This is a genomic window from Bacillus sp. UNC125MFCrub1.1, assembly GCF_000701305.1.
Classification (GTDB): Bacteria; Bacillota; Bacilli; order Bacillales; family Bacillaceae; genus Bacillus; species Bacillus altitudinis.
On record NZ_JNIG01000009.1, the window covers coordinates 401,382 to 516,724 of the forward strand.

112 protein-coding genes, 1 tRNA gene, 2 pseudogenes and 1 other annotated feature (2 of these 116 cut by a window edge) are annotated in these 115,343 nt (G+C 41.0%); of the genes and pseudogenes, 24 read left to right on the top strand and 91 right to left on the bottom strand.

Features of this window, described 5'->3' with window-relative positions; genetic code table 11:
• The 4 genes from N521_RS19860 to N521_RS02350 form a co-directional block, all read right to left on the bottom strand.
• Window positions 1-221, bottom strand: the 5' portion of a protein-coding gene (locus N521_RS19860; RefSeq protein ID WP_035389598.1) for a helix-turn-helix domain-containing protein. The gene continues 157 nt to the left of window position 1, outside the view; only the first 221 of its 378 coding nucleotides appear in the window; its start codon is at window positions 219-221; its stop codon lies beyond the left edge, outside the window.
• A complete protein-coding gene (locus tag N521_RS02340) occupies window positions 218-421 on the bottom strand; it encodes a hypothetical protein (RefSeq protein ID WP_035389600.1) in 204 nt (67 codons plus the stop codon). Before N521_RS02340 ends, N521_RS19860 begins: the two co-directional genes overlap by 4 nt.
• Before the next feature lie 166 nt (window positions 422-587).
• A complete protein-coding gene (locus N521_RS02345) occupies window positions 588-1,574 on the bottom strand; it encodes a tyrosine-type recombinase/integrase (RefSeq protein ID WP_035389602.1) in 987 nt (328 codons plus the stop codon).
• A gap of 183 nt (window positions 1,575-1,757) precedes the next feature.
• Window positions 1,758-1,833, bottom strand: a tRNA-Arg gene (locus tag N521_RS02350).
• 252 nt (window positions 1,834-2,085) lie between these two features.
• On the opposite strand from N521_RS02350, the gene clpP reads away from it, so the two are divergent.
• Window positions 2,086-2,682: an ATP-dependent Clp endopeptidase proteolytic subunit ClpP gene (clpP, locus tag N521_RS02355; protein WP_007500118.1), complete on the top strand. Its 597-nt coding sequence runs from the start codon at window positions 2,086-2,088 to the stop codon at window positions 2,680-2,682.
• A gap of 55 nt (window positions 2,683-2,737) precedes the next feature.
• On the opposite strand, the gene N521_RS02360 is transcribed toward clpP, so the two are convergent.
• A complete protein-coding gene (locus N521_RS02360) occupies window positions 2,738-3,316 on the bottom strand; it encodes an LOG family protein (RefSeq protein WP_035389604.1) in 579 nt (192 codons plus the stop codon).
• Window positions 3,317-3,452: 136 nt separating this feature from the next.
• On the opposite strand from N521_RS02360, the gene N521_RS02365 reads away from it, so the two are divergent.
• On the top strand, window positions 3,453-3,794 hold the full coding sequence (locus N521_RS02365; protein ID WP_008347798.1) for a MazG nucleotide pyrophosphohydrolase domain-containing protein: 342 nt from the start codon (window positions 3,453-3,455) through the stop codon (window positions 3,792-3,794).
• 224 nt (window positions 3,795-4,018) lie between these two features.
• Here N521_RS02365 and N521_RS02370 read toward each other — a convergent pair whose 3' ends face one another.
• Together N521_RS02370 and N521_RS02375 are read right to left on the bottom strand one after the other, a co-directional pair.
• A complete protein-coding gene (locus N521_RS02370) occupies window positions 4,019-5,641 on the bottom strand; it encodes a SulP family inorganic anion transporter (RefSeq protein WP_035389606.1) in 1,623 nt (540 codons plus the stop codon).
• A 37-nt stretch (window positions 5,642-5,678) separates the two neighbouring features.
• Window positions 5,679-6,260 carry a beta-class carbonic anhydrase gene (locus tag N521_RS02375; RefSeq protein ID WP_025208023.1) on the bottom strand — a complete coding sequence of 194 codons (582 nt, stop codon included), beginning with the start codon at window positions 6,258-6,260 and terminating at the stop codon, window positions 5,679-5,681.
• A 563-nt stretch (window positions 6,261-6,823) separates the two neighbouring features.
• Here N521_RS02375 and N521_RS02380 point away from each other — a divergent pair.
• Together N521_RS02380 and N521_RS02385 are read left to right on the top strand one after the other, a co-directional pair.
• Window positions 6,824-7,801, top strand: coding sequence for a 2-hydroxyacid dehydrogenase (locus tag N521_RS02380; protein WP_035390199.1), 978 nt, complete (start codon window positions 6,824-6,826; stop codon window positions 7,799-7,801).
• Between the two features lie 342 nt (window positions 7,802-8,143).
• Window positions 8,144-8,470: pseudogene (locus N521_RS02385) on the top strand (ribonuclease); the annotation flags it as partial.
• Between the two features lie 52 nt (window positions 8,471-8,522).
• Here the strand turns inward: N521_RS02385 and N521_RS02390 are convergent.
• The 17 genes from N521_RS02390 to N521_RS02470 form a co-directional block, all read right to left on the bottom strand.
• The gene (locus N521_RS02390) at window positions 8,523-9,266 is read right to left on the bottom strand and encodes an arylamine N-acetyltransferase family protein (RefSeq protein WP_035389610.1); all 744 of its coding nucleotides are present in this window, start codon (window positions 9,264-9,266) and stop codon (window positions 8,523-8,525) included.
• Window positions 9,267-9,304: 38 nt separating this feature from the next.
• Window positions 9,305-9,562, bottom strand: coding sequence for an HPr family phosphocarrier protein (locus N521_RS02395; protein ID WP_008348124.1), 258 nt, complete (start codon window positions 9,560-9,562; stop codon window positions 9,305-9,307).
• 26 nt (window positions 9,563-9,588) lie between these two features.
• Entirely contained in the window at window positions 9,589-10,539 is a 951-nt protein-coding gene (gene whiA / locus N521_RS02400) for a DNA-binding protein WhiA (protein ID WP_008348125.1), read from the bottom strand.
• Window positions 10,540-10,556: 17 nt separating this feature from the next.
• Window positions 10,557-11,516: a gluconeogenesis factor YvcK family protein gene (locus N521_RS02405; protein WP_035389612.1), complete on the bottom strand. Its 960-nt coding sequence runs from the start codon at window positions 11,514-11,516 to the stop codon at window positions 10,557-10,559.
• A complete protein-coding gene (gene rapZ, locus N521_RS02410; protein ID WP_025208027.1) occupies window positions 11,517-12,404 on the bottom strand; it encodes an RNase adapter RapZ in 888 nt (295 codons plus the stop codon). It lies immediately after the preceding gene.
• Window positions 12,405-12,443: 39 nt separating this feature from the next.
• Window positions 12,444-12,908, bottom strand: a complete 465-nt coding sequence (locus N521_RS02415; RefSeq protein WP_008348133.1) for an 8-oxo-dGTP diphosphatase — start codon at window positions 12,906-12,908, stop codon at window positions 12,444-12,446.
• Window positions 12,909-13,265: 357 nt separating this feature from the next.
• Window positions 13,266-14,216: a thioredoxin-disulfide reductase gene (gene trxB / locus N521_RS02420; protein ID WP_024719880.1), complete on the bottom strand. Its 951-nt coding sequence runs from the start codon at window positions 14,214-14,216 to the stop codon at window positions 13,266-13,268.
• Window positions 14,217-14,450: 234 nt separating this feature from the next.
• Window positions 14,451-15,827 carry a C40 family peptidase gene (locus N521_RS02425; protein WP_017357905.1) on the bottom strand — a complete coding sequence of 459 codons (1,377 nt, stop codon included), beginning with the start codon at window positions 15,825-15,827 and terminating at the stop codon, window positions 14,451-14,453.
• Between the two features lie 364 nt (window positions 15,828-16,191).
• Complete coding sequence (locus N521_RS02430; protein ID WP_017357904.1) at window positions 16,192-17,652, bottom strand: tetratricopeptide repeat protein; 1,461 nt, start codon at window positions 17,650-17,652, stop codon at window positions 16,192-16,194.
• Between the two features lie 130 nt (window positions 17,653-17,782).
• Window positions 17,783-18,412, bottom strand: coding sequence for a bifunctional phosphoribosyl-AMP cyclohydrolase/phosphoribosyl-ATP diphosphatase HisIE (gene hisIE / locus N521_RS02435; protein WP_025208029.1), 630 nt, complete (start codon window positions 18,410-18,412; stop codon window positions 17,783-17,785).
• Window positions 18,409-19,167 (bottom strand): imidazole glycerol phosphate synthase subunit HisF, encoded by a 759-nt coding sequence (gene hisF, locus N521_RS02440; protein ID WP_035389615.1) that lies wholly within the window; start codon window positions 19,165-19,167, stop codon window positions 18,409-18,411. The genes hisIE and hisF overlap by 4 nt, the downstream gene beginning before the upstream one ends.
• Complete coding sequence (gene hisA / locus N521_RS02445; protein WP_017357903.1) at window positions 19,164-19,901, bottom strand: 1-(5-phosphoribosyl)-5-[(5-phosphoribosylamino)methylideneamino]imidazole-4-carboxamide isomerase; 738 nt, start codon at window positions 19,899-19,901, stop codon at window positions 19,164-19,166. The genes hisF and hisA overlap by 4 nt, the downstream gene beginning before the upstream one ends.
• On the bottom strand, window positions 19,898-20,536 hold the full coding sequence (hisH, locus tag N521_RS02450; protein ID WP_035389617.1) for an imidazole glycerol phosphate synthase subunit HisH: 639 nt from the start codon (window positions 20,534-20,536) through the stop codon (window positions 19,898-19,900). Before hisH ends, hisA begins: the two co-directional genes overlap by 4 nt.
• A complete protein-coding gene (gene hisB / locus N521_RS02455) occupies window positions 20,536-21,120 on the bottom strand; it encodes an imidazoleglycerol-phosphate dehydratase HisB (protein WP_017357901.1) in 585 nt (194 codons plus the stop codon). The genes hisH and hisB overlap by 1 nt, the downstream gene beginning before the upstream one ends.
• Window positions 21,117-22,406 (bottom strand): histidinol dehydrogenase, encoded by a 1,290-nt coding sequence (hisD, locus tag N521_RS02460; RefSeq protein WP_035389619.1) that lies wholly within the window; start codon window positions 22,404-22,406, stop codon window positions 21,117-21,119. Before hisD ends, hisB begins: the two co-directional genes overlap by 4 nt.
• Window positions 22,403-23,050: an ATP phosphoribosyltransferase gene (hisG, locus tag N521_RS02465; protein WP_007500071.1), complete on the bottom strand. Its 648-nt coding sequence runs from the start codon at window positions 23,048-23,050 to the stop codon at window positions 22,403-22,405. Before hisG ends, hisD begins: the two co-directional genes overlap by 4 nt.
• Window positions 23,043-24,218, bottom strand: a complete 1,176-nt coding sequence (locus N521_RS02470) for an ATP phosphoribosyltransferase regulatory subunit (protein WP_035389621.1) — start codon at window positions 24,216-24,218, stop codon at window positions 23,043-23,045. The genes hisG and N521_RS02470 overlap by 8 nt, the downstream gene beginning before the upstream one ends.
• A gap of 229 nt (window positions 24,219-24,447) precedes the next feature.
• Between N521_RS02470 and N521_RS02475 the strand changes: the two genes are divergently transcribed.
• Window positions 24,448-25,239: a C39 family peptidase gene (locus N521_RS02475; protein WP_017368114.1), complete on the top strand. Its 792-nt coding sequence runs from the start codon at window positions 24,448-24,450 to the stop codon at window positions 25,237-25,239.
• 31 nt (window positions 25,240-25,270) lie between these two features.
• On the opposite strand, the gene N521_RS02480 is transcribed toward N521_RS02475, so the two are convergent.
• From N521_RS02480 to hprK, 7 genes are all read right to left on the bottom strand, one after another.
• Window positions 25,271-25,912: an NAD(P)-dependent oxidoreductase gene (locus N521_RS02480; protein ID WP_035389623.1), complete on the bottom strand. Its 642-nt coding sequence runs from the start codon at window positions 25,910-25,912 to the stop codon at window positions 25,271-25,273.
• Between the two features lie 87 nt (window positions 25,913-25,999).
• Window positions 26,000-26,428 (bottom strand): Rrf2 family transcriptional regulator, encoded by a 429-nt coding sequence (locus N521_RS02485; RefSeq protein ID WP_003213266.1) that lies wholly within the window; start codon window positions 26,426-26,428, stop codon window positions 26,000-26,002.
• A gap of 69 nt (window positions 26,429-26,497) precedes the next feature.
• Window positions 26,498-27,016 carry an acyltransferase gene (locus N521_RS02490; RefSeq protein WP_008348165.1) on the bottom strand — a complete coding sequence of 173 codons (519 nt, stop codon included), beginning with the start codon at window positions 27,014-27,016 and terminating at the stop codon, window positions 26,498-26,500.
• A 1-nt stretch (window position 27,017) separates the two neighbouring features.
• The gene (gene ppaX, locus N521_RS02495; protein ID WP_035389626.1) at window positions 27,018-27,668 is read right to left on the bottom strand and encodes a pyrophosphatase PpaX; all 651 of its coding nucleotides are present in this window, start codon (window positions 27,666-27,668) and stop codon (window positions 27,018-27,020) included.
• On the bottom strand, window positions 27,665-28,609 hold the full coding sequence (locus N521_RS02500) for a nucleoside recognition domain-containing protein (RefSeq protein WP_035389628.1): 945 nt from the start codon (window positions 28,607-28,609) through the stop codon (window positions 27,665-27,667). Before N521_RS02500 ends, ppaX begins: the two co-directional genes overlap by 4 nt.
• A gap of 18 nt (window positions 28,610-28,627) precedes the next feature.
• On the bottom strand, window positions 28,628-29,452 hold the full coding sequence (gene lgt / locus N521_RS02505) for a prolipoprotein diacylglyceryl transferase (RefSeq protein WP_008348168.1): 825 nt from the start codon (window positions 29,450-29,452) through the stop codon (window positions 28,628-28,630).
• An 11-nt stretch (window positions 29,453-29,463) separates the two neighbouring features.
• On the bottom strand, window positions 29,464-30,396 hold the full coding sequence (gene hprK / locus N521_RS02510) for an HPr(Ser) kinase/phosphatase (RefSeq protein ID WP_003212943.1): 933 nt from the start codon (window positions 30,394-30,396) through the stop codon (window positions 29,464-29,466).
• 176 nt (window positions 30,397-30,572) lie between these two features.
• Here hprK and nagA point away from each other — a divergent pair, with 176 nt between their 5' ends.
• From nagA to N521_RS02525, 3 genes are read left to right on the top strand one after another with little or no spacing between them, the layout of a single operon-like run.
• On the top strand, window positions 30,573-31,763 hold the full coding sequence (nagA, locus tag N521_RS02515) for an N-acetylglucosamine-6-phosphate deacetylase (protein ID WP_035389630.1): 1,191 nt from the start codon (window positions 30,573-30,575) through the stop codon (window positions 31,761-31,763).
• A complete protein-coding gene (nagB, locus tag N521_RS02520) occupies window positions 31,763-32,488 on the top strand; it encodes a glucosamine-6-phosphate deaminase (protein ID WP_035389633.1) in 726 nt (241 codons plus the stop codon). The genes nagA and nagB overlap by 1 nt, the downstream gene beginning before the upstream one ends.
• An 18-nt stretch (window positions 32,489-32,506) precedes the next feature.
• Complete coding sequence (locus N521_RS02525) at window positions 32,507-33,232, top strand: GntR family transcriptional regulator (protein WP_017357890.1); 726 nt, start codon at window positions 32,507-32,509, stop codon at window positions 33,230-33,232.
• A gap of 26 nt (window positions 33,233-33,258) precedes the next feature.
• Here N521_RS02525 and N521_RS02530 read toward each other — a convergent pair whose 3' ends face one another.
• From N521_RS02530 to N521_RS02550, 5 genes are all read right to left on the bottom strand, one after another.
• Window positions 33,259-37,113 (bottom strand): lamin tail domain-containing metallophosphoesterase family protein, encoded by a 3,855-nt coding sequence (locus N521_RS02530; protein WP_035389635.1) that lies wholly within the window; start codon window positions 37,111-37,113, stop codon window positions 33,259-33,261.
• 94 nt (window positions 37,114-37,207) lie between these two features.
• A complete protein-coding gene (locus tag N521_RS02535) occupies window positions 37,208-37,594 on the bottom strand; it encodes a phage holin family protein (protein ID WP_007500042.1) in 387 nt (128 codons plus the stop codon).
• Entirely contained in the window at window positions 37,595-37,789 is a 195-nt protein-coding gene (locus tag N521_RS02540) for a PspC domain-containing protein (protein ID WP_008348183.1), read from the bottom strand.
• A 6-nt stretch (window positions 37,790-37,795) separates the two neighbouring features.
• Window positions 37,796-38,887, bottom strand: a complete 1,092-nt coding sequence (locus tag N521_RS02545) for a DUF4097 family beta strand repeat-containing protein (RefSeq protein WP_007500040.1) — start codon at window positions 38,885-38,887, stop codon at window positions 37,796-37,798.
• 11 nt (window positions 38,888-38,898) lie between these two features.
• Window positions 38,899-39,234 carry a hypothetical protein gene (locus tag N521_RS02550; protein ID WP_008348186.1) on the bottom strand — a complete coding sequence of 112 codons (336 nt, stop codon included), beginning with the start codon at window positions 39,232-39,234 and terminating at the stop codon, window positions 38,899-38,901.
• Between the two features lie 197 nt (window positions 39,235-39,431).
• On the opposite strand from N521_RS02550, the gene N521_RS02555 reads away from it, so the two are divergent.
• Window positions 39,432-39,662 (top strand): hypothetical protein, encoded by a 231-nt coding sequence (locus N521_RS02555; RefSeq protein ID WP_008348188.1) that lies wholly within the window; start codon window positions 39,432-39,434, stop codon window positions 39,660-39,662.
• Between the two features lie 32 nt (window positions 39,663-39,694).
• On the opposite strand, the gene uvrA is transcribed toward N521_RS02555, so the two are convergent.
• The 3 genes from uvrA to N521_RS02570 form a co-directional block, all read right to left on the bottom strand.
• The gene (uvrA, locus tag N521_RS02560) at window positions 39,695-42,571 is read right to left on the bottom strand and encodes an excinuclease ABC subunit UvrA (RefSeq protein WP_035389637.1); all 2,877 of its coding nucleotides are present in this window, start codon (window positions 42,569-42,571) and stop codon (window positions 39,695-39,697) included.
• Between the two features lie 7 nt (window positions 42,572-42,578).
• Window positions 42,579-44,564, bottom strand: coding sequence for an excinuclease ABC subunit UvrB (gene uvrB, locus N521_RS02565; RefSeq protein ID WP_035389639.1), 1,986 nt, complete (start codon window positions 44,562-44,564; stop codon window positions 42,579-42,581).
• A 289-nt stretch (window positions 44,565-44,853) separates the two neighbouring features.
• Window positions 44,854-45,099 (bottom strand): CsbA family protein, encoded by a 246-nt coding sequence (locus N521_RS02570; protein WP_008348197.1) that lies wholly within the window; start codon window positions 45,097-45,099, stop codon window positions 44,854-44,856.
• Between the two features lie 285 nt (window positions 45,100-45,384).
• Here N521_RS02570 and N521_RS02575 point away from each other — a divergent pair, with 285 nt between their 5' ends.
• From N521_RS02575 to N521_RS02610, 8 genes are all read left to right on the top strand, one after another.
• Window positions 45,385-47,916, top strand: coding sequence for a PEP/pyruvate-binding domain-containing protein (locus N521_RS02575; protein WP_035389641.1), 2,532 nt, complete (start codon window positions 45,385-45,387; stop codon window positions 47,914-47,916).
• Between the two features lie 90 nt (window positions 47,917-48,006).
• Window positions 48,007-48,579 carry a TetR/AcrR family transcriptional regulator gene (locus N521_RS02580; RefSeq protein WP_025208046.1) on the top strand — a complete coding sequence of 191 codons (573 nt, stop codon included), beginning with the start codon at window positions 48,007-48,009 and terminating at the stop codon, window positions 48,577-48,579.
• Between the two features lie 40 nt (window positions 48,580-48,619).
• Entirely contained in the window at window positions 48,620-49,954 is a 1,335-nt protein-coding gene (locus N521_RS02585; RefSeq protein ID WP_035389643.1) for an MFS transporter, read from the top strand.
• 268 nt (window positions 49,955-50,222) lie between these two features.
• Window positions 50,223-51,206, top strand: coding sequence for a YncE family protein (locus N521_RS02590; RefSeq protein ID WP_035389645.1), 984 nt, complete (start codon window positions 50,223-50,225; stop codon window positions 51,204-51,206).
• Window positions 51,203-51,889, top strand: coding sequence for a response regulator transcription factor (locus N521_RS02595; protein ID WP_024719907.1), 687 nt, complete (start codon window positions 51,203-51,205; stop codon window positions 51,887-51,889). Before N521_RS02590 ends, N521_RS02595 begins: the two co-directional genes overlap by 4 nt.
• Window positions 51,886-53,304 (top strand): HAMP domain-containing sensor histidine kinase, encoded by a 1,419-nt coding sequence (locus N521_RS02600; RefSeq protein WP_035389647.1) that lies wholly within the window; start codon window positions 51,886-51,888, stop codon window positions 53,302-53,304. The genes N521_RS02595 and N521_RS02600 overlap by 4 nt, the downstream gene beginning before the upstream one ends.
• A 150-nt stretch (window positions 53,305-53,454) precedes the next feature.
• On the top strand, window positions 53,455-55,569 hold the full coding sequence (locus tag N521_RS02605; RefSeq protein ID WP_035389648.1) for an ArnT family glycosyltransferase: 2,115 nt from the start codon (window positions 53,455-53,457) through the stop codon (window positions 55,567-55,569).
• Window positions 55,570-55,600: 31 nt separating this feature from the next.
• Entirely contained in the window at window positions 55,601-56,593 is a 993-nt protein-coding gene (locus tag N521_RS02610) for a glycosyltransferase family 2 protein (RefSeq protein WP_035389650.1), read from the top strand.
• Between the two features lie 48 nt (window positions 56,594-56,641).
• Here N521_RS02610 and N521_RS02615 read toward each other — a convergent pair whose 3' ends face one another.
• Complete coding sequence (locus tag N521_RS02615) at window positions 56,642-57,991, bottom strand: amino acid permease (protein WP_007500022.1); 1,350 nt, start codon at window positions 57,989-57,991, stop codon at window positions 56,642-56,644.
• Between the two features lie 75 nt (window positions 57,992-58,066).
• Window positions 58,067-58,291, bottom strand: a binding site (T-box leader).
• 91 nt (window positions 58,292-58,382) lie between these two features.
• Window positions 58,383-59,057, bottom strand: coding sequence for an NAD(P)H-dependent oxidoreductase (locus N521_RS02620; RefSeq protein ID WP_008348217.1), 675 nt, complete (start codon window positions 59,055-59,057; stop codon window positions 58,383-58,385).
• A 221-nt stretch (window positions 59,058-59,278) separates the two neighbouring features.
• Here N521_RS02620 and N521_RS02625 point away from each other — a divergent pair, with 221 nt between their 5' ends.
• Window positions 59,279-59,644 carry a winged helix-turn-helix transcriptional regulator gene (locus tag N521_RS02625; protein WP_017357877.1) on the top strand — a complete coding sequence of 122 codons (366 nt, stop codon included), beginning with the start codon at window positions 59,279-59,281 and terminating at the stop codon, window positions 59,642-59,644.
• A gap of 9 nt (window positions 59,645-59,653) precedes the next feature.
• On the opposite strand, the gene N521_RS02630 is transcribed toward N521_RS02625, so the two are convergent.
• The 3 genes from N521_RS02630 to ctpB form a co-directional block, all read right to left on the bottom strand.
• Complete coding sequence (locus N521_RS02630; protein WP_026050152.1) at window positions 59,654-60,841, bottom strand: PDZ domain-containing protein; 1,188 nt, start codon at window positions 60,839-60,841, stop codon at window positions 59,654-59,656.
• Window positions 60,842-60,909: 68 nt separating this feature from the next.
• Window positions 60,910-61,263, bottom strand: a complete 354-nt coding sequence (locus N521_RS02635; protein ID WP_007500014.1) for a swarming motility protein SwrAA — start codon at window positions 61,261-61,263, stop codon at window positions 60,910-60,912.
• Between the two features lie 344 nt (window positions 61,264-61,607).
• Window positions 61,608-63,053, bottom strand: a complete 1,446-nt coding sequence (gene ctpB / locus N521_RS02640; RefSeq protein ID WP_035389655.1) for a carboxy-terminal processing protease CtpB — start codon at window positions 63,051-63,053, stop codon at window positions 61,608-61,610.
• 153 nt (window positions 63,054-63,206) lie between these two features.
• On the opposite strand from ctpB, the gene N521_RS02645 reads away from it, so the two are divergent.
• The gene (locus N521_RS02645) at window positions 63,207-63,947 is read left to right on the top strand and encodes a sulfite exporter TauE/SafE family protein (RefSeq protein ID WP_017368130.1); all 741 of its coding nucleotides are present in this window, start codon (window positions 63,207-63,209) and stop codon (window positions 63,945-63,947) included.
• A 48-nt stretch (window positions 63,948-63,995) separates the two neighbouring features.
• Here N521_RS02645 and N521_RS02650 read toward each other — a convergent pair whose 3' ends face one another.
• The 5 genes from N521_RS02650 to N521_RS02670 all read right to left on the bottom strand — a co-directional run bounded on the left by N521_RS02650 (window position 63,996) and on the right by N521_RS02670 (window position 68,551).
• Window positions 63,996-65,258, bottom strand: coding sequence for a murein hydrolase activator EnvC family protein (locus N521_RS02650; protein ID WP_008348225.1), 1,263 nt, complete (start codon window positions 65,256-65,258; stop codon window positions 63,996-63,998).
• Between the two features lie 114 nt (window positions 65,259-65,372).
• Window positions 65,373-66,263 (bottom strand): permease-like cell division protein FtsX, encoded by an 891-nt coding sequence (ftsX, locus tag N521_RS02655; RefSeq protein ID WP_017368131.1) that lies wholly within the window; start codon window positions 66,261-66,263, stop codon window positions 65,373-65,375.
• The gene (gene ftsE, locus N521_RS02660; RefSeq protein ID WP_008348229.1) at window positions 66,256-66,942 is read right to left on the bottom strand and encodes a cell division ATP-binding protein FtsE; all 687 of its coding nucleotides are present in this window, start codon (window positions 66,940-66,942) and stop codon (window positions 66,256-66,258) included. The genes ftsX and ftsE overlap by 8 nt, the downstream gene beginning before the upstream one ends.
• Before the next feature lie 382 nt (window positions 66,943-67,324).
• Window positions 67,325-67,654, bottom strand: coding sequence for a cytochrome c551 (gene cccB / locus N521_RS02665; RefSeq protein WP_008348231.1), 330 nt, complete (start codon window positions 67,652-67,654; stop codon window positions 67,325-67,327).
• 48 nt (window positions 67,655-67,702) lie between these two features.
• Complete coding sequence (locus tag N521_RS02670) at window positions 67,703-68,551, bottom strand: YitT family protein (RefSeq protein WP_035389657.1); 849 nt, start codon at window positions 68,549-68,551, stop codon at window positions 67,703-67,705.
• Window positions 68,552-68,740: 189 nt separating this feature from the next.
• Between N521_RS02670 and N521_RS02675 the strand changes: the two genes are divergently transcribed.
• Window positions 68,741-69,475: an alpha/beta family hydrolase gene (locus tag N521_RS02675; protein WP_035389659.1), complete on the top strand. Its 735-nt coding sequence runs from the start codon at window positions 68,741-68,743 to the stop codon at window positions 69,473-69,475.
• Between the two features lie 214 nt (window positions 69,476-69,689).
• Here the strand turns inward: N521_RS02675 and N521_RS02680 are convergent, their stop codons facing one another.
• The 25 genes and pseudogenes from N521_RS02680 to N521_RS02795 all read right to left on the bottom strand — a co-directional run bounded on the left by N521_RS02680 (window position 69,690) and on the right by N521_RS02795 (window position 91,774).
• The gene (locus N521_RS02680; protein WP_035389661.1) at window positions 69,690-71,483 is read right to left on the bottom strand and encodes a M3 family oligoendopeptidase; all 1,794 of its coding nucleotides are present in this window, start codon (window positions 71,481-71,483) and stop codon (window positions 69,690-69,692) included.
• Between the two features lie 124 nt (window positions 71,484-71,607).
• A protein-coding gene (prfB, locus tag N521_RS02685) for a peptide chain release factor 2 (protein ID WP_098680723.1) occupies window positions 71,608-72,709 on the bottom strand; the annotation gives its coding sequence in 2 pieces (ribosomal slippage) (window positions 71,608-72,636 and window positions 72,638-72,709; 1,101 coding nt in all).
• A 67-nt stretch (window positions 72,710-72,776) separates the two neighbouring features.
• A complete protein-coding gene (gene secA / locus N521_RS02690; RefSeq protein WP_008348240.1) occupies window positions 72,777-75,302 on the bottom strand; it encodes a preprotein translocase subunit SecA in 2,526 nt (841 codons plus the stop codon).
• Window positions 75,303-75,500: 198 nt separating this feature from the next.
• Window positions 75,501-76,064 (bottom strand): ribosome hibernation-promoting factor, HPF/YfiA family, encoded by a 564-nt coding sequence (gene hpf / locus N521_RS02695; protein WP_007499992.1) that lies wholly within the window; start codon window positions 76,062-76,064, stop codon window positions 75,501-75,503.
• A 189-nt stretch (window positions 76,065-76,253) separates the two neighbouring features.
• Window positions 76,254-77,939 carry a methyl-accepting chemotaxis protein gene (locus N521_RS02700; RefSeq protein WP_035389663.1) on the bottom strand — a complete coding sequence of 562 codons (1,686 nt, stop codon included), beginning with the start codon at window positions 77,937-77,939 and terminating at the stop codon, window positions 76,254-76,256.
• A gap of 33 nt (window positions 77,940-77,972) precedes the next feature.
• A complete protein-coding gene (locus N521_RS02705) occupies window positions 77,973-78,353 on the bottom strand; it encodes a DUF8042 domain-containing protein (protein ID WP_008348244.1) in 381 nt (126 codons plus the stop codon).
• Window positions 78,354-78,366: 13 nt separating this feature from the next.
• On the bottom strand, window positions 78,367-78,708 hold the full coding sequence (locus tag N521_RS02710; protein WP_008348246.1) for a flagellar protein FliT: 342 nt from the start codon (window positions 78,706-78,708) through the stop codon (window positions 78,367-78,369).
• The gene (fliS, locus tag N521_RS02715) at window positions 78,705-79,109 is read right to left on the bottom strand and encodes a flagellar export chaperone FliS (RefSeq protein WP_008348247.1); all 405 of its coding nucleotides are present in this window, start codon (window positions 79,107-79,109) and stop codon (window positions 78,705-78,707) included. The genes N521_RS02710 and fliS overlap by 4 nt, the downstream gene beginning before the upstream one ends.
• 17 nt (window positions 79,110-79,126) lie before the next feature.
• The gene (locus N521_RS02720; protein ID WP_017357869.1) at window positions 79,127-80,653 is read right to left on the bottom strand and encodes a flagellar hook-associated protein 2; all 1,527 of its coding nucleotides are present in this window, start codon (window positions 80,651-80,653) and stop codon (window positions 79,127-79,129) included.
• Between the two features lie 20 nt (window positions 80,654-80,673).
• Window positions 80,674-81,015, bottom strand: a complete 342-nt coding sequence (flaG, locus tag N521_RS02725) for a flagellar protein FlaG (protein ID WP_007499987.1) — start codon at window positions 81,013-81,015, stop codon at window positions 80,674-80,676.
• A 153-nt stretch (window positions 81,016-81,168) separates the two neighbouring features.
• The gene (gene csrA, locus N521_RS02730) at window positions 81,169-81,393 is read right to left on the bottom strand and encodes a carbon storage regulator CsrA (RefSeq protein WP_008348252.1); all 225 of its coding nucleotides are present in this window, start codon (window positions 81,391-81,393) and stop codon (window positions 81,169-81,171) included.
• Window positions 81,387-81,821: a flagellar assembly protein FliW gene (gene fliW, locus N521_RS02735; RefSeq protein WP_007499985.1), complete on the bottom strand. Its 435-nt coding sequence runs from the start codon at window positions 81,819-81,821 to the stop codon at window positions 81,387-81,389. The genes csrA and fliW overlap by 7 nt, the downstream gene beginning before the upstream one ends.
• Window positions 81,822-81,849: 28 nt before the next feature.
• The gene (locus tag N521_RS02740; protein ID WP_035389666.1) at window positions 81,850-82,428 is read right to left on the bottom strand and encodes a DUF6470 family protein; all 579 of its coding nucleotides are present in this window, start codon (window positions 82,426-82,428) and stop codon (window positions 81,850-81,852) included.
• 46 nt (window positions 82,429-82,474) lie between these two features.
• Window positions 82,475-83,386, bottom strand: a complete 912-nt coding sequence (gene flgL, locus N521_RS02745) for a flagellar hook-associated protein FlgL (RefSeq protein ID WP_017368141.1) — start codon at window positions 83,384-83,386, stop codon at window positions 82,475-82,477.
• Window positions 83,387-83,394: 8 nt separating this feature from the next.
• Complete coding sequence (gene flgK, locus N521_RS02750; RefSeq protein WP_017368142.1) at window positions 83,395-84,915, bottom strand: flagellar hook-associated protein FlgK; 1,521 nt, start codon at window positions 84,913-84,915, stop codon at window positions 83,395-83,397.
• A gap of 15 nt (window positions 84,916-84,930) precedes the next feature.
• The gene (locus tag N521_RS02755) at window positions 84,931-85,413 is read right to left on the bottom strand and encodes a flagellar protein FlgN (protein WP_007499977.1); all 483 of its coding nucleotides are present in this window, start codon (window positions 85,411-85,413) and stop codon (window positions 84,931-84,933) included.
• Window positions 85,414-85,431: 18 nt separating this feature from the next.
• On the bottom strand, window positions 85,432-85,695 hold the full coding sequence (flgM, locus tag N521_RS02760; RefSeq protein WP_003213252.1) for a flagellar biosynthesis anti-sigma factor FlgM: 264 nt from the start codon (window positions 85,693-85,695) through the stop codon (window positions 85,432-85,434).
• Window positions 85,696-85,774: 79 nt separating this feature from the next.
• The gene (locus N521_RS02765) at window positions 85,775-86,194 is read right to left on the bottom strand and encodes a TIGR03826 family flagellar region protein (protein ID WP_017357864.1); all 420 of its coding nucleotides are present in this window, start codon (window positions 86,192-86,194) and stop codon (window positions 85,775-85,777) included.
• A gap of 56 nt (window positions 86,195-86,250) precedes the next feature.
• Entirely contained in the window at window positions 86,251-86,718 is a 468-nt protein-coding gene (locus tag N521_RS02770; protein ID WP_035390201.1) for a ComF family protein, read from the bottom strand.
• A 51-nt stretch (window positions 86,719-86,769) separates the two neighbouring features.
• A pseudogene (locus N521_RS19865) lies at window positions 86,770-86,973 on the bottom strand (hypothetical protein); the annotation flags it as partial.
• Window positions 86,934-87,227, bottom strand: a complete 294-nt coding sequence (locus N521_RS02775; protein WP_017357862.1) for a late competence protein ComFB — start codon at window positions 87,225-87,227, stop codon at window positions 86,934-86,936. The pseudogene N521_RS19865 and the gene N521_RS02775, both read right to left, overlap by 40 nt.
• A 64-nt stretch (window positions 87,228-87,291) precedes the next feature.
• Window positions 87,292-88,671 (bottom strand): ATP-dependent helicase ComFA, encoded by a 1,380-nt coding sequence (locus N521_RS02780; RefSeq protein WP_155924089.1) that lies wholly within the window; start codon window positions 88,669-88,671, stop codon window positions 87,292-87,294.
• A 119-nt stretch (window positions 88,672-88,790) separates the two neighbouring features.
• Window positions 88,791-89,633: a DegV family protein gene (locus N521_RS02785; RefSeq protein WP_035389670.1), complete on the bottom strand. Its 843-nt coding sequence runs from the start codon at window positions 89,631-89,633 to the stop codon at window positions 88,791-88,793.
• Between the two features lie 211 nt (window positions 89,634-89,844).
• A complete protein-coding gene (degU, locus tag N521_RS02790; RefSeq protein WP_008348273.1) occupies window positions 89,845-90,534 on the bottom strand; it encodes a two-component system response regulator DegU in 690 nt (229 codons plus the stop codon).
• A gap of 64 nt (window positions 90,535-90,598) precedes the next feature.
• Complete coding sequence (locus N521_RS02795; RefSeq protein ID WP_035389673.1) at window positions 90,599-91,774, bottom strand: two-component sensor histidine kinase DegS; 1,176 nt, start codon at window positions 91,772-91,774, stop codon at window positions 90,599-90,601.
• Window positions 91,775-91,995: 221 nt separating this feature from the next.
• Between N521_RS02795 and N521_RS02800 the strand changes: the two genes are divergently transcribed.
• A complete protein-coding gene (locus tag N521_RS02800) occupies window positions 91,996-92,664 on the top strand; it encodes a YigZ family protein (protein WP_017357860.1) in 669 nt (222 codons plus the stop codon).
• Complete coding sequence (locus N521_RS02805; RefSeq protein WP_025208065.1) at window positions 92,649-93,740, top strand: LCP family protein; 1,092 nt, start codon at window positions 92,649-92,651, stop codon at window positions 93,738-93,740. The genes N521_RS02800 and N521_RS02805 overlap by 16 nt, the downstream gene beginning before the upstream one ends.
• A 38-nt stretch (window positions 93,741-93,778) precedes the next feature.
• On the opposite strand, the gene N521_RS02810 is transcribed toward N521_RS02805, so the two are convergent.
• The 15 genes from N521_RS02810 to N521_RS02880 form a co-directional block, all read right to left on the bottom strand.
• Complete coding sequence (locus N521_RS02810; protein WP_007499956.1) at window positions 93,779-94,846, bottom strand: glycosyltransferase family 4 protein; 1,068 nt, start codon at window positions 94,844-94,846, stop codon at window positions 93,779-93,781.
• Window positions 94,847-94,980: 134 nt separating this feature from the next.
• Window positions 94,981-96,228 carry a teichuronic acid biosynthesis protein TuaH gene (tuaH, locus tag N521_RS02815; RefSeq protein ID WP_051632364.1) on the bottom strand — a complete coding sequence of 416 codons (1,248 nt, stop codon included), beginning with the start codon at window positions 96,226-96,228 and terminating at the stop codon, window positions 94,981-94,983.
• The gene (tuaG, locus tag N521_RS02820; protein ID WP_008348281.1) at window positions 96,197-96,952 is read right to left on the bottom strand and encodes a teichuronic acid biosynthesis protein TuaG; all 756 of its coding nucleotides are present in this window, start codon (window positions 96,950-96,952) and stop codon (window positions 96,197-96,199) included. The genes tuaH and tuaG overlap by 32 nt, the downstream gene beginning before the upstream one ends.
• Window positions 96,953-96,976: 24 nt before the next feature.
• Window positions 96,977-97,654: a teichuronic acid biosynthesis protein TuaF gene (tuaF, locus tag N521_RS02825; protein WP_035389676.1), complete on the bottom strand. Its 678-nt coding sequence runs from the start codon at window positions 97,652-97,654 to the stop codon at window positions 96,977-96,979.
• Window positions 97,655-97,715: 61 nt separating this feature from the next.
• On the bottom strand, window positions 97,716-99,182 hold the full coding sequence (tuaE, locus tag N521_RS02830) for a teichuronic acid biosynthesis protein TuaE (protein ID WP_035389678.1): 1,467 nt from the start codon (window positions 99,180-99,182) through the stop codon (window positions 97,716-97,718).
• 39 nt (window positions 99,183-99,221) lie between these two features.
• A complete protein-coding gene (locus N521_RS02835; protein ID WP_035389680.1) occupies window positions 99,222-100,151 on the bottom strand; it encodes an NAD-dependent epimerase/dehydratase family protein in 930 nt (309 codons plus the stop codon).
• A gap of 14 nt (window positions 100,152-100,165) precedes the next feature.
• A complete protein-coding gene (gene tuaD, locus N521_RS02840; protein ID WP_035389682.1) occupies window positions 100,166-101,503 on the bottom strand; it encodes a UDP-glucose 6-dehydrogenase TuaD in 1,338 nt (445 codons plus the stop codon).
• A 75-nt stretch (window positions 101,504-101,578) separates the two neighbouring features.
• Entirely contained in the window at window positions 101,579-102,763 is a 1,185-nt protein-coding gene (gene tuaC / locus N521_RS02845) for a teichuronic acid biosynthesis protein TuaC (protein ID WP_035389684.1), read from the bottom strand.
• Window positions 102,760-104,211, bottom strand: a complete 1,452-nt coding sequence (gene tuaB, locus N521_RS02850) for a teichuronic acid biosynthesis protein TuaB (protein ID WP_035389686.1) — start codon at window positions 104,209-104,211, stop codon at window positions 102,760-102,762. Before tuaB ends, tuaC begins: the two co-directional genes overlap by 4 nt.
• An 18-nt stretch (window positions 104,212-104,229) precedes the next feature.
• The gene (locus N521_RS02855) at window positions 104,230-104,889 is read right to left on the bottom strand and encodes a sugar transferase (RefSeq protein ID WP_008348294.1); all 660 of its coding nucleotides are present in this window, start codon (window positions 104,887-104,889) and stop codon (window positions 104,230-104,232) included.
• A gap of 198 nt (window positions 104,890-105,087) precedes the next feature.
• Window positions 105,088-105,657, bottom strand: a complete 570-nt coding sequence (locus N521_RS02860; RefSeq protein WP_197025611.1) for a hypothetical protein — start codon at window positions 105,655-105,657, stop codon at window positions 105,088-105,090.
• Between the two features lie 144 nt (window positions 105,658-105,801).
• The gene (locus N521_RS02865) at window positions 105,802-107,292 is read right to left on the bottom strand and encodes an N-acetylmuramoyl-L-alanine amidase (RefSeq protein WP_035389689.1); all 1,491 of its coding nucleotides are present in this window, start codon (window positions 107,290-107,292) and stop codon (window positions 105,802-105,804) included.
• Window positions 107,293-107,431: 139 nt separating this feature from the next.
• Window positions 107,432-108,922, bottom strand: a complete 1,491-nt coding sequence (locus N521_RS02870) for an N-acetylmuramoyl-L-alanine amidase (protein WP_024719256.1) — start codon at window positions 108,920-108,922, stop codon at window positions 107,432-107,434.
• Window positions 108,923-108,944: 22 nt separating this feature from the next.
• Complete coding sequence (locus tag N521_RS02875) at window positions 108,945-111,053, bottom strand: SpoIID/LytB domain-containing protein (RefSeq protein WP_035389690.1); 2,109 nt, start codon at window positions 111,051-111,053, stop codon at window positions 108,945-108,947.
• A 25-nt stretch (window positions 111,054-111,078) separates the two neighbouring features.
• A complete protein-coding gene (locus tag N521_RS02880; protein ID WP_035389691.1) occupies window positions 111,079-111,402 on the bottom strand; it encodes a hypothetical protein in 324 nt (107 codons plus the stop codon).
• Window positions 111,403-111,584: 182 nt separating this feature from the next.
• Between N521_RS02880 and tagU the strand changes: the two genes are divergently transcribed.
• On the top strand, window positions 111,585-112,505 hold the full coding sequence (gene tagU / locus N521_RS02885) for a polyisoprenyl-teichoic acid--peptidoglycan teichoic acid transferase TagU (RefSeq protein WP_035389693.1): 921 nt from the start codon (window positions 111,585-111,587) through the stop codon (window positions 112,503-112,505).
• A gap of 33 nt (window positions 112,506-112,538) precedes the next feature.
• Here the strand turns inward: tagU and wecB are convergent, their stop codons facing one another.
• Complete coding sequence (wecB, locus tag N521_RS02890) at window positions 112,539-113,678, bottom strand: non-hydrolyzing UDP-N-acetylglucosamine 2-epimerase (RefSeq protein ID WP_035389695.1); 1,140 nt, start codon at window positions 113,676-113,678, stop codon at window positions 112,539-112,541.
• A gap of 268 nt (window positions 113,679-113,946) precedes the next feature.
• Between wecB and galU the strand changes: the two genes are divergently transcribed.
• A complete protein-coding gene (galU, locus tag N521_RS02895; RefSeq protein ID WP_008343198.1) occupies window positions 113,947-114,828 on the top strand; it encodes a UTP--glucose-1-phosphate uridylyltransferase GalU in 882 nt (293 codons plus the stop codon).
• 27 nt (window positions 114,829-114,855) lie between these two features.
• On the opposite strand, the gene tagH is transcribed toward galU, so the two are convergent.
• Window positions 114,856-115,343, bottom strand: the final stretch of a protein-coding gene (gene tagH, locus N521_RS02900) for a teichoic acids export ABC transporter ATP-binding subunit TagH (RefSeq protein WP_019743384.1). The gene runs 1,117 nt beyond the window's last position; only the last 488 of its 1,605 coding nucleotides appear in the window; its start codon lies off the right edge, out of view; it ends in the stop codon at window positions 114,856-114,858.

Sequence of the window (115,343 nt, forward strand, 5' to 3'; positions counted from 1 at the left end):
AATGCTGCCCGCACCGTATTCGTTGAGCAACGACATTTGTCTGCGATAGTTTGAACGCTTGGGTGCGACTTCTTACTCGTGTTGTCTGCGTAGAAACAAAGAACGGAGTATACGAGTTTCTGAATCGGCTTATCTAAATACGTTTCATCTGCGATAACCGACTTCGTTACTCGGACGAACCTGTGGTCGTGAAAGTCGATCGGACGCTTGGCGTTTGTCATGTTAAGATTTCTTCCGTTTCTTCTGGAATGTATTCGATCGTAATAATCTCAGCAGCGTTAATCCCGCCTTCAACAAACCACAGAACACCTGATTTGTTGCGAAGAACCCAGTTCCACAATCTCATGAGGTCGCCTGTATCTTCTTTAACTGTCCATTCATGAATGGTGCCGTTTTGTAATGTGATTTTTACTTTTTCCAAACTGCCCACCCTCTTCTTTTTAATTAATCTTTTCGGTTGATGGATGATATCTCGCAAAATTTCCGAATCATTTTCGCTTTCATAAGTACAGTCGCATATGACCGTTCGAAATCGGGACATTTAAAATAAAAAAAAATAACCCCGCCTATTTAGACGAGGTTTTCTTTTACACTTCGAGAGTGTCGTTTTTATTAGCTTTGTTAAATTGCTCTACGACAACATCGTCAACATAGTCGAGATATACTTGCGTAGATTCTAAGTCAGCGTGGCCAAGTATCTTTTGTAACGAACGGATATCCCCGCCATTACGTAGATAGTTGATCGCAAATGTATGACGCAGGCTATGAATACTCGCGCGGCATTCTCCTTTAAGGTTCGCCAATCCAGCGTACTTGGCCGCACGTTTACGTAAGTGCTCCTTCGCCATCTCGTCTCCGTACTGATTTACGAATACCTTTTTTGCCTCTCCAAAATAGTCTTCCGTTTCTAATAGAAGTTGATGGAGATTTTCGGCAACTTTTTCGGTCATCGGGACCATACGGTTTTTACGATTCTTGTTGATTGCGCCTGGTAACATAAGAACCTTATTATCGAAATCAACATCGGTCGGCTCGAGGCCTTCTAGTTCATTCGACCTTAATCCGCATTTTAATGAAAGATAAAACGCCACGTAGTCTCTGAATCCCGCAAAAGTATCCTTATCGATGACGCTGAAGAATCGCTTTACCTGCGAATCAGTAAGACTTTTAACGACGGTCTGATCGGTACGTAGCTTTGTCACACGACCGCAAGGACTCTCGTTAATAAGGCCGCGCTCTACCATCTTACTGAATAACGATTTAATACCGCCTAGCCGAATGTTAATCGTTACCGGCGATAGACCGCGCTTCTTTAACATTATCGTAATATAAGAATGGAAATGATCTTCGGTGACCGCCGTAATTGGCATCGCAGGATCTAACGCAGTCTCGTCTAAAAATTCGCCGAAATGGGCGCAGTAGTCACCGATGGTTCTTTCTCTAAAATTCTGCGCAGTCATAACGGTAACTACCGTATCTAATGCGTCTTTTATTGTCGTGAATGAGGATCGAATTCGATCGCTACTTACATCGCGCCTATTGCGCACGCCTTGCCGTCTTCTTATAATCGCCATAATAAAAAGCCTCCCGGAAATTATTCCGCAAGGCTTCGTAGAGAATCGGTCTAGTTTGTCCGCTAAGACACGAAATCGGGTAAAAACGAATGTCCGTTTCTTCCTAGATCGCGCCCTTCCGTACACTTATCGCATTAACGGACCGTTGGAAAACGTTGATATAACGGCGTTAAAACGTTGTTACGCGCTCGGAGGGATTCGAACCCCCGGCAGACGTGGTACCGGAAACCACCGCTCTATCCAACTGAGCTACGAGCGCACGATATGTTTTTAAACGTCAGCATATCAAATTATAAGGGAAATGCTGCAAGAAAGCAATGATTAATCGCTATCCCTGTCGATGCATTTTCTTCATTCCCATACATATACTCATATGATGGTTTGAAGTGGAAGAGTTTTGGGGAAAATGGATAGGGGTATTTGATTTTAGGTCAGCATTTTGTTTGACCTTTATTGACCAAAAATGTATCATTGAATTACATACTTACCTAAAAGGTGAAGGAGGAACATTATGAATTTAATACCTACAGTCATTGAGCAAACAAATCGTGGGGAAAGAGCTTACGACATTTATTCTCGTCTTTTAAAAGACCGTATTATCATGCTTGGTTCTGCGATCGATGACAATGTTGCCAACTCCATCGTATCACAGCTTCTCTTCTTAGAAGCCGAGGATCCAGAAAAAGATATCTCTATCTACATTAACAGCCCTGGCGGTTCGATCACAGCTGGTATGGCCATTTATGATACGATGCAATTTATTAAACCAAAGGTATCAACTATTTGTATTGGTATGGCTGCATCTATGGGTGCGTTCCTGCTTGCTGCTGGTGAAAAAGGTAAGCGTTATGCCCTTCCAAATAGTGAAGTGATGATTCACCAACCACTAGGTGGTGCGCAAGGTCAAGCAACAGAAATTGAAATTGCGGCAAAACGAATCCTTTCTTTACGCGATAAACTGAACCAAGTACTTGCTGAACGTACTGGTCAGCCAATTGAAGTCATTGAGCGTGATACAGATCGTGACAACTTCAAAACAGCGGAAGAAGCACTTCAATACGGACTCATTGACAAAGTCTTGACCCGTAATACAGAAGAACAAAAATAATCACAAAACAAACCGTCTGCTCTTTGAACAGACGGTTTTTTGTTATGCATCTATTTTAAGACAGCTCCGTCCATTTCTGTTGAAGAGTTGGTGTTTGATAGGAAGCCATCTGTGAAATCAATTCTTTCGGTTCTCCAGAGGCATGTAGTAATTGAAGGTGTGATTCATTCGAAAAACCTTCCTGTACACTAAACTTCACCATGTCTATGAGCGGATTGAAATAGTCATTCACTTGATACAATCCGATTGGCTTTTGATGGATGCCAATTTGCGACCAACATAGCACCTCAAATAATTCTTCATATGTACCAAAACCACCTGGCATGGCAATAAACCCATCGGCCAGCTCGCTCATTTTCGCTTTTCGTTCATGCATCCCTTTGACTTCAATCAATTCGGTTAGCTCTTGATGCACAACCTCTCCTCTAAAAAGCCCTTTTGGCATGACTCCGATCACTTGCCCGCCGTTTTTCAATACCTCATCCGCTATAGCTCCCATTAAGCCAATTCGTGAGCCACCGTATACAAGGCGGATTCCTTGCTCTGCCATATAAGCCCCTAGCTCGACAGCTTTTTGTTTGTAGATGTCATTCACACCTGGATTCGAACCAGCAAACACACAAATCGTTTTCATCAAAACAGCTCCATCTCTCTCTATGATTTCTTCACCCACTCATTCTACTATAATTCATTGTAAAGAAACAGCCGCTCTATCTATATATAGTGTAAAATCAGAAGGTGAACACCATATAAGGAGCTGTATAAAGAGAATGCAAACAACTGAAATGGAAAAATGGATCAAAGATTTCTACAAAATGAGAAATTGGACAGAATACGGGCCGTTTATCAGGTTAGGTTTCCTGATGGAAGAAACAGGTGAACTCGCTCGCGCAGTCAGGGCGGTCGAAATTGGACGCGATCGACCTGATGAGAAAACACAGGAGGACGCCGCGTTAAGAAAGGACCTTATTGAAGAAATGGGAGATGTCTTAGGAAATCTACTTGTTCTAGCTGATCTCTATGATGTAACAGTAGAAGAGGTCTTCTCTTCCCATCAACAGAAACTCACACAACGGTTTTCTAGTGAAAAAGAGCAGGTAAAAAGCCCGTGACCGACATGTCACGGGCTTTGACAAAGGGCTAAAATGAACTTGATTTTAGCCCTTTGTCTTCTTTTCAGCGTGATAGAAAACCTTTGCAGTCTAGGAAGGACGAGTACCGGCGCGGAGCGAATTTGACATTCGTGAGCACCGGCACGCAGAACTGACAAAGAATGCGAGGGTTTGTCTATACGCTGAAGCACGTGACCGACATGTCACGTGCTTTTTTTAGCCTTTTATAGCTGCTGTGGTGAAATATCATCCGTTCGTTCAAAGAAATGCTGCTTTCCAATGTGATGGAAAAGACCGGTACGATGTAAAAGCTCTTTTGGCTGTGATTGAAGCCCTACAATCATCAATTTTCCATTGTGATGCTTTAATCGATTGGAAATGTTCATCAGAACCGCTTCTGCTGAGGTGTCCATATAATTCACTTTGTTCATAAGCAAAATGAGTGTTTTCGGCTTTGTCTGAACATGATCCAAAATCGAATTTTCCAATGAATCGGTTGTACCGAAAAAGAGTGGCCCTTCAATCGAATACATACTAATCCCTTTCTGATCTGTCTCCCTTTCTAAGGCAGCTGCGGTTTCGATTTGAGGAACAGCGACATTTGTGTGGATATTCGTTGTCTGACTCATTTTCTTGATAAAGGCGATAAACGCTAAAATGAGACCTGCAGTCACGCCAATAATCAAATCACCGATGACCGTCAGCAGGAAGGTCACGACAAGCACAAGGGAATCCGCATTTTTGACTTTGACAATATTGATAAACTCTTTTTTCTCACTCATATTCCACGCCACAAACATCAAAATCGGTGCCATGGCAGCAAGTGGAATCATCGATGCATATGGTGCAAATAACATTAAGATGAGCAAAACAACGACACCATGCACGACTCCTGAAATGGGGCTTGCTCCACCATTTTTAATGTTTGTTGCCGTACGAGCAATCGCTCCAGTCGCTGGGATCCCTCCAAAAAGCGGTGCCGCCATATTGGCAATTCCTTGTCCGACGAGTTCTTTATTGCTGTCATGTTTAGAACCTTTCATATTATCAGCTACCATCGCGGACAAGATCGACTCCACGCCGCCCAAAAGCGCAATGACAATAGCCGGCGGCAGCAAATAAATCATTTTTTCAATCGTCAATTCAGGAAAAGCGAAAGTTGGTAGCTGACGAGGGATTTCGCCATATGCAGAGCCGATGGTTTCAACTTGTCCTTGAAAAAAGAGAACAGCTATAAATGTTGAAACGAGTAGACCTAATAGAGCACCAGGTATTTTGGGAATGTATTTTTGTGCCGCCAAAATCACGATGAGCCCAACAATCGCTGTGAGAATGGCGAAACTGTTTGCGGTACCGAGATGGACCACGATCTCTCTCATATTGAGGAAAAAGCTTTCATGCTTTTCAACACCCTTTAATCCGAGGAAGTTGGCAATCTGTCCTGAAAAAATAATGACAGCAATGCCAGCAGTAAAGCCGATGATAACCGGACGAGGAATAAATTTCATGAGCTTTCCTAGTTTGAATATTCCGAATAAGACAAGCATACAGCCTGCCATAAAACCAGCAATGAGTAAGTTTTCAATACCGTACTGGCTGACGATCCCGAATAAAATTGGAACAAATGCCCCGGTCGGTCCGCCAATCTGATACTTTGAACCACCAAACAATGAAATCAAAATGCCGGCAACGATGACTGTGTATAATCCGTATTCTGGTCCGACACCAGATGCAATGGCAAAAGCCATGCCTAAAGGAATTGCCACAACGCCCACGACAAGCCCAGCGATTAAATCGCGTCTAAACTTTGATGAATCATAACCTTCAAATCTTCCATAAAAACGCATGGTATGTGTTGGCCTCCTTCAAGTATGTGTAGATGATTTAGGTATATTGCGGGTCAATCTGTTTATCTTTTATAACGACATCCAGCTTTCCTGTTGCCGGATGAATCACTAGTCCATGAACAGCTACATCACTTGGCATGAGCGGGTGTTCTTTGACTAATTTCACACTTTGGGATACGCTCTCTTCCACTGAATCAAAGCCTGTCAGCCAGCCCTTTAAATCAACACCTGCGCTTTTCACAATGCTCAAACACTTTTCCTCAATTCCCCGTGCTTTTGCCTTTTCAAGTAAAGGGTCTGCCGCAAGGCCTGCCATTCCGCATTCATGATGGCCGACAATGCATACTTCCTCTGCTTTCAGCTCATAAATGGCTAGTAAAATACTCCGCATGACACTACCAAATGGATGTGTGACGATGGCTCCTGCATTTTTAATGATCTTCGCATCACCATTACGAAGCCCCATGGATTGCGGTAATAATTCCAACAGGCGTGTGTCCATACAAGTTAATATAACCAATTTCTTCTCAGGAAATTTCCCCGCCTTGAAAGGCTCATACTGTCTCTCTTTCACAAAATCTGCATTGTGCTGAAGAATCTGTTCTAATGTTGATCCCATCCTGTCATCTCCTATCTTTTTTAAGTGATTGTAACGCCTTACCTGGCCTCCTTTTCCCTTGTGTGTTCTCAAGCATAGAGAAGAAAAATGATAGAAAAAAAAGAAAAAAATGAGAAAACGATGAGAGAATATGTAAGCATTTTCTCTATTTTGCTCTTTGTTCCGCTTCAGCACAGGGGATATGCGGCTTTTGCTTACAAACGATAGCTCTCATTTCACCAAAAGACGATGAAAAGGTTTAGTAGAAAATGACCATCCCGTTTAATACACTGCAAATATAATAAATTTTCTATCAAAAAGTCTCGATCTATTTTCCAGTTTGTCAGATTATCTCTCGAAACATCTAGCATTTTTCTATGACTCATCTACTAATCACTCGTTTTTCTACATCATAAAAAGACATCAGATGGCCATGTCATTTACTCTTTCACTATAAAAATCTCTTCTTTTCCGTTATTTCAGTATATTAAATATTGAGCAGCTCATATTCAAACGTGTACTGCCAAAATGGTTGCTTTATAATAAAAAGAGAAAGATGACCATGTGAAAGGAGCGAGTTGATGATGAAACCACATATTTTTGTCGCCAAACCCTTACCTGCCTCTTTTGAAGACATGTTAAAAGAACATTGTACATATGAGGTATGGCAGTCAAAGGATCCGATCCCAAGAGATCTGTTATTTGAGAAGCTGCAGAAGGCTGATGGTCTTTTAACATCTGGTACAAAAATTGATCAAGATTTATTAGATCACGCACCCCAACTCAAGGTGGTGAGCAATAATTCAGTCGGCTATGACAATTTTGATCTAGAAGCCATGAGACAAAGAGGCGTGATTGGTACGCACACGCCTTATACACTCGATCATACCGTTGCTGATCTTGCCTTTTCGCTCATTCTCTCTTCTGCGAGGAGAATTGCCGAGCTTGATCGTTTTATCCGCAAGGGAAAATGGACAAAATTTGTTCAAGAGGAAGATATATTCGGCATTGATGTCCATCATCAAACGCTTGGGATCATTGGGATGGGACGAATCGGTGAGCAAGTAGCCAAACGAGCCGCTCATGGTTTTGATATGAACGTTCTCTATCACAACCGGAGCCGAAACGAGAAAGCCGAATCGGCATATGGCGCTGTATATTGTGCACTGGATGACTTGCTGAAGCAAGCTGATATCATTGTGTTAATCACACCGCTGACTGATGAGACGTACCATATGATAGGAGAGCGGGAATTGAAATTAATGAAGCCGACAGCTTTATTCGTGAACATCTCCCGCGGAAAAACCGTCGATGAGAAAAGCCTCATTCAAGCACTGCAGGAAGGGTGGATTAAAGGAGCTGGTCTGGATGTGTACGAGCAAGAACCGCTTCAGGAAGATCATCCTTTCAAAGAGATGGACAATGTCACACTTGCCCCGCATATCGGTTCCGCTACTGAAACGACAAGAGACCTTATGCTGAAACGAGCCATTCATAATGTGATTCATGGAATTGACGGCAAAGCCCCTGTTGATATTGTGAAGGAGCTTGCCTCATCTTAATTGAAAAAAGGCGCAGGGAACTGCGTCTTTTTGTTTACGTCATCTAGAGACAGTAGGTCAAAAAGCCTCATTTTCACCAATCTTCTGATTCTTTACATTCTCTTCATATGCCGATGCTATAATATGAGATAGACAAGCATCAAGAGGACGGCATCCCATTTCCTTTTGAGGAGGATCAAGATGAAAAAAATAAGTTCGATTTTTACTCTGTTCGCTCTGATTGCTGCCATTCTGTTTTCTGGATTTATCCCGCAGCAAGTCCATGCAGAAACACCACTTACACCAACAGCCACAAATGAGACTGCTTCCGTACAGCTTGCACCAGACCTTCGTACCCTTGCCGTCATTAATACCTTTGATGGTGTAGCAGATTACTTAATCCGCTATAAACGACTACCTGATAATTACATCACCAAATCACAAGCGAGCGCCCTCGGATGGGTGGCATCAAAAGGAAATTTAGCTGAAGTCGCGCCGGGCAAAAGCATCGGTGGAGACGTATTCTCTAATCGGGAGGGACGCCTTCCATCAGCTAGTGGCCGTACATGGCGTGAAGCTGACATCAACTACGTCTCCGGTTTCCGTAATGCTGACCGCCTAGTATACTCAAGTGACTGGCTCATTTATAAAACAACCGATCACTATGCGACATTTACGAGGATTCGTTAATCATTGTAAAAAGACAGCCCTAAGTCAAAAGGGCTGTCTTTTTTCATACTGTTTACGGAAGCAGTTTTTGTACGTACTCCTCAAACGGTTGTGAGAGTGGTTTCTTCGATACTTCGTCCTGTTCATGTATCGTGACATGATCCTCTGTCACGATCACACGACCTGTTGGTGTCAGTTTGGATGCAAGCGGTCTTTTGTTAAAAGGAGAGGCTTCATTTTCATAAATCTCATGCCTCAATTGCACAAGTGTATCTTCACCGACTTCTTTCAATGTGAAAGCATAACCTGTTTCAGCACCCGCTCCCCTATCCAATTGGAGTAGATGGGTTCCTTTTTCTGTTTCCTCTTCGTTCACTCGAAAACGAAGGGACGGTGCTTCCACCCATTCACCTGTAAAAGGGACGGGCTGAAGGGGTAAATTCACACCAAATCCTGCATCAATGAGGTAGCGCTCATGGTGATGTTGAAGGACGATGGCTACATGCGTCCCATCCAGTGCCCACTTCTCTGCTTCTTTGTTATATACGGTCCCTTGAACGAGCTTTACGGCGAGACCTGCCTCTTTTAAGACATAATATAAGAGCGGATTGAGATCATAGCAAAGCCCACCTCTGCTGCCTTCCAGAAGATGATGCTTCAAACCTTCTTGATCCAAAGCATAAGCGTGTTTACCCACCACAGATCTATTTTCAAAAGGAAAGGTATAAGCCATCTTCCTTAGTAAATCAGGCAATTGTTCAAAGGTAATGGACGAAGCTTCGTATCCAATTTTCTGTAAAAAGGCTGATTGAATCACAACTTTCCCTCCTAAAAAAACTGAGCCCTTGAAGAGACTCAGTTTTCTTGATTGATAAAATCCGTTAACGCATCGATGGCTTCTTGTTCATCTGCTCCATCAGCTATTAGTTTGACGGTGACCCCAGAGCTGATCGCAAGGCTCATCAGTCCCATAATACTCTTCGCATTGACTTTTTTCCCATCTTTCTCTAGAAAAATATCAGCACCAAAACGATTGGCTTCTTGAACGAACAAAGCAGCCGGACGTGCCTGCAAACCCGTTTTCAGCTGAATTGTGACCGTTTTTTCCACCATATGATCTGCCTCCCTTTTTTATTTCCCTATTTGAGTGTAACAGCTTGTCCGTTTCTTAATTGTTCTGCAATCTGATCTAGCTTTCTTAAACGGTGATTAATGCCTGATTTGCTGATCTTGCCGCTTTCCACCATTTCGCCAAGTTCCTTTAGTGTGACTTCTTGGTAGTCAATACGCAGTTGCGCAATTTCACGCAGCTTATCTGGCAGGGCGTCTAGTCCAATCTTTTCGTCAATGAATTGAATATTTTCAACTTGGCGCAGTGAGGCACCGATCGTTTTATTCAAGTTTGCTGTTTCACAATTGACGAGCCGGTTCACAGAATTCCTCATATCTCGGACGATGCGCACGTCTTCAAAACGAAGCAATGAGTTATGAGCACCCACAACACTTAAGAATTCCGTAATTTTCTCCGCTTCCTTCATGTATGTGATAAAGCCTTTTTTGCGTTCAAGTGTTTTACTATTAAGATGGAATTGATTCATGAGCTCACAAAGGGCATCATTGTGTTCTTTGTATAGTGAAAAAATCTCAAGGTGATACGAAGAGGTTTCTGGATTATTCACAGAACCTCCTGCTAAAAAAGCACCTCTCATATAGGAACGCTTGCAGCATCTTTTCTTCACAAGTTCTTCTGAAATGTTGCGTTCAAATACAAATTGTTCACCTAATATCTTTAGGTCCTCTAAAATGGTTTTCGCTCGTTCTACCAGTCTGACAATATACACATTATTCTTTTTTAATCTCATTTTTTTACGAACGAGCAGCTCGACAGTCACATCGTATTTCTTTTTCAAAAGGGTATAAATACGTCTTGCAATGGCTGCGTTCTCTGTCTGTATATCTAAAATCAATTTTCGATTAGAAAAAGATAATGAACCGTTCATACGGATGAGGGCAGAAAGCTCTGCTTTTGTGCAGCAGTCCTTCACTTCCAGATTAGTCAGCTCTTTTTTTGTTTCGGATGCAAATGACATCCTTGCCACCCCCATTCCTATTTTTTCTGATGCAGCAAATCGACGAGCAGCGAAGCTACTTTCAGCGTATCATGACGAATCACATGCTGGTCATATGTAATAATTTCCCCTGGGATGACTTCTAGTCCCATGGCTTTGAGTACATCTGTGTCGAATTGTACAGGCTGCGCCTGTTCTTCTGCATATTTTGCTTTGATTTCTTCTGGAATTTCTTTATTGTTCACAAATATCGTATCGATAAATGGTCGGTCCATATGATCGTTTAGTGCCTGCACATGATCAGCTGCACTGTAGGAAAGCGTTTCCCCCGGCTGTGTCATGACATTGCAAATATAGACTTTTTTTGCCTTAGATCGAATCACTTCTTCTCCAATATGCGGTACAAGCAGGTTGGGCAAAATACTGGTATACAAGCTGCCAGGTCCAATAACGATTAAATCAGCCTCTCGAATGACTTGAATGGATTCTGGGAGCGGCTCAATCGTATCGGGTGTAAGAAAGACTCGTTTAATTCTTTCACCGTAGGTCGGGATCTTTGATTCTCCTGTTACCACTTGCCCATTTTCTAATTCAGCATGAAGAACAACACTTGAATTCGCTGCTGGCAATACTTTTCCTCTCACATTTAAGACCTTGCTCATTTCTGTGACGGCATGAAAAAAATCACCGGTTATATTCGTCATAGCCGCAAGAATGAGATTGCCGAGAGAGTGGCCTGTTAAGTCATTTCCTTTATTAAAACGGTGCTGAAATAAATCTTCTACAAGCGGTTCGACATCAGAGAGTGCCGCAAGTACATTTCGAATATCGCCTGGAGGCGGAATATTCAAATCATGTCGCAGTCTGCCTGAGCTGCCTCCATCATCAGCTACCGTCACAATAGCGGTAATATCCACTGGCTTTGTTTTTAGCCCTCTGAGCAAAACAGATAAGCCAGTGCCCCCGCCAAGAATGACCACCTTTGGAAGTGTCGTCATCTATTTTCTGCTTCTCTTTTCAATGTCCCGGTGAGTGACATGAGTATAGTAGTCATTTTTAAAATACTCCGATAAGTAGTTCGCTAGCGTCACTGATCGGTGCTGTCCGCCCGTACAGCCAATAGCGATCACCAGCTGACTTTTCCCTTCTCGTTTATAGGACGGAAGCATAAAGCTGAGAAGGTCGATTAATTTCTCTGTGAACTTTTGCGTTTCACTCCACTTCATGACATAGGAGCGTACTTCTTCATCATTTCCAGTCTGTGGACGCATGCTCTCAATATAGTAAGGATTCGGCAGAAATCTCACATCAAATACAAGATCAGCATCAATTGGCAAGCCGTACTTAAAGCCAAATGACATCACATTCACTGTAAACACTTGCCCCTGATTCGTAGCAAAGTGTGTGACAATCTTTTCTCGAAGCTGTTTCGGTTTCAAATCCGATGTATCAAAAATCATTTGAGCTCGGCCTTTTAACTCTTCTAACAGATCGCGTTCCATCGCGATTCCTTCGAGCGGCAAACCTGTTGTCGCAAGAGGATGCGAACGTCTCGTTTCTTTGTATCTTGAGACAAGTACCTTATCGTTTGCATCTAAGAATAATATTCTTGGTGTGATCCAACCAAGATCACTCATTTCATCTAAGGCTGCAATTAAGCTATCAAAGAATTCGCGTCCGCGCAAATCCATCACAAGGGCCACCTTGCTCATCTTTGAATTGGATTCCTTCATGAGCTCTAGAAACTTCGGTAAAAGTGATGGCGGTAAGTTATCCACACAAAAGTAACCTAAGTCTTCAAAGCTTTGGATGGCAACGGTTTTCCCCGCACCTGACATCCCTGTAATAATCACAAGCTGAATATCATCTTGTTTGTGCGTATTCATGCCTGCTCCCTCTCCTTCTTTATGAAAACGGTTCATTTATTAGTCTCCTTGAGGATCTAATCGATAAGCAATCAGCTCAAAGTCTGGTGTATACGTAAAAGTGCCGTGGAGAAGTCCTTTCCCTTTCAACATGAAGTCAAGAATATGGGAATCTCCTGGAGCCATCGGCAAGCTGGGTACATCTTTTACATCATGCCATTTTAAAATGCCTTCCTCCGACTCTGATACGTTTTTTCCTGTAAAGGAATCTGCCATAAAGGTGAACATCATCCACTCTTGAACGATTTGATCGCCTTCTTTTATGATAAAGGTAAACACGCCTTTTAGCTGCGGATTTAAAATATAAATGCCTGTTTCTTCTCTAAATTCTCGAACGACTGAATCCTTGACCGATTCTCCGCTCTCCATTTTGCCGCCAGGTGCTACCCACCAGCCTCGTCTTGGCTTTTGCAGCAAGAGAACTTGATCTTCGTGATGCAGCACACAATTGGTTACTCGTTGCATCCGCTGTCACCTACTCTTTTATGTCTTTTTCTTATTATACAGGTTCATCATGACTCCCACAATGAACATGCCCGTTCTTCACTGAAAACAGACAGGTTTTCGTATGAATATGGTGACGGGCACTTTCTCTATTCTTTATTTTACAACATCTAACGGTTCTCCATGCGTCATTTGTGAACATCTCGTGAATTTCTGATTTTAAGCAAAAAAAAGGACACGGATTCACATCCGTGCCAAACATGTATTCCTTATAAAAGGGGGTCAATTACTAGTTTTATCATAACGGATAATTATTTCACCCGTGTTACATTCCAGTTAAAAGCCCGTGACGCAATATTAAGGATTTACGACATCTGTTTATTTCATTGCTTTTAGCTTTTCAGCAAGCTCTTCTACATAATGCTGTGCACTCTGTGCTGCAATACTTCCATCACCTGTTGCTGTGACGATTTGACGAAGTGTTTTCTCACGAATGTCTCCAGCTGCGAAGATTCCTTCAACTTTTGTTTCCATTCTTTCGTTCGTCTCAATGTAGCCCTCTGCATTTGTAATCCCTAGATTTTCAAATGGTTTAGACAGCGGCAGCATACCGATGTAGATAAAGACGCCATCTGTTTTGAAGTCTTCTTCCTCACCTGTCACGGTATCAATTAATGTCACACTGCCGACTTTCCCGTTCTCTTCATTGATTTCTTTAACGGTTTTGTTCCACATAAAGTCGATTTTTTCATTATCAAATGCACGTGCTTGTAAGATGCTTTGGGCACGAAGTTTGTCGCGTCTATGGACAATTGTGACTTTAGACGCAAAGCGAGTGAGGTAAACACCCTCTTCTACTGCTGAGTCTCCTCCGCCAATCACGACAAGCTCTTTGTTTTTAAAGAAGGCACCGTCACATACAGCGCAGTATGATACGCCGCGGCCGCCAAGTTCTTTTTCGCCTGGTGCACCGATTTTTTTGTATTCAGCACCTGCCGCAATAATGACAGAGCGTCCTTTGTATTCTTTGGAACCAGCTTTGACGATTTTGTACTCTTCTCCATCTACAATTTCTTTAATATCGCCATACGCATACTCGGCACCGAATTTCTTTGCATGCTCAAACATTTTATTTGAAAGTTCCGGCCCTAAGATGCTTTCAAAGCCCGGATAGTTCTCGACATCTTCCGTATTCGCCATTTGGCCGCCTGGAATTCCTCTTTCAATCATCAGTGTTGAAAGATTTCCCCTTGATGTATAAACAGCGGCTGTCATTCCGGCAGGACCCGCTCCAATGATGATCGTATCGTAGATTTTTTCTTCTGACACAACTGTCACTCCCTCTTCAATTGCTGCTAGCATTTCTTATTAGAATGCCCTTGGGTGATGCTTCCATTCATGACAGAGAGCATCAATTCCACTCTTAGCTTTTATGCCTTACCCATATCCTATTAAATCTGCGGATAATAAGCGAATCATTTGCTCATATCTTCAAAAAAAGAAAAAGCTTCCTTAAACTGCTGTTTAAGGAAGCCTGTTTACGGTTATATAGTAAGTAATGATTTATTCAACGACTCTTCTTACAACGCCTTTGAATGCTTTTTTCCAGTAAACGTTGCTCATTGAGTCAACTGAAACACCGCGAGAGCTGTTATCGTTCAAGAATGTACCGTTTCCTAAGTAAATACCAACGTGGCCATTTACTTTGTACGTATCAAAGAACACAAGGTCTCCGCGTTTCATGTCAGATGCACTTACAGCTCTTCCTTTACCTACAAGCGTATCTGTTGTTGTACCGCCAACTGGTCCAAGGTTGATGCCTGCTGATGCAAATGCCCAGCGAACGAATGAAGAACAGTCAAAACGACGTGCGTCAATATCGGCTTGTGATCTGCCGCCGCCCCATTTATATGGAGATTGTCCTACAATCGTAGAACCTGTGCTGATTGCACCTTCGATTCCGCCTACGTTATTGCTAACAGGTGATCCACCGCCAGAAGATGGCTTTTTGCTTGGTGAACTGCTGTTGTTGTTATTATTTGAAGATCCACTGTTATTTGAAGAAGAACCGCTGTCGTTATTAGAGCTGTTGTCTTCTGCTTGAACACTAGCTTGACGTTGCTGTTGTCTTTGTGCTTTTTCTTCTTTTGCTTGTTGAGCAGCTTCTCTTGCTTCTTTTTCAGCTTGTTTTTGAGCAGCGATTGTTGCGTCTTTTTCAGATGCAATGCTGTTTGCCTCAGTGTTTAACTCGCTGATTTGAGAAGAGGCACTTCCTTTTTGCTTTTTCACTTGCTTGAATAGCTTGTCTTTCTCATCAAGCTGTTTATTTAAGTCTGTTTGAAGTGTTTCAAGCTTTGCAAGCGTCTTTTGAACATCTTCAAGCTTTGTGTTTAATTCGTTTTCAGACTTTTGTAATTCCGCTTTGTCTCTTTCTTGTTCTTTAATGATTTCGCTGTCTGCGTTGATTAATGTAGATACAGCACCTGCACGGCTGATGAAATCGCTAAAGCTTTTTGCTCCTAGTAATACATCTATGTATTTCGTAGAACCACCGCTTTCTTGAAGCGCACGTACACGCTTTTTCAAGAATTCGTTTCTTTCTTCGATACGTTTTTCTGTATCAGCAATTTCTTTTTTCAGTGCTTTGATTTCTTTTTTTGTTTTTTCGTTTTCTTTTTGTTTTTCTTCGATTTGATCACTTGTTTTTAAAGCTTTTTCGTCAATTTCTTTTAGCTTTAGCGCAAGTGCCTCTTGTTTTGCCTCAAGCTTTGAAAGCTCTTCTTTTTTCTTTTGAAGATTCTTGTTTACCTCTGACTGCTTGCTGTCTAGTTCTTGTTTCTTTTGTTCAAAGTTCTGTGCATTTGCTTCATGAGTAAATGGAATAAATAAACCGCTCGCTCCAATCACCGAAGCTAAACCGAAAGTAATAAACTTTTTCACGTATAGTTCCTCCTTTGACAATTTCCCAAGCGACATGAGAAAGCAGCAAATTCTCTGCGACCAATCTGTGCTTCCTGTGTCTTTCTTCCTGATGATTCAGTCAGATGTTGACCAGATTGTTTCTATCACTAGGTGTTGCATTATGTATAGTAAAATATTTAAATATATATCTTTGTTTTAATCCACGAGTTTCATTATACATGACACATCGACAAAATGAGCTAATATTTTTATTACATTTATGTTTCAAATAGATGTCGAGATTGTCATACTTCGCCAAATCCTAGCAAATCCCACCTTTTTATCCAAGAAAAAAGCATGACCTTTTCGGCCATGCTGCTGTTATCTGATTCTATTTACCTATTCAAACCATGAACGCACAAATAACATTCTCATATTTTGACAGCGTTTGAACGCTGATCTGAAAAGAAGCTGCGATCTCTTTTTTGCTGACAGCTGATTCTTCTTGTTCATTCATCCATAGATAATAAGAAGCTGCTGCCCATGCAATGGCATTTTTCTTCTCTACGCCTGAAGCGCGTGCTTGCTGAATAATATGGAATAACCAAAAATATGGCATGTGGCTATCAGGCTGCACCGCTTCTTCCAAAGCAGATGCCGCCTGTTTTGCGAAGACCGCATCTTCTGAAAACGATCGTTCTTCCATTTGATCTTCATATAAAAGTAACTCAATAAACTGCTGTTCAAAGGCCGTTTTCGCAGCGCGGGAATCAAGAACAGATTGCAAGACGTCACGTTCACCTTTTTGTTTGCTGACATAGTAGGCAGTGAGTCGTTCCTCAATTGAAACCATTGGCTCAGACTCCTCTGGTTTGTCTTGCCACGGCTTGATTTCATCTGCATCAATATCTTCTTCCACCATCTTATCCCAGACGGTTTGCGCCAGCGTTTTGTGGCCCGTATAATAGGCTGCACTTGCCAGCCAGTATAAAAACGTACTATCACCTTGGAAACCTGTTTTATACAAAGAATAAAGCCATTTAAATGCCCATTCAAATTCTCCAACAAGGGCAAATGTTGCGCCAAGCTTATAACGCTGTTCACTTAATATTGGATACACGTGCGTTAATTGCTTCGCTAACAGATTGACCTTTTCTTCTTCTTTTTCATAATGATAGAAAACAAGCTGATTACAAAGGGCATGCAGATTACCGGGATTTTCATGAAGGACCCGGTTCAACATTTCTTTTGCCTGATCGATTTGGCCAGAATAAAAATAGGCCAAAGCGAGATTATTATACGCTGACCAAAACTCTGGATACTCAACAATCATCTGTTCCAGCATCTCGATTGCTTCATCCAGCCTGCCGCTTTCTAGCAAATGGTTGGCTTGATCCTGCTTTACAATCAGATCATCCTGATCATAAGGAAAATCTTCATCAACATCGTCACTCATATCAAGCAGATCGAGGAGATCGTCATTTTCATCTGCAAATTCCCCGTCTTCTTCCAGCGCAGCATAAGCAGTGGCGCATCTATATGCCTCTTGAAACAAACCGAGATTCGCATAATTATTGGCTTTAAAGTAGTGACACTCTGACATGTTCTCATCCAAGTGTTCAAGGATAAAATCAAGCAGTTCATTAGATTGTTGGTAATGACCCATTTCAGTATAAATAATGGCAAGCTGCGACAGCATTTCTACATTTTCAGGCTCAAGTACGATGGCCCGCTGTATCAACTTACTTGCCCTAGACAGATTTCTTTCTCTATATGCTTTTAGACCTTTATGAAAAAAGTAATGCCCATCTTGGAATAGCTGGACGACTTGTGTGTGATTATTTTGAGAAGTGTATTTACTCACCGATACCCTCCATTTCGAACAGTGTACCGTGTGTAGTATAACATACTTCATGAGTCGTCACATAGAACAAAAGGAAAGGAAGGATTTGTTTTTCATTTAAAAGCAAAAAGCTGGGGGTACCCCCAGCTTTTCATTCCCCTTGATGGCGCTTTTTCAATACCTTTAATACATCATCAAGAGGCAGCTGCTGTTCACGTAATAACACAAGAAGGTGATACAGGAGATCTGCTGTTTCCCATTTCAATTCTTCTTGATCTCGGTTCTTCGCTGCAATGATAACTTCAGAAGCTTCTTCCCCTACCTTTTTCAGGATTTTGTCGACTCCTTTTTCAAATAAATAGGTTGTATACGCTCCTTCTGGCATTTCCATCTGCCGTTTCGCAATGACCTGTTCCAGTTCATTTAAAATAGCAAAGCGGTCTTGTTCTCCCCTTTGCTGTTTCACGCCCTCTTCTGAAAAACAGCTATAGCTGCCTGTATGGCAGGCTGGGCCGCTTGGTGTCACTAGAACAAGCAGGGCATCTTGATCACAGTCATAGCGAATAGATGTAACACGCTGGGTATGTCCAGATGTGGCTCCTTTGTGCCAAAGCTCATTTCTCGACCGGCTAAAAAACCATGTTTCCCCTGTCTCTAATGTTTTTTCATAGGATTCTTGATTCATATACGCCAAAGTAAGAACTTCCTTGCTTTGAGCATCCTGTACAATGGCAGGAATGAGACCTGCATCATTAAAGGTTAATTCGTTTGCCTGTTTCATCTTACCTTCACCCCGTGTTCTCTCAAATATGTCTTCACCTCTTGAATTGAGGTTTCTTTATAATGGAAAATAGAGGCTGCGAGTGCGGCATCAGCTTCACCTTTCGTAAAAGCCTCCAGCATATGCTGCGCATTGCCAGCACCTCCTGAAGCAATAACTGGCACTGTGACTGCTTCTGATACAAGCCTCGTCAAACGATGCTCAAAGCCCGTTTTCTCACCATCGGCATCCATGCTAGTCAGCAAGATCTCGCCTGCTCCTCTTCGCACGGCTTCTTTCGCCCAGTCACTCACTTCTAAATCCGTTTGACGGCGTCCTCCGTGCGTATAGACCATGTATGCTTGTTTCTCTTCATCGTATTTCGCATCAATCGCAACAACGATGCACTGTGAACCAAAAAAGTCGGCTCCTTCTGTTATTAGCTCCGGTCTTAAAACAGCCGCTGTGTTCACAGACACCTTGTCTGCCCCCGCTCTTAATATACGCTTCATGTCATCAAGGTGGTTAATCCCGCCGCCCACCGTGAACGGGATAGCGAGAGTGGATGCCACTTGTTTGACCACATCCACCATCGTTTTTCGGCCTTCATGAGAGGCAGATATATCAAGAAAGACGAGTTCATCCGCACCTTCCTCGTCATAGATCTGCGCTAATTCGACCGGATCACCAGCATCCTTCAAACCTAGAAATTGGATCCCTTTGACAACACGCCCTTCCTTTACATCAAGACATGGAATGATTCGTTTTGTCATCATATGCTGTCAAGCCCTTCAAACGCTTCAGCTAAAGTAAATTGCTTTGTGTACAGCGCCTTGCCAATGATGGCACCAGACACACCTGTCTGCTTTTGGGCTGACAGCTTTTGCAGATCACTCACTGCACTGACACCACCTGAGGCAATGACTTGTTTGCCAGTTGCTTCTGCTAATCGAACCGTACTTTCCACATTTGGACCAGACAGCATGCCATCCATTTGAATATCCGTGAAAATGAAGACCTCTGCGCCTTCCTTTGCCAGTTCCTGACCAAGTTCCTCCGCCTTCACTTCCGACGTTTCAAGCCAGCCTTCAGTCGATACAAAACCGTTTCGTGCATCAATGCCAATGGCGATTTTCTCCCCATATTGCGCCAGCATTTTTTTCACAAAAACCGGGTTTGACACCGCTGAACTGCCAAGAATGACTCTTGATACGCCATTGTTTAAATAAAATGCAACATCTTCTTCTGTCCGAATGCCGCCGCCAATTTGGACATTCACATCTAATGAGGAAGCAATCGATAGCACATGCTCGTGATTCACGCGTTTTCCTGCTTTTGCGCCATCTAAATCAACGAGATGTATCCATTTCGCTCCTTCATTTGCAAACCGTCTCGCCATGTCTAACGGTGAATCTCCATAAATGGTTTCTTGGTCATAGTCTCCTTGCACAAGTCGTACACATTTGCCATTTCTCATATCAATTGCTGGATATAATGTAAAATCACTCATTTGCTCACCCTCTGTTCGTTTGCTAATTGAATAAACTGTTTCAACAGTGCCATTCCTGTTGTACTGCTTTTTTCAGGGTGAAACTGCGTTCCAAACACATTCCCCTTCCCAACAACGGCAGGTACTTGAACACCATAGGGCGCACTTGCCAATAGGTCTTCTGGATTCATGCCGTTCACATAATAAGAGTGAACAAAGTATGCAAATCCTTCCGGCACACCGTCAAATAATGGTGACGGCTGGTGAAATGCTAGCTCGTTCCAGCCCATATGAGGCACCTTCAGCCTTTGTCCATCCTGATCACGATCCTTCAAAAGAACGACACGTCCTTTTAAAAGGCCTAGCCCTTTTGTTTTTCCTGCTTCTTCACTTTCTTCAAACAACAACTGCATGCCAAGGCAAATGCCAAATAACAGCTTTCCTTCCTGCACGACTTGGTGGATAAACGCCTCAAGTCCTGTCTGTCTTAACAGCTGCATCGCATCACGAAATGAACCGACTCCTGGCAAAATGTACGCATCTGCCTTTTTCAGCTCCTCTGCTTCAGAAGACACGATATAAGACGCTCCTGCTCGTTCCAGTGCTTTTGATACGCTAAACAAATTTCCCATTCCATAGTCAATGACGCCAATCATTAGAGCATCCCCTTTGTCGACGGAATCCCTTTCACACGCGGATCAATGGTTGTTGCTTCATCTAAGGCGCGTGCCATCGCTTTAAAAATGGCTTCAATCATATGGTGGGTATTGGTTCCATAGTGAACGATCACATGCAGATTGATTCGTGCTTCAAGGGCAAATTTCCAAAGAAACTCATGAACCAGCTCCGTATCAAAGGTGCCGACCTTCTGACTCGGGAAATCCGCTCTCATTTCCAAATGAGGACGATTACTTAAATCCACGACGACTTGGGCGAGAGTTTCATCCATTGGAACAAAACTAGAGCCGTAGCGCTTAATTCCTTTCTTATCCCCGAGCGCTTCTTTCAACATCTGCCCAAGCACAATGCCAATATCTTCTGTTGTGTGGTGATCATCGACATCTGTGTCTCCTTTTGCATCTACAGTTAAGTTAAAGTGTCCGTGCTTCGTGAATAAGTCGAGCATGTGCGTCATAAAAGGGACATCGGTCTGAATATCCGCTTTTCCTTCACCATCAATCTCTAGCGCTAACGAAATGTTCGTTTCATTTGTCTGTCTCGCTGTTTCCGCCTGTCTCATTTTGATTCCTCCCGCTTTCTCGCTTCAATCGATCTTGCATGTGCTTCAAGCCCTTCTAATCTTGCAAAAGCCGCAATGCTTTCCTTATGTGTTTCGAAGGCTTCTTTGCTATATGAAATGATGCTCGTTTTCTTTTGGAAATCCGTGACACCAAGCGGACTGGAGAATCTTGCCGTCCCGTTTGTTGGTAGCACATGGTTCGGTCCTGCGAAGTAATCCCCTACCGGCTCTGGGCTGTAACGCCCTAAGAAAATTGCTCCAGCATGCTTGATTTGACCAAGTAGTGATTCTGGATACGCCGTCAGCACTTCTAAATGCTCTGGGGCTAACTGGTTCACGATATCAACTGCACGATCCAAAGATTCTGTCACGTAAATATAACCATGGTCTTGAATAGATTGTGCTGCGATTGATTTCCTTGGCAAATTATCAAGCTGCGCTTGCACCTCTGCTTGCACTGCTTCAGCCAATCCTTTAGATGGTGTCACCAAAATACTAGATGCCAATGCATCATGCTCTGCCTGTGAAAGCAAATCAGCTGCCACCTCATGTGCAGTTGCCGTTTCATCTGCTAAAACAGCAATTTCACTTGGGCCCGCAATCATATCAATGTCTACTTGACCAAATACTTCCCGTTTGGCAAGTGCTACATAAATGTTTCCTGGACCGGTGATTTTATCAACAGGCTGGATACTGTCCGTTCCATATGCAAGAGCGGCTATCGCCTGAGCACCACCCATTTTGTACATTTCTGAAATGCCCAGCTCCTTCGCTGCTACTAGTACAGCGTCAGATAGACGACCGTCTTTTCCTGGCGGTGTCACAAGGACAATTCGCTCAACGCCGGCAACAAGTGCCGGGATCACATTCATTAAAACAGATGATGGATAGGCGGCCGTTCCGCCTGGGACATATACACCGACCGCATCGAGCGGTGTTACTTTCTGACCTAGCATTGAGCCGTCCTTTTGGTGATAAAACCAAGAGGAGGTTAGCTGACGCTCGTGGTATGTTCGAATATTCCGGATCGCCGTTTTGATGATTTGGATCATCTCCGGGTCCAAACGTTCGTAGGCTTTTGTCTTTTCATCCTCCGTCACAAGTGGCTGTTCAATAGAGACACCGTCAAATTGCTTCGTGAAAGACCGTACGGCTTCGTCACCATTTTTTCTCACTTCTTCGATAATCCGCTGAACAGCCAGTCGCTGCTCTTCCGTTCCTGTATCTAGAGAACGCTTGAGTGAGAGAGTGTCTGTCTCACCTTCTTGTATGTAGGTGATGTTCATGATGTTTCCTCCCCTTCTCCTTCGATGATTCTTGCCAGACGCTGCGCCATTTCATCGATTACCGCATCCTTCATTCGATAGCTCACAGGATTGACAATAAAACGTGACGTAATGTCACAAATATGTTCCGTTTCGACAAGTCCATTTTCCTTAAGTGTTTGACCGGTGGAGACAATGTCAACAATTCGATCGGCAAGTCCGATGAGCGGTGCTAATTCAATGGAACCATTTAGCTTAATGATCTCCACCTGCTCACCTTGTTCTCTAAAATAAGAAGAAGCGACATTTGGGTACTTTGTGGCCACACGCGGTGCGACACCGCCCCAGCTGGCTCCCGGCAAGCCCGCTACAGCTAAATGACATTTGCTAATGTTTAAATCGAGCACTTCGTACACATCCCGTGCTTCTTCAAGCATGACGTCTTTGCCTGCAATGCCCACATCCGCTACACCGTGCTCTACATATGTCGTCACATCCATTGGCTTCGCTAAAATAAAGCGGAGATTTTCTTCCGGTACATCAATGATTAATTTTCTTGAATCTTCGAATTCCTCCGGCAGCTGATATCCAGCCTGTCTTAATAGCCCTGCTGCTTCTTCAAATATCCGTCCCTTTGGCATTGCCATTGTCAACACTTTACCCATTTTGCTCTTCCTTTCTAGCGCCGATAAAATAAGTCACTTGTTCAAATGCCTTGGTCATGGCATCGATATTTTCAATACCTGCTAAGTCTTGGAGAACAATCCTTTTGCCCTTTGTCCGCTCTTTTTCTGCAAAATCAAATGCTTCAAGCCGTTGTTCTTTACTAAAAATCACAGCCTCTTGGGGCTCATTTATTTCTTTTGCGTCGAGCGCCTCAAGAAGACGGTCTAATCGAAGTCCGAAGCCTGTAGCGGGTGCGGGTGCATCAAAGTGAGCAAGCAATTGATCATACCTTCCTCCACTTCCGATCACAGACCCAACATGATCTGCAAATACTTCAAACAAAATTCCCGTATAGTAGCTCATATGACTGACCATGCTTAAATCCAAACGGATATATTCTGTACAGCCGTAATCTTCAAGTGTCTCCCACAGCGCCTTTAACTCCGCCAGCACTTCTTTGCCCTCTTGTGAGACCACAATTTCTTCAGCCTGCTGGGTCACTTCTTGACCGCCGCGCAGCTCTAATAGCTGGAGCAGCCTTGTTTTATCGATGGATGAGAGAGGCAATTGTTTGACATGCTGCCTGTATCCCACATAATTCTTTTCATATAAAAATCGGCGCAATACGTTCGCCCGCTCTGTATTCCCTAGTACATCTAAAAACAAGGTCTCAGCCAAAGCCACATGCCCAATCGCAATTTTGAAGGATTGAAGTCCGGCATTTTTTAATGCAAACACGACAAGCGCTATGACTTCAGCATCTGCACTAATCGAACCATCACCGATCAATTCAATACCGACCTGCTCAAATTCAGAAGGTCTTCCGCCTTCTCTTTCCTGTGCCCGAAACACGTTGGTTGCATAACCGACTCGAAGCGGATATGCCTGTTCGTGAAGCTTTGAGGCCGCCACTCTCGCAATTGGTCCCGTCATATCAGGTCTAAGCACAAGGGTTTGACCATTTTGATCAAGAAGCTTAAACAACTGCGTATCTGTAATCGCTGATTGAACACCGACTGTATCGTAAAATTCAAGCGTTGGCGTTTCCATTAAACGATAACCCCAACCATTCATGACCTCTGTTAAAGAATGCCTAACCCTTTTCTTCGTCTCATACAATCCTGGTAATGAATCTCGCATACCATATGGTTTTTCAAACATGAACATGTTCCGCACCTCCAACACATTAAAACAAAAAATTCCGAATCCTTTAGTTCGCTAATATGATAATATGCTAACAAAATAAAGTGATTAAATCAATCATTTTTATTTTCCCCTTTTTTCCTTAATCATTTGTTCATATATTACATTAAAATGACACCTAATCCTTTTTGATCTCTTTGCTTTAGGAACATGCTATAATACTTAAAAATATTGAATAACACAGGAGATTACAGTGAAATTCATCCAGACATTAATCTTAACTTTGTTGTGCGCATGTCTTGTTTATTTCGGCTTTATTTTCATTTCACAATTCGACCAAGTCAAGAAAACAACGTCACCGCAAGAAGCCAAAGAAAAAGAAAATGATACCGCACTAGCAGCAGAAGAAACACGTTCTACGAAAAAAACAGAAACGACACATTCTAGTTTAAAAGGAAATAAAAAAGCCATGGACGTCATCCTCTTTAATCAAATGGATGCACCAAAGCTTTATAACGGATGCGAAGTCACGAGCTTAGCCATGCTTCTTCATTACAGCGGCTATGAGCATATAACGAAAAACGCATTGGCAAACGAGATTAAGCGTGTCCCGCTCAATTATGAGAATGGCTTAAAAGGAGACCCTCATGACGGGTTTGTAGGCGATATGGAGAATGGGCCAGGTCTTGGTGTGTATCATGAACCCATTTATCAGCTTGCGAAAAAATATGTAGGTAATCAAGCCGTTGACTTAACCGGCAAGCCAGTCAAAAAGGCCATCTATCAATCACTTGAAAAAGGTTATCCTGTCTGGGTCATTACCACTTCGACCTTTGCCAAAACAGATAATATTGAAACATGGAATACACCAAATGGGAAAATAGATATCAGCTTTAATATGCACAGCGTGGTCATCACTGGCTATGACAAAGATCACGTCTACTTAAATAACCCATACGGAGAGAAGAATCAAAAAGTCGATCGTGAACAGTTTGAGGATTCTTGGAAACAGATGGGCAGCCAGGCGATTATCATTAAAGCATAAAACCCCGCTAAATAGCGGGGTTTTTATATTCTTATTCTGCTTCAGAAACCACAGTAAAACGTTCTCCAACATGAGCAGCTTGTTCTATCTCATCGACAAGCGCAACGGCGTAGTCAGCATAACTCACATAGCTGTCACCCTTCGAATTAACGATAAGATGGTCTTTGCCTTTCACATAAGCACCTGTCCGTTTGCCTGCTGGATTAAAGAAGGCTGCTGGACTTAAAAATGTCCATTTTAATCCTTCGGTCTTTTGAAGATCTTTTAAGTTTTCTCCTTGGTGTGAAGCAGTAGCAAAGTATTCCTTTGGAAACTCCGGTGTGTCCATCAGTCTAGTTGTTTTGGCCTCATCTACAAATAAACTTCCAGCGCCTCCCACAACGATTAAACGCGTTTCTGGTGTCTCTTTTAAGAGATGAATGAGTTTTTTTCCTGCTTCTACATGAAGGTGCTCTTGTCCTGCTGGGGCACCAAATGCATTTACGATCACATCAAAACCTTTGACGTCTCCTGCCTCTAAGTGAAAAACATCCTTTTCTAAAACAGCTGCTGATGAATTGGTCACTTTTTGCGCATCTCGAACGATTGCCGTTACTTCGTGCCCTCTCGATTGAGCTTCTTTTAAAATGTGTTGTCCTGCTTTACCTGTTGCGCCAATGATTCCAATGTTCATGTAAATTCCTCCTACAATATATTGTTATTTTGATCACTTAAGATGTAACCGAAATAGTTACAACAGAGGTAAAAAAAATTGAATAGATCATCCAATTTTTTTGATTAAAACCTGCGTTAGTTCACTTAATTTAATCTCAGCAAGCACTTGCTCCATCGCACTTTGAGCACGGCACAAAATTAATTCTAGTACAGCTTGAATATTGGCACCGATCGGACAGTCAGGGTTTGGGCTTTCATGAATTTGAAACAACTCTCCCTCATCCACCACTTCAACCGCTTTATACACATCGAGCAGTGTGATGTCATCCTCACTTCGGTTCAATTGAGAACCGCCTTTGCCAAGACTCGTTGAGATTAGGCCTGCTTTTTTGAGCTTACTCATGATACGGCGAATCACCACTGGATTTGTATTGACACTTCCTGCGATATCCTCCGATGTCTGTAAAGAACCTTTTTCAAGTGATAGCAAGGCCAGAATATGGACAGCGACAGTAAATCTGCTGCTGATTTTCATGTTTTCTCACCTCTGTTGTAATCATTATAGTTACACCATGTTAGAATGTCAACAAAAAAGTCTGCCGAGCTACTCAGCAGACGAAGATTGACGTGCTTCCATTTCCTCTTTCGTATAAATCATCCGCATTGGATTTCCTCCAACAAAGGAGCCTGCCGGAACATCTTTGTTCACAAGAGTTCCCGCCGATACAATCGCACCATCACCAATTGTCACTCCAGGTAGGATCGTTGAATTTGCTCCAATTAACACTTCATCACCAATATAGACTTCCCCAAGCCTATACTCTTTAATCAAATACTCATGGGACAAAATGGTTGTGTTATAGCCAATCACACTATTTCGACCGACAGTGATTTTCTCAGGAAACATGAGATCGACCATCACCATTAAAGCAAACGCCGTATCCTCCCCGACTTTCATTCGAAGGAAGGTGCGATAAATCCAATTTTTCATTCCCATAAAAGGCGTATACCTTGCCAGTTGAATAAAGATGAAGTTTTTCACAACCTTGAGAAAGGGGACCGTCCGATAGACTTGTCTAAGCGAATTAACCCCTTTGACAGCATAACGATCTGTTTTTCTCAACTTAATCAGCTCCAACAATCGCCAAGAGATCACTCATTTTCTGCAGCATATAATCTGGGCGATGCTTTAACAGGGCTTCTTCTCCCTTAATAGACCAAGCAACACCTGCTGTTTTCGTCCCTGCCGCTTGACCAGATAAAATGTCGTGATAATTATCACCAACCATGATCGCCTCATGCGGATCACTGCCGAGCTTGGATAATGCCAGTTGAACTGGTTCTGGATGCGGCTTTTCATTTTGTACATCATCAAGTGTGACAATGACCTCAAAAAATGGCTCCAATCCAGTCAGCTTTAATCCCATTAAGACCGTATCACGGATTTTTGTTGTCACAATACCAAGCTTAAATCCCTGATCCTGAAGAATTTTCAACGTGTCTAACACCGTCTCATACTCCGTCACAAGCAGATCATGCTGTTCATGATTAAACGTTCGATACATCTGGATCATATCATCTGTCAGATTCGGATCCATTGCAGAGAATGTACCAAATAATGATGGACCAATGAAATGAAGGATATCCTCACGGCTGTATTGACCAGGGTAATAATGATCAAGCGTATGCTGAAATGAAGCAATAATTAATTCATTTGTATTGATTAATGTGCCATCTAAATCAAATAGCACTGTGTTAATAGTTGATTGGTTCATATAGCTTCCTTTCTAACAGCTGCATGTTCCCGCCTCCGCCAAATATAGCTGATGGCAGCTGTCAATAAAATAGCAGAAATAAGGCGAATAAGAAGAAGCGGCCATACTGGAATACCTAATGGAATGAAAATGAGTGTATCTTCGACCACCGCATGACACGCCACAAGGAAAATGAAAGCAAGCGTTAAATCCTTTTTGCTGACACCGTCCTCTTCCACTGCCTTCATCATGACGCCTGCCCCGTAGGCAAGACCAATGGTTAAACCAGCCACCATCGTCATAGACGTATTTTCTTTCATTCCAAGCATTCTCGTAAAAGGAGACAGCCACTTAGACAGCGTATGGAGCCACCCTAAGTCTCTCATGAATTGAATGATGATCATGAGAGGAATGACAATACAAGCTAGCTGCAGCACACCAAGAACAGCTTTCTGTAAAGCAAGAAGTACGATCATATACCAGCTAGAAGGCACATCAGCCGACTGAGCAGCTGTCAGCAAACCATATTGCGCCGGCTCCTCGCCTCCCTGCCATACGAGATGAATGACAACTGCTGACACGACGGCAAGACTGATTCTGACTAGCAAAATGACAGACACCCGCAGCCCAACCTTCGCCGCCACTGTTGATTCGATGATCAAGTTGTGACAAAAAGAGAGCATGACCGCTAAAATGAACACTTCCTTCACCGGGAGCTCTAATGTCAAGATGGCTGCAATACCCGCATACAAGTTCAGCATATTTCCTAAAACAAGCGGAATGGCCGCTTCCCCTGAAAGACCAAACAGACCCATAAATGGACGGATGAATTGTATCATCCAATCCATCACAGGTGTATGCTGCAAGATACTAACGAGAATGGTAACCGGAAAAATGACTTTTCCAAGTGTCCAAGTTGTCGATAACCCTGCTTTCAAGCCGTTTTTCCATGTCTCCCCCATCTCTTATCCCCCTTGCTCTTAATTTGATGAGTTGTTCTCTTTATACGGTATAGATGCATATCCCTTGATTCTTCTAAACACAATCAGCAAAACAGCCACTGCAAATATAGCAATTGAAATCATCTGTGCAATTCGAAGGTGCTCAGTCAGCATTAAGCTGTCTGTTCTCATTCCTTCAATGAAGAAACGACCGATTGAATACCAGATTAAATACGACAAGAACATTTCGCCTCGACGCAATGATGTTCTACGTAATAAGATTAATATCAAAACGCCTGCGATATTCCATAATGATTCATATAAGAACGTAGGGTGATAGTAGGTCCCGTCAATGTACATCTGATTAATAATAAACTCAGGCAGGTGCAAATTTTCTAAAAAGGCTCTTGAAACAGCCTCACCATGTGCTTCCTGATTAATAAAGTTCCCCCAGCGCCCGATGGCTTGCCCTAGTAAAATACTAGGCGCTGCGACATCGGCGATTTTCCAAAAGGACACCTTTCTCACTTTAGTAAAGACAATCGCTGTCAGCACCGCCCCTATCAGTCCACCATGTATGGCAATTCCGCCATTCCAAATCTTGATGATTTCATTTGTGTGCTGCTGATAATAATCCCATTCAAAGGATACATAATAAATTCGTGCACAAATAATGGCGATAGGAATGGCAAATAAGATGAGATCAATAAACATATCTTTATTGATGCCTCTTTTTTCACACTCCCTTAATGCGAGCCAGAGTCCAAGCAGCGCTCCGACCCCAATAATCACACCATACCAATGAACCGAAATAGGTCCGAGCTGAAAAGCAATCGGATCAATTGGTTGAATTGCTTCATTCATATAGACAGCTCCTATTCATCCTGGCCATTGTCTTCAATGACATCGGCAAGTTTACTTGTAAATTGTTCCGCTGCATTATGTCCCATTCGTTTCAATCTGAAGTTCATAGCAGCTACCTCGATGATGACCGCTAAATTTCGTCCCGGACGTACAGGGATGGTCAGCTTGGGTACATCTGTATCGATGATCCGCATTTTTTCTTCCTCAAGTCCTAAACGGTCATACTGTTTGCCTTGTTCCCAAAGCTCAAGGTTCATAACAATCGTAATTCTCTTATAGCTTCTGACAGCGCCCGCTCCAAATAAGGTCATCACATTAATAATGCCTAATCCACGGATTTCTAGAAGGTGCTCAATCAGCTCTGGTGCGCTTCCAACTAACGTATCCTGATCCTCTTGCCTGATTTCCACGCAATCGTCTGCAACCAGCCTGTGTCCTCTCTTCACTAGTTCTAAAGCCGTTTCACTTTTACCTACGCCACTTTTTCCAATTAACAGCACACCTACACCATATACATCCACGAGTACGCCATGAATCGCAGTCGTTGGTGCAAGCTTGCTTTCTAAGAAGTTCGTTAATCGACTCGAAAGTCTTGTCGTCTTTAAGCTTGAGCGTAAAACCGGCACTCCATTTTCGTTTGAAGCTTCGATCAATTCCTTTGGTACTTCACGATCTCGTGACAAAATGATGGCAGGGGTAATATCTGTACAAAGAGACATCATCCTCTGCTTCCGTTCGCGTTCTGGGAGCTGTTCAAAAAAAGAAAGCTCTGTCTTCCCTAAAAGTTGAACTCTTTCTTTTGGGTAATATGTAAAATATCCAGCCATTTCAATACCTGGTCTGGAAAGATCACTGATTGTAATGGGACGATTAATCCCTTCTTCCCCACTTACCAGTTCAAGATGAAATTGTTCCATTATGTCCTTCGTACGAACTTTCGGCACGCTTCTTCCTCCTTTTATCGCAGGCGTTTCAGAAATACAGCTCTATTTTATCACTTTCAATGATGAACCCAAAATAGTATTTTATCCTGATCCTGTTTCTTCACATTTACTGGTATAGACAACTATACTTAAAAAAGGTAAACTGAATCTAACGACGAGAATAAGGGGGCACAATCATGAGCAGTTCTTTATTGCTCTCCAATATTCATATTGTGACAAAGACAGAAATCATTGAAAACGGTTTTGTCGGTTTACGCGATGGCAAAATCGACTATATTTCAACATCACCGCCGACAGGAAATTATGAAAAAGTATATATTTCCCGGGAAAACTTTTATTTACTCCCCGGAATGATTGATATTCACATCCATGGGGGATATGGTGCAGATATGATGGATGCCACACCAGAAGCCATGAATACACTTGCTGATCACTTACCCGCAGAAGGAACGACAAGCTTTTTAGCAACAACCATTACACAAAATCACCAAGAGATTGAGCAAGCACTTAAAAATGTCGCACAGTGGAGACCCTATAATAAAAAGCAAGCTGGAAGTCAGGCACAATGTTTAGGCATTCATCTAGAAGGTCCTTTTATTTCTAAAGATAAAGCTGGAGCGCAGCCTGCTCAATGGATTACACAGGCTAACCTTCCTCTTTTTGAGAAATGGCTGAGTGCATCTGATCAGCTGATTCGAATTGTCACTTTTGCACCTGAGGAAGATACTGATTTTGCATTTCTTTCCCTGCTAAAAGAAAAAAATATCATTCCTTCTATTGGACATACAAATGCTCCTCATGACATGATTGAACTAGCAGCAAAGCACGGCGCGCGTCATGTCACGCATCTTTATAATGCGATGAGTTCATTTCAGCATCGTGAGCCAAATGTTGCAGGGGCTGCGCTTACAAACGAAAAGCTTTTGACTGAGCTGATTACAGATGGCATTCATTCACATCCTCTTTCCGTAAAGCTTGCGTATTTGGCAAAGAGTAGTGAACGTTTGATCATGATTACAGACTCAATGCGTGCAAAAGGACTTGGAGAGGGAACCTACGAATTTGGCGGACAGACTGTGACAGTCAGCGGTGAAAAAGCATTGCTAGCAGATGGAACACTTGCAGGATCGATTTTACAAATGAAAGATGGGGTAAAACGTATGAGACAGATCACACAATGTGGATGGATAGAAATTGCTCAAATGACCTCAACAAATGCAGCCACTCAGCTCGGGATCGATCATCAGCTCGGTTCGATCGAAGTTGGAAAACTGGCAGACTTGGTCATTTGGGATGAAGCTGGCGAACTCATGATGACGATCTGCCATGGACAAATCGTTTATGAAAAAAAGGAGGCCACACACTGATGAACATCATCGAATTTGCAGATAAAGATCAATTAGGAAAAGCAGCAGCTGCTTTCATTGCACGTACCATTAAATCAAAAACAGATGCGGTTCTCGGTCTGGCAACTGGCGGTACACCAATTGATACTTATAAAGAGTTAATTCAGTTGCATCAAACAGAACAATTGTCTTTCAAACAAGCAAGAACAGTGAATCTGGATGAGTACGTGGGAATTGATCCAAATCATGAAAATAGTTATATGACTTACATGAAGCGTCATTTATTCGACCATATTGATCTCCCATCAGATCAATATTTCCTCCCCAATGGTGCTGCTGCTCACTTGGAAGAAGAGTGCTTAAGGTATGATCAGCTCATTGAAGATTTAGGGGGTATTGATCTTCAGCTACTTGGTATCGGACAAAATGGACATATCGGGTTTAATGAACCTGGTACTCCTTTTGACTCAAAGACGCATGTCGTCCAATTAGATGAACACACTCGCCAAGCCAATGCAAGGTACTTTTCTTCTATAGATGAGGTACCTACACATGCCATTACAATGGGAATTGCAAGCATTCTTTCAAGTAAAAAAATTCTCCTTCTCGCATCAGGAAAATCAAAAGCGGACGTGATACAATATTTAGAACGAACTGAAATTCACCCAGACTTCCCTGCATCTGCTCTGAAACTTCATGAAGATGTGACGATTTTTATTGATCGAGAAGCTGGTTCACTACGCTAAACACGAGAGGATTTTCACATGTTTATTGATAAGCAGTCACCTATCCCCATGTACCATCAGATTATGGAGAACTTGAAAAAGCAGATTGAGGATGGAACGTTAGCACCTGATACACTCATTCCTTCTGAAAGAGAATATGCCGAACGCTTTGGTATTAGCCGAATGACTGTCAGACAAGCCTTATCGAACCTTGTGAACGAAGGATATTTATACCGGCAAAAAGGAAAAGGAACATTTGTTAGCCGAAAGAAATTTGAACAACCGCTTCAGGGCTTAACAAGCTTTACAGAAGATATGCGTCAACGTGGGCTTAAAGCTTCAAGTCAGTTGATTGATTTCAAAAAAGTCGCATGCCCAGAGCACTTGCTGCAATCATTACAGCTGTCGAACAGTGAAGATGTCTATGAATTAAAACGAATCCGCCTTGCAAACGATGAACCAATGGCTATTGAAACGAGTTATATTCCTGAAAAATTTGCTGGCGAGCTCACAAAGGAACATTTAACTGGATCTTTATATGAATATATAGAAGCGAACACAGGTCTAACCATCGCCCATGCCAAGCAGGAGCTTGAAGCCAATGTTGCATCAAAGGAAGAAGCTAACGTGCTGTCTATTTCATTAGGGGACCCTGTTCTCTCCATTGCAAGAACAACTTATTTTCAAAATGACCTTCCATTCGAGTATGTCATGTCCGTTTATAGAGGGGATCGATACAAGCTCACTCACACAATGGAAAGATAAAACTGTGCTCTTGAAAGCACAGTTTTTTATTTCCTAAGAAATGTTGATTGATCATCATTTTTTGTATGAATTTTCCATATAGGAGAAATCGCTTTCCCTTCGAAACGGTCTTTTGCGACAGTGTACCAATAATATTCTTGATTTGGCTTTAACCCTTTCCATTCAAAGGTTGCTTTTTTACCACTTTTCACACCTTTGACTTCTCCAAGAAGAACGTTTGTGTAGACATTCAATTCAAAATAATTGGTTTTAACGGATTTCATTTTTGGTGTTAAATCGACATCAATTGAAAATTCATCTTGATCTCCATACGTTTTTGGATCATAAAAATGTTCTTGATTCAAGTAGGGTGAGTATGTGGTGAAATGAAGTTTATTTTTTTCTTGATCTGCAGTGATCAGCCGCATAAAACCTTGACCGCCTTCAGGACCTGACTGGTAATCTGCAAGGATTTGATATACTTTTCTGTCCACTTTTCCATCATGATCATCGTCAATCTCATCTACTTTTCGACTGGCTCCGTGGTAGTGGCCACTAAATACTGCGACAATATTCGGGTGACGTTTTACCACTTGATGGAAGATCAAATCTCCAATTGGGCTTCGATTGCCGCTCACTAACAAATACTCATGGAAATTTAAAATGACAATTCGATCTGGATGTTCAGAAATGACTCGATTTAACCAGTCAATCTCATTTTGCTTGATCCCCCAGCCCATATACACCATCATATAATCATTGCCACCAGCAGAGATAAGATCATAATGACCTCGATTGTTTTGATAGGGTTCACCGTAATACGGCTTGTCTTCAAAGCGTTTCGCTCCAAAATATCTCCCATATTCCCTATAATGGCCGTCTTTGTGCCTGACATCATGATTACCAGCTAATACACCGTAAGGAATATGATGCTGATCTAACACACGCATAAATGTATCGGCACGATTCCACTGCTTATCCTTTGAATCATCCACAATATCACCTGTATGGAACACATATTGAATATTTAATGGGTCCCTTTGATCTCTGATCCACTCGACCATTTTTTTGAAGATATGAGGATAACTTCTGGCATAATATTGAGTATCAGACATCCACACCATCTTATAAGGCTTTAACGTCTTACTGATCTCATCTTGTACAAGCAAATCAAACGTTTGATTTTTCATATACTGTCTGACTGACAGCAGCCCTTTCAGGTAAAATTCCTTTTCATCCTTGGCAAAGTGATGAGTGATTTTATCCCACTTTTCTTGCTGATGATTCCAAGCGTACATCGTTACCTTTCTCCCTGATAATGAGCTTCCTTTCCATACAGCCTCGACAACATCCTTTTCACGTACATCGTGATGAACCTTGATTTGAAAGCGATGATAAGGAAAATGCTGTAGATCTTTCGTTTCCACTGATTTACCATCAGCAAATGCAATGCGATTTCTTTCTCGATTAGAAAAAATCATTTCACCTGTTTCATTTAAATGTTTTGGCGGCTCTGTTTCCGCTGCATATTTGAAAATCTTCATGGACGGATGCAGCGATGTATATTGATAGGCACGGTAAAAGGAGTAATCTAACTGATCATTAGTAGGATCATTGGTTAGCACTGTTTGCTTAGATGATTCCTTTTTTGTCCTATCTGACACTCTCTCTGGCGTTTCAGGGTGTTCATGTACCGTCTTAAAAACCTTTTTCAAAGTTGATTTGTTTCCAGCGGCATCTTTTGCTTTTATCTTCAACGTGTGCTCCCCAGGTTCTAATTCGCTAGAGGACGTTTGATAAGGCAAAGAGATCGGTTTTCCATCTAAATATGCCTTCATCTCCGCTATGTCACTCCAACGATCCGTCACCTTTGCCTTTAACGTAAAGACGCCTTTATATTGGTCATTTGCCTGTATATTACTCTTGATTTTCGGACCCGTGTTATCGACTTTCACACGTACAGATTGAGATTCGTCTGCGGTTTTAGCCTGAACAACATGTACTCCTTCTTTCAGCCTTCTTGTATCCCACTGAATATAGCTTGAAGCATATGCTTGCTTCGGGATTTGAAACTGAAATGCTCTTACTTTCTTAGCGCTTCCACCGTCGCCCATTTTCCATTCCTCATGCTGGCTCGCATTTAGAGGCAGAATTTGAGTTCCATTCGATAAAATCATCTGGACATTTTTCAATTCAAAATCATCGTGATTTTCTCCAGGAAATCGGTCAAACGGCGATGACTTCGTCCCAGCATGGAATGATATCGTTTGTGGACCTGCCTTTTCTAAGTGTTTTTCTGGTATTGGTATCGTATAGGTGCGATACACTTTTGTCGAATCATCAAAAATGGAAAGTAAGTGCTTACCTATAGACACACCATTCTTAAAATATAAATTTGTCCCTTTGACATCAAATGCAAGATATGGATCTGCTTCAAGTGCAGGGAATACTTGTCGAATCGGTTTTCCATCTATCATTAATTTTATACTTTTTTTCTGATCTGCTGTTGCTTTTAAGTGAAATACGCCAGAAACCGTATCTCCTTCTTCTACATTCAATCGAAGGCCGTGAGCTTTGCTTACTTGTTCCACATCAATTGTTTTTTTCATTGTCATTGCTTGATTTTCGCCGTCTGACGCTTCAATCTGATATTCCAATCGTTCTTTACCGATGAGCTCAGGTGAATAAATAATATGGTGAAACAGCCGATCATTATGATCCTTTTGAAGCAGCACCTCTTTAAAATCTTCATGACGATTGGTTCGATATCGCAATTTGACCGTTTTGACGGACTGATCATCCTGCACATCTGCTCTCATTTCAATGCCTTCAGTTGGTTTTATCGGTTGATTGTCTGTCATATCTTCGATCACAGGTTTATGAACATCTTGTGATATTTCTTTTTTTTCAGTTGGAATTTGTGCTTTTAACACTTTTCCGGGTGTCGGCTCTTCCTCCACTTTCGAGATCAGCTTCATTTGTGTCGTACCATCCATTGGATACTTGAACAGTAACGATCTGTGCTCGCTAAACAATGAAGGCTTTAAACGATAGGATGCTGACGATACCTCTTCTCCTATATTTGTTGTGATAGAGACAAGGCGTGATTTAGAATTGGACAATCCTTTACTCTCAATGACCGATAGATGCTCGCCCTCTTTTAAATGGCTTTTGTACATCGCATTAAAGTCCGCTACCGTTAAATGCTCCTGCCCTTTTTTTCTAAGCCAAAATACGTACGGTTTCCCAGGAGAAATGGTGATCGGACTTGTGTGAAATGAATATATATCATCCATCTCCACGCCTTGCGCTGGATTGCGATAGCGAAGCTGGTAATGTCGAAGTGAAATGGGTGCATGTGTTGTGTTATACACCTCGATGAATTCAAAAGCATCCTTGCCTTTGCGGTTTTTTGAATTCACGACGATTTCTGTCATCAATAGCTCAGGAATTTGTGAGAGATCCTCTTCAAATCCGTTTAAGTGAACTGCTTGTTCGGTTGTTTTGATGACAGACTTCTGCGTCAAGAATTCTGTATAGTAATGAACTGTTGGATTCCACAATTGATCTGTCGGGATTTTCGCTGTAAATTCTGGTTTCATCCCCGGCAATCGTTCCATTGGGATCAATCGATATCCTAGCTCATCACTCTGTTTATAGTACAAGTTTGCAGACAAAATTTGCTCTGACTGACTAATAGATGCCCGAAATTGAAGATCACGTTTTTTTCCTTGAACCGGACGGACATCAACTTGAAATTGATCAAAGATAAAAGGTGAAAAGGGCTTATTTCGTATGTTCACTTGTGTTTGTGTCAAAGATCCTGCTGAAGCAGGCTGACTGAAACAAAAAAGAATGCTCAAAAAAAGCAAAAGAATGATTTGTCTGCTCACATTCACCATCGTGCACCGCCTCCCTTCGAATATTGTGTCTCCTGAAGACGGTTTTTATGACAGATGGAACGGGGAAACGATATAAATTCACACAAAAAAACCGTTAGCTTTTTTTCGCTAACGGTTCCACGATTCCTTTCTGTATGAGCAGATGGAAAATGGATAAAATGACAGCCATCCAAATGGCCGTTCCAAACCCATCAATGTTAAAACTATCTCCCATAAAGCTTGAGGTCATCATCAGTGTGATGGCATTAATGACAAAGAGGAACAATCCTAGTGAAAGTACTGTCACTGGCAGCGTTAAAATGATCAAAAACGGCTTCACTAAAATATTGAGCAAGGACAAAATAATACTTGCTACAATCGCTGCGCCAAAACCTTCAATATACACACTACCAAGGCCTGGCAGAATGCCTGAATCAAAATATCCAGCAATGACGATTAAAAGTAATGCATTGACGAAAATACTTACGATCCATCTAAGCATTTAGTTAGTGCCTTCTTCCGGAACAACAAAATACCAGATGAAGTAGATCAAGAATATCGGCATAAATGCTGTCATAAATCCGATGATCACCGTTAAAATACGAAGCAGGGATGCATCGACACTTAAGTATTCAGCAAGTCCACCGACAACACCCGCTATTTTTTTATCTGTCGCTGAACGATAAAGCTTCTTCATGTAGAATCACTCCTTGTCTGATTGGTGCTTTACTTGGATTGAGCCTGTTTTTGTTTCTGCAAAAATGGATATATTGTGCTCCGCCTGTTGATTGGCTTTGATCATTTTCTCTTTTTGCAGCGTTTCATTTTTCTCTTTAATCATATTTGCATCAAGCAGCTCATGAGAGATCGATCCGAGATTGCTTTTCAGCTCCGCAGTCACTGCACAAGCACGCGGAATCTGAACGTCCACACTGCCTGTTGTCGTTTTTGCATAGATCGAACGGCATTTCTCATCTGACAGCTGAACAGCAATGTTCCCATTGAAGCTCTGTGCATCAATTGATTCACTTTTCCCGCGCAGGTCAATGAGCCCATTAATGGTTTCTACTTCAATCATACCACACTCGTGATCAGCCAGTTTGATTTGTCCATTTGCTGTTTCAATTCCGACTTTTTCTGCTTGTAAAGAGGCAAAAGAGACGACGCCATTTGTTGTTTTTGCAGCCAGTTCTTTTGTCTTTAGCTTTTCCCCGCGAATCGGTCCATTAAACAGTTTGACTTTGATCTTATCGTATTGGATACGTGGTACATACAGGGTGACATTGACCTTCATGGTCTTCTTTTCAGTTCGGATAAAAAATTTGTCCCCTTCAAGCCCGCAATCCAGATGTTGAAGAAATTGCTGTCTGGCCTGCTCTCCATCCTCTGCACGGTAAATTTTCGCATGACACTCTGCCCGAACATCCCCATCATCCCAAGGCATCAAATTGAGACTGCCGTTTGCCAATTGAATATCTAAATGAGATAGTGCCGCGTCTTTGAATTGAAAAATGTGTTCAACGTCGACGGACTGTCCAAAGTTCAAATCAAGATCGACATCTTTGACCTTTTTCACCGCCGAATCTAACCATCCAAACAGCTTTGCACCGAGGTTTTCAGTACCAGTTCCTTTATTCTCTGTGCCAGCTTTTTCTTCATGAAAGGTATGATCAGCCGTTGATTTTTCTAGTGAAATGGACTGATTTTCTTCTAATTTTTCAAGTAGCGTAATTGCTTCTTTTGCAGATAATGTCCCGTCTTCTACTAATTTTAAAATGCGTTCTTTTTCATTCATACAAAGCCCTCCTACGATTTGATGGATTGAAGCACTTTAATACCTTGAATGATATTCCAAATGACAGAGATCAAAAAGCCAATGGCGACTAAAAAGGACAAGATAAGTACGGTGAACACTGGAACGAGTGAGTCGCTTGCCTGTGTCGTCAATAAAAAGGGGATAGCTCCAAAAACCAGCAGCACACACGCTGCGACTGGCAAAACATGTGACCACAATGCACGCAGCGAATGCCGTTTCGTTTCCTTTTGATCCACTACAAAATATGCCACGATCGGCACAATAAACGGCATGAAAAATACACTAAAATAACAAATAGATGCAATGATCGACTGATCTCTGTTCATATATATTCGCTCCTTCATGATGAAAATTCCTTTCTAACTCATACGTTTATGGCGTATAAAAAGTTTCAAACTCATTCGATTTACATATGACCTTAGACACAAATTATTTCTTTTTGCACCTAAGTGTAGATTCTTCATGGATTACCCTTTAAAATATGTTGAAAAGATGGTGATTATCATTATAGGGGGTAATTATTTTGACAGATCATCATAATGCTAACCACACGGCACAAACGCTTTTAGACCTTATACAGAAACAGAAAAGCATGAACAGCGATATGATCAAGGAGCTAGAGGCCATTCATCCGTCTCATCCGAAGTATGGTGATATCCGTTATTTAAAAGTACTGCTCGATAGTAGCAGCACTCATATTTTAAAGGATTTAACGCACCTCAGTAACTTAATGCCAAAGGAAGATGTGCAATAAAAGGAAAACCCCTCTTTCCGAGGGGTTTTTCTTTATGAGGATGTCACACTTTCTGTTTCTTTGACTAACTGTTTCATTCGCTCACGATCACGATCTAAAATCGGTTTTAAGTATCGACCGGTGTAAGAAGCTTCTTCTTTAGCAATGTGTTCAGGTGTTCCTGAAGCAATAATCGTTCCTCCACCAGCACCGCCTTCTGGTCCTAGATCAACAAGGTAATCGGCAGCCTTAATAATATCAAGGTTGTGCTCAATGACCAATACCGTATCCCCGTTTTCGACCAAGCGCTGGAGCACTTTTAACAACCTAGCAATATCATCCACATGAAGACCGGTTGTCGGTTCATCTAAAATATACAAGGATCTTCCGTTTGAACGGCGATGAAGCTCAGATGCCAATTTCACGCGCTGCGCCTCTCCACCAGACAATGTCGTGGCAGGTTGCCCAAGTGTAATGTATCCTAATCCAACATCAAAGATCGTTTGCAGCTTCCGCTTAATTTTCGGGATATTCTCGAAAAATTGAAGTGCGTCCTCTACCGTCATTTCAAGAACATCGGAAATATTTTTCCCTTTATACGTGACCTCTAACGTCTCACGGTTATAACGTTTCCCGTGACACACTTCACAAGGCACGTATACATCAGGTAAAAAGTGCATTTCAATTTTAATAATGCCATCTCCACGACATGCTTCGCAGCGTCCACCTTTCACGTTAAAGCTGAATCTCCCTTTTTTATAGCCTCGTACCTTCGCTTCATTGGTTTGCGCAAAGACATCCCGCACGTCATCAAATACACCTGTATACGTAGCAGGATTGGATCTTGGTGTACGGCCAATTGGAGATTGATCAATATCAATGACTTTGTCTAAGTGATCCATTCCTTTGATTTCTTTGTGCTGTCCTGGCTTCGCTTTTGCTCTGTGCAGTTTTTGGGCAAGGGATTTCAATAAAATTTCATTCACAAGTGTACTTTTCCCTGATCCTGACACACCCGTCACAGCGGTAAAGACACCTAAAGGAAATTTCGCATTCACGTTTTTAAGGTTGTTTTCTTTTGCCCCTTTAATTTCAATGAAGCGGCCGTCAGGCTTTCGTCTCTCAATCGGAAGCGGGATGAATTTCTCACCAGATAAATATTGTCCAGTCAACGATTTTGGGTCCTTCATGACTTCTTCTGGCGTTCCAGCTGAAATCACTTCTCCTCCATGAACCCCTGCACCTGGTCCAATATCAATGAGATAATCAGCGGCAAGCATCGTATCTTCATCATGTTCTACGACAATCAGTGTGTTTCCGATATCACGCATGTTTTTCAATGTCCCAATCAACCGGTCATTATCCCGTTGATGCAGACCAATCGATGGTTCATCTAAAATATAAAGAACGCCTGTCAGTCTTGATCCGATTTGTGTCGCCAAACGAATCCGCTGCGCCTCCCCGCCTGATAATGTGCCAGCAGACCGGCTTAATGTCAGATAATCTAACCCCACATTATTCAAGAAGGACAAGCGCTCTTTGATTTCACGTAAAATGAGCTGGGCAATCTGCAAATCTTTCTCAGACAACTCAATTTTCTCATAGAAATCAAGGGCATCAGATACAGACAAATCGGTCATTTCTCCGATATGTTTGCCATTGATGAGAACCGCAAGCGTTTCTTTTTTCAGGCGATACCCTTTACAGGTCGGGCATGGCTGATTGGCCATATATTTTTCCATTTGCTCCCGAATATAATCGGAGCTCGTTTCCTTGTAGCGCCGTTCAATGTTACGAAGCACACCTTCAAACTCGATTTCATTTTCACGGACCTGGCCAAAATCATTTTCATATTTAAAATAAATCAGCTCAGAGCCGCTGCCATATAAAATTTTATCAAATAAATGCGTCGGAATATCTTTTACTGGAATATCCATGTCAATTCCATAGTGTGTACATACCGCCTCAAGAAGCTGCGGGTAATATTGTGAGCTTTGAGGCTCCCATGGGGCAATGGCATGCTGACGTAAAGTCAAATCCTTATTCGGAATCACAAGCTCTGGATCTACTTCTAGTTTAGAACCAAGCCCATCACAGCTTGGGCAGGCACCGAAAGGGCTATTAAACGAGAACATTCTTGGTTCAAGTTCCCCAATAGAGAATCCGCAGTGCGGACAAGCATGATGCTCACTAAATAACAGCTCCTCTTGTCCAATCACATCAATCATCACACGACCTTCACCAAGTCGGAGTGCCGTTTCAAGAGAATCAGACAACCGTGCCGCCACGCCTTCTTTCACGACAATTCGATCAATCACCACTTCAATGGAATGCTTTTTATTCTTTTCAAGCTCAATCTCTTCTGACAGGTCCTCCATCTCGCCATCAACTCTGACTCGAACGTAGCCCTGCTTCCGAATTTGATCAAGTACTTTCACGTGTGTTCCCTTACGTCCAGATACGATCGGAGCAAGCACTTGTAGTTTCGTTCGTTCTGGATACTCTAAAATACGGTCTGTCATTTGCTCAATCGTCTGTGATGTAATTTCGATCCCATGAATAGGACAAATCGGTTTTCCGACTCGAGCATATAATAGACGCAAGTAATCATAAATTTCTGTAACTGTCCCAACGGTTGATCGAGGGTTCCTGCTTGTCGTTTTCTGGTCAATACTAATCGCTGGAGAAAGCCCTTCAATCGCATCTACATCTGGTTTGTCCATTTGACCGAGAAATTGACGTGCATAGGCCGACAGTGATTCAACATACCTACGCTGACCTTCTGCATAAATGGTATCGAAGGCAAGCGACGATTTTCCCGAACCAGATAAACCTGTAATGACCACTAGCTGATCGCGCGGGATATTGACATCAATATTTTTAAGGTTGTGGGCTCTTGCCCCTTTCACCTCTATTCGTTCCATAGCCATCTGGCATTCATCCTTCCGCTTTTAGCTCTAGCAATAGATCTCTTAATTCTGCTGCTTTTTCAAAATCAAGCGCTTTTGCTGCATCTTTCATTTCCATCTCGACGTTTTCGATCACTTTTTCTCGTTCTTTTTTGCTCATTTTTGACAACTTTGGTGCTGCTTTTGTTTCGTATTCTTCTGAATCCTCATGTACTTTTGTTGCCTTGATCACATCTCGAATCTTCTTATGGATCGTTTGCGGAGTGATACCAAATTTCTCATTATACGCTTCTTGCTGCTCACGTCTCCGCTTTGTTTCTTGTATGGCAATGTCCATTGATTTCGTCATATTGTCTGCATACATGATAACTCGGCCTTCTGCATTTCTTGCAGCACGACCAATCGTCTGGATGAGGGATCTTTCTGAACGTAAAAAGCCTTCTTTATCCGCATCTAAAATCGCCACGAGCGACACCTCTGGAATATCCAAGCCTTCTCGAAGAAGGTTGATCCCTACAAGCACATCATATTTTCCGAGACGTAAATCACGAATAATCTCAATCCGTTCTAGTGTCTTAATTTCTGAGTGCAGATAATTGACCTTGATTCCGATTTCTTTCAGATAATCTGTCAGATCCTCAGACATTTTCTTCGTTAAAGTCGTCACAAGCACACGCTCATTTTTCTCAACTCTTGCATGAATTTCCCCAATTAAGTCATCGATTTGTCCTTCAATCGGACGGACTTCAATGATTGGATCAAGCAAACCGGTTGGACGAATAATTTGTTCCACGACCTCTGGCGTTTTCTCAAGCTCGTATGGGCCAGGTGTTGCGGATACATGCACAATATGGTTAATGTGCTTTTCAAACTCATCAAATGTGAGTGGTCTATTATCAAGTGCTGACGGCAGACGGAATCCGTGATCAACAAGCACTTGTTTTCTTGCCTGGTCCCCATTGTACATGGCGCGAATTTGCGGGATGGTCACGTGTGACTCATCGACAACAATCATAAAATCATCCGGAAAATAATCAAGCAATGTATAAGGTGTTGAACCAGGCGGACGTAAGGTGAGATGTCTTGAGTAGTTCTCAATCCCTGAACAAAAGCCCATCTCTCTCATCATCTCAAGGTCATACCTTGTCCGCTGCTCAAGACGCTGTGCTTCAAGCAGTTTCCCGTTTTCACGAAGCTTTTCCAACTGTTCCTCAAGCTCTTTTTCAATATTAATAATCGCTTTTTCCATCTTTTCTTCTCTTGTGACGAAGTGAGATGCTGGGAAAATAGCAACGTGGTCACGATCACCGAGAATTTCTCCAGTGAGAGCATCTACTTCACGAATACGTTCAATTTCATCACCGAAAAACTCCACTCTGATACAATGCTCATCTCGTGAAGCAGGAAAAATTTCAACGACGTCTCCTCGAACTCTGAAGGTTCCGCGCTGAAAATCTATATCATTACGAGAATACTGAATATCCACAAGCTTACGCAGCAGCTGATTGCGTTCAATTTCCATTTCAGTTCGTAAAGACAGCACAAGCTCTCTGTATTCTTCAGGAGAACCTAAGCCATAAATACAGGACACACTGGCAATGATGATGACATCTCTCCGCTCAAATAATGAGGATGTGGCGGAGTGCCTTAGCTTATCGATCTCATCATTAATGCTGGCATCCTTTTCAATAAATGTATCAGTTTGAGGAACATACGCCTCAGGCTGGTAATAATCATAATAACTCACAAAATATTCGACAGCATTATTCGGAAAGAATTCCTTAAACTCGCTGTATAATTGTCCGGCAAGTGTCTTGTTATGCGCAATGACAAGTGTTGGTTTGTTCACTTCTTTGATCAGGTTGGATACAGTAAAGGTCTTTCCCGTACCTGTAGCACCTAACAGCGTTTGATGCTGTTTCCCCTGATGGATGCCCTCCACAAGCTTTTCAATGGCTTTTGGCTGATCTCCTTGGGGCTGATAGTTAGAAACTAATTCAAAGCGGTCACTCACATCAAAGCCTCCGTTTCGTTACGAAATCTATCTAATGAATATATTATCATAAAAGAACACAAAAATACGAACTAAAGTTCGTGTCTGACTTGATTTTTATTTCCAATACAACCATACCCTCTCTGCCGTGGCTCATAACCCTCTAAAGAAACCTTCCTTTCAGTATGGAACATTTTGGAGCGAGATATTCGATCAGCAGAAAAACCACAAAAAAGAAAGCTGCACTCACTAGAATCGTAAGCACAGCTCCTGTATCAAAAACATTTTCTTTTCATCAAGAGGGATCACATCAATGATGTTTTTCAGCCTTCTCTCTTTTTTCGACTTCTTTCTTGGCCATAAACAATGCCCCGGCCACTAAAGAAATAATATCTAATCCTACGATAAAGTAGGTTTCTGTATAGCCTTTCATATACGAAGCAAATAAAAGCGCTGCTGTTAATGCAATGCCAACGTAATGATTATAAGTAACCTTTGAAAATAAAATAACGAGCAAGAAAGGAAAAACAAGTGCAAATATGGCTTTTGTAATCACAAAAACCCTCCCTCTACATGGTCTACTCCCTTGATTATAGTAAAGATTGGCATAATGAACAATTCACAGTTTTCGATTTCAGCTTTTTTTCTTCTCGGGTGAAGACTTTTGATATAGATGAGGAGGAAAATTAGTGAAAACGTCCCCTTTCTAAAGATAGGTCTTTACGTCTTTGACAGTTACATCCAATAAATTCTATGATGAAAATGATAGTGCGCACTATCATTCAAAAAAACAAAAAGAGACAAATGAAACCATTGGCTATTTGGATAAGGGGGCATTCCCATGTATTCAGTATTATTTCATGCGGCTGAAGAATCCGCATCACTCGCAGGGGCAAAAGGCGTGAATTTAATTAAATTAAACAATCACGGACTGCCAGTTCCAGATGGATTTATTATTAAAACGAACAGCTTTGCAAGCTTTCTTTCATATCACAATTTCCATCCAACTGATCAAAACCTTGCCCGAAAAATCACAGAAGCTTCGTTTCCTTCACAAATGGAGACAGAATTACTTTCATCCTTTCAATCATTGTTGAAAACATATCCATCCGTTGCAGTGCGATCCTCTTCTGTTGCGGAAGATCTCGAAGGCGCCTCCTTTGCAGGTCAATACGAGACCTATTTAAATATCAAAACAAATGAAGAATTCTTGCAAGCCGTCAAAGAATGTTGGTCGTCTTACTTCGCAGCAAGAGTCACAGAATATAAGGAAGAAATGATTGAGAACGAGGAAGAGATACCGCTCATGGCTGTTGTTGTACAAGGATTGATCCATTCTGACATCTCTGGTGTCATCTTTAGTGAGAATCCTGTATCAGGAAAAACAAACGAAGTCATGATGACTGCAAGCTATGGACTAGGAGAAGCCATCGTCTCCGGCCTTGTGACGCCAGATACATTTATTGTAAACAAAGAAACGTACTCTATTGAAAAATCACTAGGAACAAAAGAACTGCAAATTGTCCCCTGTCAAGAGGGCGTCATTGAACAACCCGTAGGTGAAGAGATGGCTGGCCAATTTTGTCTTCGAGATGATCAATTGATCCAAATCACGAAAATGACAAAACAAGTAGAAGAACTTTATGGACATGGAGTAGATATCGAATTCGGCATGTCAAATGGTACTTTTTATTTACTTCAAGCAAGACCGATTACTGCTGCTTTTACCAATACAGCAAATGGCTCCTCAGGTGCATCCTTTCAAATGAAACCTGAAGAGCTGCAAGACTTCTGGATTTCAATGGACGATCATATGCCTGGACCCACAAGTCCTCTTTTTTCAAGTTTGATCATACCTGCTTTAAAAAACGGGATGAAGAAAAACGGAGAGAAGTATCAAGTACCAGACCTTAATATTAAAGATATCAAGCTTTATAGAGGCCATTTGTATTCTTCACCGTCTATGCCAGAAGCAGAAGTGGCAGCCGAACCAGTTTTTGACGAGAGCCTATTCGAACTGTTTCCTCGTTTAAGCGAAAGAATGTATCGCATTTTAGAGCAAAACTTGTTCCCATTATACGAAAAACTTGATCGGCAAATCACTCAATCGCTGACAATTGATGAAGCCATTAATGGCTTTCAAGAATTAAAAGAGATTTATCTAAGAGCGTATGACGACCATTTTGACATTGTCATACCTCAAGTCATTCTATCAGCAATCATTGAAGACATGCTTGTCTCATATGATGGCGATCAAACACAAGTCGTCCTGTTGCATGAAATGATGATAGGTGTGATGAACAAGTCTCTTGAAACAGATCAAAAGCTATTTCACTTGGCAAAAGACGTCCTTCAAGATTCGGAACTTCTTCAGGCATTTACAGATCATTCAGCGAATGCTGAACTATTATATGCACTCAATCATACAGAAAAAGGGAAAAACTTCATTTCCAAAGTAGAAGATTTTCTCCAAGTCTATGGTTGGCGGTCTGTTAAAAGCCATGATTTCACAGAGGAAACATGGGTGGAAAATCCTGAATTTGTCTTGGACATCATTAGAAACAACATTCGGTACCAATCTGATTTTGATGAAGAATTTGCACAAGCCGTGATCAAAAGGCAAGAAACGTATGAACAGTTTATCAGTCAAGTGACAGATGAAGCGTTTAAAACAAAATTTGAAGAACTTTATCATTTTGCACTCCATGCAGCCAATATTCGAGATGATCATCACTTTTACATTGATGCCATGTTAGATGCAAAAGCGAGACTCTATCTCTTAAAGATTGGTGAACTTCTTGTTCAAAAAGGAGCGATCCCTCATCAAGAAGACCTTTGGTATCTTTACGATGATGAAGTACTCAATGCGCTCACAACTTCGACCACATACGATTCGATCATTCAGCAAAGAAAAATTGAAATGAAGGAAAATGAATCCATCCAACCACCAGCTTATACAGGAACGCCTTCTGAAGCTGAATTACAGCAAGTAGAAAGAATGCTCGGTTCGCTAAGGGAAAATGAAAACAACACAGACGATTCAATCTATGGAATTGGTGCATCTAGCGGCATTACTTCTGGAAGAGTCAGAGTCATTACATCTGCTGATGAATTTTCACAATTTGAAAAAGATGACATTTTAGTTTGTAAAACAACGACACCTTTATGGACCAGCTTATTTAGAGACGCAAAAGCAGTCATCACCGATTCTGGCGGCATTTTGTCCCATTCCGCTATTATCGCTAGAGAATATATGATACCGGCTGTCCTAGGTACACGGATCGCAACTGAAAAACTAAAATCCGGTGACCTCGTGACAGTAGATGGAGCCAATGGGCGTATCCAGTTATTAAATCAGCATTCACGGGCATAGTCGTCACTGTTTGAATCATATTGGCGGTCACAGATTTTATCGGTATACTTACTTTGTTGCAAACACATTCATAACCTGAGGTGAGTATGCTTGTTAAAATCAACAAATCAACGGATCATTCGCGCAACAATGGAATTATTGTCTGAAAAGGGCTATCAAAAAACAACGACAAAAGAAATTGCGACAAAAGCGAATGTAAGTGAAGCGACAATTTTTCGTAACTTTAAAAACAAACGCGGCGTGATTGCTGCCATTATGAAAATGAAATCAACACCGACCAAAACCCTTGAAGCAGAATTTAAAGACGATTTATACACCGATTTAAAATTTCTCGGTAGCTATTTCCTTGAAGATTTGACTTCAAAAAAAGAATTTATCTATATCAGCATGAGAGAACCCGCTATGTTTAAAGATTTAACAGACCATGAAAAAATTTATCCTCAAGAATTGAGAGACATGCTGATTCATTATTTCAAAAAAATGGGCGCTCAGCATCGTGTATTAGAAGGAAAAGAAGACATCTATGCAGATATATTTATTAGCACGTATTTTGGCTTTTTCATTCAACAGCTAGAGCAAGACATTCAGCTTGTTTTAACAAAAAAAGAAGACTTTATTGAGACATGCACACACATTTTCATGAGAGGAATTTCCCCCACTTAATTGGGTGAAATTCTTCTTTTTTACAAAGGTGGTAAACACATTGAATCTTAAAAAAGAGAACTTGATCATTTATTCTTTGCTGCTTGGAGCTATTTTAGTTCCAGTCAATTCAACCATGATCGCAGTCGCTCTATCATCTATATCAACTTATTACGATCAATCCATATCAAACATTACTTGGGTGGTCACGATTTATCTAATTGTCATGGCAGTCACTCAACCTATTGCGGGTAAGCTGGGAGATATATACGGCCACCGCAGCATGTATTTAGCTGGTGTGATACTCTTTTTGATTGGCTCCATTGGATGTGCTTTCGCACCTAATCTTGCTTTTCTTATTAGCTTCCGATCAATTCAAGCGGCAGGCGGAGCTATATTAACGCCGAACAGCATTGCTTTAATTCGTGCAACAGTATCACATGAAAAGCTTTCTAAAACTATGGGTTTTTTCGGTTTTGGAGCGGGAATTGGTGCCGCACTTGGACCTTTTATCGGCTCTATTCTCATTCAGAGCTTTGACTGGCATTCCATTTTCCTAGTGAATATACCATTTTTGATTCTCACACTTGTGACAGGCGTTTTTATGATTCCGAAGATGAAACATACACGTTTACAAGCCAATGTAGATATCATCGGTTCGTTATACTTAACAATCGGGATCGCCACACTCATTTTGTTTACTAAAAGCCAAGTATTAAACGAATACATGATCTATGGCGTTCTAGCGGTCATTTCCATTCCTTTATTTTTCAAACACGTACGGAAAGTTACAAATCCCATCATTGATTTGACATTATTTAAAAACAGTGCCTTTACGAACGCTAACCTTTCTATCATGCTTAGTAATTTTGTGATGTACGCGATTCTTCTCATTATGCCGCTGTTTATGGAGCAAAAACTCGCGCTTTCTCATACACAAAGCGGGATTTTCCTTTCGATCTTTTCACTCTGTATGTCTATTAGTGGATTACTCGGGGCAAAGCTCCATCCAATAAAAGGTGCCAAAAAAATGATTCGATTTTCATTTCTCTGTCTTACTTTATCCGGTGTTATGCTGATCACACTAAGCAGCTACCCAAATTTACCACTCCTTATCATCACATTAGTCGCTGGGGGGATCTCATCAGGTATTGGCATGACTAGCATGCAGATGGCTTCTTTAACATCTGTTGATCAGAGTTTATCTGGTTCTGCATCTGGGATTTTTTCTACCTTTAGATATTTCGGAAGTATCATTTCATCTACTTTAATTGGTATATTAAGTGGTTTTCAATCTTTATTTATCGTATTAATGGGCGCAGGTATTCTTGGTTTCCTCCTCTCTCATCGTCTAAAAACGAAATCCACTTCTCATTCATCTGAACACTCTGCTTAACGACTCCCTTCGCTCTATTTAGGGCGGGGGAGCTATGATTATTTGTTACTGTAACCAATTATGAATACAATGATCAAACTGTGAAAATGATCTTTTACTCATGAAAAAATGTCATATGAATAAACGAAAAAGAAATTTCAGCTTTCATTTACCTCTACTTCCCCACCTAAAAACTTCTTTTCATTTCTTCCAGCATTCATAACTTCGATTTTTTTTCACAATTTTTGTGTTATGCTTTTTGAAAATAGAGCACCAAAGGAGCAGAAGGATGAAACGAGTGAAATATTTTTTAATATGCTTGTCAGTTCTACTATTTTTCCTAGCAGGCTGCGGAAAAGACCAGCAATTTACGCCCCCTGGCAGCTCTCAATCAATTGCTGTCATTTCTCAACTAAAAAAAGCCTCCTTTTCAATCGTTGATTTACAAAAAAATAAAATTGTCTCTTCCGTTGATTTAAAACATCCTCTCACTGATCTTGTTCACATCAACAAAGACGTGATCATTGCATCAAGTAAGGAAGGACAATCTCTTATAGAAATCAATTTAAAAAAAGGAACAGCAGCGGACTATATGGATGTGAATAAAGGTCTGACTTCACTCGCGTATGATGCGGATACCAACACTTTACTTGTGACCGATTCAGAGAAAAATGTCGTTTATTTTATCGATACAGTGCACAAGAAAATAAAAGCAACTGTGAAGACCGGGACATTACCCTCTTCTATGGCGTTGTCTTCTTCTGGAACGTTGTTTGTTTTAAATGCAAAAAGTCATTCTGTTTCAGTCATTGATATTGAAAAGAAAAAAAAGATACGAACGATTTCCGTCCTAGAACGGCCATCTGGCATTCATTTTGATGGGCATTCCATTTGGGTTGGAGGACATGGTAAACCGGGCACATTAAATAAGAGCATTTTTGCTTACGACCCTAAAACAGGTAAAAAACAGCGAGAAATCAAACTAGGTGTTATGCCAGTCGCATTTTTTTCAGAAAAAAACTCTTCTACTTTATATGTATTATGTCATGGAGACCATACACTATATAAAGTAAATACCGATAAAAACAAACTACTTTCCTCTGTTGAGACCGGTCAAAATCCGAATTATATCACTGCTGATTCCTCATCTATATATGTCAGTAACTTAGATGACAATTCAGTATCCGTCATTGACAAACATACATTTATGTTGAAGAACCGACTGAACATCCCAGCAGGACCTTATGCTATCATGTTGGAGGAAAAGAAATGAAAGAACAGATGAATATTTTAATAGTAGATGATGAATTAGATATGCTTGAGTTAATCGGATCCTTTTTGCAGAGACAAGGCTTTCACGTGATAACTGCAAATAATGGCACGGGCGCCTTACATCAGCTTGAAAAAGAGGCCATTGACCTTGTTGTATTGGATATTATGATGCCAGATATGGATGGATTCGAAGTCTGCCAGCGCATCAGGCAAACCTCCCAAATCCCCATTTTATTTTTAACAGCTAGAAGTTATGAAGAGGATCGCATTAAGGGGCTGGAAATTGGCGCAGACGACTACATCATGAAGCCTTTTAGTCTACGTGAGCTTGCAGCTAGAATTGAAACGACATTAAGACGAATTAGAGGTCTTTCTTTAAAGCGCAGTCGAATCATGATTGGTGACTTGGAGATCGATCAAGACGGCAGACAAGTCTATCTCAAGCAAAAGCCCATCAATTTAACAAGAAGAGAATTTGATTTACTTATGTTTCTTCTGCTCAATCAAGGCCAAGTCTTTTCCCGTGAACAGCTCTATCAAAAATTGTGGGAATCACACTCACCTAGTGGCTCTTTAAGAACAGTCGATACACATATTAAAACACTAAGACTGAAATTAAAGGAAGCGGAACGGTATATTAAGACCGTTTGGGGTGTAGGCTATAAGTTTGAGGAGGACAAATGAAGCCATTATCTATTAAAAGGAAAGTGCTTTTCTTAATCCTTTCCGTTATAGGCATCGTTGCTGCCTCAGCTCTTGCCCTGACTTATTACTTATACCAGCACTTATATATAGATAAACAGATTGACTCTTTAAGTTTACAAGGAAAGAAGCTGGCAGAAATCTATCACAAACACGGGAAAGACACGTATTTTACTGACAGAATGAAGTGGGCAAATGACTCAAGTCAGGCAAGTGTTATTTTTACTGATGATCCTATGGAGCTTTCAAGCGGTATTCCTTTCGATACGAATACAAACGATAACCTCATTACGTTTAAAGAACGCCAAAAGCTTCTTCAGGGGAAAACAGTTGTGTTAATTAGAGAACACCCCCAGTTTCATCAAGATATTCTCGGGATTGCCATCCCTGTGTTCTCAAACAAAAATGATTTATCAGGAACCATTTTCCTCTCTATGCCTTTATCTGATGTGTATGAACCGTTTGTTCAAATTCGATTAACGCTTGGCATCTCTATTTTAATTATCCTGCTTTTGATTTTCTTTATTGGATATAAAAGTTCTAATAAAGTCGTAAGGACGATCAATCAAATGAAAGAAATTGCAATGGAAATGGAATCTGGTGATTTTTCAAAACGCATGGCTGTGACCAAAAAAGGGGATGAGTTAAATCAGCTGAGCCGTTCCTTTAATAAACTGTCCTCTACGTTAGAAAAAGTTGAACAGCATCGCAGAGAGTTCCTTGCTAATGTCTCCCACGAACTGAGAACGCCTTTAAGTTATATGAAAGGCTATGCTGAAGGAATTGAAGAAGGCATTATTGATCAAAAGAAAGGCATGCAGATTATTCAAGACGAATCCACACGATTAAGCCGGCTCGTACATGACCTTCTTGATCTCGCACAGTTAGAGGGGGAATCTTACCCACTAACGATGGAGCCGATCGTCTTTGCGCAGCTTATTCATGATGTTCTTGATCAAATGACATTCATTGCTAGTCAAAAGAAAATCTCGTTCATCCGAGAACTCGAAGAGGATTGTATTATTTATGGTGATAGCGATCGACTTGAGCAAGTCGTTCGTAATTTATTGGACAATGCCATCCATTACACGCCTTCAGGAAAATCGATTTCGATTGAATTATTCGTTCACCAACAAACTGCTGAATTGAGAATTACAGATAAAGGCAGCGGAATTCCAAAAGGAGATCTCCCTCATGTCTCTGAGCGTTTTTATCGAGTGAATAAAGCCCGCACAAGAAAAGATGGCGGCTCTGGTCTTGGACTAGCCATTGTTTATCAAATTATAAAAAAACATCGTGGCACGTTCGTTCTTCAATCTGAACAAGGCCTAGGTACGTCCGCTATTATACAATTACCAAGTGCAGAGACCACTGAAACTCCGCCTGTCTCCTCATAAAATAAGATGACATCTTTTAAACAAAACAGCTCTTTTCTAGAGCTGTTTTTATTCAACAGAAAAATAAAGAATTGGCCTTTTTTTATTAACAATTTATTCATATTTGCTTGTTACACTTTTTTCAAGTTAAGAAAAAGGAGTGACAAGCTTTTGATTAGACGCTTTCAGAAATTTGATCTTTATTTATTTTTCATATTGATTTTATCTGCCATTTTAAACATTTATAACATTTGGAACGACGATACGGTGAACGCTTATTATACAGCGGCGGTCACAAGTATGATGCAAAGCTGGCATAATTTCTTCTTTGCTTCGTTCGATCCCTCAGGTTATGTCACGGTGGATAAACCACCGCTCGCCTTCTGGCTGCAAACGATCAGTGCCAAAATTTTTGGCTTGCATGGCTGGAGTGTGATCTTACCCCAAGCTTTAGCTGGCATTGGATCTGTTTATTTAATCTACCGCCTAGTCAAACCTACATTTGGCCTGGCTGCTGCAAGAGTGTCAGCGCTCATTATGGCGTGTACACCAATCGCAGTTGCTGTATCTCGTACAAATAACATTGACAGCTTACTCGTCTTTATTCTTTTACTCGCAACAGCCATGATGTTCAAGGCTGTGAAACAGCAAAAAGTGCTTTGGGCGATTGCTTCTTTTGCAATGATCGGTGTCGGTTTTAATACAAAAATGCTACAAGCGTATATGATTGTACCGGCTCTTGTCCTGTTTTACATCATTGCCTATCGAACGACATGGAAGAAAAAGTTGTTATCGCTGATGATTTCGATGATTGTTCTTTTAGGTGTATCTGCTTCATGGTCTATAGCGGTTGATCTCACTTCCAAAGACAATCGTCCTTATATGGGATCAAGCCAATCGAACTCAGCACTAGAATTAGCCTTTGGTTACAATGGTCTGCAGCGGTTGACTGGTCAACAGTCTGGCGGAGGAGGCGGCACAAATCAGGGTGAGGGACAGCCACCTTCACAGCAGGGTGATCAGCAAAATGACAATAATTCATCCACCATGCCTCAGCCGCCATCAAATGGAACTCAAAACAACTCAGATAATTCAAACCAATCATCCAGTCAGGAACAGCCTTCAATGCAAGGACCACCAAGCAATGCAAACGGCACAACACCACCTGATATGCCTTCAGGCGGTAATGGTGATGGACCGCCAAATGGCGGGGGCGGAAAAATGGGAAATGGTTCTGGCATGTTTGGAACAGGAACAAAAGGGCCATTACGTCTGTTCCAATCTGAACTGTCCGATCAAATCAGCTGGCTGCTTCCATTTGCGCTCTTTGGTGCGATTGGTATCTTCTTCTCGACAGCCTTTGAAAGAAGACGTCTCAATACAAAACAAAAAGAAACACTATTTTGGTTAGCTTGGCTTATACCTGTTGCTGCATTCTTCAGTGTAGCTGGATTTTTCCATCACTATTATTTAATCATGCTGGCACCGCCAATTGCTGTATTAGCAGGAGCCGGATGGGTTTCTATGACTCAATTGTTTCAAACGGGAACTGGCTTTAAAAAATGGCTACTGCCAATTGCGATATTCGTCACAACCGCATTTGAAATCTTTATCCTATCCACTTTTACAAGCACGATCGGTCTTGGACTAAGCATTGCAGTCGGTATCATTGGTGTTGGAAGCACCCTTTCTCTACTCTTGGTAAAAGGGAAAGAAAAACTAAAACAATTCATGTCTCTCATTGCCATCCTTGGGATGCTGATCGCACCACTATACTGGGCAAGCACACCTCTTCTTTACGGAGGAAACAGTATGCTGCCAGAGGCTGGTCCTCAGCTTGCAACTTCAAGTGGCAGCATGAGTTCACAAGTCAATGAAAAGCTGATCAGCTATCTTGAGAAAAACAATACGGGAGAAGAATTCCTATTCGGGACAACAGATGCAACCACTGCTTCGCCTTACATTATTAAAACAGGAAAAGCTGTTATGGCATTAGGTGGATTTAGTGGATCTGATAACATTCTCACGCTTAATGAATTCAAACAGCTCGTTAAAGACGGCAAAATCAAATACTTCTATCTTTCTGGTATGAGAGGCGGCAGCTCTGACATTCTTACTTGGATTCAAAAAAATGGCAAAGAAGTAACTGCTTCTAAATGGCAGAATAGCTCTACATCTAAAACGAACCAGCAAACAGGCAGCCAACAATCCGAACAAAATGATCAGTCAAATGGACGAATGGGCGGAATGGAGAGCGGTACTCTTTATGAACTATCCGTTGATTAATTCATCTATTAAAAGGGAGGAACGATGACTGATGGAAAAGAACATACAATACTCTGTTGTAGTCCCAGTGTATAATGAAGAACTTGTGATCCATGAATCGTATCAGCGCCTCAAGACCGTCATGGATTCGACGGGAGAAGCATATGAGCTTCTCTTCGTCAATGACGGCAGTATGGATCGAACAGCTGAACTGATTAAAGGGTACTGCCAGACTGATCCGCATGTGAGACTTATTGATTTTTCTCGTAACTTTGGGCATCAAATTGCCATTACAGCGGGAATGGATTATGCAAAGGGAGAAGCTGTCGTAGTGATTGATGCGGATTTACAAGATCCACCTGAATTGATTTTAGACATGATTGAAAAATGGAAGGAAGGCTATGAGGTCGTATACGCGGTCCGCACGCAACGAAAAGGCGAAACAGCTTTCAAAAAGTACACGGCTTCCCTTTTCTACCGAGTGCTACGTCAAATCACCGAAGTAGATATTCCTATTGACACCGGCGACTTTAGATTGATGGATCGTAAAGTGTGTCATGAAATGAGAAAAATACGCGAGAAAAACCCATTTGTCCGCGGATTAGTGAGCTGGGTTGGCTTCAAACAGATTGCGGTAGAATATGTTCGGGATGAGCGGTTGGCAGGAGAAACAAAGTACCCTCTCAAAAAGATGCTCAAGCTCTCGATGGATGGGATCACATCTTTTTCTTACAAACCTTTAAAGCTGGCCAGCCTGGCAGGCATTGTCCTTTCAGCTATTGGCTTCATTTCGATGTTTCTTGTCTTATATTTAAAGCTTTTTACTAACAGCACCATCACCGGCTGGAGTTCATTAATTGTCATTCAGCTATTCTTTAGCGGGATCATCCTCTTTATGTTAGGCATGATCGGAGAGTATATCGGCCGAATCTACGATGAAGCCAAGGACCGGCCGCTTTATATCGTCAGGGAGAGCTATGGCCTTCAGGCAAAGCCACATCCCGTTCAATCCCCTGTCCATTTCAAGCAATATAAACAGCATTAAAAAAAGCGTGCGAGACCCTTCAGAAGGTCCTGCACGCTTTTTAATAAATTAGACGGCTGTTTCAAACCGTTTTCTGTTAATAAAGAAAGAAAGTGTAATGATTAAATAAATGCCCATTGTGACCAGCGTTTGAACAATTGGTGTATTGAATACAACGCCGACAAAAATGGCCATGATCGCAATAACGGAAAACCACGTTGTGAAAGGATACAGCTTCACGCGATATCCGCCTGGCTGTGCGATGCTTCGAGATTTCAAATGACCGACGGCAATGATAAACCAGATGAATAGAACTGTGTAACTTAAAGAGCCCATCAAGTAATTAAACGTTTGACTTCCTACAAAAAGAGAAATCAATACAGCTGCATACAAAGTAGATGTACATACAAGGATGGCTCGAACAGGCACCTGCTGTTTTGACAGCTTGGAGAATCCTTTCCATACACGGCCATCCATTGCCTGTGTATAAAGCACCCGTGATGAAGCATACAAGCCAGAGTTCATAGAAGACAAAATCGCTAGTAAGATAATACCATTCATGATGTCACTGGCATACGGTACTCCGATCGTTGCAAACACTGTCACAAATGGACTTACTTGCTCATTGTTTACTTGATTCCAAGGGATTAAGCTGACAATGATAAAGAACGGCAGTACATAAAAACCGATGATGCGTACAAACGTACTTTGAATGGCCTTTGGTATGACTTTTTCAGGGTTTTTTGTTTCTGCTAAAGTGACCCCAATCATCTCCGTCCCACCATATGAATACACGACAACCAGCATTGCTGCAATTAATCCGCCAGTACCATTTGGGAAAAATCCACCGTGATCCGTTAAGTTAGACAATCCAGGTGCTGCATGCTGTCCGAATGAGACAAATAGCATGGTGAATCCAATGATAATAAATAAGATGATGACAGCAATTTTAATAGAAGCTAACCAATACTCTGTCTCAGCAAACATTTTGACTGAGCAAACATTAATGATTGTGACTACAAGTGAAATGATTAACACAAGCATCCAGATTGGCACTTGTGGGAACCAGTACTGAATAAAAATGGCCGACACAATCGCTTCTGCTGCAATGTTCAGCACCCACATCTTCCAATAGATCCAGTCTAAGAAATAGGCCGGATATTTTCCTAACACAGGTTCAATCAAGTCACGGAATGTTCTTGCTCCAGGTCGTGCAACGGTCATTTCGGCAAGTCCTTGCATAATAAATAATAAAATAAGACCACCAATCATGTATGCCAAAATGACAGCAGGACCCGCAATATCAATGGCAGAACTGCTTCCTTTAAACAGACCAGCACCGATGGCACCGCCAAGCGCAAGCATCATAATATGCCTTGATGTCATTGTTCGTTTTAACTGCACATGTTCCTTTTCCATTTTCTATAGCTCCTTTAAATTTGAATCTTCAGACAAATATGAGATAAAAGCATATAAAAAGGCCAGCCATCTCCTGGAAGAGACGACTGACCTTGCAACCGCGTTACCACTCTTATTGATTCAGCCATGGCTGAATCCAACTTAAAACCCGATAACGGAGGTCACACGTAAAGACTTACTATTCATTCAGTCTTACCGCTCTTTGAGCGAGTTCAATGATTCGTTTTACTGCGTTGCACCGACCCGCAGCTCTCTTAAAAAACGGATGTTCATTTACTATTCTCAAGTCAAAGCGTTTATAGTCAAATTTGTATATTCGTCAAAGATTTTATTTTTTAAATATACTGACTAACCACGCAATTGTCAACAGCCTTTTTCAGACAAACAGCGATTAACGAATCCAAACAGCTACTTCATCCATCGGGCGACGTGTTTTGCCGCGTTTTGGCTCAGTGACACGATAACCAAAGGCTGCCATGACAGAGATGTCGTATTGACCATCCTCCAGTAACCCTTCTTCTTCTAAGATACGATGGATGTGATCGTAGCTAAATCCTTCAACTGGGCATGAATCAATGCCGATCTGTGCCGCAGCTGTCATCATGTTACCTAAGGCAATATACGTTTGTTTTGAAGCCCAATCAAATAATGTACGGTCATTTTCTAGCAGATGAAGATCGTTCTCTTGGAATTCTCTGTAGCGCCCCTTGACCATTTCAAACGTTTCGTCTGTCATTCCTTTGATTTGCTTGTTGATGTATTCTGCATATGCTGAATCATAGCGGGCATCTGTTCTTGCCAAGATGATCACAAAATGGCTGGCAGTTGGAAGCTGCTTTTGCGCCCCCCATGTATACTCTTTTAATTTTTCTCTGAATGCTTCATTTTGAACAACGAGGAACTTCCAAGGCTCAAACCCTACAGAGCTTGGAGAAAGTCTTCCTGTTTCTAAAATAAATGCAAAATCATCCTCTGGAATCTTTTTCGCTGGGTCAAACTCTTTTGTCGCATGACGGAATTCATACGCCTCAATGATTTCTTTTTTTAACTGCTCTTTGTCTCGCATTTTATTCATCCTTTCTAATGAACAGGTGTGTTCTCACAATCCAATTTCTTTCCATTCCCTCATAGAAATTGTTATGATAGGAAAACAAACAACCCGAATGTGTGATGTCCTATCTCTATGGTAAAAGAAAAGCTTCCATTGATTCAAGTACGCACATTTTTGTTCGTTAGGTACAAACATGTTCGTTTATGACCATTTTCGTTTAAGAAAGGAATGTTGAGATGAGTGCACCATCCAATCCAGTCAGTATTGTGAATCATGGCTGTCCCGTGTCTATCACTACAAATGTCATCGGAGGGAAATGGAAAGGCGTCATCCTTTATCATTTGACTTGCGGTCCAAAGCGTTACAACGAAATACGCCGGCTTCTGCCAAGAATTTCGCAGCGTGTCCTGACGTTGCAATTACGAGAACTTGAACAAGACGGGATTGTTCACCGTGAAGTCTATGAGGAAGTTCCTCCTCGTGTCGAGTATTCACTGACTTCTCTTGGAAATACGTTAAAGCCCATTATCTTTGCCATGCGTGAATGGGGCGAATCCTATGGGAGAGAAACGCGCCCAAAAGAAAAAAGCTGCCATCTCTAGCAGCTTTTTTTAAGATGAAATCGCCGTTGGCTCTTGCTGTGGATCGTCCTTCACAAACAAGATACCAAGCTGGTGATGCTCCCCTTCGTAAGAGGCGCGTTTCTCAAACCTTGTCTGACCATTGAGACCAATGATCTCAAGCTTTGTCAGAGCACGATTGGTTTGTAGTGCTTCATAAAATTCTGAAACGGTTTTGATCTCGATTCCATTGACCTTTGTAATCATTTCTCCGATCTCAAGCTTTAAATCAGCCGCAGGGGTATTCGGAATGATACCAAGCACCATAAGCCCTTGATTCCGCTTAGAGAAAAAGAATGGTGCAGCGTTGTCATTCGCCCTCTGCTTCCATGATAAAAAGGCTCTTCCTGCAATCGCTAGAACAACAGCTCCCCACGCAATCGGCTCAAACCAAATACTTGCCGCACCTACTGCAGCAACAGCTAGACCGAGCATCATAATTCGGCGTGACGTAATTTGAATACTCACAATTGGCAGCGATCCTTGAATACGCTGGCCAAAGCCGATGATGTACGGGATCACAATAAATGAAAAGCTTTGATCGTGCACTTGAAGCACAGGCCACCATGGCAGAGAAGAAGTCCATTCACCTGCCGGCATCAGCAAAACAAGTGGTAGAAGCCACAGACGGTTTGCTCGCTGCTGGCCGATCAAAAGTCCTCTCGCACTCATCACCATTGCAGGCGATGTACGTAAATGCGCCGTTCGATAGGCTAACATGCCTTCAGTCATTAACAGTAGCCCTAACAGGATCACAACGGCTGATGCATTCATCATTGAAAGCTGCGGCAGCCAGGAATGGCTCACTTGAACAGACATCAATCCAAATGCCGCAATAAAACTGAAACCGAGTGTGTATGCAGACGAAAGCGCACTCGCCTTAAAGAATAGAGAGAAAACGATGGTCATCGCTGCAATCAGCACGATGAATCCAGGCGGAAGGGAAATCCCTAAGCCTACAGATATGATCGATAGACAAATTCCTGGAACCCATCCCTTTGAATATGTAAATTTCAGTTCATCGTAAACATCTTCTATTCTTGTTTGAAACGCTTTTCTCTCCCGCTTTACGCGGATGTAGCCATATAATAGGCTGATTAATACCATAAAATAAAAAAGAGGATGGATTAAAAACAGACCGACCGCTTTTAATCCGGCTCCCATCCACTCCGAGCTCATTATCGTTCACCGCCCAAGTCAAGCATTTTCTCTTATTCTATCAAATAAATCGATGCTTGACATCAGGTTTATTTCTCCTGATTCATCCAAAGTGTGACATTCGACAGTGAAAAATCTTTTAAATAGTGATTCACATCTACATCTAGTATGCCGCCGAGAAGCTGCATGGACCTCTTGATGTCGGTTAAGTTTATACCAAGTCTCTTATGATTATCCATTAAATAATTGAAGTATATCTCAGCACAGTCTTCATCGATCTCGTCGACTGATTCTACCGTTGTGTAATTGACCAAGTACCTGCTTAACAGCATGAGTAGACTTAATGCCTTTGTAGCCGAAAACGTCACATCTTTCGTACGACTCTTAAGCTCCTCTACCAACTCGTAATATTTTTTCTCTCTCACAATACTTGCCCTTTTCAATTGTGTACCCCCATTTACTAGTTCTTTTAAGAAAAGCGCAAACCTCGGTACAGCTCAATGCTTAAGCTGAATATCCGCAAAAAATAAAATATTTAAAATGAGTGCTACTTTTTATTGTAAGAATTATTTATGTAACATACAACTTTCAAAAGTTTCATTTTCATGACATGTTTAAATCAACAGAAAGTCTCTTATATAAATATGTTATCGGGTAAATTCGAAGGAATGTTATGTTTTTTGTAAAATAAATGAATATATTTCTCGATATAATATATTTTTAAGAATAAATTATTACATGTTCGTAACACTTATGAACCAAAAAAAAGAGGCATTTATTCGCCTCTTTATTTTTTGAGATATAGTGCTTTTAGTGCAGTTTGCAGCTGAAGATCATTCTTTTCATAAGATTTCACTTCATCTACCATCTTGTTCATCATTTTCGCTGTCTTTAAATCAATCACACCAGATTTATCGAGATTGTATGTGCTTTGAAATGCGAGTACAGCTTTTTTCGTTTCTTCGTCAAAATATCCATCTACTCTGCCAGGGTCAAATGATAACCCTTTTAACAATGTCTGTGCTTGTCTGACTTCTTCATTGTTCATATCAAGCTGAAGCGGTTCTTTCAGCTGGAGCGGGCCAACGGTGAAGTAATCTGGTTGATGAATCGCAATGGTCGGCACAACGCCTTTTTTGTGAATCCAATTCCCTTTCGGTGTCAGCCACTTATACAGCGTTAATTTAATGTTACTTCCATCTCCCATTGGTACCGCCTGCTGCACAGTTCCTTTACCAAAGGAAACGTCACCTACCACTTCATACTTCCCTGCTTCTTTCAAAGCACCAGCCAGAATTTCAGAAGCGGATGCACTTCCTTTATCAATTAAGACATTGACCGGGTATGGTTTTTGTTCTTTTCGTTTTGAAAAATATCGTTTTCGATCGCCATTCCGTTCTGCAATTTGAATATATGGCTGATCCTTTGTGATAAAATGTTTCAAAATATCTTCCACACTTTGTAGATAGCCGCCAGGATTTCCTCTCACGTCCAGCACAAGGCCTTCCATGCCCTTTTTCTCGAGCTTATTCAAGCTTGCCGTGAAATCCTTCGCCGTATCTTCAGAGAAGCTAGAGATCGCGATATAGCCTGTTTTATGACCATTGACCTCTTTCATTGAAGCCGTTACGGTTTCAAGCGGGATTTCTTCTCGTTTGATATGGAATGTTAGCTCTTTTTCAATTCCATTTCGTCTGATTTTCAAGGCGACAGACGTTCCTTTTTTTCCTCTTATTTTCAGTACAGCATCGTTTAGGCTTTTTTCTTTCATCGTCTCACCGTCAATGCTGATGATTTCATCTTTCGGTTTCAGACCCGCCTTTGCTGCAGGGGATTTTTTAAAGGCAGAGACAATGATAATCTTTCCTTCATCCATTCCAACTTCTGCCCCAATTCCTTCAAATGAGGAATCAAGTGAATCCGAAAATTGCTTTGCGGTTTGCTTGTCCATGTATACTGAATACGGATCATTTAAGGTTGAAAGCATTCCTTGTATGGCACCTTCAAGCAGCTTTTGACGATCCACTTCCTCTACATATTCATTCGAAATGAGGTCATAGGCTTTCTCAATTTTCTCCATTCCGTTTTCCTTCGCTCGATCACTTGATTGAGCTTGTCCAGCCACTGCAGCCGCTTTCGGTGACTCCGCTTGAGTCGCCTCTTTATGCGTCATAACCCCTGCACTGATGATGAGAATGACACTTGCCATGATGGATGCGATTTGTTTTTTCATATTTGGCCTCCTTCTTCAACTCTTCCTGATGACCTGAGTTATTATATGCCAGAAGAAGGGATTTCATGTAAAGACATTCTCCTAAGGAGGCTTGACTAATCATTTCATTAGGTGTAATTTTTATTTTGTTACGATCGAGAAGGAGTCTTCGCTATGTATATTATATTGACGATGCTTTTATTAGGAATTTTACTAGGGTTTGTAGGAGCTGGCGGGGCTGGTTTTGTCATCGCATTGCTGACGTTAATCTTTGATGTACCAATCCATACTGCACTTGGTACATCTTTAGCTGCTATGGCATTTACGACTTTATCTGGTGCATACAGCCACTACCGGGAAGGAAATATTCAGCTCAAATCAGGTTTGATTGTCGGTGCACTAGCATGTATTGCTTCATTTGCCGGAGCAAAAGTGGCTCCTTTTATTCCAGAGGATAGCCTGCACTATTTAACAGCTGGTATGCTCTTTTTATCTGCTGTTTTTATGATGATCAAATTGTTTGTCCTAAAAGAAGATGCTGAACAGCAGCCGCTTTCTTCACGCCAATTGCTGATCAGGGGCATTATATTAGGCCTTGTATCAGGGATGCTTTCAGGGATGTTCGGTATCGGATCAGCACCATTTATTCAAGTGGGGCTTTTGATTTTGCTGAAGCTGTCTATTAGACAAGCTGTTGGCACAACGATGCTAGTGATTATTCCAATCTCTATTGGCGGTGGAATTGGTTATATTTCAGAAGGCTATGTTGACTTTATCCTGCTCGTTCAGATCTTAATCGGTACCGTATTAGGGGCTTTTATTGGGGCAAAATTTACACGCCTTGCGCCGAAACCTCTCTTAAAATCCGCTGTGCTTTTAACACCTATTATTGCCGGATTACTGCTGTTATTTTAATTTCATCTACATGAAAAAAGCCGATAACATGCTGTTATCGGCTTTTTGTCAGCGGATATATTGCGCTGGATTGACTGCATTTGATTTCGCGCCATTCCATAATCCTTTATGAATTTCAAAATGAAGATGCTGGCCATAAGACTGACCTGTGTTGCCCATATATCCAAGGAATTGACCTTGCTCGACTCTTTGACCTGTTGACACACTTCTTGTTGAAAGATGAGCGTATACCGTTTGATACGTTTGGCCATTGATGTTATGTGTAATGAACACCACGTTCCCATAACTCGACGAGTAGCTTGAGTTCGTGACTGTTCCAGATGCGGCTGCAACGACAGATACAGTGCCTTTTGCAGCGATATCTAATCCGTAATGCTGTCCGCCAGAACGTCCGCCAAAGCCTGATGAGAAACGGCCTGCAGCTGGTTTAATGAAACCTGAGCTACTTGCTGGTGTATCTGACACTTGATCAGATCCTCCACTTGGTGCAGGTGCACTTTTTTCAGCAGCTGCTTGTTCTGCTTTCTTCGCTTCTTCTTTTTGACGACGTGCCTCTTCAGACTTTACCGCCGCTTTTTGATTCGCTAGAATTTCTTGTTCATTTTCAAGCTTTCCTAGTTCATCATGTGCATGTTCTTTTTCTTCCGTTACATGACCAAGGACTTTTCCTTTTTCTTTTTGCTGTTTAGATAGGTCCTTTTTCAACGTTTCAAGCTCTTTCAAAGATGTTTCAAGTCCACTTAGCTGTTTATTTAGCTCTGCTTCTTTTTGCTCCACTAGCTCCAAATCATTTTCGTGTTCTGTAATCATGTCTTTATCTGCTTCGACGATGGTTGTAACAGCTCCCACACGACTGACAAAATCACTAAAGCTACGAGCACCTAGCAGCACATCTAAATAGTTGATTGTACCGCCACTTTTTTGCATAGAACGAATTCGATCTTTGAAAATCGCTTTTCTCTTTTCAATTCGCTCGTTGATGACTTCAATCTCTTTTTTTAGTTTTTTGATCTCTTGTTTCGTCTGTTTGACCTCTTTTTCTTTTTCAGCGACTTTTTCAGTTGCGGCACTTACTTTTTGGTCAATTTTTTCAATTTCTTGCTTTAGCTTTGATTCTTTCTTTTCAAGCTTTGCCAGTTCTGATTTCTTTTTCTTCAAGGTTGATTCAGTCTTCGATGTTTTCTCTTCAATTTGTTGACGTTTTTGATCTAGGTCTTCGTATGCGAATGCACGATTTTCGTTCCCTGGAATGTATAGCCACGTTGTTCCAATAAACGCTGCCATTCCAGCCATCATCAGCTTTCTTTTCAAAACGATATTCCCCTCCCATGACAACTGCCTGCATGAAGAGTCGACCGGATGAATTGGATCAACCGGTCACATCTTCTATAGAATCCTCGAGTGCTGCCATCAATATAAATAGATTTATACTTTCAAGAATTTACGGATGGACGTTAAACTTCCCCACACACCGATAATGGCACCGATCAATAGAAGGACCAGTGATACTTGATAGACAAACGGATTGTATGGAAGCATTGAAATAAATGAACCTTGTACCCTTGGCGCCACCCAGCCGACAGCATATTGATACGTGCCAAGCAATACAGCGATTGGTATAATCGAGCCAAATACACCAAGTAGTAATCCTTCGATGAAGAACGGCCAGCGGATAAACCAGTTCGTTGCACCTACTAGTTTCATAATCTCAATTTCTTTACGTCTAGCAAAAATAGTAATTTTGATCGTATTGGAAATCAAGAACATCGCTGTAAATAAAAGCCCAATAATAAGTGCGATGCCGACATTACGCGCCACTCCGACAACATTAAAGAGTCGGCTGACCTCTTCTTTTCCATAAGTGACTTTATACGTCCCTTTTAGGTTTTCTAATTTCTTCGCTACTTTTGGTGTATCGTGGGGATCTGTTGTTTTCACAATAAACGCATCATTCAATGGATTTTCTTGATCAACCAATCCCATAGATTGTCCATTTTCACCAAAGCTTTTAATCAGTGCTTTTAGTTCATCATCCTTGGATGAGTATTTCACATCACTGATTTCAGGAATCTTCTCAATTTCTGCTTTTAATTCATCCTGCTGCTTTTGATTCGCAGTTAAATCGATGAGAACTTTTACTTCTACTTCTTTCTCAGCGTTCGATGCCATGTTATTCAAGTTGAGCATAATGACAAGAAAAACCCCAACTAAAATCAATGTGACAGTGACCGCACTAATTGATGCAAATGTCATCCACGTGTTTCTTCCAAGTGAACGGAAGCTCTCACGTAAATGCCGCGAGAGAGTTTTAATCATAAATTCCGTACTCCCCTCTTGCTTCGTCACGTACAATCATTCCATCTTCGATTGCGATGACGCGTTTCTTCATGCTGTTTACAATCTCTTTGTTGTGTGTCGCCATGACGACTGTTGTTCCGCGGTTATTAATCTCTTCGAGTGTCTTCATGATTTCCCATGAAGTATCTGGATCAAGGTTTCCTGTCGGTTCGTCTGCAATGACAACCTCAGGATGATTGACGATCGAACGAGCGATCGATACACGCTGCTGTTCACCGCCGGAAAGCTGATCTGGAAATTGACGAGCTTTGTGCTTTAATTGCACCAAATCAAGTACCTCAAGCACTTTTTTCTTAATAATACTTGGCTGTTCACCAATGACTTCAAGAGCAAATGCCACGTTCTCAAAGACCGTGAGACTTGGAAGCAGTTTGAAATCTTGGAATACTACGCCAATTTCTCTTCTCACATAAGGAATTTCTTTTTCCTTCATCGAGCCTAAATCTTTGTTATTAATTAAGATTTTCCCTTTGGTTGGCTTCTCTTCACGATACATCATTTTAATGAACGTGGATTTACCAGCACCACTGGGACCAACAACATACACAAACTCTCCTGGATGGATAGAGACATTGATTCCATTGATCGCCTTTACACCATTAGGATAGATCTTATAGACTTCCTTCATTTCAATCATGTAATCACCTAATCTTTTCTTATTCGCTGTCAAACAGCTTATCATGATGTTCTGACACTTCTCGTCAAAAAACGTTATGTATGGTCACGCACATACCCTTCGATACGCACAAGCAATTTATGTCCTTTTCATCCAAAAAGATGAAAAAATTGAATCGTCTAAATTTCAACAACTCCAATTATACGTCATGAATCGACGCAATGGTATTACATTTATATTTCAAAACTTATAAATAAAAGGTAAATAGAGCAACTAAAACCGAAAAACGTGTCTTTTTACCCTTATTTTTTAAATAAAATTTAATATAATACGTTTTCATACTATTCAAAAGTCTTTTTCTACAAATAGAAAATAAAAAAACCTTGTCGATTAGACAAAGGTTTTATTTTTTCTCTGCAAGCCATTTGGCGACTTCTTTTGCTTGTTTTTCATCTACCATTCCACTTGGCATAGATCCTTTACCGTTCTGGGCAATATCTGCAATTTGGCTTTCATTATATTTCTTTCCGACTTCTTTCAGGCTTGGGCCGCCTCCGCCAGATAAGTCTTTTCCATGACAGCCAATACAGTTTTGCTGATAAATCTCTTCACCACTGCTCACACTTGAAGCACTTTTACTGCCTTCTTTGTCACTGCTGCTTGAATTTCCTCCACAGGCCGCAAGTACAAAAAGCATAGCGACAAAAAGAAGCGTTAATCCGCTCTTTTTCATGTATTTCCCTCCCTTACAATCATTTGGTCAACGTTATTATATCCTTGTTTATGCCCTTTTAAAACCCTCACCAAGCACCTCTTTTGCATCCATGACGATGACAAACGCTGATGCATCGATTGCTTTTACCACTTGTTTCAACTTTGTGAATTGTGACTGCCCTACAACACACATTAAAATAGGCCGGTCATGGTCGGTGTACCCACCTACTGCTGAAATCTTCGTTACACCACGATCAATTTGATCAAACACCGCCTGTCTGACCTCATCCTCATGACCCGTAATAATCATGGCCATCTTCGAGTGACTAAAGCCAGCCTGCACGACATCAATCGTCTTACTAGAAATGAACACTCCGATCACAGCGTACAGTCCTTCTTCAATCCCAAAAACAGTCATGGCCGCCAAAACAATCAAACCGTCCATCATCGCTAAACAAGTACCTAACGTCAGCCCTGTATATTTATTGATGATTTTGGCCGCAAGTGCCGTTCCTCCCGTTGAACCATTGCCGAGGAAAACGAGCCCAATTCCGATCCCAATCACTACACCGCCAAATATTGCGGCGAGCAGTGCTTCATGGGTGACAGGAGCAATGTGTCTTGTTAAGAACACCATTAAAGGTAAAAAGACAGAACCAACGAGCGTTTTTACCCCAAATGTTCCACCTAATAAATAAAAGCCTGCGATAAAGAGCGGAATATTGAGGCCCCATTGTACATATGCAGCTTCAAAACCGAATGACTGCATAATGGTACTGATTCCACTCACACCGCCAGCAGCAATCTGATTTGGTAATAATAACGTATTAAAGCCAACCGCCACGATGGCTGATCCTATTAAAATGAGTACATAATTTTTCACTTCAATCCAAAGTTGAGAATGTTCCTGCTTCATGTCTTTCTTCCTCCGTTACTTCTGAATGCACACCTATTTTAAGCCCTCTCATTCAGATTGTAAATAACAGCCAAATGCAGTGCTAATGGATTAATACTTTATCACACAGCCGGATCAGCGTACTTGCCGTTTGGCAGAAGAGTAAATGATGGTATATTTAATATGTACATGAGAAAGAAGGGACATACGATGAAGAAAATATTGAAGATCACCGGTATTACATTACTTGCACTCATCATCTTAGCTTTTGGTGCTTTCTATACATGGAGCCGTTTTACATATGGACCATCGGAAGCGTTAAAAAAGCAGATGAACATTGAGCAGGTCGATCATAAAAACGGGGTATATTCATTTGAAGCATCGAAAAGCGATACTGGCATCATTCTCTATCCTGGGGCAAAAGTTGAACCTCTTGCGTATGCCTATCTTGGGAATGCGCTGATGAAGAAAGGCTATTCAGTCTTTATCCCAGACATGCCATTTTCCTTCGCGATTTTTAATACGAAGAAGGCAGAGGAGATCCTCAAAAGTCATCCGGCCATCAAGCATTGGTACATTGGCGGACATTCACTAGGCGGGACAGCTGCCGCTATGTATGCAGAGAAAAATCAAAGCAAGCTGGACGGCCTCTTTTTCCTTGCCTCCTATCCTGCATCAGATGATTTGAAACAGGCTTCCTTGCAAGTATTATCTATTTCAGGCGAAAAAGATGGTCTCGCAACACGAGAAAAAATCAAAAAATCGAAAAAGCAGCTGCCTTCTCAAACGGTGTATCATGAGATAAAAGGTGGTAATCATGCTCAATTTGGCATGTATGGCAAACAAAAAGGGGATCAGCCTGCAGACATTCCAGTCCTCACGCAACAAAAAGACATCGTTCAGACGATGCTGGAATGGGTAAAACCAGCAAAAAAGCTCCCGTAATGGGAGCTGCAAGATTGTTGACAAAGGGCTAAAATGAACTTGATTTTAGCCCTTTGTCTTCTTTTCAGCGTGATAGAAAACCTTTGCAGTCTAGGAAGGACGAGCATCGGCGCGGAGCGAATTTGACATTCGTGAGCACCGAAGCGCAGGACTGACAACGAATGCGAGGGTTTGTCTACACGCTGAAGCTCCCATAATGGGAGCTTTTCATTTTTTATGCCTTCGTCGCTTCTAAAAACTCTTCAGCATCTGCCACAGCCAGTGAAATGGCCTCTTCCCAAAATGCTTTTTGAGTAAGGTCGACACCTAGGTGCTTATATGCCAAATCTTCTACAGTCATTGACGCTGTATCTTTTAATAGCGCAATATATTTCTCTTCAAATGATGCCCCAGCCTGCAATGCTTTTGCGTAAATACCTAGCGAGAACATGTACCCGAAGGTGTAAGGGAAGTTATAAAACGGGACACCTGTAATATGGAAATGCAGTTTAGACGCCCAGAAATGCGGATGGTATTCATCTAAAGAGTCGCCAAAGGCTTCCTTCTGTGCTTCTACCATCAACTCATTCAAGCGGTCAGCTGGCACTTCTCCTTGTTTGCGCTCTTCATAAAAACGTTGTTCAAATAAGAAGCGTGATTGAATATTCATAAAGAATGCCACACTGCGCTGCAGCTTATCCTCTAGCAAACTGAGACGCTCTTCTTCATTGGCCGCCTCTTTTAATGAAGCATCTGCCACAATCATTTCAGCGAATGTCGACGCAGTTTCAGCTACATTCATCGCATATTTACGATTCAACATCCGAACATCCTGCATGACTTCCTGATGGAACGAATGACCAAGCTCATGTGCTAGTGTCGCTACATTGGATGGAGTCCCTGAGAAGGTCATAAAAATACGTGATTCTCCGCTATCAGGGAAATTCGTACAGAAACCGCCCACTCGTTTGTTTGGGCGATTCTCAGCTTCTACCCAGCGTTCATTAAAAGCTTTTTCAGTAAAAGCAGCAAGCTCTTTTCCAAACCCTGCGAAATGCTTGATAATAAAAGCGGCTGCGTCTTGATAAGAATAGGTCTTTGTCTCACTTCCAATAGGTGCTCCCACATCAAACCAGCTCAGTTTATCAACCCCAAGCATGTCAGCTTTACGTTGTAAATATTCAATGAATGGCTGTTTATGTTCATCAATGACAGACCACATTGTATCGAGCGTCTCTTGTTTCATCCGGCAAATATCAAGAGGCTCTTTTAATATATGATCCCATCCTCTGGCTTCATATACTTGTAGACGAAAACCAGCGAGATGATTGAGTGTGCTTGCAAACAAATGTTCATCCTGTGTCCATGCATGTTCTAAATTATGATAGACGGCTTTTCTCACTTCACGGTCTGAATCATCCATCGCATTTTCTGCTTGGCCTACAGAGATCATTTGTGTTTCACCATTTTGCTCAAATGGAATGGTAATTTTGTTCACCAAGCTAGAATAAAGTTCATCCCACGCATGATACCCATCTACTGCTAGCTTTTGAATGAGTGTTTCCTGTTCAACAGGCAGTTGATCTTTCACATGTTCTCTTCGTTCATTTAATATGTAACGAACATCTGAAAAAGCGGCTGAATCCATTAATTCTTCCCACTGGCTAGTAGGAATCTCAGCAAGTGATTGATCAAACCCTGCTAGAATGGTTCCTAATTCAGCTTCCAGCTTGGCAATGGACCCCCGGAGGCTGCCCGCCTTCATATCCTTTGTATTTTGAGATTGTAGACAAGATACAAATGAACCTGCTTGTGCTAATTTTTTATATGTGATTTCATACGTTTCAAGGACAGCTGTTAACTTTTTTTCAATTTGTGTATCTTCTTTTGAAAAGGAATCTACCTTTTGTCGTAACTCATCTAATAGCTGCTGTATATGCTCTAAGTATGTGATAAATTCTGATGAAGAACTGCCTCCTTTAAAAAAGGCATCTAAATCCCACGTCTCTTGTAATGGTTTTAATCCCAAATTATTTCCCCCTTTAATTGCTAATTTCATCATACAAAGGATATAGAGTCAGTATGGCATATGTATTCCTTTATATTCATTATATTTTCTCACAATTAAAAAAACCCGGCAAGAAGCCGAGTTTTTATGATAATTTTGAACGTAAATACGCATCGATAAAGGAATCTAAATCTCCATCCATCACCGCTTGAACATTTCCCATCTCCGTGTTGGTACGATGGTCTTTCACAAGGGAATATGGGTGGAAGACATACGAGCGAATTTGGCTTCCCCAGCCAATTTCTTTCTGTTCTCCTCTGATTTCATCCAATTCCGCCTGTTGTTCTTCGATCCGTTTTTGATAAAGCTTAGATTTCAGCATTTTCATTGCACGTTCTCTGTTTTTGATTTGGGATCTTTCCGTTTGGCACGTCACGACGACATTTGTTGGGATGTGTGTGATACGAACCGCAGAGTCCGTCGTATTGACGTGCTGACCCCCTGCACCACTTGCACGATACGTATCCACCTTAATATCCTCTGTACGAATATCGATATCAATTTCTTCATTAAATTCTGGCATGACATCACAGGAAACGAAAGATGTGTGTCTACGGCCAGATGAATCAAATGGAGAAATACGGACTAAACGATGGACACCTTTTTCTGCTTTTAAGTAACCGTAAGCGTTATGTCCTTTAATCAGCAATGTCACAGACTTAATTCCCGCTTCATCCCCTGGAAGATAATCAAGGGTTTCAACCTTAAAGCCTCTGCGCTCTGCCCAGCGGGTATACATTCTGAGGAGCATCGATCCCCAGTCCTGTGATTCCGTTCCACCTGCACCCGGGTGAAGCTCAAGAATGGCATTGTTTTTGTCATACGGTTCACTTAAAAGAAGCTGCAATTCAAACTCGTTAAATTGTTTTGTTAAGTTCTTCAGCTCTTTTTCAAGCTCTGCATGAAGATCCTCATCGTAGTCTTCTTTTAATAAATCATGCGTCATTTGCAGCTCATCATGAGATTCACTGAGCTCATGATATGTATTCACATAATCCTTCAGTGCATTGGCTTCATTAATGACACCTTGCGCTTTTTGCTGGTCATTCCAAAAGTCAGCCTCTGACATCGTGGCCTCAAGCTCTGCAATTTTCGCTTCTTTTGTATCGAGGTCAAAGAGACCCCCTAAAATCAGCTAGCCTGCTAGCCATATTTTCAAGCTCTTGTCTAATTTCTACTAATTCCATATCCTTCACCTCATAGATGTATGGGGGCTGACATGAATAGAAAGAGGTTTTCACCTCTTTCCATTACTTATTCTGTCTTCCCATGACAATTTTTATATTTCTTGCCGCTTCCGCAGTGACATGGTGAGTTTCTTCCGATATCCACCACTTTACGCACCGGCTTTTTTTTCACTGTTTTCTCCTCATCGCCTTCTTGAGGCTGATGAGCAGTTGTTTGTCCTTGAACGACTTCTTCACGTTCTAGGTTGTTTTGGATTTCTGATTTTAGCACATATTTAGCGACGTCATCTTCAATTGAAGCGACCATATGCTCAAACATCGCAAATCCTTCCATTTGATACTCACGAAGCGGATTGGTTTGTGCATATGCACGTAAATGGATTCCTTGACGCAACTGATCCATTGCATCGATATGATCCATCCACTTCGAATCTACTGCACGAAGAACGATGACTTTTTCAAATTCACGCATTTGTTCATCGCCAAATGTCTCTTCTTTTGCATCATATTTCTCTTTAATCCGCTCCATGATGAATTCGGTGATCTCATCTGCTTCTTTACCGAAGATATCTTTGACCGAAATGGCACCTTCATCTAAATAGTTCGTGTTGATTAATTCAACAAGACCATCTAGTTTCCATTCTTCTGGAAGTTCTTCTTTCGGCGTGTAAGATCCAACAGCCCGCTCAATAGACGATTGAATCATATTGATCACAATCGATTTCAAGTTATCAGAATCGATGACTTCAAAACGCTGTTTGTAAATGACTTCACGCTGTTGACGAAGAACATCATCATATTGCAGAAGCTGCTTACGGGAATCAAAGTTATTCCCCTCAACACGTTTTTGAGAAGATTCAACAGCTTTTGAGACCATTTTACTTTGAATTGGAGTAGAGTCATCCATACCGAATCGATCAAGCATCGCCATTGTCCGCTCTGCACCAAATCGGCGCATCAATTCATCTTCCATTGAGAGATAGAATTGAGTAATCCCTGGGTCTCCTTGACGACCAGAACGACCACGGAGCTGGTTATCGATACGGCGTGATTCATGACGCTCTGTCCCAATAACAGCAAGACCGCCTAGTTCTTTCACACCTTCGCCAAGCTTGATGTCTGTTCCACGTCCCGCCATGTTTGTCGCAATTGTGACGGCACCTTTTTGTCCAGCTTCCTCAATAATTTGTGCTTCACGCTCATGGTTTTTCGCGTTTAACACTTGATGTGGGATGCCTTTATTTTTAAGCAGTTTTGAAATTAATTCAGATGTCTCAACCGCAACAGTTCCGACAAGGACCGGCTGTCCTGTCATATAACGCTGTGCGACGTCTTCAGCTACTGCTTTAAATTTGCCATCCATCGTGCGGTAAATTAAATCAGGTCTGTCATCACGCACAACCGGTTTATTGGTTGGGATTGTGACAACCTGCATATTGTAAATGTTACGGAATTCCTCTTCTTCCGTTTTCGCTGTACCTGTCATACCAGATAGCTTTTCATACATACGGAAGTAGTTCTGGAACGTAATGGTTGCAAGTGTCATGCTTTCATTCTGCACTTCAAGACCTTCTTTTGCTTCAATGGCTTGGTGCAGACCTTCACTATAGCGGCGTCCTTTCATTAAACGTCCTGTGAAGGAGTCAACGATGACGACTTGGCCATCTTCCACAACATAATCAACATCTTTTTGCATCGCAACATGCGCCTTAAGAGCCTGCGCGATATGGTGGTTAAGAGCGACATGTTTGACATCAAACAAGTTCTCAATGCCGAATGCTTTTTCCGCCTTCGTCATTCCGCTTTCCGTCAGCTGTACACTTTTTGTTTTAATATCATAAGTGAAATCGTCTTCTATTTTTAACGTACGAACAAAGGCATTTGCTTGTACGTAAAGTTTCGTCGATTTTGCAGCTTGTCCAGAAATAATAAGAGGTGTTCTCGCTTCATCAATTAAGATGGAGTCAACTTCATCGATGACGGCATAATGAAGTGGTCTTTGAACCATTTGCTCTTTATACAGCACCATGTTATCTCGTAAATAATCAAAGCCAAGCTCATTGTTTGTTGAATACGTGATATCAGCAGCGTACGCTTCTCTTTTTTCATCTTTGTCTAAACTGTTTAAGTTCAAGCCAACCGTTAATCCAAGAAATTCGAAAATCTTGCCCATTTCCTGTGCATCACGGCTTGCCAAATATTCGTTGACTGTTACAATGTGCACGCCTTTCCCAGAAAGAGCATTCAAATAAACAGGCATCGTTGATGTCAACGTTTTACCTTCACCTGTTTTCATCTCAGAGATATTCCCTTCATGTAGGGCAATCCCCCCCATGAGCTGCACCTTAAATGGGAACATTCCTGTCACGCGGCGGGAAGCCTCACGAACCGTTGCAAACGCTTCAACCAAAAGGTCGTCTACAGATTGTCCTTTTTCAAGTTTTTCTTTAAATTCGATCGTTTTATTTCGTAAAGCCTCGTCAGATAATTTCTCAAAATCTTGAGCGAGAGCTTCGATTTCATTTGCCTTTTTTTCATATCGGCTGATCGTACGTTTCGTAGGATCAAACACTTTGTTTAAGATTCCAAGCATATAATAACGCTCCTCTATTTCATGCAATTTTTCGGCATGTCCAAAAGTTTGACAGGTCCATATTTACCTGCATTTATCATACCATACCTTCCTTGATTTCCAAAGAATTTGCAATGATTTAGCACAAAAAACCCGCCCCTTATGAAGGGAACGGGTTTACTTTTTTTAGGTCATTTTCGGATCAAAAGGAACGGATGATTAAGCGTTCGGCTCAATGAGTCCATATTTACCGTCATTTCGGCGGTATACCACATTGGTCAAATTTGTCTCAGCATTTGTGAAGACAAAGAAACTGTGACCTAACATGTTCATTTGAAGAATGGCCTCTTCGCTATCCATTGGTTTTAAATTGAAGCGTTTTTGTCTGACGATTTCTGTTTCATCAATTTCTTCGTCATCTTGAACTGCTACTTCAGAAGCACCGTTTCCTCCAGCAAATAAATGCTTTTTCGCACCTTGCTCACGGAATTTACGGTTCACTTTCGTTTTATGTTTTCTAATTTGACGTTCTAATTTACTGGTTGCTAGGTCTACTGCATTGTACATATCCTCATTATGCACCTCTGCTCGAAGTGCTAGATCAGTCATTGGAATGGTAACCTCAACTTTAGATTCTTGATCGTTGTAAAATTTCAAGTTCACGTTGACTGAAGCATCAACATCTGACTCAAAATAACGCTCCAACTTTCCAATTTTTTTCTCGACATGATCTCTTAGTGCAGGTGTTACTTCGATGTTTTCTCCTCGGACATTGTAATTCATGTAAAGAACGCCTCCTTTAAAATTAAGGATATGTAAACTTATTTCTACTTTTCCCTCCTTTTCTCCTGCTCAAACGTAAAAAAAATGTGAATTTTTATTGAAATTTGTCGAATCCTGCGGTGCTTCAGCTTTTACTTGATAGGTGATGAATATATATTCGATTGATTCTTGAAAAAGACCATGGCGCTGTTAAATCTTGAAAGATGAAATAGATGTTTTCAGTGATTGAGACAAAGTTTTTAAATCTTCCGCTGCTGCTTTCATTTCCTCATTCGCTGCTAGTGATTCTTCAACAGCCGCCGACATGTACTCTGTTTCCTCAGAATTCCGCTTAGCACCTTCTTCAATAACACCAATTGTTTGAGAAATTTCTTCTGTACTAGCTGAGATTTGCTCTGTCGTAGCAGAAAGCTCCTCTGCTTTCATCGAGATATCACGTATGGATTCCAGAATTTCTTGGAAGCTCTGTTCAGACAATTGCGATACTTTCACACCTTCTGCTACATCTCGTTCCACTTTCGTCATAGATTGAGACGATCTTTCAGTATCTTTGTTCACGTTGGCGAGTAACTGACTAATTTGATCAGTCAGTTGACTTGATTCTTCTGCCAGCTTTCTGACTTCATCTGCAACAACCGCAAAACCTCGTCCATGTTCCCCAGCCCTTGCTGCTTCAATGGCTGCGTTTAAAGCAAGTAAATTTGTCTGATCTGCAATGGCATGAATATTCCCCAGCAGGTCTTGAATGCCGGTAAACTGTACTTGTACATTGGCCATTGTAGAATGATGTTCATTCACAGATTCCTTAATAGAACTCATTTGTTTCACAAATTGTTGAATGAGGGATGCGCCCTCTTCAGCCTTTTCAGTCACTGAAATTGAGTGACCCGAAACATCAGACGTATGTTCAGCCGCATTATGCATACCAGTCGAAACTTCTTGAATTGAAGAAGCTACTTTTCCTACTGCATCCGATTGTTCACGTGAAGCTTCACTGACCTGTTCAATCGAGCTAGACGTCTGTTCACTAGCCGATATGGTTTGACTGATGGTTTCTTCAAATTGAGTAGCTGAATCGGCTAATTGCCTTGACCCGTTTTGCACCTGTAAGATGAGCTGACGCAAATGAGCAGTCATTTGGTTAAAAGCTGTACCGAGCTGGCCAATTTCATTTTTAGAGGTCACTTCAACCTCTTCAAGTGTGAGGTCACCATCTGCCATTCTTCTTGCTGCATGTGTGACAGAGACAATCGGTTTTGTCATACGATGAACAAACCTTGTGCCAATGACTAAAAAGCCGACTATAATCGCTGCGCTAACGAGAATGAGTGTCAGCAATAATTGGTTACTTTCTTCATTGAGCTGACTGATTTTTTGATCACGCTGTTTCAATTGTGTTTGAGCAAATTCTTTTGTAAAAGTATGTATTTCTTGTTCGATAGGTTGTAATTCTTGACTGAGGCGGGTGTTGAATTCTTTTTGATTGTTGGTATTCAATGAGATAAATAGCCTTTTCGTGGATTCATAGTAAAGCTCATTCTTCTGAGAAATCTTTTCTAACAATTTTTTTGCTTGTTTGACTGTACTCAGTTTTAAAGCATCACCTGTTTTTTTATTAATATCAACATAGGTATCTTCAATATTTTGTGAGACTTTCCTATCCTGCACAACCACATACGTTTTAATTTGTGCTTCCTGTTTTTGCAGCAGTGCTTCTAATTCCAGCGAGGTCTGGTACAGCTTCACTTCTTTGGTGAGGAGTGCTTTATACGATTGATCTGTTTTGTAGTAGATAAAGCTAGAAAATCCTAAAATACTGACAAACAATATACATATGACAATAAGCCCAAATAAAAATTGATTTTTTAGTCTCATAAATTCCTCCGAATGGTCTGAATTGAACAAAAATTAATGAATGACATACGGCCTCATACAGGCATGTATTTCATCCATCCACTTTCTATATTCAGGTATAAAATACGATGTAAGGAATGATTGGAAGTGATTTGAAGGGAATGTATAGAAAGCTAGTATATCGAAACTTAAAAAAATTTGGTCAAACGATCGAATCGTCTTGGCAAAGTGCTCATTTTCAATAATTGAAAGAAGAAGCGGGTGTGTTGTCTCTAAATGAAAGAAGGCATGGATCAGATCATTAAAGATCCGATCCCCTTCTGTTTTAGCGAAATCCTTCTCAATTTCATCTAAATATTTTAGACTCTCTTCTATCGTATATAGAAGGTCATAATATGTGGTTAATAAAATATAGTCATCTGAACGATACGCCACAGGTCTCACCTATTTATTTCCGTTTATCGTAGTATACGCCGTCACTTGTCATGGGCTGATACGGATTTTGATAATTCAGCTGTTTTGTTTTCTTACGTTGAATGGCTTGTATATCTGCCTTGATCCCATTTTGAATTTCCGTTAATTGCTTGGCCATCAGTTGATCTGTTTGAATGATTTCTTTGATTTTCTCTTTTTCTTGAACGGAAAGCTCATGTTGAATGTCTCTCATTAGTTCGTCTCTCTCAACTAAAAAAGCATCAAAGTCTTCAACGAGTGTTTCGCTTTGCGGGTTGGCCTCTATTTCCGCTGCCATTTTTAACGTTTGGTCATGCAGTTGGTCCACAATACTCATAGAGATCCCCCAATAGAGTGGTGACGCCCTTTTCGATCGGTTTGAATGACTTCCTTCCAAGCATCTCGGAAATCAGTCACATATTGCTCTACTTCATTCAGGATCTCTTCGTCATTTTGCAGATTGGCTTCAATCAGTCTTCGATAGATGTAGTCATACATACTTGCCATGCTCTTTGATACATCATACGTACGATTTAAGGTAACATTTAATTCTTGGATGATGTTTTGAGCCTTTTTCAGGTTCAAGTTTCTCATTTCAGCATCTTCTTTTTGAATGCCATGCTTTGCTAGTCTAATAAACTTTAAGCATCCTTCATAAAGCATAAGCGTTAACTCGGCCGGTGTTGCGGTCTCAATAGAATTTTTCTGATAGGCGGCATAAGGGTTCTGAATTGCCATATGTTATAAACCTCCAATTATTGTCCAAGCAGTTGAGAAAGATAGCCAGATTGGTTGTTTAGCTTTTGAATCGCACTATCCATGGCGTTAAACTTTTTGTAGTAACGAGCTTCCACTAATTTTAAACGATCTTGGAATGTATCCATTCGTTTTGTCAAAGAATCTAAATCCTTACCAAGTCCATATTCTTTTAGCTCCATTGTTGTACTACCAGCTTTTGTTTGAATACTCTTCGTGAAGGCTGATAAGGAATTTTTGACGCGATAGATGATTCCTTGTTCTTTATATTGCTGCTGTGCTTTGTCTTTGTCTTTAGAATCAACATTTAAAGAACCAGAGATAAACATTTGTCTTACCTTTTCTGGGTCTTCTTCAATGGCTTTTTTTAATTTCTCTACTCCATTAATATTAATTAATTCAAGCTTCCCGCCATCTTTATACGAGGATGAAGTAGAAATACCGATTTGTGTCATGTGAATTTTATTCCCATCACTTGTCGTAATATCAGCATAAAAATCACTTCTTATTTTAGAGGCACCAGCTCGTAAAATAGAATCACTTCTCAGTAAGCCAGACTTAGCGGTTGTTTCCCATAACTCAATTTCTTTTTCAGACATGGCTTTTTTCTCTTCAGCCGTTAATGGTTGATAGTCTCTATTTCGCTTTTCATTCACTTTACCATTGACCAGTTCAACGAGTTCGTTGTATTTATCAACAAATTGTTTAATTTTATCAAAGATGGCATCGACATCTGTTGAAACGTTCAAGCTGACAGGCTTATCTGTTGTTCCTTTCAGCTCATATGTGATACCAGCCTGCGTGAAGGTATTATTGTTATTTTCCATTTTGAGACCATTAATTTCGTATTGCGCTTTCTGCCCTTGAGTAGTCGCAACTAATTTATTATCTCCATCCACTTGGAAGCCTAATTGCGTTAAAAATGAAGCGGAATTGCCATCTGCTGCCTTAATACTGACACCTTCACCAGTCGTACGCGAAGTCAGAGCGATCGTATCTACGTAGTTGGTTCCATCAAAGATCTGGCCTTTATAAGCCGTGACACCTAGTTGAGCATTGTTCAATTTTGACACGATTGAATCAAGGGTATCTGTATCAGTTGTATTAATGGTCACTGTTTTAGGTGTTGTAGAATCTGGTGTCGTCACCTCAAACGTGAACGTACCGTTTGCAGCAGTAAATCCAGATGTGCCAGAAGATTTGAATACGGATGCTGTCGCTAGTTGGGTCACATTAATCGAGCCAGAGGTAGCATTTGTTGAGCCAGTTGCTGTGACAGCAGATTCATTGGAGCTGGTGACCTTTTTTGCGCCATAAGTACTCGGATATGTTAAATTTAGTTTGGCAATGAGATCATCTAATTCTTTGACCTTTGAATTGACCTCGCGGTAGCTGTCTCTTTGCCATTCAAGTGTTTGTTTCTGTCGTGTCATTTTATCAAGTGGTGCTTGCTCAGTTTTCATTAGCTTTGAGACGATTTCATCAATATCAAATACATTTGAAAATCCAGTAATTCGATTAACCATGGTTTATGTTCTCCCTTCAATTACATTCTTTTATCGACAAATAAACCGACAATTTCTGTCATTGCCGCATAGAAATCAAGCCATTCTTTGGAAGGAATCTCTCTAATGACTTCTTCGGTTTGGTTATCTACGACTTTGACATAATATTCATTGAGTTTTTCATGCAATTCAAATTGAAGATGAAATTGAGTAGGTTCAATCAGCTTATTTGCTCCTTGAAGCGTTTTCTCAATTTCTTCTTTTGAAACGACTTTTCCATTTGCTTGTAAATCAGTGTTTGCATTGTCATTTTGATGATTCGTAACACGGGTTTGAAATGCATCAATCAGTGGCTCTAGCGAAGTCAACTTACCAACAGACATAGTTATTCAGCTCCTGTGCTTTAATCTATCTTTTATATCGGCTTTGAATTATTAAATTAAATATAGATGGACCGATTTGTTAAAGTTTCATATAGATGGTGTACTTCTACGGTTTCACACGGAGGAGGATCGACAAATAGGATAAAAAAATCCTCACTTTTTTTGTGAGGATAATTGAGAAAGTAAATCGAAGGACAAGCTAGCAGCACGGCTGTTTTCTTCTTGAATAGACAGGTATACTTCCTTCCTGTGAATATCAATATGCTTAGGAGCCTCAATTCCGACTTTTACTTGATCGCCTTCGATCGCAATAATTTTGACTTCAATATCGTCGCCTATTTGAATCGATTGATTTAATTTACGAGATAGAACTAACATGAGGAAGCCACCTCTAGCAAATGTTTTGTATGATAGGCTGAATCATGCAAAATGACCTGCTTGGCTTTCATGTTTTTCCGATTTACAATAATAGGCGCTCTTAAATTGGCTGTCGTTTTTTCAATAGAAGATCCCATTGTTAAAATAACCATGACTTCCACATCATTGGCATCTTCCACCCCAAGAATGTCTACAACCGATTCTTCTAAGTCAAATTCATATTGATTGAAGAACAAAAATGGGCTGCTGACAATAAAGCCTAGTTCCGCATTTTCCAAAGATTGGAGAACTAAAAATGGGGATTCCTCTGATAAAGGTAAAATGACAAATTGTTTTTGATCCAGAAATCCTGGTATCCCATTAGAGAAGTGAATGATTTGCTCCTCTTTAATCGTCACTTCACCATGGTATTTTGTTTGAATGATCATAATTCACGACCTTTTTCATTTTTCTTAACTATACCTTATCACCATTTTGACCTGTTTCGTCAACTTCTATTTTTAATTCTGGGTATTGTAACATATCAATATGAACTTTACCTGGCTGGTAGTTAACAATTGGTTTATGAGGTGTTGCCTCTATAATAGCTTTTTGCGGCTCCACATTAATTTTAAGTTCAGATGGCTCATAATGAATTTTCACACTAAAAAATGAAGGAATCACACCGATGTTGAATTGTTTTGCTGGAGGACTGCCATTGATTTTCGCAAACTCAGCAATCGCATTCCCACCATTCTCGATCTTGATGAGTTCACTTCCTTCTTCCGCTCTACGCCCCATTCCTTCTCCAATCGCACGTTTCCCCTCAGCAGCCCATTCCTCTGAACGTCTAAAAATCGATTTAATATCCATATCGGCAAATGCCTCGGTTTGATCTATGGTTAATTTCGACGGTGTCCTTGTGATATTCATGACAGCTCTTGGCTGCTGAATCTCAAGCTCGGCTCTTGGCTGCTCTACTTCTTGCTTGGAAGGGGTTGTCGACATTTGCAGCTTTGCATAACTTTGCTCTATTAACAATCTAGGGATTTGCATAGGTTCACCTCCATGATGCAAAAAAGCACCCAACGGATGCTTTTTCTTATCTTAAGAAATCGACAAGGGATGGCTGAATCACTTTAGCTGTCGTCGCTAAAGCAGCTCTATTCACAGTCTCTTGTTGAAGAAGATCAAGAATGGCTTTTTCACTTTCTACATCTTCGGCATCTGATTTAGCCTTTTTCAGCACTTCAAATTGCGAAGTCAAACGGCTTCCGACTAAGTCGATACGATTAGATCTAGCCCCAAGGTCTGAACGCTCAGCACTCATCACTTCTTTAAACTGATCGATATTTCCTAATGCATCATCAGAATTTGTAAACGTTCCATTTTTTAATGAGTTTTCTAAATCAGTCAGCATTTCAATGACATTTTGACCACTGGCAGATTGCCCACCAAAAGCTGAAAGAGGATTTGAATTCACATTTAATGTGATTCCATCAGAAATGTTCGATTGAACCACGTTTGCATCTGTATAGTTTTCAAAGTTAAATGTAAACGTACCATCTGCATTCTCTACAACTGGTTTAACATTTGTATTCGTCCCATTAAAAACAAACTTACCTAACATCTGCGTGTTCATTGCATCAATGATTTGATTCTTCATCTGACCAATTTCCACTCCGATAGCAGCTAAATCTTCTGGCTGTTTTGTTCCATTGGCTGCATCGAGTACTTTATCTCGTATATTTGACATGATATCAATTATTTCAGTGACACTTGTTTCAGATGTATCAATCCAGTTTCGTGCCTCATTTAAATTAGTTTGGTATTGCTCATTTCGAAACATGGCTGTACTATACTGAAGACTTTTCACTGCTGCAACAGGATCATCAGACGTTTTTGTGAAACGTTTTCCAGACTGTGCCTGCTCATTAATTTTAGAGAGTTTTTCATAACTTTTACTAATATTTCGAAGTGAATTTTGAGAAATCATACCTTGCGTGACTCGCATCAGTTACCCTACCTTCCTACGACTCCCATGCCGTTTATTATTTTATCTAATACTTCGTCTTGTAACGTCATAATTCTTGCAGCTGCATTATACGCATGCTGAAATTGGATCATGTTCGTCATTTCTTCATCAATAGATACAGAACTAGTTGACATCCTGCGTTCATTGGCTGAATTCACAAGAGCTGCTGAACTGCTTTCAAGGGTCATGTTCTTTTTAGCTTGTATCCCCATTTCGGCAATGACATTCTGATAGTAATCCTGAATCGTTGTGGTAGTTCCGCCGATTGGCAGCTTTAAGTTTTGAATATTAGCTAATTTCGTAGCATTCGAACCATCACCTTGCGTTTGATTAAGAGATGCAGCAATGTTATCTGTCGATGCTAAAATCACGTCACTCACTTTGATACGTGCTGCCAAGCCTTTATTCAAATCATTGTTATTCTCAATATCGAAAAAGTCTTGTCCACTTGTGCCGTTTAACGTGTACCCTTGCTTATGGACATCGTTAAAAGTATCCATAAATACTTTTGCTACTTCATCCAGCTCAGCAAGCATATCTGGGTACATGCCTTTTTCAGCTCCATTAGACATGTAGCCATACGCCTCAACAAGTGCTTTTACTTTACCATTCACTTGTAATTGATCAGCTGCGATGGTTGTCGTTCCAAATTGGAGTGAGTTAACAAGTCCTGTCGTATTATCATAGGAAAGTTGTAATTCAGATTTTTCATTGGTAATGCCATTTAAAATTGTACCAGCAGATTGTCCATTAGCACCGATAATGTCGATGTTAACGGTTCCTTCAGCAATTTCCAGAGCATTTCCTCCAGAAGGGTTGTAGCTCACTTTAATATCAACAAGTGAGGAAAGCTGATCTATAAGAGCGTCTCGGGTATCATAAAGATCATTGGGAAGATAACCATTTGGCTCAACTGTTGCAATCTGTTTATTCACTTCATCAATTTGAGTTAATAGGGTGTTCACATTTTTTGCCGTTGAATCGAGTTCAGTTTTCAAATTCTTTTGTATCGTTGTTAAAGAAGAATTTAGCAGGCGGAATTGATCTACTAAAGCCTGAGCACTTGTCTTAACAACTGTACGGGCTGAAGCAGTATCAGCATTTTTCGATTCTGATAAGACTTGTAATGATTTCCAGAGATTATCAAAGGCTCTATTCAAGCCTTCATCTGTCAAATCATTCATCACTCCTTCCATTTGTGAAAGAGCATCAGACTTCGTCGCATAATAAGACAAGTTATTGTTATGATCTCTATACTGAAGATCTAAAAAGCTGTCTCGAATTCTTTCAACAGTTCCAACTTGGACACCTGTCCCCATTTGGCCGTATGTCTTGCCATCATAAACTGAAATCACTGGGTAAGGATTCTCTGCTTTAAAGGTAACTCTCTGTCTTGAGTAGCCATCAGTATTTGCATTGGATACGTTGTTTGATGTGACATACAGCCCTGCACGCTGGGCTGTGATTCCTCTTTTTGCCGTTTCTAGTCCCATGAATGTAGAACCCATAGATATCCTCCTTGTTTACGCCTTTGAATCAAACAAAGCCCTATGCTGTTTAGGCTTTGAACTCTCAAGACCATTTTGTCCGTAATTCATATTTTCTTTGTTAGGATTCACAAGATCGAATGTCAGTGAAATAAATTGAAGTGACTGCTGAATAAGCTGTTTGTTCAGTTCGTTTACATCTTTCAGTTCCACCATGATGTCATTCAGCTTCTCATATAACGAAATAAGCTCTTCTTGATCCGTTCCTGTAGCTTTTTCGATACATGCGGTGATTGTCGGCGATTGATCACTTTGTAAAAATTGAACTGCTGCTTCAATCCGCTTTTCTTCTAATTGTGAAATGGCCTGAATATATTTTTGCTCAAGGTTCAGAACCTCTGAAAGAGCATCGATCTCGTTATTTTTCAGCATTTCTGTTTTATTCTTAGACAGCTTTAGAAGCTGTTCATGTAATCCGTAGAGACGGTGCAGTTCTTCAATCATTATTTTTACTGACATTCACGCTACTCCCTTTTGTTATTGTTGTTTATAAAAATTCAGCATTTTATCTGCAATGCCTTTTGTATCTACTTGATATGTTCCGGCTTCAATACTTTTTTTAATTTGGTCTATTTTATCTTGACGTTCTTTCATGATATTCGGCACCTTTTGCATTTCGATTGCCTTTTTAGAAATTTCGACTTTGTCAGTTGATTTTGCTTGATTCGATTGCAACGTTTGTTTCTCATATGTTTTCTTGTAAGGATTTACTGGTTGTGTTCCATATCGATTAATTTTCACGGGATTCCTCTCGCTTTCCGTTACAGTCTGTCTTGATTCTATCCATTTTATCGACCAAACTGCAACTTAGTTTAGGGAATCAGTCGTTTTTAGGATTAATGGCATAATAGGTGTCTTTTTTCCTAGATTCAATCTCCCTTTTACGCTCTTCTTCTTGGTCCATTTGGCTGATTTGCGTCTTTATATCCTTTTCACAATGGCTACACAGCTTGTTTTTCCTGATCGGTTGGCCGCATCTTTCACAAGGATAATTGATATTCGGGAATTGACTAATTTGAAGTCTTTTCAAACGGATAAATTTCAGGATTAATTCTTCATCAACTTCTGTTGCGTCTACTATTTCAGCAATGGTTGATTGTCTATTACTTTGCTTACGCAAGAATTTATAAACGATATCAAAAGAACGTTCTTCTTCTTCAAAGCATTTGTTACAAACCGTTTGGATGGTGGTTTTTAAAAATAACTGATTACATTGTGGACAGTTTGCCAATTGATTCATAACCAAAACCCCTTACGTTATTTTCTTTTCTTAATATCGGTTGATTGTCATGATTTTTAACTACGAATCAACGTAAAAGAGGAAACACTTTTGGCGCCTGCTTCTTTTAAAATTTTTGCTGCATGATAGACTGTCGCCCCAGTTGTATAAATGTCATCGATTAATACGACATCCTTTAGAACGATCGGGTTTGACTGCCTTAATTGGAACAAATTCTGTTGATGTAAACGTTCATTTTTTCTTTTCTTAGACTGCTTACTTTGATGTACTTTTATAAGTGGCTCCAATATAGGTCCGCCAATCATGGAAGCAAGCATCATTGACTGATTGAATCCTCTTTCCTTTAATCTCTCTTTACTCAAAGGAATTGGGACAAGCACCGGTTCTTTGATTGAAAAAGAACGTTTAAACGCTGACTGTACATCTTTTTTAAATAGATCAGCTAAAGCCGTATCACCTCGAAATTTAAATCGAGCTAGAATATCTTTCATAAAGTCGTTGTAAGCATAAACAGACCGATTCATTACAAGAATCTCAGCAAAATCCCGTCGTTTATTCCATCTTGAACAATCTTGACACAATTGATCATTTGATTGCGCTCTTCCGCATTTGGGACAAGTAGGACCTTGAATCTTCACCAGGTGGTTCTTACATGCTACACATAAACGATCTTCATTTAATAGTAGGAATGATTTCCATGTAAAAGCAGCCACAAAATGGCTCTCACAAATTGGACAAATCAATGCTTTTCTTTGTTCAACGGCAAATGATTTTCGCACCTTGGATATGTAGTGACCGTTGAAGCAGCTTCTGTCAGAATGACGAGCATCGCTGTATTTTTCTGTTTATCCACCATCTCGGATTTACTGTAGGATATTTTATCGATATCTGTTATATATTGCGGTTTCACTTGATTTAGAGAAATGGCTAATACATCTTCTATACATTTTTCACAATGACAAATCATGTTTAATTGGTTGAGATATTGATAGAGAATTTCTTTAAGTAGTATTTCTTTTGCGTTGAGTAGCATATTTTGTCTCTCCTGCCATTTGTGTTTTGTGAATATAATGTACCATGTTTTAGTTGAACCCACACTATTTTTCAGAAAACTCTTTTTCAGCTGTATTATTCATTTTTACGATATGTTTCTTTGCTTGTTTCATACTTCTCGTTAAACCAAAATGAAAAAAGTACACGTCTCCGTTAAAAAAATCTGGATGTCTCCCTGCTCTACCAGAAATTTGAACAAGTGCACTTTCTGTAAAAATAGGAGATTCCGCACCTAATACGCCCACTTGAACATCTTGAATGGTAACGCCTCTTTCTAGAATAGTTGTTGTAACCAATACATCGTATCTATGATCTCTGAAATGCTGGACTTTTTGCTTCCTTTCTTGATCATCCGCAGAAACACCCTGTACATTTACATCTTGACCTTGAAGAATATGAGTTACCTTCTTCATAGTAGAAATAGAAGGAACAAAGAGTAACACTCTTTTTTTCTTTGTGATATGTTCATGCAGCCAGTTCATTGTAGATGCTGGAAGCCGATTTCTTTTTAATCTCTTTTTCCAATCTCCAACCCATTGAAATGTTGGGACAGGTAACGGTTTTTGGTGGAAGCGCAGAGGAATTTTGATCGCTTCTAATTGTCTACGAGCAACATCTTTTTGCATTTTTTTAGATGGTGTGGCACTTAAGTAAATTCTAACTCCTGTTTTTTTCATTGACTTTAAAACAGCAAACTGAAGCCGTTCATCGATTGAATAAGGAAAAGCATCGACTTCGTCTACAATGAGGACATCAAAGGCGTTTTTATATCTCATTAGCTGATGGGTTGTAGCGATCATAAGCGGCGCCATTTGAAATCTTTGAGAACTCCCGCCATAAAGTGCAGCTATATTCAGTCCTTGAAATGCCTTTCTCATTCGAGGTTCAAGCTCAAGTACAACATCGGTTCTAGGCGTCGCAATACAAACACTCATTCCGTTATTTAGCGCATATTTTATTCCATGAAAAAGCACCTCCGTTTTCCCCGCACCACAAACAGCCCAAACGAGCAGATCAAATTTGTTTTGGATTGCTTCTACTAGCCTATCGGACGCTCTCTTTTGCCCTTTAGAAAGCTCTCCCTGCCATGTTAATTCAACTTGTCTTGTTTCTTTCTTTTGTGGACCCGTCCATTCGTAGAGAAAGCCACATTCGCTTACTTTTCCCAGCATGATGCAGGATCTACAGTATACACAGTCTTTTTTACATGTTTCACACGGAGAGAGGGCAAAGTAGCGCTTGTTTGATACACCGCACCGGCAGCAGATCAAACCACTCGCCAACCTATCGACTGCAGGTGTTCTATGGATAAATCCTTGATTCTCAAGCCACTCCAATTCGGACTGTGTACATTGACATTCAACAGGAAGAAGGTGCCTTGATTGTAGCTTGTGACTGAGTTCCATTGCTTTTTCCAGATTCAATTTCACGCACTACCTTTCCATTCATGTTGACCCATTATGTACAAAGAGAAGGCCTTTCGTCTAATTGTAAAAATAGAAAAACAAATCCCCTTTTCCATGAGAAAAGGGGATTTTGATATCTACCTAATGATCCAGCCAAGTGCTAAAGAGCCTTCGCCTAGATGAGTGCCAATCACGGCACCAAAGTAGCTTTTATAAAATTCAACATGAGGATACTTTTCTAATAAGTGCGCAATTAATTCATCTGCTTCTTCTTCTCTATTACCATGTATCAGAGTTGCTCTCATTGGAACACCACGTGATGCATCTTCATCAAATAATTCAAAAATACGTGAAATGGCTTTTTTGCGTGTACGAATCTTCTCAAAAGGGACAATTAGCTTGTTGTCAAAATGCAAGATAGGCTTTACCTTTAAGAGGCTTCCAATAAAAGCCTGAGCACCATTTAATCTGCCGCCACGTTGTAAATGAGTTAAATCGTCTACCATAAAATAAGCTCTTTGATTTTCTTTTAGATAATTGAGATGGGAAATCACTTCTTCTGGAGAAGCACCACCTTGGATTTTTTCAGCAGCTTCTAACACATAAAAACCTTGCGCCATACAGCTAGTCTCTGTATCAAACGGATAAATGTCGATTCCGTCAACTAGTTCATTCGCTGAGGCCGCACTATTGTATGTTCCACTAATTCCGCTTGACAGATGTATACTAATCACAGCATCATATGTTTCGCTAAGTTTTTCATATAATTCTATAAGTTCACCGAAAGCAGGCTGAGAGGTTGTTGGAAGATCTTTATGTTTCTTGACTTCTTCATAATATGTCTTCCAATCCATTTCTACTTCTTCACGGTATGATTCAGTACCAAAGATGACATTCAGAGGGATCATATGAATATGATGTTTATCACGTAGTTCTTTTGGTATATAAGCAGTACTGTCTGTTACAACGGCTATTTTCATTCTTAAATACCTTCCTTATCCGTTAAGTTGCTTTTTAAAAAAGAATGATCATTGTTTTTCACTAGATTTATAATACTAATCAAAAAAGCTTGCCTAATCAATAGGCAAGCCCGCTATATCCGAAAAAGACTCCTTACCTGCCTATCATTGCTCTCTAACTTGAATGTGAGAGAACTAAAAACAGGCGAAAAAGGAGTACTTGTCCGGAACATTATCTCATTTCTACCCAGCCGTTTTTAATTGCTACAACAACAGCTTGAGTACGGTCATTTACATTCATTTTTTGCAAAATGTTACTCACGTGGTTTTTGACTGTTTTCTCACTAATAAAGAGCGACTCACCAATACCTCTGTTGCTCTTTCCGTCAGCTAACATTTGAAGAACTTCACATTCACGTCTTGTTAAGATATGAAGTGGTCTGCGAATTTCAGGATATACCTCGTGCTGTGGATGTGCTGAAACGCCGCTTGTTGCTAAGCGTCGGAATTCATTTACTAAGTTATGAGTGACTTTCGGATGTAAATAAGAGCCTCCGTCAGCTACTACTTTTACTGCTTCAATGAGGGTATCTGCATCCATTTCTTTTAACAAGTAGCCTCTTGCTCCTGTTTTTAATGCGTGTGTCACATAGTTTTCATCGTCATGAATAGATAGGATAATGACTTTTGATTCGGGATAAAGCTCTACTAGCTGTTTTGTAGCCTCCACACCATTTACATTCGGCATATTAATGTCCATAATGACAACATCCGGATGATAGTGTTCTACGATACGTGCAGCTTCGTCACCGTCGTCTCCTTCTGCAACTACTTCAAAAGTAGGTTCAAAATCTAAAATCCGTTTGACACCTTCACGGAATAATTGGTGGTCATCGATAATTACAATATTTACTTTAGTCACAAGCTACGCCTCCCCATGTTTATTGTTCTACACCTGAACTTTATGGTCAATATGTCTTTTGTCTCTATTTTACAATTTTATTTTGTAATGTTAACGGTACTCTAATCATGACGAATGTCCCTAGACCTATTTTTGAGTCTATGGTCATTTTACCTTCTAGTAAGTCTACGCGCTCTTTCATACCTAGTAACCCAAAGGATTTGTTTTTATTTGTTTTAACATCCTTCATATCAAAGCCTTTTCCATCGTCTTTGATAATTAAGGTTACAAAGTCTTTCGTCACTTCAACCTTCACAGAGATTTCTTCAGCTTCAGAATGCTTTAAAGAGTTTGTGACAGCTTCTTGAGCTAGTCTAAATAGTGCCACTTCAAATTGAGAAGCAATTCTTTCGCTTTCTGTATCACCTATGCACTGGAACGTAATTTTGGTTTTTCCATCATATTCTTCAATTGTGTTTAAGTATTTTCGAAGTGTCGGAATGAGACCCAAATCATCTAAAGCCATCGGTCTTAAATCATAAATGATTCTTCTCACTTCGTACAGTGCATTTCGCACATTCTGCCTTAGACTTCTAATTTCTTTAAAGCCTTCTTCTGTTCCACGGTCTCTAAAAATCCGTTCAATTAGCTCTGAACGCATCATCACGTTTGCCAGCATCTGAGCAGGTCCATCATGGATTTCTCGTGATACCCTTTTGCGCTCTTCTTCTTGGGCTTCAATAATTCTTAGTCCAAAATCTTGTTTTGCCTGAGCATCTTCAAGTAAAACACCGACCTGACGTAAATCTTGGTTCAAGTAGTTGAGGACGACCGTGATCTGGCTCACAAGCGTTTCTGAACGTTCAATGACGTCTTGTAAGCTTAACAATCGTCTTTCGAGATCATCTCTTCTTTCCCTCAGCTGTTTTTCGCGCTGCTGGATCATGGTCAATTCTACTTGCAGGTTATGTGCTTTTTCATAGGCTTCTCGTATTTCTTCTTCGCTGAATTTGTTGAAGTTTCTGCTGACCTCAGATAATCGATTTCTAGCATGTCTCGTATGTACTTCTAGTTTATCCCCAAAATCAATTACTTCGTTGACTTGCTGTTTAATTTGCTTAAGCTCTTCTACCAGGCTTTCATATTGTTGACGGGACTGTTCGCCGATTCTAAATACTTCGTCCTTACTGCCATCAACTGTACTTAGCATTTTCATGATGATTGAATCCAATAACTTCGGATCCATTTTAGGTGTTGTCATGGCTTTTCCCTCCCGTAACAGTGATGTCATCTTTTTTTATTATAAATGTCATTGATCTGCATTTTATGTCGAATTATAATGAAAGAATGCGTATAAATCATGAAATTTTTATGACGACCCTTTTTCCGCTGCTATCATCATAACAAAATACGCTGTAAAATTCTAAAACCAATGCAAATTTTCTCTAGCCTTACAATTTGCTTGTCAGGAGGGTATGTCTTTTGCTGAACCGCTATCTCACAGTAAAAAGCCGTGGCGAGCATGAGATCGTCATTGAAAAATCACGTTTTATTTGTCATATACAACGTGCTGTCTCAGAAGAAGAAGCACAAGCCTTTATACAATCCATAAAAAAACAACATTGGAACGCCACTCATAATTGTTCCGCCTATTTGATCGGTGAACATGATCTGATTCAAAAAGCAAATGATGATGGTGAACCAAGCGGTACGGCAGGGGTACCAATGCTTGAAGTGCTAAAAAAACGCAAGCTGAAAGATACAGTTGTTGTCGTCACTCGTTATTTCGGCGGTATTAAGCTAGGTGCCGGTGGTTTAATTCGCGCGTACGGAAAATCTGTGTCTGAAGCAATTAATCATGTTGGTATGGTAGAACGCTGTTTAATGCGTACGATGCACACAACAATAGATTATACATGGCTTGGAAAGGTAGAGAATGAGCTTAGAGCCTCATCTTTTCAGCTAAAAGACATCCATTATGCAGAAGATGTGATTTTTGAAACGTATGTAGAAGAAACACAAACAGAGCAGTTCATTGAATGGATGACTGAGTTGACTAATGGAAAGAGTGTTACTAAAGAAGGCGAATTGATTTATTTAGAAAAGGACGTTGGTCCGATAAAGGAGACAGATGAATGGCACAACGAGTAAAAGTGCGTGTACGAAAGAAAAAGAGTAAGAAGAAAAAGATTTTCAAACGGATTCTGGTCTTATTTTTGCTTCTCTTCATCTGCATGGGCGGATTTGCAGTTTATAAGATTGTGAATACACTCCAAGCTGCTGACAAAACTTATGATGAATTAGAGCGCGGGGAGAAATCGAAACTCCGTGATGCTGTCATTGATATAAAGAAAAAACCTTTCTCTGTCCTATTTGTTGGTATAGAGGATTACGCCACAAATGGTGATCACGGCCGTTCAGATTCACTCATCGTCGCAACGATTAATCCTCAGGATAAAACGATGAAGATGGTCAGTATCCCCCGTGACACACGAGTACAGCTTGCTAGTGACACAACGGGAAATAAAGTAAAGATCAATGCGGCATTTGCTAAAGGTGGTAAAGACGAAACGATTGAAACTGTCGAACAATTCTTGCATATCCCAATTGACAAATATGCAACAGTGGACTTTGACGGTTTTAAGGATGTCATTGATGAAGTTGGGGGAATCGATATAGACGTTCCATTTGACTTCAATGAAAAAAGTGACGTCAAAAAATCGAAAAAGATTTACTTTAAAAAAGGGAATATGCATTTAAACGGGGAAGAGGCACTTGCTTACGCGCGAATGAGAAAACAAGATCCACGTGGTGATTTCGGGCGTAACGATCGTCAGAAACAAATCTTACGTGCCATGATTGATCAAATGGCGAAACCTCATAACATTGCAAACGTGGATAATATCGCAAAAGAAGTAAGTGATCATATAACAACCAACTTCCGCATCACAGAAGGACTTGCTCTACAGCAAATTTACAGTGGTTTCAAAGGAGACGATACTGAAACATTATCTATTAAAGGATCAGACCTTTATCTAGGACCAAATCGAACATACTTCTTTGAGCCAGATCAAACCAACTTGGCTGAGGTGCAAAATGAGTTAAGGACACATTTAAAGCTTCCTGCTGAGTCATCATCTGAAACAGATTCACAAACAAATCCAGCCTCTGGTGAAACAGGAACAACTGATACCACGACTCCTTCGAGCAATACAACAGGACAATAATAAAAACAGCCCGCCTTCCGAGGAACGGGCTGTTTTTATTATTGTCTTTTGACCATACGTTTGTAGAATTTCGTAAATGGTTTAAACTCTTCGTTCACCAAACCAGTGACTTCAGCAATAACTTGCATAAACATGACCAGTAAAAAGATGATGATCAATGACAGCCAAATGGTGGCACTTGTCAACAAAATTGCGCTTAAGCTGAAGACTAAGCCAATCATGTAAATCACAATCACTGCCATTCGATGAGATAAGCCAAAGGCCATCAGTCGATGATGGATGTGTGATTTGTCAGGTGCTGAGATAGGCTGTTTATTCAATATTCGTCTTATGATCGCAAAGGTCGTATCAAAAATAGGCACGCCTAAAATAATCACAGGGACAACAACACTAAACAAAGTAACACTTTTGTACAATCCTAAAAGTGACAGGACCGAGATCATATAGCCTAAAAATAACGAACCTGTATCACCCATAAATATTTTTGCTGGATGGAAGTTATAAAAAAGAAAACCGATGGTACTGCCAATGACGACAAGAGATAACGAAAGAATCAGGATCTTGTCCGCAGAAAATGCCATGACGGCAATCGTGGTTAAACCGATAACTGATATTCCGGCAGCCAGTCCATCTAATCCGTCAATTAAATTGATCGCATTTGTAATCCCAACAATCCATAGTACAGTCAGGGGATACGCCATCCATCCTAACTCCAGTCGATCTGTTAAGAAAGGAACAGAGAAAAAGTCCATTTTTAAGCCCGTGCTCACGATTAAGCAAGCAACGAGAACTTGCACAAGAAATTTAAATTTTGCACTTAAATTATATTTATCATCAAATATACCTAAAATGACGATGAGTACAGCGCCAACTGATATAGCTGTAATTTTATTATGTAGAAACAGCCCGCCTGCTAGTGCTCCAGCCGCTACCCCAATAAAAATCGCCAAACCGCCCATTCGAGGCATTACTCTATCATGAACTTTTCGTTTATTCGGCTGGTCCACTGCACCAATCTTAATTGCAAACTTTTTGACGATTGGTGTCACAATTAAAACTGTAGCCAGAGAGACAAAAAACGCTAATAAGGCGCGTTCGTAATCCATAGGTCAGTCTCCTTCTAAATTGAAATCTGTATTTTGTATATTGGCCGCTCTTTCCATTATACAATTGAATATAGGATGATCACAAGCTCCCCCTAAGAAGAAGAAACAAATAAAAACGCACAATCCTGAATGAATTATGCGTTTTCTTTAATATTCGTTAATTCCACCATGTTTGTGAACAGTGCGTGCCAATCTTTTTTCTTTGCCCGGCTTTGTCTTAGATGTCTGCATTTCATGTCATCTTTTTTACTGATCACTTTCTGGCAGGCTTCTACGAAGAGAGCTGGATCTTCGCCCTCTACATATTCATACACATCATTCTCTTTTAGCCTTTCCGTTGATGGAAGATTTAAACCAACAACAGGGATTCCGGCAGCTAAAAATTCATACAGCTTGAGCGGAAAAACCGCTTGATTGTAGGGAGACTGTTTGTATGGCATCATCCCTACATCAATTAATTTCATATAAGCAGGCACTTCTTCTGGTGCGACTGCTCCTGTCCATATGACATTGGGCAGTTTGAGTGCATGCTGAAAAGATGGATCTCCATTCGTTCCATCCGGACCAACAAATAAAAATGTCCAATCTGGCTGCATGCGAGCAGCTTGAGCGATCATGTCAAAATCGAGCTTCGGCTTGATCCCACCTATAAAGCCAAGAACCGTTCCCTCTCTTCCCTCTAGCACGTCTTCCCTGCTAGGGAGGTTGCTTTTTGCAAACACATCATACTCGACGCCATTTTCGACTGTAAAGACATCTTTCGGTTCACCCATGAGCCTTTTTTTGATTTGATCATGTAAGTATTGTGAAGAGCACGTAATGCTGTGTGCATATTTAATAATGCGGTTTTCTGCTTTTACAATGACTCGCTGTCTCATATAAGAGAGAATGTTGTTTTTTCCGCTGATGGGCTCTCCCCACAGGTCACTACAATCATACACAATATGTTTCCATTCAAATAAAGAAGATAAGAGCGGAAATCCCGGAAACGTATACCATAAACAGACGGCTATGCCCTGCTTTTCTTCTTGACGCAAATGCTCAAGAAGAGGAGATAATTTATGGAAATAAAACATATCTTGATAACGGCCAAAGCGAAAAAACTTGCTCTTGAGCACATCAGGAATGGTCATTTGCTTCATTCGATCCGTTATAGGCTGAAAGGGAGTTGAATGACGAGTGGAAGATGGGCATACCCAGATGACCTCTTTCGTTTCTGGATCAGATGCAAGAAATTCCGCCAGTCGATGCCGTCTGTACCTTAAGCCATCGTGGCCCCATTCTCCCGTTGCGACAATCACATGTATGATCGAGTCTGCTTTCACCTTTATCACCTTTTTTCCCTTCTGTTTATAAACGCTTTTTGACAGCATTTGTGGCATAGTGCATAAAACACCAAGATGCTTTCACAAAATGAAGCTGCTCAATTTCTCTATAGACAAACCATGTTTTTTTCGCTGCTTTCCACTTGTTACTAGAAATCGAGTTTCCCACGATGCGATATTCACTGAGCGGCTCACTCATTCCATAGGCAGTAAATCCTTTTTTTAAAATAGAGAGCCATGTGGCTAAGTCCTGCCTTGTTCGAATGTTTGGCATTTCCACGTGTCCTACTTGTTGAAGATCGAGCATCACCGTCAAACAGCCGATAATCGTATTTTTTAAAGCTTCATTGTAGTTCAACTGAGCCGGCGCTGTGACGGTTTTTTGTAACGGCTCTCCATTTTCTGAAATGATGTCATATGCCGTGAAAGTAAAGGCATGATCATTTTCTAACATAAACTTGACCTGCTTTTCGAGCTTTGTCTGTTTCCACATATCATCGCTATCTAAAAAAGCGATAAAGCGGCCTTTCGCCTGTTTGATGGCGGTGTTTCTAGCAATAGCGGCTCCCCCGTTTTCCTCTAAATAAATGACGTTGATTCTGTCGTCCGTCTGACTTAATTCCCCTAACAACTTCCTTGTGCCATCTGTTGAGCAATCATCTGCAATGATCAGCTCCCAGTTGGAATAGGTTTGGGCAAGGACGGAATGAACTGTATCCGTTAAATAACGTTCCGCATTATACGCCGGTGTAATAATTGATACTAACGGTTGATTGTTCACCTAAGACTCATCTCCAGTTCATCATTAAGATTCTTTGAACACTTCAGGTAACACCACAAACATAAGCGAGATGCTAAGGCCAATGACAAGTCCAAGCAGTGCTCGTTTTTTCGCTGACATCCCTTTGTTCCCTTCATCAAGCACTTGGGCAGGATCGACAATCTTTGCCTGCTTCATACCCAGCTTTGTCGATTCCAATTCATATAAAAATCGTTCTTTATCGACTTTGGAGTCATTGCTGACAGATTCATCTTCAAGAGCGGATAGTCTTCTTTCAATGACTTGCTGTCTTTTCGTAAATAAGGCTTTGTCCTGCTTTAAAAATGTATCTGACACTTGTTTCACTACCGCCAAAGCTCGAGCTTGATCAGCATCTGTAAACGACAACTGCAATTGTGTATCGGACTGGTTCGTGAGAATCAAACGATTTTTCACATCCTGCCTTTCTTCTTCCTTTACATCACGGAGTGCTTGATTCAGAAATGCATCACTTTTTAATAGAGATGTCACTTCTTCCATATTGTTATACACACCGTCGTCATATTTCCCAAGCGTCAAGGTCACAGCAGCTGTGTAACTTGACTGTTCTACTGTCCCCTTGGCAAAAAAGAAACCAAAAGCAGCCAATACAACGGGCAGCAGCACAAGCCATACGATATATTTTTTCATTCGCTTCCCTATTCTTAACATAAAACCAGACATGCTCATTCTCCCAACATTGACGTATTTGCTTTTTCACTAGTGTAGCCATACAAACTCAGCATCACACGTTTGCCCACGGCTTGAAGCGCTGTTTATTTTTCATGATATTGACCGCTGCGATCACTAGACCTAGAAACACCCAGTGGAAATATAAATTCGAGACCGAACTCGGACTGATACTTGAGACGAGAAAGCTCAGCATGGCAGCAAATAGACCTTCAATGATCATCTTGGCTGATCTCGTGTCAGCCAATTGGTATTGTTTGTACAGTGAGAACATGAGATAGGCATACACTGAGATATAACCTAGCATGACGGCAAACCCAAAATTCGTCATCACCTCTAGCAGCCAATTGTGAACTTCCACGACCTGATCTGTATCAAAGATAGAAAAGTGAGCTAAGTAATAAGACACATTGCCCGCTCCGACTCCGAAACCGTATGAATTCGTAAAGAAATGCCAGGCGTTTTTGATTAAATTCGCACGGGCAATGTTGGACGGAAGTGGTTCGCTAAAAGAATGAGCGACCTGAGAAGCGAGAAACAAGTCATCAAAGACAGAATAGATTTTGGCTGAAAAAATGGCGATACAGATGAATCCAAGCCCGCCTGCTGCCATGATAGACCACTTTTTTAAAAAGCGAGGCATCAGTAGCCATACATAGATTGCCGCTCCAGCTAATATGCCAAGCAAGCTGGCGCGCGATTCTGTTAACAAAATAAGATACAGCGCTAAGATGGCTCCTAGTAATCCGAACGCTTTGATATAACCATTTTTCATTTGGCGCATGCACGCCACATATAAGAAAAAGCTAATAGATAAAAACGTCGCAAAGTCATTTTGGTTAAAGAAGACAGCCGTAGGATAGTGCTGTTTGTACGCTGGTCCAAGATATAATGAGGTATTCGGTAAATGATTCAAGGTCAAGTGATTATAGAACCCGATTCCCATCACAAATACAGTCATGACTAGCCAAATACTATAAAAAGTCACGATCTGATCCATTCGCTGAATGTACATGACCACAAGAAAGACAAAACCCATTCCCATCGCAAGAAGAGACATATATTTCAGGCCGTCTGTGACCGAATGAGCCCAAAGCAGTGAGATGAGTCCGTAAAGAAACCATGCAGCGAAAAAACCAAGAATGCCTTTAACACGAATTTGCTGCCACTGGGATATGTACGTTCCTTTGTCTCTCATCCGCCATATGAATAAAGCAAAGACAGCCAAGAGCATGATGCGGTAGAGAAAGAGACTAAAGAACCCAACACTAATAGAGAAAAAAGCATTATTGAGAAATGTTAATGCAATTAAAAGGTAAATGGCTGACATGAATATGTGTTCACCATTCATGTAGAGCTTCATACATATAGCAGCCGCCATGAGCACCACAAGTAAAACCGGAATGACCACCATCTTCTTTAACCCGATAGGCTGTGCGGATGCCATTTGTACAAGCCCGATACCTGCTGCTAATAAAATACATCCGATTATGATTTGCCATGCTGTTTGTTTCACACTCATACCTATTTTCCTCCTAAGCAACCCATCCGATTTGAGGGATTAAGCCTTTACTTCCTGTTCATAGTAGGAAATGGTACGAGCCAAACCTTCTTGTAAAGTCACAACAGGCTCCCATGCTAAGACTTGTTTCGTTTCCTCATTTGCCAATGTACTATGCACAATATCTCCTGCACGCTGCGGCTTATAAATCGGTTCAAGATCTGATCTCGTGACTCGCTTCATCGTTTGAAACAGCTCATTCACCGTGATGGAATGACCACATGAGATATTTAAACAAACGTTTGATTGAGCGGTTAAAGCTGCAACATTCGCTGCGGCTAGATCGCCTACATAGATGAAATCTCTTGTTTGTTCCCCGTTTCCGAAGATGAAAGGTGCCTCATGTTTTGCAAACTTATCAGAAAAAATTGAGACAACACCGCCTTCACCAAGTGCGTCTTGGCGCGGACCATATACATTGCTGTACCGCATAATACAATAGTCCACATCATAGAGTGATTTTGCCATGTGTAAGTATCGTTCAACTGTCAGTTTTGACAAGCCATAAGGTGAACCAGGCTGCAGTGGATGAGCTGTGTCGACCGGCAGATAGACTGGGTCTCCATAAACTGCTGCCGATGAGGCAAACACCACTTTCTCCACCCCGGCTTCAGCCGCTGCTTTGATCACATGCAGCGAACCTTTAATATTGACCTCTTCGTCGTAGACGAAATGTTGAACCGAAACGGCTACACTCACTTGGGCTGCAAGATGAATGATATAATCTGGTGCAATGTGTTTGATCAAATCGACCGTTTCTGATTTTGTGACATCTGCTTCAATGCATTGTACGGAAAGATGAGCGATATTTTCCTTCGATCCAGTTGAAAAGTTATCAAGAACGATGGGCTCATAACCTTTCTCTAATAAAGCCTCTACCGTATGAGATCCTATAAATCCACTTCCCCCAGTGACCAATACTTTCTTCATCCAAGTTCCCCCTATTATTGTGCCTTCGATACCAATTCTGTTTCCCATACGCCTGGGCGGCCGATGGACTGGTAAATAAATCCTCTCTCTTTCATTTCTGCTGGATCAAACAAATTCCTTCCATCAATTAAAATGGGAGAACGAAGTAGCTGCTTGATCTGATCCTTATCCATCTTCTGTACGTCATCCCATTCCGTTAAGATGAGACAAGCATCTGTATCTTTCACTGTTTCATAGAGATCATTGCTGAAGATCGCCTGCGGGCCAAGCTCTCTTTCTGCTTCTACATAAGCAATTGGATCATAGGCTTTGACAAAAGCTCCGAGCTCTCTCAGCATTGGGATAATATCTAGTGCTGGCGCTGAACGCATATCGTTTGTATTTGGTTTAAATGCGAGCCCTAAAACGGAAATCGTTTTTCCTTTAATATCACCGAACACACTCATCAGTTTGCTGACAAGATGGGCTCTTTGGTGGTTGTTTGTTTCAATGACAGATTCGATCAGCTTGAACCGGTAGCCGGCTGTTTCGGCAATTTTGAGAAGAGCCATCGTATCTTTTGGGAAACAAGAACCGCCAAATCCAATGCCTGCTTTTAAAAATTTATGCCCGATACGGCTATCTAACCCAACGCCTTCGCTGACTTTTTCCACATCAGCACCAACTCTCTCGCAAATGTTCGCAATATCATTGATGAATGAGATTTTTGTGGCGAGCATGGCATTTGCCGCATACTTAATCATTTCTGCACTTTCTAGATTGGTCTCAACCACTTCTGTTTGAAACGGATCATGCAATTTTTTAATGATCGTGGATGCATGTGCGCTTGTAGAGCCAATGACCGCTCTCTCCATATTCATCGTATCTTGAATAGCTGAACCTTCCCGCAGAAACTCTGGATTGGAGACGACGTCAAATGGATATTTACTGCGTGAAGCCTTTTGAACAATGGCTTGAACAAGACGTCCTGTTCCAACTGGCACTGTGCTCTTATTCACGATGATTTTGTAGCCATTCAGGTGTTCTCCAACCGTTTGAGCCACAGCTTTCACGAATGTTAAATCCGCTTCCCCCTGAGGTGTCATTGGTGTTCCTACCGCAATATAAATAATCTCTGATTCTCGAATTGCAGCGGGAATATTGGTTGTAAAACACAATCTTCCCTCTTCTGTATTCTTCTCAATCAATTCCTTTAAGCCCGGTTCATAAATTGGAACGAGACCGCTTTTTAAGCTGTTGATTTTTGATTCGTCGATGTCACAACAAATGACGCGATTTCCGATATCAGCAAAACAAGTACCCGATACTAATCCGACATATCCTGTTCCAATCACAGCAATTTTCTTCAACATGTTTCATCCTCTCAGTAAAAGCATATTGGTCGTTCCAAACTGTTTATCTATCAGTCTTTGCACATTTCACCCTGTTTAAACGGTGGATGTTGATTGATTCAGCACCTTTTCATATTGCTGAATCAGGAGCTTAGCATTATGTGATGATGAATAATCTGTATGGACGATGTGGTGAAGATCGGTCTTCACTTGCTCGTTCCATCTGTTTTCATAAAGATAAGCGTGAATCGCTTCTTTTAGCTGACTCGTTGAACGCGGTTCAATGAGCAGATGTTGATAGGTAGAAAATAGTGATGGGAGACCACCAACCCGTGTTGCGATGACAGGCAGTTTTAAAGCGAGCGCCTCAAGGACGACAGTCGGCATTCCTTCACTGTAGGATGGAAGGGCAAACAGGTCAGCTGCCATTAAATAATGTTTGACTTGTTTATTCGGCACCTGCCCCGGGAGTATAATGGATTCTCCCGCCCGTTCGGCCAGCTCCTTTGCGAGGGGGCCTTTTCCGACAAAGACGGCTTTTACACCCTCCATCCCGCTGACAGCTTCCGCTAATTCAAGCAAACCTTTCTCTTTGACTAAACGGCCGACAAAAACGACGAGCTTGTCGTGAAGCGGTAAACCGATCTGCTTTCTGATAGCTGTTTGATCCCCTGGTGTTCTAGAAAATGACTTGAGCGGAATTCCCAGCGGGAGACATTGTGCATCCACCTCTGTCATGTCATGTGTTTTCTTTGCCAGCTCTTCACTCACTGTGAGAACAGCAGACGCCTGTTTTACTGCTGCTTTAAAGGCTGCAAGCGCCCCTTGGCTATAGGTTGGATAGACGTTCACATCACTGCCGTGTAAGGTCAGAAGATAAGGGATGTTTGCTTCCTTTTTGATCACAGCTGCTGCGCCGCCAGACGGCATGGCAAAGTGCGCATGGATGAAATCCGGTGACAGTTCATAACGCTCCATTGTGCGTAGGACAGAAGCTGCGATTCGTTTACTCGGCTGAGCCCATTTTAGCTGTCCAGGCAGTGCTGTATAAGGCGGTCTGTAAACCGGTACTCCGCACCTCACTTCCTGCTGGGGAAGATCTTTTCTCTGACGATAGGAAGCTTTAAGCATCCGTAAGATGGGCGGATTGACAGGGGTAGGACAAATCACGCTCACTTCTACGCCTTGTTTGACCAGCTCCTGCACTTGCGTTTCATGGAAGACGCCTTCACTTGGATGTTTTTCACTAGGATATACACTTGTCAGCCATAGCACCTTCATGACGAACGACCTCTTCTCCATAATTTCCCTGTCACCTGCGGATACATTTTGACAAGCAGCAAGCTATATAAAGCCGCACTTAAACAAATTGTCAGTAGTAATTGAAGCAGTATATCCGCTGATATCAGCTTCATCCCTTGATGAACAGCCACTGCGCAGCCGGCCATTAACAACGTCATGACAGCAGGCTTTACGAGTGATTTTACATACACCTTCATATCTAGCTGAATGACATAAGCCATCAGCCACCTGCCGACAATGAAGTTCAGCAGGCTGACCCCTGAGTAGACCCAAGCTACAGTCAATAGACTGCCGGTATGGACTCCTGCATATAAGGCGCATCCATATACGATGAACATGCCTGTATCCCAATAAAAAGCTAAGTCCGCTCTTCCTTTTGCAAGAAGGATGGAACCATTTGGATTCATCAGCACACGGAGTAGACCAACAATGCACAAAATATTCAAAACCGGGACCGCCACTAGCCATTTCTCTCCAAACACCACTTCTATAAAGCTATCTGATACGGCAGCAAGACCGATGAGGAGTGGAAAACTAATGAGTGCGAGCATATTCGTCATACTGAGGAAGCCCTCACGCAGCCTAGAATGATCACGCTGACTTTTTGCGAAAACTGGGAAAGCCACTCTCGTCACAATCGGGTTAATTTTTAGCACCGGGATTGTGACGATTTGATAAGCCAGGCTGTAAATCCCTAAAGCTTCTGCTCCAAGAAACCGTCCTATTAAAATCATGTCGATGTTTGAGCCTGCCCGATTGACAAGCCTTGACGCAAGCTGGAAAGCCCCGAAGGAGAAAAACTCTTTCACTTCCCCTAATGCGAAAACGGGTGCTGGGCGCCACTTCTTCCAATAAGCCGCTGCATACATGAGACCTTTTCCTGATTGAAGCAGCACTTGAGAGATCACATAGGCCACAATTGGATTGATAAAAAAGGCTAGGATCAGTAGAACAATCAGCGAAATGATCGTCGCTATCGTCTCAATCGTACTTAAGGTTTTAAAGGCTAAATCTTTCTGCATCATGTATTGGTATTGCTGACCAATTGGTGCAATGAGAAACATAATGGATAATAACTTGAGCAAGCCTTCCAGCTCAGGTCTGGCATAAAAGGCGGCAATCAAGGGACTTGCAAGGATCAATACACAAAACAAGAGAATTCCCGTCAGCAAGTTGATCCAATATAATGTAGATAATTGACGTTCCGTCGTTTGTTCCTTTTGAATGATCGCAGCACCGATGCCTAGATCAAGTAAAATCTGTGTAAATATTGTGACCGTTGTGATCATGCCAACGAGTCCAAATTCTTTCAGTGACATTACGTTTCCTAAAAAGGCGAACTGTGCAATTTGGATGATGGTAATGATCAATGCGGACAAGCTTGTCCATTTTGCTCCGCCCAGCAGGCGATTTTTCATACTTGCCATTTCTCTTCCCTACTTTACTTATCTGGCTCCGTCACCAGTCACGATGACTTTTAACGTTTTTACCATAATCTTCGTGTCGAGAGAAAATGTCAAGTTTTGAATATACTGTAAGTCGTGTGATAATTTCTCACTTGGACTCATTTCATATCCCCCATTTACTTGAGCAAGACCTGTCAGCCCTGGCTTCACTGTCAGTCTTTTTGTAAAGCCTGGAATCGTCCGATTAAATTCGGCAGTAAACATTGGTCTTTCAGGACGTGGACCTACAATACTCATTTCTCCTTTTAACACGTTGATAAACTGCGGCAGTTCATCAATTCTTGTTTTTCTGATGAATGCCCCCACTTTGGTGATACGAGGGTCATTTTTTTGCGCCCATTTCGCTCCTCCGCTTTCTGCGTTGGTTCTCATCGATCTGAGCTTCCATAATTTAAAGTAGACACCGTCTTTTCCGACCCTTTCCTGCATATAAAAGGCTGGCCCTGGTGTTTCTAGCTTAATTAAAAGGGCAAACAGTAAAATGATTGGCGTACTCAACATCAATCCGATGAACGAGAACACGACATCTATGAAACGTTTTGCAAATAAATATCGAACCATATGTTCTGTTAAAGCAAAAGAGTGGTTTCGTCTCACTTCATATTCTCTGTAAAGGTTCATCGCTTTCTCTGCGCTCACTGACCTGCACCTCACCATTCAAAGTAGTTGTTGTGTAAAGAGATGTTCTATGAAAGTCAGTTTAGCAGAGCAACATTAAGCAAATGTAAATAGGCTGTTAAGTCTTGTAAAAGTGTGTTAAGAATGTGCCCTTATATCAAGTTATGCCCTTTTAAACGTAAAAAAGACCCGCATTTCTGCGGGTCTACGTGTCTTTTTTTATTTTGCCTTTACGGATTCGATCGTCTTCAGTCTAAGCGTTCCGTTTGCATCTTTTGTATAAGTTACTTTCACTTTTGACTCTTCTTTTAGGCTGTTCACTTGTTTAGAAAATGTATTTCCGAATTGAATGGCTACTTCTTTTCCATCAATGTTGACAGCAATTGTATGTCCATCAGCCAAACCGACATATGTGCCTTCTTTGGTGATTTCATTTTTCTTCGTTGTAGATTCTTTTTTTGTTTTAGATTCAGCTTTTGACTGATCATTTGTCGTTTCTTCTTTTGTGATTTCCTTACTTGAGCTTTCTTTTGCATCTTCATCAGATTGACCTGCTTGGTCTTCTGTTTGAGCAGCTGTTTCTTTGCTTTCATCATCTGCTTTTTCACTTGCAGACTTGTCTTCCGTCTTTTCATCTGTTGCATTTTCTTTCTTTTGATCTGCTGCTTCAGTTGTTTCTTTTTTGCTGTTATCCGTATTGTTATCGTTTGACTGATTTGATGTGCCGCATGCTGTGAGCATTACACCTAGAAGTAAGACTAAAAACGGCATTGTGATTAATTTTTTCAAGATCGTCACCTCTTCATGATTTGTCGATTTGCTGTCATTGGAAGGCAAATACGTGAAAAATCCACCCTCTATGTTTCGATTATAACAAAAATAACCTGAAATGAAATGTATTTTTAACTTGACATATCATTCATCCGATCTATTTTATTCAAAATATTGAGATACACCTGCTGCGATTCCTGAAGCCAGCCGCTCATTGGCAGTCGTTGATTTTAATATACTGGCATCAATCGGACTAGTTACGAACCCCGTTTCAAGCAAGATGCTGGGCATTTTTGAATACTTGATCACGTAGAATCCTGCTGTCTTCACACCGCGATCTCTTGTGCCAAGGGCTTTCACCATCTGGGGCTGTACCTTTTGTGCCAGCCTTAAACTATTGGCCGAAGCATACGTCGCATCATAATACGTTTCTGTTCCATTTGCACCGCTATGATCATTTGCATTGGCATGGATGCTGATGAACACATCCGCACCAGCCTGTGATCCTTTGCTTACACGTGTTTGCAAGGAATCAAATGTATCAGATGTTCTAGACATGACCGTCAGCGCACCCGCTTGTTTGAGCCTTGCTTGCAGTTTTAACGCGACATCCAGATTAACATTTTTTTCAAACAGCCCATTTCCTACCGCTCCAGCATCCTGTGCACCATGACCTGGATCAATAAAGATGGTTTCACCTAACACATGATTTTTCAGCTGTGTGATCACACTGGTTCGTATGGTTGATGTTCCGCCCAACACTGTAAATGTTGAAATCTTTTTAGACCCAATGACACGACGAATCGCATCTGGCACTGATTGAGCGTCTGTAAGAAGAAGGGTTTGCCCTTGCTTGGCTGCCGTACTTGCCGCAGCTGCCGCATCGGCATATGCATAGCCGTTACTCATATACGTTTGGGTTGTCTTCATCGGGTATGTGTTCGCAATTCGGGCTGCCACTTCATACCGATTGGCTCCGCTGATTCTCACGGGTGATGGCAGCTTTTGATAGGCTGCTTGATTGACACTTGTTTCCCCGCCAATCACAATCGTCCGTTTCACCGCTTTGCTTTTTAATAGATTGGCTGTTTCCTGCCGCAGCCCTTTTGCATCGGTTAATAAAATAGGAAAGCCCTGTTTTGCAGCATACGGAGCAATCGCCACAGCGTCTGCATAAGCAGAACCATTCACAATCACAGCTGTATCAGCACTCTTCATTTGCTTAGCAACGTTTGCCGCCAATTCATATCGATTCTTTCCTTGTATTCGCGATACGGATAGATTCATTGCTTTTAGCTGCGCTACGACTTTTTGCGAAATGCTTGCGGTTCCGCCAAGAATGATAACACGCTTCGTTTTCAACTGCTGAAGACCTGACTTAGTTGCACCTGAAAGACTGCTAGTATTCGTTAACAGCACTGGGGCTCCTTGCTGAAAGGCATACGGCACAGCACTTAGCGCATCTGCATAAGCTTCACCGCCTACTAAAACAACTGTAGGTGCTGTCGACCAGCCTCGTTTTGCAGCGTTAACTGCCACCTCATATCGATTACTTCCCTCAATTTTCGATACATTGTGCTGCGCAAATGCTGTTGGTGCATATAAACATAGTGAAACCACAATTAAAACAAAACATTTGATATAAGAATGCATGAAGTCAACCTCCTTGGTTTTGAACCCTTCATCCTGGAACCCATGGAAACACTTCATGTACTTTTGAAAAAAGGCTGCCGAGAGTCGTTTCTCGAGCAGCCTAAGAGGTGTATCCAGCACCCCTCATCTGTATGTTTTCTTATCTAAAATAGCCTGAAACACCGCTTGAAATACCTGACGCCAATCGATCTTTATAAGTAGCGGATTTCAAAATATTTGAATCAACTGGACTGGAAACAAAACCAGTTTCTAAGAGAACACTTGGCATCTTAGAATATTTAATGACGTAGAAGGCAGCTGTCTTCACGCCACGGTCTCTTGTGCCTAATGCACTGACCATTTTAGGCTGAATATTTTGCGCGAGCTTCAAGCTGTTTGTTGCCGCATATGTTTTGTCATAATACGTTTCAGTTCCATTTGCACTGCTGTTATCATTTGAGTTCGCATGGACACTGATGAAGATATCTGCATTTGCTGACGCACCTTTGCTCACCCGTGTTTGAAGACTGTCGAATGTGTCTGATGTTCTTGACATCGTCACAAGTGCACCTGCGTTGTTTAACTTTGTATTTAGACGTTTGGCTACATCTAAGTTTAAGTTCTTCTCATATAATCCGTAGCCTACCGCTCCTGAATCATGAGCGCCATGACCTGGGTCAATGAATACTTTTTTGCCAACGACAGGATTTTTCAATTGATTCACGACAGTTGGTGTCACTGTATTTGTACTGCCAACGACAGTAAATTTGGTGATTTTTTTGCTGCTAATCGTCGCTCTTGTTACCTTTGGCAGCGTCTTTTCATTCGTTAGGAGCAATGCTTTGTTTTGCTTTGCTGCAATTCCTGCCGCAGAAGATGAAGTGGCATAGCCAAACCCTCTTCCTACATAGGTATTATTTGTGCTCATATTGTATTTTTTCACAATATTCGCAGCCACGTCATAACGAGTAGAGCCTTTGATTCGCGTTGGAGATTTTAATTGATTATAAGCTGCTTTTGTGACGTAATTCTCTCCGCCTACGACAATGGTTTGTTTCACATTGCTTGCTTTTGCAACAGAAGCGATTTCAGAACGAAGGCCCTTTTTATCTGTATATAGAATTGGGAACCCTTTTTGTGCCGCTACAGGTGCAATGGCAATTCCATGTGCATAGAATGACCCTTCAACCACAACGACGCCAGCTGGCGTTTTCATTTTTTTCGCGATATTTGCCGATAGCTCATATCGGTTTTTTCCTGAAATACGTTGTGTAGAGATGCCCATTTTCTTTACTTGATTGACCACGTTGTTTGACACACTTGATGTGCTGCCTAAAACAATAACTGTCTTCGTTTTTAAAGCCGTTAAGGCTTTTTTTGTATCTCCAGAAAGGCTTGTACTATTTGTGTAAAGAACTGGTCCATTTTTTTGATGTGCCAGTGGAATTCCTGCTGTTGCATCTGCATATGCAGTTTTCCCCACTAAAACAACTGTACTTGCTGTTCCCCATCCTTTTTTCGCTACGTTTGCTGCTACAGCATACCGGCTCCCACCATCAATTCGGGAGACCGAGTTATCTGCTGAAGCTGTTGGAACAATAACGAAAATGGCGATGAGGCTGAGGATGGCTGTTTTGATCATTGAGCGCATCTTCTAAGTCCTCCTTTTATTCTTAATAGTTTGTTAGTTTTGTACCTGTATAGTAGAACGAAAGTATAGAAGAATACGAGTTTCCAGATTCAGCTCTAGCTTTGGCGCCGTATTGACTCATCCCAATGCCGTGACCATAACCTTTTCCTGAAATCGTGAAATCATTTGTATTATTCTTTACTGACGCAAACGTACTTTTCACCTTTGTTGCGCCCATGACTGTTCTAAACTCTGTCATTTTCATACTTGCCGTTGTACTTTTGTTCACTGTATACGTACCTGTTTTGTTTTTCAGATGGTAATTCAGCTTGATTGAAACGGTCTTCGCACGCTGACCTTTTGTTTTTCCTGAGAATGTTAGGCTTGAAATAGATGCAATTCTCATGTCAGATGCAGCTGTTTCTTTATTTTTCAACAGCCATGATTTTAGACCAGCAAGGTCGGCAGCATTGGCTTCTTTTGCCTTAGACCACTCAGAAGCTGCTTTACTTGCAGTCAACGTAGTGCCTAATTGCTTTTTAGACAACTTCAGTGTCCACGCATTGACAGGATCTTTTGTGTCCTGCTTGGCGACTAAGTATGGCAGTGCATTTCCCCATACTTCTTCACTCGCCTCAGTGTATCCGCCATTACTAGAATAATAGGTGGCTGAAATAAGTTGATTGTTGTATTTCAGAACCTTGCCTTTTGTGGCATCCACAGCTTTTGTCGAATTTGTGTACCAGTTATATCCTCCATATACTTGGAAGGCTGTTGTATCAGGTACGACTTTTCCAATACTTTTCACTGAATACGTTCTAGCGGCAACAGCTTGTGCTTTTAATGCCTCAACATGCCAGCTCGCAGGCATTTCGTTTGGCACAACACCTTTTAGATAGTCTTCAAATGGAATATTTTCATTAGTCGGCCTGATATATCCTGATTCAATGGCAAAGTTGACGTTACCTAAGTAAGGCTTCCCTGCGATTTTAAGGACATTTTTGGTTGAATATTTCTCAGGAACAACTCTTAATGTGTTATACGTCTTAATGCCTTTTAATGAAATTTTTCCGTTAGAAATATTCAATTGGTAGTTTTGATTTTTTTTCAGATAGACTTGTTTGGCTAAAGAATTTTTTAAACTATCTGTAATCGCACTTGTGCTACCAGCAAGATGGTAAGCATATGTACCTTTTTCTTTCAGCAATGCTTTTAATGACGCTGTGACAGAATCCGGCTTCACATACACAACGGTACTGTTAGATTTTGCAGCCAATTGCGACAAAGGCATTGCATAAATATAGCTAGAGGCTTTTGCCAAGTACACTTTATCTGCATTAATGTTTAATTTTTTAATGATATTCACAGATAATTCGTAGCGATTGGCACCACTGATTCGTGTCACCTGTGAGGTTTTCTTGATTTGATTTTCTACTTTTTGTCCCGTACTTTTTGTACTGCCGATGATAATGACTTTACTTGGCATTTTATATGACGGAATGGAATCTTTTTTTGTTAATAGGATTGGGTATCCTTTTCTCGATGCATAGGATGCAATTGCAATCCCATTCATGAATGAATTCCCGCCGACAACAATTGCTTGCTTATAGTTACCCATTTCTTTGGCGATTTTTTGGGAAATTTCAAATTTGTCTTTCCCACTAATGCGTCTCACTTTTCCATACTTTTTGATTGATTTCTCAGCAGCTGTTGAAATACTTTTTGTATTCCCGACAATTAAGATGTTATCAGGATTCATTTTTTTCAACTGCTTTTCGGTTGTTTTCGTTAGCTTTTCAATGTTCGTGTACAAAATTGGCGCGCCTAATTTGTATGCTAACGGCGATACAGAAATGGCATGATCAAATGCATCTCGGCTCACAATCACAACAGTTGAAGGATTTTTCCAGCCTGCAGAAGCGATACTATTGGCTACTTCGTAACGATTTTTGCCGTCGTATCTTTTCGTCACAGCGACATTTGATCCTGATAGTTTGTATTCCCCCGTTGTTGAGAAATCCATGCTGTTTTTGTTTCCGATATAGTTAGACAGTTTTACTGAAATTGTCGAGCTGGCCATGGCAGACTGAAAAGGTGCAATTAGTAGTGTCAGTGTCATGAGAACGATAAGTGTAATGCCTGTTTTCTTCAATTTTGTTCATCCCGCCCATCTTTTTTTACTTCTGTTTTTCAATCTTTTGAATTTCTTTTTGACCTTTGTCATTGATAAAGTAAGAGATTTCTACTTTGTCACCTGGTTTAAATTCATTTAATACATCTTTAAAATTATCCGTAAATTCATAGCTTAAAGTCGTATTCACTTTTTTCACTTCGACTGTATGTGCATCAGCCATTCCAATAAATTCAGCTTTTTCTTCCAGCACCTGAGGAGTTGAACTGCTTGTCTTGTTTTCTCCTGAGGATTGCTCAGCCGTTCCACATGCTGTGAGCACGATACCTAGTAGTAGTATTAAGAACGGTAAAACGACGATTTTCTTCATTTTTTTCACCTCATGTCTTTGTATCGTCTTATAACTTAATATTTTAAGGTAAATTTAAGGTTTTTTGAAACCTTTTTTTTGTTACAACGTCTATATCTAGGTTCAGAGTAAAAAAATAACTTGTTTATCAAGATTCGTAAACCTATAATCATGGAAGAATGATAGAAAAGGTGAGGGACATTATGAGAGCTGAGAGAAAAAGAAAGAAAAAGAAGGTTCTTTGGATTGTTTTATCGATTATTGGCTTATTCGTATTAGCCACTGGCGGATACGCGTATCATCTTTGGAATACAGCCGCATCCACTGTCGCAGGCATTCAAGAGAACTTAAAGAAGTCAGATAAGCGTGACAAAGATGTCGATTTAAGTAAAAAAGACCCGATCTCCATTTTAGTCATGGGTGTCGATGAAAGAAAGAATGACCGAGGCCGTGCAGATACATTAATATACATGACAGTGAATCCGAAAACGAAAACAACTGAAATGGTGAGTATCCCCCGTGATACGTATACAAAAATTGTCGGAAAAGGCACAATGGATAAAATCAACCACTCTTATGCTTTCGGTGGTACACAAATGGCTGCAGATACAGTAGAGGAACTGCTTGATGTACCTGTGGATTACTTTGTGAAAGTGAATATGGAAAGTTTCAAAGACATTGTCGATACACTTGGCGGCATTACGGTGAACAGCACGTTTGCTTTCAGCTATGATGGCCATTCATTTGGTACAGGAGAAATTAACCTGAACGGCGATCAAGCCCTTGCCTATACAAGAATGAGAAAGCAAGATCCTAAAGGTGATTTCGGCCGTCAGCAAAGACAGCGTCAAGTCATTGAAGGCATCATTGCAAAAGGCGCTAACATTTCATCTATTACGAAATTCGGCGATATGTTTAAAGTCGTTGAAAACAACATGAAAACGAATATGTCCTTTGACGACATGTGGACGATGATGAATGATTATCGTGATGCAAGACAAAATGTGAAACAGCACGAGCTGAAAGGTACAGGCGCACGAATCAATAATATTTATTACTATCAGCTTGATGACAACAGTTTAGCGAAAGTGAAGAAGGAATTGAAGGATAGTTTGGAGCAGTAAAAAAGAAGACTACAGGAATGTAGTCTTCTTTTTTTATGATTGGAATGGGGCTGGTTTTTCATCACTTAAACCATAACGATGGAGAAGCTCTTCGACAATTCGTTTTGACGCTTGTCCATCACCATATGGATTAGACGCCTTTGACATGTTGTCGTACTCTTTCTGATCGACTAGAAGCTGTTTTGCCATGTTGTAAATGGTCTCTTCATCTGTACCTGCGAGCTTCAGCGTACCAGCTTTCACACCTTCAGGGCGTTCTGTTGTATCGCGCAGCACTAGTACTGGCTTCCCTAGAGAAGGCGCCTCCTCTTGCACACCGCCAGAATCCGTTAGAATAAAGTGCGAGGCAGCAGCAAAGTTATGGAAATCAACTACTTCAAGCGGCTCAATTAAGTGCACACGATCAAGATCACTGAATTCTGTCTGTGCCGCATCACGAACAGCAGGATTTAAATGGACAGGGTATACGACTTGAACACCTTCAAATTCTTCGACAACACGGCGAATCGCTCTAAACATGTTCTTCATCGGCTGACCAAGATTTTCTCTGCGATGAGCCGTTAATAAGATCATTTTATCTGAACCGATCTTCTCTAAAATTGGATGTTGATATTGTTCTGTGACTGTTGTTTGCAGGGCATCAATGGCCGTATTCCCTGTCACACAGATGGTCTCTTCTTTTTTATTTTCTACTAAAAGATTCTGCTTCGCCTCAGCCGTAGGGGCAAAATGAATGTCAGCAATAGTGCCTGTCATTTGGCGGTTCAATTCCTCAGGGAACGGTGAGTATTTATTGTGAGTTCTTAAACCCGCTTCGACGTGGCCGACAGAAATTTGGTGGTAGAATGCGGCCAAGCTTCCTGCAAAGGTTGTAGTGGTGTCTCCATGAACAAGGACAATATCAGGTTTTTCCTCTTGGAATAATTGATCTAGTTTCAACAATGCATTTGATGTGATTTCAGATAATGTCTGGCGCTGCTTCATGATGTTTAGATCATGGTCTGGCGTAATAGAAAATGCCTCAAGAACTTGATCTAGCATTTCTCTATGCTGAGCTGTTACAGTGACAATTGAATTTATTTGTGGATGTTTATTAAGTTCAAGGACAAGTGGAGCCATTTTGATTGCTTCAGGTCTAGTACCGAAAATAGTCATTACATTTAGTTTTTTCACTTGTTTATGCCTCTTTCCTAGTATAATACTTTCAATTATACACAATTTGGAGGATAAATTTAATGATATAAAAAAGAAATTTACATTGAATTAACGTTATCATTCACCCTCCTTTACATTTAACATATAAAATGTAAACTATCTAAAAATCATTTTTAGTGAAATCATTTGTCTTTCCTATGATTTGTAAGTTACACTTTATAAAGACGACCAAGAACTAACATTGATTATTAAATCGGTTATCTATGTAAGGAAGGTGCAAAGTTCATTGAAAAAAGTACGTAAAGCCATAATACCAGCAGCAGGCCTCGGAACACGTTTCCTCCCTGCCACAAAGGCTATGCCTAAAGAAATGCTGCCAATCGTTGATAAACCAACCATTCAATATATTATTGAAGAAGCTGTTGAATCAGGAATTGAAGACATTATTATTGTCACTGGAAAAGGAAAAAGAGCCATTGAGGATCATTTTGATTTTGCGCCAGAGCTTGAGCGCAACCTTGAAGAAAAAGGAAAAAGTGAACTTTTAGAAAAAGTGAGAAAGTCCTCTAATATTGCTGATATTCATTACATCCGCCAAAAGGAACCTAAAGGACTCGGACATGCCGTTTGGTGCGCACGCAACTTTATCGGTGATGAACCCTTTGCTGTTTTATTAGGTGATGATATTGTCCAAGCCGAAACACCTGGACTTCGCCAGCTGATGGATGAATATGAAAAAACCCTTTCGTCCGTGATCGGCGTTCAGCAGGTAGCGGACAGCGATACGCATCGCTACGGGATCATTGACCCTCTTACCCAAGAAGGGCGCCGCTACCAAGTGAAAAACTTTGTTGAAAAGCCGCCGCAAGGAACCGCACCATCCAATTTAGCCATTTTAGGGCGCTACATTTTCACGCCGGAGATCTTTATGTACCTTGATCAACAAGAAATTGGTGCAGGCGGAGAAATTCAGCTGACAGATGCCATTCAAAAGCTCAATGACATCCAGCGTGTATTTGCCTATGATTTTGAAGGAAAACGATATGATGTCGGAGAGAAGCAAGGTTTCATTGAAACGACGCTAGAGTTTGCCCTTCAAGATGAAGAGCTCAAGAAAAAACTCATTCCATTTATGAAACAACTTCTTGAAAAAGAAGAAGTGAATTAAAAAAAGCTGCCGGCATCGGCAGCTTTTTTATTTGGTCGCTGAAACGGTCAGCGTATGCTGTTCATTATCAATGACAAACAGGTTATGTTCGCCCTTTACTGCGAACTTCGTTTGTTTCTCATTCATCCAGACATTCTGTTCTGTCAGTCCAAGTGTTGAAGGAGAGATAGGCATGATCTCGCGGAACACCATCGTATTTGCCTGGCCATTTTGAATCACATAATCGGTTTTCTCAGTGGTCAGCCGCTCAACGGTATCACCTTGCTCACTTTTGACCGAGCTAAGTGTTTGCATTCTTTGCTTCAGCACAGACTCTTCTTTTCCAAGGAAAGAAAGTAAGTACTCATACGAACCCGCAGATGCGGGTGATACGTAGGAATTGAACTGTGCTGGTCCGATGGATAATGGTTTCAATTCATCTGCGTTTTGTAGCGCATCAGGTTTCACATAATACGTCTCTGATGCTGTTTTGATTTGAATGGCTTTTTTATTTTTAGCCACAGCCTTTACTTCTT

Bases quoted from the DNA above. Each gene is read 5' to 3' on its own strand.
- secA (WP_008348240.1), bottom strand. From the start codon at position 75,302: ATGCTTGGAATCTTAAACAAAGTGTTTGATCCTACGAAACGTACGATC.
- tuaE (WP_035389678.1), bottom strand. From the start codon at position 99,182: ATGAGTGTGAAACAAACAGCATGGCAAATCATAATCGGATGTATTTTA.
- nagA (WP_035389630.1), top strand. From the start codon at position 30,573: ATGAGCAGTTCTTTATTGCTCTCCAATATTCATATTGTGACAAAGACA.
- ctpB (WP_035389655.1), bottom strand. From the start codon at position 63,053: ATGAAAAAACAAATCGCATCCATCATGGCAAGTGTCATTCTCATCATC.
- N521_RS02590 (WP_035389645.1), top strand. From the start codon at position 50,223: ATGAAACGAGTGAAATATTTTTTAATATGCTTGTCAGTTCTACTATTT.
- N521_RS02670 (WP_035389657.1), bottom strand. From the start codon at position 68,551: ATGAAGCAGGAACATTCTCAACTTTGGATTGAAGTGAAAAATTATGTA.
- lgt (WP_008348168.1), bottom strand. From the start codon at position 29,452: ATGAATGAAGCAATTCAACCAATTGATCCGATTGCTTTTCAGCTCGGA.
- N521_RS02500 (WP_035389628.1), bottom strand. From the start codon at position 28,609: ATGGGGGAGACATGGAAAAACGGCTTGAAAGCAGGGTTATCGACAACT.
- N521_RS02755 (WP_007499977.1), bottom strand. From the start codon at position 85,413: ATGTCAGTAAAAATAATGATTGAAGAACTGCACCGTCTCTACGGATTA.
- N521_RS02865 (WP_035389689.1), bottom strand. From the start codon at position 107,292: ATGCATTCTTATATCAAATGTTTTGTTTTAATTGTGGTTTCACTATGT.
- N521_RS02545 (WP_007500040.1), bottom strand. From the start codon at position 38,887: ATGAATGAAAAAGAACGCATTTTAAAATTAGTAGAAGACGGGACATTA.
- N521_RS02595 (WP_024719907.1), top strand. From the start codon at position 51,203: ATGAAAGAACAGATGAATATTTTAATAGTAGATGATGAATTAGATATG.
- ppaX (WP_035389626.1), bottom strand. From the start codon at position 27,668: ATGAACCAATCAACTATTAACACAGTGCTATTTGATTTAGATGGCACA.
- N521_RS02530 (WP_035389635.1), bottom strand. From the start codon at position 37,113: ATGGTGAATGTGAGCAGACAAATCATTCTTTTGCTTTTTTTGAGCATT.
- N521_RS02720 (WP_017357869.1), bottom strand. From the start codon at position 80,653: ATGGTTAATCGAATTACTGGATTTTCAAATGTATTTGATATTGATGAA.
- ftsX (WP_017368131.1), bottom strand. From the start codon at position 66,263: ATGATTAAAACTCTCTCGCGGCATTTACGTGAGAGCTTCCGTTCACTT.
- clpP (WP_007500118.1), top strand. From the start codon at position 2,086: ATGAATTTAATACCTACAGTCATTGAGCAAACAAATCGTGGGGAAAGA.
- nagB (WP_035389633.1), top strand. From the start codon at position 31,763: ATGAACATCATCGAATTTGCAGATAAAGATCAATTAGGAAAAGCAGCA.
- N521_RS02370 (WP_035389606.1), bottom strand. From the start codon at position 5,641: ATGCGTTTTTATGGAAGATTTGAAGGTTATGATTCATCAAAGTTTAGA.
- N521_RS02835 (WP_035389680.1), bottom strand. From the start codon at position 100,151: ATGAAGAAAGTATTGGTCACTGGGGGAAGTGGATTTATAGGATCTCAT.
- N521_RS02630 (WP_026050152.1), bottom strand. From the start codon at position 60,841: ATGAGCTCGGAGTGGATGGGAGCCGGATTAAAAGCGGTCGGTCTGTTT.
- N521_RS02700 (WP_035389663.1), bottom strand. From the start codon at position 77,939: ATGAGACTAAAAAATCAATTTTTATTTGGGCTTATTGTCATATGTATA.
- N521_RS02795 (WP_035389673.1), bottom strand. From the start codon at position 91,774: ATGACAACACCTAAAATGGATCCGAAGTTATTGGATTCAATCATCATG.
- N521_RS02645 (WP_017368130.1), top strand. From the start codon at position 63,207: ATGTATATTATATTGACGATGCTTTTATTAGGAATTTTACTAGGGTTT.
- N521_RS02540 (WP_008348183.1), bottom strand. From the start codon at position 37,789: ATGAAGAAGCTTTATCGTTCAGCGACAGATAAAAAAATAGCGGGTGTT.
- N521_RS02880 (WP_035389691.1), bottom strand. From the start codon at position 111,402: ATGAAGAAAATCGTCGTTTTACCGTTCTTAATACTACTACTAGGTATC.
- N521_RS02600 (WP_035389647.1), top strand. From the start codon at position 51,886: ATGAAGCCATTATCTATTAAAAGGAAAGTGCTTTTCTTAATCCTTTCC.
- hisB (WP_017357901.1), bottom strand. From the start codon at position 21,120: ATGAGACAGGCGGAAACAGCGAGACAGACAAATGAAACGAACATTTCG.
- tagU (WP_035389693.1), top strand. From the start codon at position 111,585: ATGAGAGCTGAGAGAAAAAGAAAGAAAAAGAAGGTTCTTTGGATTGTT.
- N521_RS02625 (WP_017357877.1), top strand. From the start codon at position 59,279: ATGAGTGCACCATCCAATCCAGTCAGTATTGTGAATCATGGCTGTCCC.
- N521_RS02485 (WP_003213266.1), bottom strand. From the start codon at position 26,428: ATGAAAATCAGCAGCAGATTTACTGTCGCTGTCCATATTCTGGCCTTG.
- whiA (WP_008348125.1), bottom strand. From the start codon at position 10,539: ATGTCATTTGCATCCGAAACAAAAAAAGAGCTGACTAATCTGGAAGTG.
- fliS (WP_008348247.1), bottom strand. From the start codon at position 79,109: ATGGCAATTCAGAACCCTTATGCCGCCTATCAGAAAAATTCTATTGAG.
- N521_RS02345 (WP_035389602.1), bottom strand. From the start codon at position 1,574: ATGGCGATTATAAGAAGACGGCAAGGCGTGCGCAATAGGCGCGATGTA.
- flgK (WP_017368142.1), bottom strand. From the start codon at position 84,915: ATGGGTTCTACATTCATGGGACTAGAAACGGCAAAAAGAGGAATCACA.
- flaG (WP_007499987.1), bottom strand. From the start codon at position 81,015: ATGTCTGTTGGTAAGTTGACTTCGCTAGAGCCACTGATTGATGCATTT.
- tuaB (WP_035389686.1), bottom strand. From the start codon at position 104,211: ATGGCAAGTATGAAAAATCGCCTGCTGGGCGGAGCAAAATGGACAAGC.
- hpf (WP_007499992.1), bottom strand. From the start codon at position 76,064: ATGAATTACAATGTCCGAGGAGAAAACATCGAAGTAACACCTGCACTA.
- uvrA (WP_035389637.1), bottom strand. From the start codon at position 42,571: ATGGCTATGGAACGAATAGAGGTGAAAGGGGCAAGAGCCCACAACCTT.
- N521_RS02805 (WP_025208065.1), top strand. From the start codon at position 92,649: ATGGCACAACGAGTAAAAGTGCGTGTACGAAAGAAAAAGAGTAAGAAG.
- N521_RS02375 (WP_025208023.1), bottom strand. From the start codon at position 6,260: ATGGGATCAACATTAGAACAGATTCTTCAGCACAATGCAGATTTTGTG.
- tuaH (WP_051632364.1), bottom strand. From the start codon at position 96,228: ATGCCACAAATGCTGTCAAAAAGCGTTTATAAACAGAAGGGAAAAAAG.
- hisIE (WP_025208029.1), bottom strand. From the start codon at position 18,412: ATGAAACAGGCAAACGAATTAACCTTTAATGATGCAGGTCTCATTCCT.
- N521_RS02620 (WP_008348217.1), bottom strand. From the start codon at position 59,057: ATGCGAGACAAAGAGCAGTTAAAAAAAGAAATCATTGAGGCGTATGAA.
- N521_RS02470 (WP_035389621.1), bottom strand. From the start codon at position 24,218: ATGTTCATGTTTGAAAAACCATATGGTATGCGAGATTCATTACCAGGA.
- N521_RS02675 (WP_035389659.1), top strand. From the start codon at position 68,741: ATGAAGAAAATATTGAAGATCACCGGTATTACATTACTTGCACTCATC.
- tuaD (WP_035389682.1), bottom strand. From the start codon at position 101,503: ATGTTGAAGAAAATTGCTGTGATTGGAACAGGATATGTCGGATTAGTA.
- N521_RS02365 (WP_008347798.1), top strand. From the start codon at position 3,453: ATGCAAACAACTGAAATGGAAAAATGGATCAAAGATTTCTACAAAATG.
- N521_RS02380 (WP_035390199.1), top strand. From the start codon at position 6,824: ATGAAACCACATATTTTTGTCGCCAAACCCTTACCTGCCTCTTTTGAA.
- hisH (WP_035389617.1), bottom strand. From the start codon at position 20,536: ATGATTGGCGTCATTGACTATGGAATGGGAAATTTGTTTAGCGTATCA.
- tuaC (WP_035389684.1), bottom strand. From the start codon at position 102,763: ATGAAGGTGCTATGGCTGACAAGTGTATATCCTAGTGAAAAACATCCA.
- N521_RS02360 (WP_035389604.1), bottom strand. From the start codon at position 3,316: ATGAAAACGATTTGTGTGTTTGCTGGTTCGAATCCAGGTGTGAATGAC.
- N521_RS02395 (WP_008348124.1), bottom strand. From the start codon at position 9,562: ATGGTGGAAAAAACGGTCACAATTCAGCTGAAAACGGGTTTGCAGGCA.
- N521_RS02740 (WP_035389666.1), bottom strand. From the start codon at position 82,428: ATGCAAATCCCTAGATTGTTAATAGAGCAAAGTTATGCAAAGCTGCAA.
- flgL (WP_017368141.1), bottom strand. From the start codon at position 83,386: ATGCGAGTCACGCAAGGTATGATTTCTCAAAATTCACTTCGAAATATT.
- hisF (WP_035389615.1), bottom strand. From the start codon at position 19,167: ATGATGACAAAACGAATCATTCCATGTCTTGATGTAAAGGAAGGGCGT.
- N521_RS02610 (WP_035389650.1), top strand. From the start codon at position 55,601: ATGGAAAAGAACATACAATACTCTGTTGTAGTCCCAGTGTATAATGAA.
- N521_RS02525 (WP_017357890.1), top strand. From the start codon at position 32,507: ATGTTTATTGATAAGCAGTCACCTATCCCCATGTACCATCAGATTATG.
- hisD (WP_035389619.1), bottom strand. From the start codon at position 22,406: ATGAACATCACCTACATACAAGAAGGTGAGACAGACACTCTCTCACTC.
- N521_RS02870 (WP_024719256.1), bottom strand. From the start codon at position 108,922: ATGCGCTCAATGATCAAAACAGCCATCCTCAGCCTCATCGCCATTTTC.
- fliW (WP_007499985.1), bottom strand. From the start codon at position 81,821: ATGATCATTCAAACAAAATACCATGGTGAAGTGACGATTAAAGAGGAG.
- cccB (WP_008348231.1), bottom strand. From the start codon at position 67,654: ATGAAAAAGAGCGGATTAACGCTTCTTTTTGTCGCTATGCTTTTTGTA.
- rapZ (WP_025208027.1), bottom strand. From the start codon at position 12,404: ATGAATACGCACAAACAAGATGATATTCAGCTTGTGATTATTACAGGG.
- N521_RS02550 (WP_008348186.1), bottom strand. From the start codon at position 39,234: ATGAACAGAGATCAGTCGATCATTGCATCTATTTGTTATTTTAGTGTA.
- N521_RS02615 (WP_007500022.1), bottom strand. From the start codon at position 57,991: ATGGAAAAGGAACATGTGCAGTTAAAACGAACAATGACATCAAGGCAT.
- N521_RS02415 (WP_008348133.1), bottom strand. From the start codon at position 12,908: ATGCAACGAGTAACCAATTGTGTGCTGCATCACGAAGATCAAGTTCTC.
- hisA (WP_017357903.1), bottom strand. From the start codon at position 19,901: ATGAGTGATTTTACATTATATCCAGCAATTGATATGAGAAATGGCAAA.
- N521_RS02775 (WP_017357862.1), bottom strand. From the start codon at position 87,227: ATGCTACTCAACGCAAAAGAAATACTACTTAAAGAAATTCTCTATCAA.
- N521_RS02785 (WP_035389670.1), bottom strand. From the start codon at position 89,633: ATGAAAATAGCCGTTGTAACAGACAGTACTGCTTATATACCAAAAGAA.
- csrA (WP_008348252.1), bottom strand. From the start codon at position 81,393: ATGTTAGTTCTATCTCGTAAATTAAATCAATCGATTCAAATAGGCGAC.
- N521_RS02810 (WP_007499956.1), bottom strand. From the start codon at position 94,846: ATGGATTACGAACGCGCCTTATTAGCGTTTTTTGTCTCTCTGGCTACA.
- N521_RS02710 (WP_008348246.1), bottom strand. From the start codon at position 78,708: ATGAGTATTGTGGACCAACTGCATGACCAAACGTTAAAAATGGCAGCG.
- N521_RS02535 (WP_007500042.1), bottom strand. From the start codon at position 37,594: ATGCTTAGATGGATCGTAAGTATTTTCGTCAATGCATTACTTTTAATC.
- N521_RS02480 (WP_035389623.1), bottom strand. From the start codon at position 25,912: ATGAACATTGGAATCATTGGCGCAACAGGTAAAGCAGGACAACACATT.
- tuaF (WP_035389676.1), bottom strand. From the start codon at position 97,654: ATGTCTGGTTTTATGTTAAGAATAGGGAAGCGAATGAAAAAATATATC.
- hisG (WP_007500071.1), bottom strand. From the start codon at position 23,050: ATGGGTAAAGTGTTGACAATGGCAATGCCAAAGGGACGGATATTTGAA.
- N521_RS02765 (WP_017357864.1), bottom strand. From the start codon at position 86,194: ATGAATCAATTGGCAAACTGTCCACAATGTAATCAGTTATTTTTAAAA.
- N521_RS02575 (WP_035389641.1), top strand. From the start codon at position 45,385: ATGTATTCAGTATTATTTCATGCGGCTGAAGAATCCGCATCACTCGCA.
- N521_RS02770 (WP_035390201.1), bottom strand. From the start codon at position 86,718: ATGAATCGGTCTGTTTATGCTTACAACGACTTTATGAAAGATATTCTA.
- N521_RS02405 (WP_035389612.1), bottom strand. From the start codon at position 11,516: ATGACGACACTTCCAAAGGTGGTCATTCTTGGCGGGGGCACTGGCTTA.
- ftsE (WP_008348229.1), bottom strand. From the start codon at position 66,942: ATGATTGAAATGAAGGAAGTCTATAAGATCTATCCTAATGGTGTAAAG.